The following is a 115343-nucleotide window of genomic DNA, read 5'->3' on the forward strand; positions in this document are numbered from 1 at the left end:
ATCTTTATACCATCTTAATAAATAGAGATAAGCGAGGTAGGAAAGGTTCTATTATAGCTGTAATTCAGGGCACTAAAGCCGATGATATCATTGCGGTACTTACAAAGATGCCACAGGAGCTGCGTAATCAAGTCAAAGAAATTACACTGGATATGGCCGGGAGCATGCAAAAGATTGCGAAAACGTGCTTTCCACGTGCCATGCAGGTGATTGATAGGTTTCATGTACAAAAACTTGTATACGAAGCGGTACAAGAGTTGCGTATTACATATAGATGGCAAGTGATAAAAGAGGAGAATAAAGCCATAAAGGCGGCAAAAGAGAAGGGGGAAGTACATAAAGCAGAAGAACTCGAAAACGGAGATACACTCAGGCAATTATTAGCCAGAAGCAGATATTTATTATTTAAATCACCTGATAAATGGACCAAGAGTCAGAAAATCAGGGCAGAATTACTTTTCAAGCAGTTTGAAGATATTAAGCACGTATATTACTACTCATTGGAGTTGGGAAAGATCTTTTCCACAAACTATGACAAGGATGTAGCAAGAGCAAAGCTGGCACTATGGTATAATAAGATTGAAGAATATGGATACGATACATTCACAACAGTGGCAAACTCTATTGAGAACCATTATGAAAGGATTTTGAACTTCTTTGTGAACAGGAGTACAAATGCAGCAGCGGAAGCATTTAATGCTAAAATCAAAGCATTTAGGGCATCATTTAGAGGAGTAGTGGATATGAGCTTCTTCCTTTTTAGGCTAGCAAAGGTATATGCATGAAGGGAATTGACTAAACTTAATCCCCCAAGTTTTCAGACTGAGCCCTACTCTCCATTAAATATGAACAACAGAAAAAATTATATAGTCTACCTACAACAATCAGCCATGAAGCAGGAATGTCAAGACCCGAAGTAGAGGTACAAAAAAAAATTATACAGACTTACTCGACAGACAGAAACTGATTACTGAAGATAACCATTCCTCAGCCAATAAAAAGAAAAGCAATACACGCCACAACTTATTTTGCACAACTTGTTTGGAAAATAAAATATTTTTTCCTTACCTTTGTATTAGGATTTATTTCAAATCTTAATAAAAATAGAGCGTTAAGGCATTATCCAAGTTCAGGAAATCCCCAATTTCAAGACAACAACTGGATAATACATTGGACGCTCCACGTACTATTTATATATTAAAGTGTTATATATATAGGCGTGGGGCTTTGTGTATTATATGTTGTTGAGTATGGGGATACTTCTGAACGGTAATACCAAAGTTCCCACGCTTAACTTTATATATAAACACAGCTCCAGGGAACAGAGTTGACTAGAAGATAAACATTATGAAAGCAACTTGTTCTAAAAGTAAGACGACTGTCTCGACCGGTTTCTGTTCTTCGTTTGTTACTGTCTTTAGTGAAATTCTTATTCTGTTTATTTCCATTCCTGTTTTTTTCAAAACACACAATCACTATCTTACAAATTACATGCCAACATATTTTTCTGAGACCTTCCTCCATGATAGCCAATAATAGCGGTTCCTCTCACCATACAGAAAAAGACCTTTGGTTACAAGTTCTCGCTTTGGCAAAGGAAATACAGGACTGTAAGTCTTATCTGTATCCTAAGACCTTGGAATCTATATATGATAATATTGTAAGAATAGAAAAATTGTTGGATATTTTATTGATTATCACTCGTGGAAGTGACAAATAGACATTATTATTCCGCCTTATGCGACAATTTGTCCAATGCAGTAAAAATGTCGCATCATTAAACTATCGTTAAAAGTTTCATTTTTATAGATTACCTCTATGAAATGGAATTTTTATATACCAAGAAACGTACGCAATCAGTTATGTAACCTTAATGTTCAGAATAATGATAGATAAACGAATAGAAAGTACCATGAATGAATTGATCAACGCAGAAATATGGTCAACCAACTTATACCTGTCTTTACAGGTTTATTTTGAAAGTGAACAACTCCCGATACTGAGCTCCTGGCTAAATACCCAGGCTCAGGATAATATGAACAAAGTCTATCAAATGATGAGCTGGATATATCATAATGGAGGATGCGTTGCAATTAATGAGATAAAACGGGATGTGCAAAATGGCAAGCTCCAGTAAGTGCCTTAAACGAATTGATTGAACATGAACGATATATGTCCCGCCTAGTCTCCATACTCCTCATACTATGCCGAAACGTGGATGCGTCCTCTAATTCTTTCATCAACAGGCTGTATTCAGACCGAATATATCTAAGTACGGCCCTTTTGGAATTATTACGTATTCTTGCCCAAGAAAATGTGCGGAGACTACCTTATTTCTAACAGTATGTCCCTCCATTTAACATCTCATAATATTAAAGATTATATAACCTTGTATGGTCTACTTTTTGCAACATAATAAACAATAATAAAATAGATCATGAATATTTTATTAATAGGATAACCCGGTTTTATCGACATTTTGGGACAAGTTTATGCTTGTTTCAAGATAAGAGAGAATATTAAATTATTATTAACTCTAAAAATTTAAATCATTATGAGTGAGAAATTACAAAATGCTTTGAATGAACAAATCACAGCAGAATTATGGTCTGCCAACTTGTATCTGTCTATGTCTTTCTATCTAAAAAAAGAAGGTTTTTCAGGTATGGCCAACTGGATGCGGAAACAATCTGCAAAAGAAGTGGGACATGCGTGCACCATTGCCGAGTATATGGTTAAACGTGAGGCGACACCGAAAGTAGACAAAGTGGATGTAGTTCCACAAGGATGGGGAAATTCTTTGGAAGTTTTTGAACATGCCTTGGAACATGAAAAGCATATCTCCAAGTTGATTGACGAATTGGTATACTTAGCTTCAGAAGAAAAGGATAATGCCACACAGGATTTTCTGTGGAAATTTGTCCGGGAACAAGTAGAGGAAGAAGCCGGTGTACAGAATATTGTAAACCTGTTAAAGAAAGCCGGAGATAGTGGTATCCTTTTCATAGATGCTAAATTGGATGGATGCAAATAATAAACCTGAATAGTTAAAAGATAAATGATATGAGCAAAACAGTAGATATATTAGGTGGGCAGGCTGAATACTACCTAAACCATACATGCAAGACAATAGATAAACAACTGATTCATATTCCGGGTCCGGATATAGTAGATAAGGTATGGATAAATTCGGACAGAAACATTCGGACATTGGAGAGTTTGCAAACTTTATATGGACATGGACGTTTAGCGAATACCGGCTATGTATCCATCCTACCTGTAGACCAGGGTATAGAGCATTCTGCTGGGGCATCTTTCGCTCCCAATCCACTTTATTTTGATCCGGAGAACATCGTAAAATTGGCTATTGAAGGAGGATGTAATGCCGTAGCATCTACATTCGGCGTATTAGGCGCCGTAGCACGGAAATACGCCCATAAAATTCCATTCATCGTCAAATTGAATCATAACGAACTGCTTACTTATCCGAATAGCTATGACCAAGTAATGTTCGGTACAATAAAAGAAGCATGGAATATGGGCGCCATAGCAGTTGGAGCCACTATTTATTTCGGTTCGGAGCAAAGTCGCCGCCAAATAGTGGAAGTATCGCAAGCTTTTGAATATGCTCATGAACTGGGAATGGCTACCATTTTATGGTGTTATTTGAGAAACAGCGGTTTTAAGAAAGACGGAACCGACTATCACGCTGCAGCCGACCTGACAGGCCAAGCCAACCATATCGGAGTAACGATCAAGGCTGACATCGTAAAACAAAAACTTCCGTCCAATAATGGTGGCTTCAAAGCCATCGGCTTCGGAAAAACAAATGAGCGCATGTATACAGAGCTGACAACTGACCACCCGATAGACCTTTGCCGTTATCAGGTAGCTAACGGCTATATGGGACGCGTCGGACTAATCAACTCGGGTGGTGAATCTCATGGAGAATCCGACCTGCATGATGCTGTTGTTACAGCAGTAGTGAACAAACGTGCTGGCGGTATGGGGTTGATTAGTGGTCGGAAAGCCTTCCAAAAACCAATGAAAGATGGGGTCCAGCTATTGAGCACCATACAGGATGTATATTTGGATTCTTCAATAACCATTGCATAAAGACAGGTCGTCCATGAAAAGAATAGTATTATTACGTCATGGTGAGAGCCTATGGAACCAAGAAAACCGCTTCACCGGGTGGACAGATGTTGATTTAAGTGAAAAAGGCGTTGTAGAAGCCTGCAAAGCAGGCGATACATTACGAGAAGCCGGATTTTCTTTTGAGATTGCCTACACTTCTTACTTAAAACGTGCTATAAAAACGCTGGACTACGTTCTGGACCGCCTGAATGAGAGCTGGATTCCCGTCGAAAAGACATGGAGGTTGAATGAGAAACATTACGGCATACTTCAGGGACTTAACAAAAGTGAGACGGCTGCCCAATATGGTGAAGAACAAGTACACACCTGGCGGAGAAGTTATGATATAGCTCCTGCAGCATTGGGAGAGGACGATTCGCGCAATCCGAGTAAAGACATACGTTATGCAGATGTCCCGGATATGGAACTTCCACGTACGGAATCCTTGAAAGATGCCATTGAGCGTGTAATGCCTTATTGGAAATGCATCATCTTTCCCACATTGACATGTAAGGATAACCTGCTGGTAGTTGCCCATGGCAACAGCCTGCGTGGAATCATCAAGCATCTCAAGGAAATATCCGATACAGACATTTCCAACCTGAACCTGCCTACAGCAGTTCCTTACGTTTTTGAATTCGACAACCGGCTGGCTCTTGTCAAAGACTATTTTCTCGGTGATCCGGAAGAGATACGTAAACGGACGGAAGCTGTAGCAAAACAAGGAATGACTAAACAATAAAAGTTCTGTCAAGCAGCCAGACATATTTTCTAAACTTTAATTATTAACTAAAAAAGGAGGTAAAAATGGTACCTACAAAAATGAACCAGAATTGGTTACCAAGTATTTTTAATGATTTCTTTAACAATGAGTGGATGATGAAGGCAAATGCAACAGCCCCCGCTATTAATGTAATTGAAAATGAAAAGGACTATAAAATCCAATTGGCAGCTCCGGGAATGACAAAAAATGACTTCACCGTTAATGTGGATGAAAACAACAATCTAGTAATCTGCATGGAAAAGAAGGAAGAGAAGAATGAGGAGAAAAAAGACAAAAAATACCTACGCCGTGAATTCTCTTATTCCAAATTCCAACAAAGTATCATACTGCCGGACAATGTTGAAAAAGATAAGATTACAGCCAAGGTAGAACATGGGATTCTGTCTATAGATATTCCCAAAACAGTGGACAAAGAAGTTCAGAAGATAACCAGAACTATTGATATCAAATAAGATATCTTAGCTAAACTTTACCCAAGGCGTTCCTTATATTTAGGGGGATGCCTTGATATAAACCTTTGAACCTCAAATCACTATAATGAAAACATTCAATTTTGATGAAGCATTAATAGCTCTGCAAAGTGATCTGCTAGGTTTTGCATATAAATTGACAGCTGACAAACACGATGCTGAGGATTTATTGCAGGAAACAATGTTGAAAGCTCTGGATAATAAGGATAAATTTGATCCTGGAACAAATTTTAAAGGCTGGATGTATATCATTATGCGTAACGCTTTTATAAATAACTACCGGATAAAAAAAAGCCAGGGAGACTTATATATATTATCCGAACCCGACTATCATTTCCTGCTAAGAGATGACTCTTTTGCTTTCATAGACAATAGTCAAGATGCCAAGGAGATAAGGGCAGCCCTTAAAACACTACCTAAAGAACATTACAACGCTTTTATGTTGTATATATCCGGATTCAAATATCGGGAAATAGCTCAAGAAACAGGAGTGTCGCTAGGTACAATAAAAAGCCGTATCTTTCATAGTAGGAAAAAATTAAAGCAGTTACTTTCTGATTTTGTCTAATAATTGTATAAAAATGAATTATGAATAACAAGTATATTGGAATCCTGACTTCCGGAGGGGATGCGTCAGGAATGAATGCAGCGATCCGCGCCGTAACCCGTACCGCCATCTTCAACGGCTTTAAAATAAAGGGAATTTATAGGGGATACGAAGGACTGATTGCCGGTGAAGTAAAGGAACTCACAACAGAAGACGTGAGCAGTATTATTCAAAGGGGAGGTACTATACTGAAAACAGCGCGTTCCGAAGCTTTTACCACTCCGGAAGGACGTAAGAAAGCCTATGAAGTTATACAAAAAGAAAATATCAGTGCACTGATTATTATCGGTGGAGACGGTTCTCTGACGGGAGCCCGTATCTTTGCCGAAGAGTATAACGTGACATGTATAGGACTACCCGGTACGATTGACAATGATTTATATGGTACTGATTTCACCATAGGATACGACACGGCATTAAATACAATTGTTGAATGTGTAGATAAAATAAGAGACACCGCAACCTCACACGACCGCATTTTCTTTGTCGAGGTGATGGGACGTGATGCGGGCTTCCTGGCCCAGAACAGTGCGATTGCTTCAGGGGCTGAAGCTGCCATTATTCCGGAGGACAAAACGGATGTGGACCAGCTGGAGACATTTATCGGACGTGGATTCAGAAAAACAAAAAACAGCAGTATCGTCATTGTGACCGAAAGTCCCCAAAATAAAAATGGAGGTGCCATGTACTATGCCGACCGGGTAAAAAAGGAATATCCTGAATATGATGTAAGAGTTTCCATTCTGGGACATCTGCAACGCGGTGGGGCTCCAAGTGCCAACGACCGTATACTGGCAAGCCGATTAGGAGAAGCAGCCATCCAGGCTCTGATGGAAGACCAACAGAATGTGATGATAGGCATACGGAACAATGAAATTGTCTATGTTCCTTTTGCACAAGCAATCAAAAATGACAAGCCTATTGACAAAAGCCTGATTCGGGTACTTAACGAGCTGTCCATATAAAGTTATTAATTCACCACTGCTTGGAAAGACACTCCGGGAGGCAGACATACCGGACTGTATCATCATCGGGAAACTACAAAGTTTTATCCGGTATGGATAATGCCCTATTATAAAATAAACAAGGAAATATAAACTATTTAATGTACAATGTTATGGAATATCCAAGTTATAATGTAAACACTCCTCAATGGAGGGAAATTACAGTCGGTTCACATCTTCCCATGGAATTGGGAAAACTTGCGGAAATAGCACGTAATCTATGGTGGACATGGAATGATGACGCCAAAAGTATGTATTGCGACCTAGATCCGGAGCTTTGGGAAGAAACGGAGCAAAATCCGATATTGTTCCTGGAGCGGATGAATTATGAGAAGCTGGTAACACTGGCACATGATGAGTTTTTTATCCGCAAGATGAATACCGTCTATACTGCTTTCAAGGAATACATTAATGTAGTTCCAGATCATAAACGTCCGTCAGTAGCCTATTTCAGTATGGAATACGGCTTAGACAAGGTCCTCAAAATATATTCCGGTGGTCTTGGAATACTTGCGGGCGATTACCTGAAAGAGGCATCAGACAGCAACGTTGACCTTTGTGCCGTAGGACTGTTGTACCGTTATGGCTACTTTGACCAGTCTCTTTCCATGGACGGGCAGCAGATTGCCAATTATGAAGCACAGAATTTCGGACAGCTCCCAATCGAAAAAGTGATGCAACCAGATGGAAAACAGCTGGTAATCCACATTCCCTACGCCGACAGCTTTATTGTACATGCCAATGTCTGGAGAGTCAATGTAGGAAGAATCCCCCTTTATCTACTGGACACGGACAATGAACTCAATAGCGAGTTTGACCGTCCAATTACCCACCATCTGTATGGCGGTGACTGGGAGAACCGGCTGAAACAGGAGATTTTACTCGGTATAGGCGGCATGATGACACTGAAAGCTTTGGGTATAGAAAAAGACGTATATCACTGCAATGAAGGCCATGCCGCATTAATCAACATTCAGCGGTTATGTGATTATATAGCCGGTGGTCTGGATTTCGGCCAAGCGATGGAATTAGTACGCGCTTCTTCTCTTTATACCGTACATACACCTGTACCCGCCGGCCATGATTATTTTGACGAGGGACTTTTCAACAAATACATGAAAGGGTATCCCGACAAACTGGGCATAACCTGGAATAACCTGATGGATCTCGGACGCCATAATCCGGGAGACAAAGGAGAACGTTTCTGTATGTCTGTATTCGCCTGTAAAACCAGCCAGGAAGTAAACGGAGTCAGCCTGTTGCATAAAACTGTGTCACAGGAAATGTTCGCTCCTATCTGGAAAGGCTACTTCCCGGAAGAGAATCATGTGGGCTATGTGACTAATGGCGTACATTTCCCTACTTGGTGCGCCACCGAATGGGAAAAGCTTTTCAAAGACAATTTTGATGAGAGCTTTATTCATGACCAGTCCAATCAAAAAATCTGGGAAGCTGTCTACGACATTCCGGACGAAGAAATATGGAATACCCGCCTGAAACTAAAAACCAAACTGATAGATTATATCAAAAGAAAATGCAGCAAAGACTGGCTTAGAAGCCAGATCGATCCGTCATTAACCATTTCCATTTTTGAGAAGTTTAACCCGAATGCCCTTCTGATTGGTTTCGGACGACGTTTTGCTACATATAAAAGGGCGCATCTTTTGTTTACCGATATCGACCGCCTGGCTAAAATAGTGAACAATCCGAAATATCCGGTACAATTCATCTTTACAGGGAAGGCTCATCCCAGTGACGGTGCCGGCCAGGGACTAATCAGGCAGATTGTGGAAATATCCCGGCGTCCTGAATTCCTAGGTAAAATCATATTTCTTGAAAACTATGATATGGATCTGGCAAGACATCTTATCGCAGGGGTGGATATCTGGCTGAACACTCCCACACGTCTGGCCGAAGCCTCAGGCACATCAGGGGAAAAGGCACTGATGAACGGTGTACTTAATTTCTCAGTGTTGGATGGTTGGTGGTATGAAGGCTATTGTAAGGATGCAGGATGGGCGCTGACCGACAAAAGTATCTACCAGAATGAACAATATCAGAACCAGCTGGACGCCGAAGCAATTTACTATCTATTGGAGCATGACATTCTTCCTGCATATTATGAACATGGAGATAAGGAGTATTCGGAAAACTGGATTAAGTACATCAAGAATTCAATCGCACAAATAGCTCCCCGTTTTACCATGAAAAGGCAACTGGACGATTACTATGAGAAATTCTATATCAAACTGTCGGAGCATTTCCACATTCTCTCTGCTGACAATAATGCAAAAGCCAAAATGATATCTGACTGGAAAACCGCTGTCCGAAACAGGTGGGATTCCATTGAAATCAAATCCATAAAAGCCGGAAACGGGTTGGATGCGACAATCGAAGCCGGAAAGGAATATGAAGTAACAGTTGTTGTCGATGAGAAAGGTCTGGATGATGCAATTGGAATTGAATTGGTCATTATTCAGCATGAAAGTGGTCAAGATCATATCTATGAAGTCATACCTCTTCCACTAGTTTCCAAAGACGGGAATCTATATACCTTCAAGGGGACATCTCAAATTTTTAATGCCGGAAGTTTCAAACAGGCTTTCCGCATGTATCCCAAAAATAATCTATTACCACATAGACAAGATTTTTGTTACGTCCGATGGTTTTAAAAAAAAGGGAGGTGTGTCATAATGAATAATAAAACGCAAATTATCGCAGAAATAATTTCATAAATCGTTGATTAATATATAAATATAATTGAAATAATCTGCGATAATTTGCGTTAATCTGCGTTTTGACACACTCCGCTTTTATACATGACAAGTTTCAAAGGTTATTCAATAAAAGATAAAGAACAATGAAACCGAACATTATTCTTATGAATTTCACTCATGTCTATGAGCAGGAAAGATTTATAAACGACATCCATTTCCAGTGGATAGATTGTACCGACCTAAACGGAACCAACTGCTACTGTGATGCAGAAGCAGCCAAAGTCATTAGACAAAGAATGGCCCCCTACTTACCTGAAGGAATACATTTCATTGATTCCGGTAACTATCATTATATCAGTAAATTTTGGACGGATAAAATAAAGACCCCATTCTCACTAGTTGTCTTTGATCATCATCCAGATATGCAACCTTCCTTATTTGACAATCTAATGTCATGCGGATGTTGGGTGAAAAAAGTATTGGATACAAATCCTTATCTTCAAAAAGTATGTATCGTCGGTGCTGCTGAAAAGTTGATCAAAGCACTGCATCCCAATTATGGAGAAAAATTAAAGTTTTATAGCGAAACAGAACTTTCTCACGAAGAAGGATGGAACAGATTCTCTCATGAACATCTGAATGAGCCTGTCTATATATCAGTGGACAAAGATGTATTGGACATAAAATCAGCAGTAACCAATTGGGATCAGGGTTCCCTATCACTGACCGAATTGGAGAAACTCCTCTCCATCATTCTAAAAAAAGAAGAAATTATCGGAGTAGATATCTGCGGTGAATGTTCCAGTTCTTTGGATGTTTTCCAAAAAAACAGAGAACTTTCAATTAACAGTAAGGCCAATAAGGAACTATTAAATCTATTCCTGTCCAATCAAAACGAGATTCATCCCCTATAAGTAAATCATTAACATAGTCATGAATATTATGCTTAGCACAATAATTAGTGAATTGACCGTACATGATAATTCCACATCTCTTTACACTTTTCTAATTCTCCATCTCTTAATATTGCTATTTTCAATAGAAGGTTGTACTTTTGTCATCATTTTATCAGTCAATCTTTTATACAAATGGTCTTTATACACAATTTATTACTTATTCTGGGACGTGGAATAGGACAAGTGATGTTTCAGAATAATGCGTTATCCGGATTATTCATGCTAATTGGAATATTTCTAAACTCATGGCAAATGGGAATACTAGCAGTCTGCGGTAATATAATAAGTACACTGACAGCCCATTTTTCGGGATATAAGTATGATGATATTAAAAATGGATTATACGGATTTAATGGAACTTTAGTAGGTATAGCAGTTGGCGTATTTCTACAATTATCGGTAGGAAGTTTAATCATGTTGATTATCGCTTCGGCCCTTTCCACATGGATTGCCTATTTTTTTAATCAGCAACGTTTAATTCCTGGCTTTACTGCTCCTTTCATTCTTGCTGTATGGGGAATGTTGGGAGTTTGCAGCTGGCTTATACCAGATTTACTATCAGTTTCCTATACGGTTATTGATACCACACAGAATATTAATTATTTCCAAGCCTTCTGCTTAGGTATAGGGCAAGTCATGTTTCAGGGAAATACAATTCTATCCGGATTATGTTTCCTTATAGGCATTTTGATTAATTCTCGAAAGGCAAGTCTCTATACTATCTTGGGAGCACTTCTTCCTATTCCCCTAGCCATTTTACTTGAAGTGGATGCTACAGACTTAAATGCCGGATTAATGGGCTATAATGGGGTATTATGTGCAATAGCTTTAGGAGGAACGGGCTGGAAAAGTGGCGTATGGGCAGGATGCTCTGTCTTACTGTCCACCGTATTACAGATTCTAGGAATGAGTTTGGGTATCACTACCTTAACCGCTCCCTTTGTTATATCTGTATGGATCATACTAATGATACAAAAAGTAATAAGAACGCAGAATAACTAAATTAGTCTTCAAATAAAAGTTTGTGATATTTTTTTTCAAAGAAAAAGATAAAAGATATCATCTTGTCACCCGAAATATTTGCTTTTGTATTATGAATACTACACCATAATGCAGTAAACTTAAAAATAGCATCCAAACTCCTTGAATTAAAAAGAGTTTGGATACCTCAACATTTACAGTAAAAAATATTATTTATAAAGTCTCAATCAGATCTTAGTTATGCTTACAACATAAAGGTGATAACTACCCATATAAACAACAGACAGAAGTGTATCACATAATTATGATAACATCATCTCATATCTTTTCACCCACAATCAGCAACAGTTTTTCATTTTCCCCTCTTAAAAACTTTATTTCTTCTTTCAACCAATCTATTTCCTTGTTTTTTGAGGAAATCAATTCAGCTATCATTGTATCAGGAATATAACTACTACTGATAAAATTCAATATCTTGGAGATATTTATTTCTTCTCTTTTTTTAAAGTTTCAAATTGCTCCTTTTGTTTATCCAACAGCTTTTCGAAAATCTCAATTACCTGTTCAACAGGAAAACTATTAAAGGTCTGATTATTGCCTGTATTACTGACAGCACTTTTAACACCACAATTCTCGTAGAAGTTATTCGTATTATACAGGATTGTCTCTTCATTAAAACTCTTCAGCCCATCTACAGTAACGCCTAGTGCTGAAGCAATCTCACCTAACCGTTCATCGTCAAACTTCTCTGTTTGTTCTATTTTCGAAACAGCCTGTTTCGTTATACCTAACAAATCACCGAGTTCCGCTTGAGTCATTCCCCGAAGCCGACGCACCCGTTCAATTTTTCTTCCCAGATGAATTGTATTTGTGTACTTTTCCGTTTCCATATTCCAGTCTGTTGATTATTTTCCCTGCTTTATGCACTCTCTTAGAATCTCTATTTTCTCTTGTTCACTTTTCAACAAGCGTTCATACAGTTCAACCACCTTTTCAATAGGATTAATCTGTTGGTTATGAGCATAAACAGTAGCAATTGCTCCCGGAGAAATGGTAGCATCTTTATAATTATTAATATTACAAATGGCTTTTTCAACATCAAAATCCTTGATGACATCAGTAGATATTCCCAAGACTTCAGCTATTTTTGTCAACAGTCCGTCTTCTATTTCATCTTGTTTCTCTATTTTCGAGATCTCCTGCTGACTAACACCCAGATCAGAAGCCAACGCTTCCTGTTTCATACCCAGATACACACGGATTCTTTGCAGATTGCGACCGACATGCCTTTGATTCACCTTGTCTTTTACTTTAATATCCATATCATTGTTGCTTTAGTAAATACATTGAGACAAAGATAATGAAAATAAAATTCGCAACTACATATCGCCCTTTGAAAAAGACAGCTTTCTATCTGTTTCTCTTTTAAATATAACCTAATTAGATCTATTTTATCCCAGTCTTTATCATTTTATCTACTTCTAAAACTTTACTACCGTAAAGTTTACGACGGGTAAAGGTTTAATCAACAACAATATTACTTTATAAAATCAAATATACAACAGGTAGTAAGAAACAACTCAGTTCTGATAAAAGTCAACTCTATATTTTTCAATCCCCAGTTCTATATGCATAATTTTGCCCTGTCAGTTTTTAGCTGACATGAATCGTGGCGCCACATTTAAAACAGTGCAGAAGGATGTGCAATTGACATTCTGAACAATTATCATTTAACCAATAAAATCTAATAGCCTATGGGGTAAGTAAAATCATTACAATCGAAACATAGCTTTAAATCATCCGGAAATTTAGCTATCCAAAAACAAATTAGTAAACATACAATTAAACAAAAAGCATGAAATCATTTTCTGATAAAACAAACATAGGGGAGAATAATCCCCTAAAGACTGTTTATAGAATGAATTTTTACCTATTATTCCTATTAATAGGTTCATTATCGATACTTGGATCAACACGGGCTTATTGCCAACAGAGCAGAACGATCTCGGGTGTAGTGAAAAACTCTCAAGGAGAGACGATTATCGGAGCGAATATCGTTGAAAAAGGTACCAGTAACGGGACAATTACGAATGTAGACGGACTATTCACACTGCGCGTATCGCCCAATGCAATATTAAAGGTATCTTATATGGGATACACGGAACAGGAAGTCAATACACGCAACAAGAACAAGCTGGAAATCATACTGACGGAAGATGCCAGACTGATTGATGAAGTAGTGGTGGTAGGATACGGATCGGTCAAAAAACGGGATTTGACGGGGGCGGTAACCTCCGTCAAAAGTGCGGAAGTACTGGCCGCTCCTACCAATAATGTGATGGAAGCCCTTCAAGGCAAGATACCCGGAATGGATATCACCAAAACTTCGGGACAGGTAGGAGGTGATGTCACTATCCTGTTACGTGGTTCACGATCTATCTATGGCAGCAACGAACCGTTGTTTATTATCGATGGAATCCCCGGCAGCTATAGCCAGGTCAGCCCGTCGGACATCGAGAGTGTAGATGTATTGAAAGATGCTTCTTCCACCGCCATTTATGGTTCTGCAGGAGCAAACGGTGTTGTCATCATCACCACAAAAAGAGGAAAAGAGGGAAAAGCGACCGTAAACTTCGATGCTTATTACGGATTCAGCGGTTCACCTAACTACAGGCATGGAATGACGCGGGATGAATGGGTCACCTACCAGCAAGAAGCCTATAAATATAAAAACGGTGACTATCCTACCGATATGTCCGCCCTACTGGGGAAACAGGATTTTATAGATGCATACAACGACGGCAAATGGATAGACTGGATAGATGAAGTGTCGGGCAACACGGCTACCACACAGAAATACAGTCTTTCGGTCAGCAGTGGCACTGAAAAGACAAAATTATTTGCTTCGACTTCCTACAATCGGGAAGAAGGTTTACTTAATAACGAAAATCTGAACAGATATTCGTTACGCCTCAACCTGGATCAACAGATATTTTCATGGGCAAAGGTGGGCTTTACCTCCAATTTAGTCTACCGGGACTTGAACTCCGGTGTGAAAAACACATTCACCAAATCTCTCTCCGCCATCCCGCTGGGTGATGCTTATACCGAAGAAGGGGAGATCAATCACGAATACATCACAGGACAATATTCCCCGATGAGTGATTTTATAGAGAACCAGTATGTAGACAACACACGTTCTACCTACCTGAATATGAGCGGCTATGTCGAACTAACTCCCGTCAAAGACCTGACTTTTACCAGTCGTGCCAATGGTACGTTGAATCACTCACGCCGCGGGCAATACTGGGGAGAGAAGTGCAATGCCAACCGTCCGTCTTATGCAGGTTCACCGCATGCTTCCATCACCAACAACAATGCCTGGAATTACACTTGGGAAAATATTCTCGCATACAACACAACCATCGCCAAAGACCATAATCTGGGAGGTTCACTGATTACTTCCTGGAATAAGAACCAGTCGGAAAGCAGTATGGCTGCCGCCAGCGGTCAAATGGTAGATCAATGGTCTTTCTGGCGACTGACATCGGGCACTTCCCAACATGTAGAATCCGACTTCGCACAGACGCAGAAAATGTCTTTTGCCTTCCGTCTGAACTATTCATACAAGGGTAAATACCTATTTAACTTCTCGACCCGTTGGGACGGTGTTTCACAATTCTCCACCGGACATAAATGGGATGCTTTCCCCGCAGGCGCACTGGCGTGGAGAATATCGGACGAAGCATTTATGGGAAAGACACGTAGTTGGCTGGACAACCTGAAATTGAGAGTGAGCTACGGCATCACGGGTAACTCGGGAGGAACCACCGCATACAGCACCACAACACAAGCATACGTATATACCGCTTCGGGAATTTCCATTAATGGGAAGATTGTTCCTTTCACGCAATACTCCGGTACCTACGGTAGTTCCGATCTCGGCTGGGAGAAGTCATACAACTGGAATGTGGGGTTGGATTTCGGTATCCTGAACGGTCGCATTGACGGATCGGTAGAATGGTTCAAGACAACCACCAAAGGATTATTATTCAAACGTACATTGCCCATCACCAGCGGTCTGACCGGATGGGGATCGCCTCTGGCTATCTGGCAGAACATCGCCCAGACCAGTAACCAAGGTGTGGAAGCAACGATCACTTCGCACAACATACGGCATAAAGATTTCACATGGAACACCACTTTATCCGTCACCTGGAACAAGGAACAAATAGACGATCTGCCTGACGGTGATCTGATCGCCGAAAACCTGTTTGTTGGTGAACCGATTAAAGCTATTTACGGATATAAATATACCGGAATTTGGGGAACCGATACTCCACAGGAAACATTGGATGCCTACGGCGTAAAACCCGGATTCATCAAGATAGAAACCTTAGACCAGAAAGGCGATGGAGGTGTGCATAAATACAGTACGGAAGACCGGCAAATTCTAGGACATTCCAATCCGGACTGGATCATCGGATTCAGCAATTCCTTCACCTACAAGAATTTTGATTTATCCGTCTTTGCCATGGCGCGTTACGGACAGACAATCAACAGTGACCTGCTCGGTTATTATACCGCCGAACAGAGCGTAACCAAGAATCAACTGGCAGGCGTAGACTACTGGACAGAGGATAATCAAGGAGCCTATTTCCCCCGTCCCGGAACGGGAGACGAACAAAAAACCGTATATCCTTCATTAAGAGTGCGCAACGGCTCCTTCATTAAGATTAAGAATATCACGCTGGGATATACACTACCCGTCAATATTTCCCGCAAAGTTTTAATGGAGGAATGCCGTATTTATGCCACAGCCTACAATCCGTTCATCTTTGTAAAAGATAAGCAGTTGAAAGATACTGATCCCGAAACCAACGGTTCGGATGCATTTCCTACCTACCGGCAATTTGTTTTTGGCGTTAATTTGACATTCTAACAAAAGATTATAATCATGAAAAGGATATATATAAAATTCATATTTTGCAGTGTGCTGTTCTCGGCCTTATCTCTACATTCCTGCACCTTGGAGGAATACAACCCGGGCGCATTTACCAAAGAGGCTTTGGCTACTTCCATCGATGGATATGAAACCCTGATTAACCAGTGTTATTTTGCTATGGAAAGGTTTTACTACGGTTCTGCGGACTGGATGTCACTGACTGAAGGCGACACCGATCTTTGGACGTATAAAGCCAACGAATCAACAAGTTACACACAGTGGTTCTGGTTTTTCGCAGGAACATCACCCAATACGACTTACACCAATAATTGGTGGAACGGGACGTACGACGGTGTGGGAGCCTGTAACGAAGCTATCGCATTAGGAGACAAACCTCCTTACACCACGGAAGAGGAGCGGAATGCCAAGATTGCGGAAGCCCGTTTTCTTAGAGCTGTCTATTATTTCAATGCAGTGGAACAATTCGGAGCAGTGACAATGCTCACAGAACCGATAACAGCGGAAACACTGACTTACTCCCCCACCCGTACCGATCCGATGACTATCTATCAGGAAGTAATCCTGCCCGATTTAAGATTCGCATCCGAATGGTTGCCAACAGGTACGCATGCAACTACTACCACCCCGACGAAGAAAGCCGCTCTCGGTTTTCTGGCTAAAGCCTGCTTACAGACGTACGAATATGGAAGCACCGAATATTTGCAGGAAGCTCTGGATACAGCCAAAAAATTGATTACCGATTGCGAAACTGGCGGTGGGAAATACAATACGTATATGTACCCATCTTATAGCGAAGTATTCAAAGAGAGCAATAACTGGGAAAACAAAGAAGCTCTCTGGAAACATCGCTGGTATGCAGGAGCAGACGGTCACGGATCAAGCAACGGAAATTACAAGCTAAATCGCAACGATGAGTATTTCTTATGCAATATCAATAAGTTTGGTGCTCGTGAAGATAATCAGGAGACACGCCTTACTTGGGAAGGCTCAATTACCGGTATCTTTATGCCCACACAGCATTTGTTGAGTTTGTATGTACAGAAAGACGGAACATTGGACCCCAGATTTCATGAATCGTTCACTACTGAATGGAACGCGAACAAGAATTACACGTGGGATGAGAGTGCCGTACATATGTATGACAAAGAAGAAACCGTCATTGGCAAAGCTCTGAATAAAGGTGACTTAGCCATTAAGTTTATCATGCCCCAGGACATTGATTATGCTACAGAAAAGCAAAAAGAACATATTTCTGATTACTTACTGATTGATTATCACCATGTATATAGTAATGACAATAATAACGTGAACATGAATTATGCTTATACAAACATCACAGGCAATTACAAGGATGACGGCACAAACGAGAACCAGTTCCGCTACTATTATCCGTCACTGAATAAGCATAACAGCAGTAATTATTATGTAGCCAATGCTTCCAAACAGAGAAACGGTAATCTGAATGCAACATTTATCATGCGTATGGCAGAAGTTTATTTGATTGCGGCAGAAGCTGATATTTACCTGAATGGTGGTGCAAATGCAGCCGGTTATATCAACAAGGTTCGTGAACGTGCCGGAGCAAATCCGCTTACAGGGAGTATTACGGTGCGTGATATCTTAGATGAAAGAGGCCGTGAACTTTGCGGAGAATATTGCCGCTTCTACGACTTGAAACGGACAGGAATGTTTAAGAACTCGGAGTATCTGGAGAATACTCATCCGGACTTAGCACAATTCTTTCACCCGAATTATGCATTACGTCCCATTTCAACTACATTTACTGCAACAATCACCAATGGCAGCGAGTATCAAAATCCGGGATATTAAGTAGGAATTTCAATATGTACAGGTATTATGGAATCAATCTTGGCACCTGTACATTATTATAAATTAAGGAATGCTCCCTGTCTCGTTTTGAGATGGGGAACATATTTTTCAAATATGAGAAAAACAAGGTATAGATTAATTATATCGAAAACTGTTTGCTAGTCAGAATAAAGTCTCTACCTTTACAGAGGATAACCATGCCACTTATTAACGGCTATTTTAAACCGCTTATGCCTGTTGAAAATGAAAACAGCTATCATATATTATTCAAAACATGGAACTACCGAGCGAGTAACACACCTTATCGGAGAAAAGTTGACTAATAAAGTTGACTACATCTCATTAAAGGAGTGTCCGAGACCTGATATCCGAACTTACGATCGAATAATTCTTGGAACAGCTATTTATGCGGGCTCTCCAAACCGAAAAGTTACTCAATTCTGTCACAATAACCAACCGTTATTAGAGCAAAAAGTAATAGGGTTGTTCATCTGTTGTATGAACGAAGAACAAGAAGCGGAAGAAATGAACAAGGCTTTCCCGGAGTTCTTACAGAGATTATCGATTCCCAAAGCCATTTTAGGTGGTGAGTTTCAGTTTGACAAAATGAATTTCATCGAAAGGTTTTTAACGAAGAAAATAGCGAAAGTAAACTCTTCTGTTTCGAAGCTGAGATATGATGCCATAAATGAGTTTACAAGTCAGATAAAAGATAATCATTTATGGTAACTTCTTGAGTTATCTATTGAGCAACTTTGTATTCAAATAATAAATAGAATGGCCGTATAAGAAAACTTCTTTCAAAAGAAGTTTTCTTATCTATTTAAGACAATACCTATAATCGCAATCTTTTACTTTTACGAATCCATTACTTAACAATGTTCTTATGGATAAAACATTAGCCTCATCAGGGTCAGCCAATATCTCTTTCCCTCCTATTTCGGCAATTTCCCCGATCAGCTTCTTTACAATAATCTTCCCGATGCCCTTACCCAAATATTCCTCTTCGCCTATGAGATAACCTATTTCAAAGACTGTCTCTTTCTCATCGACAGTTTTTCCGTAATGTTCCGGTATATATTCTTTTTCAAAATAACAATCCAAGTATAAACAAAAGCCAATGGCTCTATCATTATAATAAACAATGAAATGTTTCATATAATGATATTGGGTATTTCTATTATTTACCTCATCCAACCAAGCCATTTTATGTTCTTCTCCGTCAGGGCAGAACCATTTATAAATATATTCTTTAGCCAACCATTTACTGAAAATGCCTACATCTTTATCACGCAAAGGCTTTATTGTGATCTTATCATTCTTAATATCCATACTTTTTTGTGGTGAAACGCCAGCCTCTTTTATAAACTCCATAAATCCAACTATCTGAAATACAAAGATATAATTTTCAATACAATAAAGAAGAACTAAAGGATATTTATAAAGCAACTCATGTCCACAGATATCACAACAAGAAAACGAATGACCAAGTATAAAGAATCTAAAACAAACACAAATGTCGAAATCATACGTTGGGAATCGTGCATGATTACTTATATTTGCGTTATCGAGCAATTTATTAAGAACCGGATGATATGTTAAAACGGATTAAATTTCAAATTCTGTAGAAGTGTACATCCCAATAAAATACTAAAAAGGCAAGAACATGAAACTTTGGAAATATAGTGGAACACTTTTAACAGCAACAGGAGTCATTCATACCATTTATGCGTTATTTCTTGGAAAAGAAGCTTTTACGGAAATGCTTAACAATGGATTAATAGACTCTATTGGAGAAAATCATAACCTGGGCTTTGCTTTCTGGTTCCTAATCTGCGGAATAATACTTATTCTTTGGGGAGAGACACTTCAATACTATATCAGAAAAGAACAAAAACCGGCACCTTTATTTTTAGGTTACTTCATTCTACTGTTCACCATAATCGGTTGCATAGTCGAACCAATATCCGGTTTCTGGCTTTTCTTACCGCAAGCACTTATTATTATTTATTCAAACATGAAAAAGCAGTGAGAAGCATCATCCATAGCGAACTCAAAACCGAGTGCAGTGCTTAAATGCAACTTATTAAAATCCCATAGCATCTTTCACTAAAACCATTTCTTTATGAGAGGTCAACTTCTCTAATAAAAGCAATGCAACCCCGTATGATGTTTGAGGACAATAAGAAGTTATGATATTATCATCCACCACGATGGGAGAATTTACGATAGTTGCTCCAAATCCCTGAAGCACTTTCTGTTTATGAGCACCTCTAAGATGATAAGTTGTTGCTTTCCGACCGTTCAACACTCCACTTTTCCCAACAGGCAAAGCTCCCACGCAGACTGTTGCGATCCATTTCTTTTGTGAGTCAAACAGTCGTATCAATTCCAGAAGTTGTTCATTATATGCCTCCTCATAGAATCCGAATTCTTCAAATCCGCCGGGTATCGCAAGCGCGTCATATTCATCTGCAGACACTTCATCCATGACTTTATCCACCAAAACAGGAACATTGAAAGAACTAATCACTTTTTGATTCAAGCCACAGGTCACAACATCTATTTTACAATCAAAATCCGTCTTTGCCCATCCCATAACATCTATAAAAGCACTAAACTCAATCGTTTCAAACCCTTTAGCAAGGAATACCAATAATTTCATAATCAAATTAGTTATATATTAATAATATAAGAAACAGCATTGCACTAAAAAGAATGTGAACTAAAATCACCTTCATTCTTTCCTATAATCCCCTCTTTACCTCACCTTTTGCAGCCTCCCAACCAATCATTGCAGTCTTGCGAATCTCTCCCCAATGGTAATTTCCCAACTCACCGGAAGCACGAATGACCCGATGACACGGAATAAGGAAAGCTACGGGATTCTCACCAACAGCCGTTCCAACAGCCCGACAAGCTCTCGGATTATTGATTCCTGCGGCTATATCTCCGTAAGTAGTCAATCCACCGACAGGAATTTTCAGTAAGGTTTCCCATACCTTTAGTTGAAAGTCGGTACCTTTCAGATGCAATTTTATTTCTTTGAGTTTACTCCAGTCCTGCGTGAAGATAAATAAAGCATTTTGCTGCACTTCATCCACAATCGAGGTAAACTTTGCATTAGGAAACTTCTTCCGTAAAGAGTTAAAAGCCGCGTCATGTTCGTCTGCAAACTCCATACAACAAATACCTTTATCGGTAGACGCAATGAAGATTTCACCGAAAGGACTTTTGGCAAAACTGTAATTGATAGAAAGACTTTCACCTCCGTTTTTATATTCGCCCGGCGTCATCCCTTCTATATTTACAAACAAGTCATACAATCTGCCCGTACCGGAAAGCCCTGTTTCCTGTGCCGCATCGAATAAAGACGCATGAGTTTCATTCAAGATTCTCTTGGCATATTCAATACTAGTATATTGCAAGAACTTCTTAGGGCTAACTCCCGCCCACTCCGTAAACATACGTTGGAAATGCGCCGTACTCAACGCCACCTCCCCGGCAATCTCATCCAATCCCGGTTGCCTTTTAAAATTCTCCCTTATATACCCGATTGCCTGTGCAATGCGTGCATAGTCAAGCGTTTTTTGCTCATTCATAACAGAGGTTTGCCATTTAATTCCAAATCCAGCAACCGCTTTTTAGCAGGAAGCCCGCCACCATATCCCACAAGAGAGTGGTTGCTGCCGATGACACGATGGCACGGAGCAAAAATAGAAATAGCGTTCGCCCCGTTAGCGGCAGCAACAGCACGGACAGCTTTCGGCAAATCGAGTTGTTTTGCCAGCTCACCGTATGACACAGTCGAACCGTATGGAATCTCCAACAACTTATACCATACACTCTTCTGAAACTCCGTACCAACAAAAAGCAAAGGCACCTCAAACACAGTCCGCTCGCCATTGAAATATTCATCCAACTGGCTCATCGCCTCCAGTATCACATCTGATGTACTTTTCTCATAACCAGCTTTCAGCACTTTCCGCAATCTCCTGTCTACGATATCCCTATGACTTTCAGCCGCCCAGTCACAAAGACAAAGCTTATCCTCAAACGAGCCAAGCATCAAATCACCACAAGGAGAATGATAACGCTGTATCTTAATTACATTCGTTTTATCTTCCATACTTCCAAAGATACGTTTATTATATTTACAGTTGAAATAACAGCTAATAATATTTTCGTTTTTACACTCGCACTCTCATTTCCAATGCCGCAAAATTACTACACGCATCACTGATAAACGACCCGAAAATTGCTGTTTTTACGTAGAAAAGACAATCCCCCTCCCACTCCTCCATACAATCAATCGTTCTCAATATACTTTATCACCCGGCAAGGACTGCCGACCGCCACACAATTCTTTACCATCCGATTCAATATCCAATTATTTTTTATACATGATTTACTCTCACACCCTCACACTTTCCCTGCATCCCCCTATTCATCATCCTTTCAGTGATGAGGGTAAGAGTGAGGGTAGGTGAGGGTAACTTTTTACCCTCACCCTGTCTCGTCCTGATTGGGTTGACAAAGCCCCCTTTCACACCACCTTTATCAATTACTCTACTTTCATCAAATGATAAAGCGTCCCTTTACGAGACTTACGGCAAGGAATATTCAGTTTTTGAAGTGCACGCCCAAACTGTCCTACCTTATTAATAGCCAGTTTATCCCGTGTTTTCGTCTGTAAATAATTCAAAATCTGCATGGCAGTCAGCCATTCGCCTTCCATTTCCTCTTCTACGGGATTAAGATAGCAGTGGAACAGCTGTTCCAGCGGACTCACCTGTTCAAACTCACGGTTAGTCTGTTTTAATATGTTTTCATCCTCATCATTCAGCCAATAACGTTCCCCTTTATAAATCGCCTCCATTGCTTGAGCATACAGCTGTTTGTAATTGATGGTAACGTTCGTTTGAATAGGAGCCGTCACCTCGATGCAAATAAAACGGCGGCTACCGCTAGGATCGGTAAGCAAATCTTTCTGATTGCTGGTACCGATAAAAGAAGCATAACGCCTCATTTCCCGAATCGTATTACCGTATGGTTTGCGCAGATTCGCCACAGGCTTCTGCAACAAATGCTTCAAGAACCCCTGCTGACTGACATTAATCTGATCGAACTCATCAATATTTATCAGAAAAAAACGTCCCAAATAGCGTTCCGCCTCCTGTTTACTTTTAAAATCAATACTGTCCGTATAGCCGAAACGCAACTCCGGCGGCAGAATAATGCGACAGAATGTAGACTTACGATACCCCTGCGAACCAACCAGCAAAGGCGAAGTATTATTACCATGCTGCCGATCGACTCCCCTCCAATGCGCCACCATACTAAGAAACCAGCGGTAAAATAATTCCTGCCAATGCGGATTATCACAAGGCACCAGACCAGCCAATGCACGGATACGATCCTTCCCGTCCCAGCGACCTGTCTCATAAAGATATTCCTCCACAGGATTATACAAAGGAACACATTCCGAATTCAGAAAACGATCCACATCACGGTCCCACGCACTGATGCCTTCCTTCAAAGCATTGATCGCAATACTGTTGCGCACCCGTTTATCCACCGGCTTAAAGCAAAAGTGAACAGAATCGCGTTGCCGATATTCCAAATCGTCCTGCACCGTATTGTAACGGAATTCATACCGACGTTTCATAAACTCTTCCAACAGAAAAGCCGTCTCCTGCTCTTTATTGATACTGCTTTTCTTGCCGAATCCCTTACACTCCTGATAAAGATTATGCAGTATCGAACGGATCACCTGCTCTTCTTCCTCGCGATAATAATGAATCATCGTCTGTCGTATCGCTTCCTCTTCGGGAAGCCCCGCTTTGAAACAATGCTCGGCAAGGCGAACCAATAAAGGCTGCAAGTCGTCCCCACGTTTCCAATCCTCCATTTCCTGAAGTGCCCTGTTCAAGGCCGCTTCATAAATCTTCGTGAATGTTTGCGCCGACTCATATCCCGGCTGCAACCGTAATAACGGATTTTTCTCTCCCAGTTTCCGCTGACGGAAAGTCTCTTCTCCCGGCATCATAAGCGGTTGTTCCAAGCAGAACGGCACCGCATCCGGATTATAATAAGGAGATTCGTCCAGCGTCATACGGCATCTCTGTGCCAAAACCGGTTCTTTCAAGTCAATATCGAAAGGCAACATCGGCTGATAACATTTCACAGCCAGCCAATAAGCATGAACATGAAATAATTCCGCCTCCGCTTCCTTGGTCGGCAATCCTCCGTCATCCGGCAAAGCGAAGCGCACCCATATCTTCACACTACGCCCGCTCGAACCACCAAAAGTAGCAAAAGTCTGTGGCAAAAGCGCCGCTTGTCGCTTCACAAATTCCACTTCCGAGCCGCTCGCCAGCCTACTCACTTCCAACTGTACCAATCCGTTATACCGCTTCATCTTCCGTTCGCCCTCTTTGGTACGGGTATATTCCACAGCAGAATAGATGTATGGCAATTTATCAATATGTTCGTATCGGGCATACGTACCTTCCAGCAATGGTATGATTCCCCGCAAAGCCGTGATATGCCCCGCCTTTGTTTCCGTTTTCATCTTGTCGAATAATGTGCCTGCCTCACAAACGCTAAGAGTCTCTTTTCCGCTCCCGTTGTCTTGTCTGATTAAAGTAATTTTCATCCTATTTTTGTCTATTTTTTCTACAATTACATCTACCTATTTAATTCCTGTAAAGATACGCTTTTATCTTCCGGTAAACAAGCATTTTATCCGATAAATACCTGCATATTATTTGCATTTGCCTTATTATTTATGTATCTTTGCTTAGTAGTTGTCAAGGGCTCACCCGTGTGAACAAACAGGCTATCAATTGTAAATAAAAACGTCTACAGACGTAAACAGCCTTGTTCACATGGGTGAGCCCTTGCAAAGCATTAGAGCTTAACAAAAGAAACATTAAGCATTAATGTATTACTATCTAAGAGAATACATAACAAGAACAGTTCATTTAAAACAAATATAGAGCTATGGCAATATTATTCGATTGGTATGAAGACCCGAAGCCTTCAAACAAACAGCAGGGAGAAAACGGAAACACCCTGCATCCGCGCATCAAATACAACGGTTCCACAGGGACCGACGTACTGCGCCGACGTATTCAAGAACGTTGTTCACTGACAGAAACAGACGTCACAGCCGTACTTGATGCGCTTTCGCACATCATGGGACAGGAATTGGCGGAAGGACGCCAAGTTCATCTGGACGGCATCGGTTATTTCCATCCCTGCCTGACAACCACGGAACCTGTAACGGTAGACACAAAACGGAAAGTGACCAAAGTGAAGCTAAAGGCCATTCAGTTTCGTGCCGACCAGACATTGAAAAACGAGTTCGGTGTGCTTAAAGTGAAAAGCCTCAAAGGAGGACTGGATTTCACCCAACTGACAAACGAAGAAATTGACCTGCAACTGACTCAGTACTTCCGTACTCATCCATTTATGCGAAGACATGACTTCCAATATCTTTGCGGAATGGCAAGAAGTACAGCCATGCGACATATCCGACGTCTGCGCGACGAGGGTAAATTGAAAAATATGGGTGGAGCCATGCAGCCGATTTATGTGCCGGGAAGTGGATATTATGGTAAGAATAAAGAAGTTAGTGTGAAAACGGAATAAGATTGGTCAACTCAAATCAGGACGAGACAGAGTGAGAGTAAAAAGTTACCCTCACCTACTCTCACCTTTACCCTCACACCTGTAACCCCGATGAATAAATGGATTGAGCACAAAGGGTGAGGGTGTGAGGGTAAAACGTCACCAACATTTATTTGAAAACATTCTTAATGCGAGCAACTATTATACAAGAGCACCTCCATACCGTTCCGTATTTTACCGAGGAATCTTAACCATTTCAACCGGCTGCTCCTGTATCTTATCCAACGGATGTGATTGATATTTTACCTTTGAGAAATCAATAGCCTTCAAATCGATGCAACGTATCGAATTGTTATAGGCCGTTTTATAATAAACCTTCCGGTTCGTGAGGTCGATAGCCGAGGTCCATTGCGTAGCACTGGGAATATCCGGAATATCACCCTGCGAATGTTCTATACCAATAGGAATATCAAAATTATTAAGCAAGTGGAAACATTGCTGCACGGTATCAAAGCCTGTAGCTCGTTGCGGAGCTGTCCCCCTATAAAAAGCAGCACGTACAAACCGCGAAGGAGGCGTGGCATCACCCGGAATACCGAGAAAACCGGAGTTGCCACCAGTAGGTTGCAATGTAATACCACTCAATTTTTGCATGGAAGCGTCACCCGGATGAAGATTGACGTAGTTGTTCAAATTAGTGAGTTGCCATTCAAAACCGGGGGCATTCGTCAACACTCCTACTGTATTCTCATAAAAATGCGGTACGCCACCTACAATTTCCAATACAACCTGACGCCCCGACGGTTCACCGATACGCCAATGTACTACCGCTGTCTTTTCCAGTCCTACAACACGTACAGAAGAAAGGGCTGCCTTCACCTCGTCAATAGTGGAAAACTGCGACAACAGCCACTCCGTCACTTGAAGGTCTGCCAGTGTCCGCTGGTTCTGTGCAGCATCATACGTTTCATATCCCCCATAATGAGGAAAGAAAAATAGTCCAGCCGAAAGTCCTGCCTCATTGATTCCTTCGGCAATAAACTCTTTTTGTACAACAGCCAGACCGACCACTCCATATTTTGCCGTAAACGTTAGTCCATTGACACCCGTAGGAGTGAATGACGTGAGCTGTTGACCACGTGGAATAATCACATACTCGCTTTGCAACACACCGCGCGCCCATTCAATCGTACGGGCCTGCACATAACTGCCGTCACGGGATGTCAGCGAGATTCCCGTACAAGCTACAGCCTGAAAAGTGCTGCCACATACGGCAGCAATCCCTAGCAATAAGTTCTTTGTCATCTTCATCATTATTTATATATTTATTTGCTAAAAACTCAATACTGTATAAAGACAACAAAATATGGGTTATTTTAGTTTGCAGACACCTCTCTCAAGAAAACTATTGTTTTTTGTTCGTCCCGTACTTTGCGGAACAATATACGTAGTTTGCTTCAATATGCAATCTCTTTTTTTTGGTTAAGCACCGGGAACATACGGATGAGTGAACCAGAAGCACGACCCTTCCCCCTCACGGGATTCGACTCCAATCTTTCCGCCCATCCTATTGACCAGGCTTTGACAGATGGATAATCCCAATCCGGCACCTTGTACAAATGAGTCTAATTTTACAAAACGATTAAATATTTCATGTTTTTGTTCATCGGGAATCCCTTTGCCCGTATCCGTTACACAAAAACGCACCTGACTCTCATCTTCCAATGAATAGGAAAGTGTGATTGAGCCTTTAGTCGTAAACTTCAAGGCATTAGTCAGAAAATTAGAGAGTACTTGCATGATTCGGTTTTTATCAGCATCAATCACAATCTGCGGTGAATTTTCATCAAACCGCAGTTCGACCGCAGTGTCACGTTTTTTGTGTGAGAAGGTAGCAATCACTTCCCGGCAAAGTTGTGGTACATCCACCCGTCCCATAACAAGATCTATCATACCGGCTTCGATTTTGGAGATGTCCAGAATGTCGGAAATAAGGTTGAGCAACAGCTCATTGTTCTCCTGCACTAAAGACATATATACATGACGCAGCTCCGCCTCATCGGTTTCGGCAAGCAGACTGGAAAAACCGACGATGGCATTCAAAGGAGTACGTATTTCATGGCTCATATTGGCAAGGAATGCTGATTTGAGCCTGTCCGATTCTTCCGCTTTTTCTTTAGCTTGAATCAGCTCTAGTTCCACCTGTTTGCGGGTGGTGATATCGGTAGCCAGTTCCATGATTGCCCAACGTCCGTCGAGCCATTTTATTGCCATGCTCTGGATGGTATACCAACGTTTGGTGACCGGATTGTAGTCTTCCCAAAAATGAACGCCTGTAAACTTACGGTTGGCATCGAGCAACTTCGGCTTCGGGCAGTGTTTACACCCATTTTCCAGACCTGCATTCAACATTCTCCAACATTCCGCATTTTCCGGAACTTCTCCTGCTTCTTCCCTGAAAGGCTTATTGGCAAAAATCACTTTCAACGTATCGTAATCACTCACAAAAATATTGGCATTGATATTGTCCAATACCTTTTGCATGGTTCGCTGCGACTGTTGCAGCGATGTTTCAACTTGCCAGCGTTTAGTAGCAGTAGATACAATTTGCGATATCTGGCTCATCAGTTCCACATCTTTTTCATCCCATTGTTTGTTCCAGCAAAAGTTGAACGAAAGAAAGCCGAAATGTACTCCCAATTGTGACAGGGGAAAAACAGCAATGGCTTTTACGCCTTGCACTTCGAGCATTTGAGTAATAAAGGGATCAAGCGAATAAATATCGGACGTACAAATGATATGGTTTTCTTCCAGCATGTCGAACCAGGGTTTTCCCGCTTCAATGGTCATACTCCGCAAGTAATCGATAGCGGGTTCTATACCGTCGTTGCACTATTCGTTGGTGCAGCCATACGTAACTCCGTCGAGGTGGTTTTCCCATGTCGCCAAACGGTCGACACCAGTATAACGGCCAATTTCGGCCAGTGCCATATTCATAGCAGTAGGTATATCCGGTTCCAATTGCAAAATTTGCAGTACCTTGATAAATAATGCCTGCCGTCGGTTGGTTGCTTCGAGATTCTCCTGAATAGCGATCAAGTCTTTAGATTTCTCTTCAACCATCTGTTCGAGGCTGGTACGGTACTGTTCCAGTTCCATACCGCCCCCTTGAGGTTCAGAATCAGTGGATTTCATGTTTAATAGATAACAGTAAATAGAATTTTAGTTTAGTTTCGAATCCGGACGAGATGCGTCCCACATTCTGCAAATATATACATTTATTTTAGAAACCAAACTTTTTCCCATCAAAACGACTTCTTATAAATGCCTAATAATCGCAGAATTACGAAAGCATATATTACATAATCGACCTCGTCAATTCCAAACTTCCTCAATATTATACCGGATGGAATCTTTTCAACAATATATGACTTACACTGAAAAAGTCCTTATTACACTTTTCCATCTATTAAAACTAAATCCTATTCGTCTGATTATATCAGTTTCAACCCTACGATTGAAATAATCAGAGTCGTCATAAAAAACAAACGACCCAAAGTTGCCGGTTCATGAAAGAACAGGATACCGATCAATACAGTCCCCACCGCTCCTATCCCCGTCCAAACAGGATATGCAGTGCCGATAGGCAATGTTTGCGCAGCCTTTGCCAGTAGGAACATGCTTAAGGTTACAGAGATTACAAATCCCGCTCCCCACAAATAAAAATCGGTGCCTGTCGCTCCTTTAATCTTGCCTAGACAAAAGGTAAAACCAACCTCAAACAGTCCGGCAATAATCAATATAATCCAATTCATATCATTCTATTTTAATATTAGACTGCAAAATTAACAAGATGCCCGGAGCTTTCACTTTACATTTGATAAGAAACGACGGTGTAAGAGTATCATCAACTCTTCTTTTCCTAATATAACTTTTTGTATTTTTGCAGAATAATGATTCAATGCGATATGGATATACACGAGATTATAAACAGGATATATCGGATGCCGGAGGCTTCAGCGGATAAGGTGGTCAAACATCTGTCAAAAATCACATATCCCAAAGGTTATCATATATTGGAGGCTGGCAAGACTGAAACGAATATCTTTTTCATCGAGAAAGGGATTGCTAGAGCTTACATTCCCGTAGACGGAAAAGAGGTAACGTTCTGGATTGGGAAAGAAGGGTCAACCATTGTCTCATTGAAAAGCTATGTAAATAATCAACAAGGGTATGAGTCAATGGAACTGATGGAAAACTCGGTGTTGTATCTATTAAAGCGCAAAGACTTACACGAATTATTCAAGGAAGATATCCATATTGCCAACTGGGGGCGCAAGTTTGCCGAATCAGAGTTCCTGCAAACAGAGGAAAGACTTATTTCTCTCTTATTCACCACCGCGTCCGAACGGTATATGAAACTGATACAAAATAATCCGGAGCTATTACAGAGAATACCATTGGAGTGTCTTGCTTCTTATCTGGGAATAACTCCGGTAAGTTTAAGCCGGATAAGGGCGAAATTGAAACGGGTACTTTGAGATAGAAACATGTTTTTCAAAAGCAAACAGAAAGTAATATATTTGTGTTTTGAATGAATCAAAAGAGAGAAGTCATGAATATCGAAGATTATAGAGAATATTGCCTGTCAGTCAAAGGAGCAACAGAATGTATGCCGTTTGATGAACATACTTTGGTTTTCAAGGTTATGGATAAAATGTTCACTTTTGCTACATTACGTCCTAAAAACGGAAGATTCTGGGCGGATATGAAATGTAATCCTGATAAATCAGAAGAGCTCATAGAACAATACGAAGACATTTTTTGGGGACCTTTTTCGGATAAGAAACATTGGATAACCGTTTACTTGGAAGGAGATGTTCCCGATAAACTCATAAAGGAGTTGATTAGCCACTCGGTAGAAGAAGTTATAAAGAAGTTACCCAAGAAAAAACAAGAGGAATACAAGAACATGATTTAGGATTCGAAAAATAGACATATCCGGCACTACTATTATTGCTAAAAGTAGAGCCGGATAAAATCACTATACACCCCAAAACGCACACACGGATAAAATCATCGTATATTTAAAAACGTATGTCCCAGGAACACTTGCATTCTTCATTCCGGCAATCATGAATCTGGAGAAAAAATAAATGACTAATTTTATTAACTAATGCTTTTTTAGAAGCATTTTTTTAGGTTATTTTGCGGAACAAATATCACGAACTCGTCAAATTATGGATTGGATTGGCCTTGATTTAACATTCCCTATCACCGACCCTACATGGATATTTCTCCTTGTACTCTTGATTATATTGTTTGCTCCGATATTATTGAATAAACTGCGCATCCCTCATATTATCGGTATGATCCTGGCAGGACTGGCTATTGGCGAACATGGATTTAATATCCTGGCACGAGACAGCAGCTTTCAGTTATTCGGGAAAGTCGGACTCTATTACATCATGTTCTTGGCTGGTCTGGAAATGAATATGGGAGATTTCAAAGAGACGCGAAACAAAGCATTGGTACTGGGATTACTGGCTTTTATCGTTCCTATCGGGATTGGATTCATGGCAAATGTATCTTATCTGAAATATGGTGTAATCACCTCTGTATTATTAGCCAGCATGTATGCCTCCCATACGCTCGTGGCCTACCCCATCGTCACCCGCTTCGGCATATCACGCCATCGTAGCGTAAGTATTGCCGTAGGAGGAACGGCCGTAACGGATACACTCACGCTGCTGGTACTGGCTGTTATAGGCGGATTGTTCAAAGGAGAAACCGGAGGATTGTTTTGGATTTGGCTGGTGGTAAAAGTAATCTTTCTAGGGGCACTAATTATTTATTTCTTTCCGCGCATCGGTCGTTGGTTCTTTCACCGGTACAATGACAACGTGATGCAATTTATTTTCGTGCTTGCGATGGTCTTTTTAGGAGCAGGGTTGATGGAGCTTGTTGGTATGGAAGGTATCTTGGGAGCTTTCCTCGCAGGATTGGTACTTAACCGGCTCATCCCCCACGTCTCTCCATTGATGGATCATTTAGAGTTCGTTGGTAATGCACTTTTTATTCCTTATTTCCTTATCGGAGTGGGAATGTTAATCAACTTACGTGTTATTTTCGGAGAGGGGGATGCCTTAAAAGTTGCCGCCGTGATGATAACCATGGCGCTGACAGGCAAATGGATTGCTTGCTGGCTCACTCAAAAGATATATAAGATGTCTGTTCTTGAACGAAATCTAATGTATGGTTTGAGTAATGCACAGGCGGCAGCCACATTGGCGGCTGTATTAGTTGGATACAACATTATTCTGCCCACCGGCGAACGGTTATTGAATGATGATGTACTAAACGGAACAGTCTTGCTTATCTTGGTTACTTGCGTAGTGAGTTCACTGATTACCGAACGGGCAGCCAGAAAAATGGCGATGGATGATTCACAACCTGAAAATGAATCGTCGAAAGAAACAGAGAAGATTTTAATATCCATAGCCAACCCGGACACTATCGAGGACATGGTGAATCTTTCTCTAGTCATACGTGACCCCAAATTGAAAGATAATCTCCTGGCATTAAATGTCATCAACGACGATAATAACTCTGATAATCTACGAATTCGAAGCAAACATTATCTGGAAAAAGCCGAAATGATAGCAACGGAAGCAAATGTACCACTCAAAAAGGTCACCCGGTATGATTTGAATATAGCTTCCGGTATTATCCATTCAGTCAAGGAGAATGAGATTACGAGTATTATCACCGGCCTGCACCGCAAGAAAAACATCACAGATTCATACTTTGGAATACTTGCCGAACACTTATTGAACGGATTAAACTGTGAAATAATTATCTCTAAATTTCTGATACCGGTCCATACAATCAAACGGATTGTCGTTGCCGTCCCTCCTAAAGCCGAATATGAATCCGGTTTTCCTCATTGGATGGAGCACTTTTGTCGCATGGGGAGCACTCTTGGATGCCGCGTACACTTCTTTGCCAATGAAAAGACTACCATCCGCCTACAAGCGTGGATAAAGAAAAGGCATAAACAGACGCTTACCGATTTCTCTCTCTTAGAAGACTGGAATGACCTGCTGGTATTGACAGGACAGGTAAGTTACGATCATTTATTGGTTATTATCAGTGCACGACCAGGAACTCTTTCGTATGACAGTTCTTTTGAGAAGTTACCGAGACAGCTCGTGAAATATTTCTCCAACAATAGCTTTATCGTGCTGTATCCCAATCAGTCGGGAGAGCCATTGGATACGTCTTTCTTCTCTAAGCTATATACTGATACCGAAACCCGACATTACGAAAAGGTCGGTAAATGGTTTTACAGGTGGTTTAAGAAAGAGGGATAAAATTAGAATTGAAAAGTTCCGTTTAATTTATAAATATCGACACATTTATCTATATTTGTACCATTAGCAATTTTGCTATAAACACCTAAAGGAAAAGAATGGTATGTCAAACGTCGATTTTTCCAAAATAACAGAAGGAATCTATCATGTGATAGAAACTGAAGAGAAAATACTAACCGGGCTACAAAATGATACGATCACGTTGAAACGTAATAAACAAAATCGTACCATCAAACAGATTCTCGGACATTTGATTGATTCGGCATCAAACAATCACCAACGCATGGTCAGATTGCAATACAGTAAAGATTTGCTTTTCTTTCCCGATTACCGTCAGGATAATGATCTGTGGATAGCATTACAAGATTACCAAAATGAAGACTGGAATAACCTGATTCAACTATGGAAGTTTTTTAACCTGCATATCATTCAGGTTATAAAATCTGTAGATCAGACAAAACTGGATAGCTACTGGTGTGATTTTGAAGGAACAAAGGTTACGCTACAAGACATGATAGAAGGTTATCTAAGTCATTTACACCTGCATATTCATGAAATCCATGAATTAATGAATGCCTAAAAAGGATAGCGGTTGCAGTTCTTTTATGTTCTATAAATATTAAGATGTACCCACATGGCAACTTACACTCATTTCGCAAAACAACCCGATGTACTGAAACATCTGATACTCTGTGAAGTTCTTAGAAATGAAGCCCCACAAGTATATGTAGAAACCAATTCCGCATGTGCCATCTACTCCATGACGCAAACTCCGGAGCAGCAATATGGTATCTATCATTTCCTGGAGAAAGCAGATGATGACAAATCTCTAAAAGATTCCATATATTACCAACTGGAAAGTACAGAAATGGCAAAAGGAAATTATCTGGGTTCTCCTGCCCTGGCAATGAATGTATTAGGAAAGCAAGCAAAAAGGTTCGTATTCTTCGATTTAGAAAAGAGTGCGCTGGAGAATGTAGACATTTATGCCAAACAAATTGGATTAAGTACATCCGTAGAAATACATCATACCGACTCCCTGAAAGGCACAATAGAACTGTTGCCTTCACTTCCCGCATCCTCTTTCATCCATATCGATCCTTACGAAATAGACAAGAAAGGAGATTCAGGAGTAACCTATCTCGATATCCTGATACAGGCTACTCAATTAGGCATGAAGTGTTTATTATGGTATGGATTCATGACCGGAGATGATAAAGCATCTTTGGACAACTATATTGTATCCAGTCTGGAAAAGGCAGGTATCAAGGATTACATAGGTGTAGAGCTTACCATGAATTCAATAAAAAAAGATAGTATATTGTGTAATCCCGGCATTCTGGGAAGCGGTATTCTGGCTACAAATGTATCACAAACTTCCAAAGATATCATTCTCGATTACAGTAACAAACTGGTTGATATATACAAAGATGCTAAATACAAAGATTATGATGGAAGTTTATATATTCAGCATCTTTGATATCCACTTATTAATTTAACTACCTAGAACATTACTCTACAAACAGAGCGTCAGAAAGCCGGAGCTTTTAAAATCAGTTTCCGGCCTTTTGGCTATAAATTAACTTATTTCTTTGGCTGATTGTCCACAAGCCATCTATTAGCCGTACATTTTTCGTATCGTCATCTTCCACGTTCCATGCATAACCTCCTGAAGGCAGGCCACGTCTGTCCAATATTTCATTGGGCTGATTATTGGAAAAGAAAAGTTCCAGTTGCGTAGAGTCAGGACTAAACACAATAAAGGCAGAAGCATTGCTATCGTCCACCGCTTCCGTGCGGATTCCTTTCTCAAACAAGCGGATACAGTCTTTTTGCACTTCACACCATACATATCCGGCAGAACCGATACAGCCATGTTCATCCCGATCACCTCCCACAATCAGAGATTGCGGATACTGAACTAATTTAGAAGCCGGCATTCCCGGTGTATATTTTCCGGTATAGAACACTTCCAGCGTATCATTCAGAAGCAAACCGTTGACTTCATCTTTATTTGCATCCATCGTACTGAACGAAAGGGTATCATTCTTATCAGTAACAATCGTTACCGTATTCATGGTTGCATCACTAACGATTCCTTTTGAGCTTGCCACTTTTGACGAGCAACCTGCCATGAGGCAGAGCGTACCTACTGCTAATAATATTGTTTTCATTTTCTTTAATTGGGGCCTTGTTTTTAAATTAATGCAAAGATAAAGGTTATACTGCCAATATTTCGCTTTTACAAAATAAATTAATTTCCGGGCAGATTGTTCACCAGCTACACACAAAATGCCTATATTGGACAACGATCTATTAGAAAATCAGCCTACCTTTGTGATATGGATAATCAAAAGTAAATACAGAATACCATGAAAGAAACTTTGCAGATTCCCACTCCCGAAGCACTGGAAGCCTTGATAGGTAAGGAACTTTATGATATATGGACTTCACTTTGCCAGCTTATCGAGCAAAAGTACAATATGGAACAACTATGGAACCATGGAGGAAAAAAATGGACATACGAATATAAATATCGCAAAGGCGGAAAAACGCTGTGTGCCCTATACGCCAAAGAACAAACGATTGGCTTCTTGGTCATTTTAGGTAAAGATGAGTGTGCCAAATTTGAATCTCTGCGGGAGGTCTTTTCCAATGAGACTCAAAAGATATACAATGAGACGACTACTTTCCACGATGGGAAGTGGCTTATGTTCGAATTGAAAGACACTTATTTATTTAATGATATGGAGCGACTGCTATCCATCAAACGAAAACCCAACCGATGATTGAATCAGATATAAATAAAAGGTATTGTCAAAGTTGCGGGATGCCTCTCCGCTTTGATATAGAGAAATATCTGGGTACTAACTCCAACGGTTCCCGAAGTGACGAATATTGCTACTACTGTCTGAAAGACGGAAAATATATCGTCGACATTCCGATGTCGGAAATGATTAATATCTGGATAAAATACACTGATAAGTACAATGAATATGCAGATACCGCTTATTCGCCGGAGGAACTTAGGCGAATACTCAACGAACGGCTCCCCAAACTGAACCGATGGAAACAGAAGTTGGAAACCAGTAATATCCATCACCAAAAGATTCAGGATATAGTCGTTTACATCAACAATCATTTATTCGATAGTTTAGATGCAGATATACTTAGTACGATAAGCGGACTTTCCAAATATCACTTCAGAAGAGTGTTTCAAACCGTTGCCGGAGAAAATATCGGAAGCTACATACAACGTTTGCGCCTCGAACATATAGCACATCTGTTAGTATCCACCGACTTTACATTAAATCAGATTGCGGAGCAGACAAACTATCAGACTAAATTTAGTCTGGCAAAAGCTTTCAAAAAACATTTTGGAGTGTCAACCTCTCAATACAGGGAGAAATATAAGCCGATGTATGACGAACAGCATGCGGTTATCACTCCTGAAATCCGGTCGATTCTGCCGATGAAAGTATTTTGTATCGAGGTAGGTGAAAAGTATAAGGATGAACTCCGATACAAGTTGATATGGGACAGGCTCACCAACTATGCGAAGCAGCGCAATGAAGAAAAGTCGAATGATAAGTTTGTCAGCCTTAGTATGGACGACCCGGCCATCACCCCAATAGATAAATGTCGCTTCTATCTCGGGGTCATAATCGATAACAAAGAAAATGATTCCCAGCCGGGAGTAATGGAAGTTCCCGGTGGTCGTTACGCTGTATTCAGGCATATCGGCGACTACTCTTTATTGCATAAATTCTACCGGACTATTTATGAAGAGTGGTTCCCGGAAAGTAAATATCGCCCTCAAAGCACCTTTAGCTTTGAAATGTATATGAACCGCCCTGCCTCCACCCTTAGAACAGAACTAATTACCGACATCTATATTCCGGTCATCAAGAAATAATTAATTATCAACCCTCTAAAAACAATGTATTATGGGAAAAATTTCAGAAATCATGCTATTGAAGCAACCGGAACAATCCGCTTTGGCTGTTGAAGTACAAACAGATATGAACGGAATGTCGGAAGCTATCGGGAAGAACTTTGTAAAAATAGACTCTTTATTTAAGAAGCAAGGCGAAGTCACTACCGATATCCCCTACGTTGAATATCCTGACTTTGAAAGTCTGACGGAACACAATATCAAAATGATTATTGGTCTAAAGTCATCCAAAGAATTACAAGGTGAAGGGGATATACGATCTATAACGATACCGGAAAGAAAAATAGTTTCCTGTTTGCATAGAGGAACTTACAGTGAATTGGCTGTCCTGTACAACGAGATGATGGAATGGATAAAAACCAACGGTTACAAACCTTCGGGAACATCCATTGAATATTATTACAGCAATCCCAATGTACCCGAAGAAAAACAGGTGACGAGAATAGAAATGCCACTATTATAAATGTTTACTTCATCTAGTTATTTCTTTCTTCCTATCAATAACCATCGAAAACACAGCCTTACGCTCAATCTCCGGGAAAGGAAGAAGCAGACTTAAAAAAAACTGCCAATGCTTTGTACATTGGCAGTTTCTAATCTGTACGCAAAATATTCCCCTATATTTTCCCCAGAATTTTGGGGAGCTGCCAAAAGAACAGTAAAGTACAGCAAATTGCCGCTGTCGCATCGGATATAGCTTCAGCTGCATATACACCGGTTACTCCCATATAATGTGGTAATATCAATGCTAATGGAATCAGTAGAATCACTTTACGTAACAAAGCAATAAAAATAGATATTTTTGCTTGTCCCAAGGCTACAAACATATTCTGACAGGCTCGCTGTAATCCAAAGATAGTCATACCGCCCAAGAAAACAGGCATTGTCCAGCGGACTGTTTCTATCAATTTTTCATCACTAGTAAAAGCAGATGCTACAATCGTAGGAAACAAGATCATAAGTAGCATTAATAACAGGTTAAATGAAAACATGGTTATCATCACAATACGAAAACAGTCTTTCACACGTTGTTTATCACCATGACCATAATTATAACTGATAATCGGAACAAATCCCAGCGCAAAACCGGTTAACGGAACACTTGCAAACTGCATCGCACTTTGCAAGATAGTTAATGCGCTGACATAAATATCTCCAAAATTTTTCAGACTACTATTCAATACAAAACCAACCAGGCTCTCCGTACTTGCCATTATAAATGGAGATATTCCCAAAGCTAACATGGCGAATACAATCTTCCGGCTCAACCGCATATTGCGCTTTTCCAAAGGTAAGGAAGCACGACGGGAAAAGAGAAAACTCAATACCCACGCCGCACTACATGCTTGAGACAATACGGTAGCCAAAGCAGCTCCTTTCACTCCCATATCAAACCAGAAAATGAAAATAGGATCAAGAATAATATTCAATAAGGCACCGATCAAGACGGAGTACATGGCAATAGCCGGCCGTCCCTGTGCATTAATAAAGCTATTCAATCCTGTAGATATTTCAACGAAAACAGTTCCTAATAAATAGATGGAAAGATAATCAACCGCATATTCCAACGTATTTTCCGAAGCACCCGTAAAAAGCAAAATCGGTTCCATAAAGGTATATGCGATGAACGAAGTGAACAAGGTGAATAGTATTAATAAGACAAAACCATTCCCCAAAATTTTTCCGGCACGCAGACGGTCGCCTTGTCCCAGTGCCATGGCTGCCAATGGCGCGCCCCCTCCTCCTACAATCGCCGAGAAAGAAGAAATCAGTATAACAAGAGAAGTCGTCACTCCTACCCCAGCCAACGCATCAGTACCAATACCCGGAATATGTCCGATATAAATACGGTCGACCATGCTATACAGCAAATTGACGAATTGGGCTATTACTGCGGGAAGCGCCATTTTAAAAACGAGCGGCAACATACGCTCTGTACCTAGCCGTGCTTCATACTTATTTATCATTCCAAACTTCTTTTTCTAAAATCAGCTGCAAAGTTATAAGAAAAACAGGCTCCCGATTTAAAACCGTTGGATAAAATAAATAGAATAGATACCTTTTATCCACCCGGGATAACTAATCGTACCTGCCAGATAATCATTCAGTTCATCATACAGCTTTTCCAATTCATTTATATCAGCAGAAGTTCCGGGTTCTATTATAAATTTCATATATGCATTGTTTATCTTTTCATCAATTCTTCTATCTTTCCACCTATAATATAAGGTATACATTCGGAGATCTTTTCGACGCTCCAATCCCACCATTGCAATTCTTGCAATCGGGCAATCGTTTGCTCATCAAAACGTTTCCTAATCTCCCTGGCTGGCGTTCCGCCTACTATTGTATAAGGAGGAACATCTTTAGTAACCACTGCCCGCGACGCAATGACTGCTCCATTCCCGATGTGTACTCCTGCCATGATAACAGCTTCATATCCAATCCATACATCATTACCTATTACTATATCCCCTTTATTATCCCAGGCAGAAGTAACATCCCCCTTATCTAAATTCCATTCCTCAAAAAAGATAGGAAACGTATAATTGGATAAAGAATTCAATGTGTGGTTTGCACTATTGAAAAGAAACTTAGCTCCACAGGCTATGGAGCAGAATTTTCCTATTATCAAGCGGTCTTTATTAATCGGATAATGATATAAGACATTGTTTTTCTCAAAAAGAACTGGATCATTTACAAAGTCATTGTATATTGTATAATCACCTACGATAATAGCAGGATTCTTAATCACCATATTCAGATAAATAGTCTGAAAATCATTAGAACGAGGATATATGTTCGAATTCATTGTAATGGCTTCTTTTATATAGTTTATTGAATAGAATAAAAAAAATAACTTGTGACTTACGTTAAATCACAAACAGTTGTAGCAGCAGAACTCTCTATTGTTACAATCCATATGGGCGAAGCTATTTACAAAGTTGCCATTTCATTGTGTTAGGAGAACAGGATTTATATTACATAGCAAATATACAAGATAAATTTCAGACTATCACACAAAGGACTAAATATGTATCCCATATTGATGCTTCACTTCCGCCATCACAAATGTACTTTCCAGTGATCCCAAGCTGTCAATCGTTCCCAATACATTCAGAATAAACTCCTGATAGTATTTCATGTTGGGAGCATGAATCTTCAACAGATAATCATAACTTCCCGATATGTTATAACATTCGGTTACTTCAGGAATATCCTGTATGATCCGTGTAAACTCTGCCGCTATATCCCTGTTCAGGCGTCTAAGCTTCACACTGCAGAACACGACAAATCCCTGATTCAGTTTTTCCGCATCCAATACGGCAATATACTTCTTTATATAACCTCCATTCTCCAACCGTTTAAGACGTTCAAAAACAGGAGTTGAAGAAAGACTCACTCGCGCAGCCAACTCTTTCGTTGTCAATCGGGCATTCTCTTGCAAAGTACGGAGTATTTGCAAATCTACTTTATCCAGTTTATCAAAAGTATCCATAAGAAAAATATTCTTCTAAAAGGTAATTTCCAAGAATAACGCAGTTGTATTATTCCATATAACGGCACAAAAATAGCATTATTTTCTACATTTCAGCCATATCTTGTTCGATATATCTTCATCTCATAACTTTGCAAGAAAATAAAGAAAGAATATAAACTTTAAAAATATACGATTATGGCAACAAAGAAATTACACTTCGAGACTTTACAGGTTCATGTAGGACAAGAACAAGCAGACCCGGCAACAGATGCCCGCGCAGTACCTATTTACCAGACCACCTCTTATGTATTTCACAACTCCGCCCATGCAGCCGCACGTTTTGGTCTGCAGGACCCAGGAAACATCTACGGCCGTCTGACCAACTCCACTCAAGGAGTCTTTGAACAACGCGTTGCCGCCCTTGAAGGAGGAGTAGCAGGGCTGGCAGTCGCTTCGGGTGCCGCTGCCATCACTTATGCTTTTGAGAATATCACTCGTGCAGGCGATCATATTGTAGCATCCAAAACTATTTACGGAGGAAGCTACAACCTACTGGCTCATACCTTGCCCAGCTATGGCATCACAACAACATTCGTTGATCCAAGCGATTTGTCGAACTTTGAAAAAGCTATTCAGGAAAATACGAAAGCTGTATTTATCGAAACCCTCGGAAATCCGAACTCAAATATCATTGATATAGAAACAGTAGCAGAAATAGCCCACCGCCACAAAATACCTTTGATTATTGACAACACATTCGGAACTCCGTATTTAATCCGCCCCATCGAACACGGAGCAGATATCGTAGTACATTCCGCAACAAAGTTCATTGGCGGACACGGTTCCTCATTGGGAGGGGTCATTGTAGATTCAGGTAAATTCGACTGGGTAGCCTCCGGCAAATTCCCACAACTGACCGAACCCGATCCATGCTATCATGGCGTACGCTTCGTCGATGCAGCCGGTCCGGCTGCCTATGCAATCCGCATCCGTGCCATTTTGCTGCGCGACACAGGAGCTACCATCAGTCCATTCAACGCTTTTATCCTGTTACAAGGTCTGGAAACTCTTTCCTTACGTGTAGAGCGTCATGTAGAAAATGCATTGAAGGTAGTGAATTTCTTAAACAATCACCCGAAAGTGAAGAAAGTGAATCACCCGTCATTATCCAACCATCCTGACCATGCACTATATCAACGTTATTTCCCGAATGGCGCCGGTTCTATCTTCACTTTCGAGGTAAAAGGCGGACAAGACGAGGCACACCGTTTCATCGACAGCCTGGAGATTTTCTCCCTGCTTGCCAATGTGGCTGACGTGAAATCATTGGTGATCCACCCGGCGAGCACTACCCATTCACAACTCAATGCACAGGAGCTAGCCGAACAGGAAATTTATCCGGGCACCGTACGCCTATCCATCGGAACAGAACATATTGATGACCTGATTGCGGATTTGGATCAGGCACTTGCCAAAATCTAACATTCAATCATTGAACTTTCCATGACTGCGGAATGTTATATCTGTAATAACATTAAAAACATTGCAGTCATGGAAAAACATTTAATACACAGCAACGAACTGCATCTGATAGACGCAGAGAAAATCCATCAAGCCGTAGAAAAGATGGTGGAATCACTCGATTTAGCCGCGGGATCAACTACTAACTTCGATCTCTATCAGGTTGTAGAAAACTACTTTAAAGATCTCGAGAAAAGGAGAAAAATTAATCATGTACTGGGAATCAAAGAAGATAGATATGAACTAGCTGAAGATTTCGGCATAAAATAAAAGAAAGAAATTTATTCAATCACACCAGACAAGTTTTCCAAAAAATAAGGGAGTTTCACTTAATGTGAGACTCCCTCGTTTTTTGTAATAATCAGCGTAGAATAATTAATTTCCCTGATGTACTGTAAGTTGTGGGAAAGGGAAGTTGATACCTTTTTCATTGAAGGTTTCGTAAATCGCTTTATTTATATCGAAATAAACACCCCAGTAATCTCCGCTATTTACCCATACACGTGCCACTACATTCACACTGCTGGCGTCCAACGCATGAAGAGCCACAAAGGGAACCGGCTCATTCAGGATGCGTTTATCAGCAGCAAGAATCTCATAAACGATTTTCTGTACTTTCTCATAATCTTCTCCATAATCTATACCAATAATCCATTCTACACGGCGGGTTTCCTGATGACTGTAGTTGGTCACTATTCCACTGCTCAATGAACCATTGGGAATATAAATCAGTTTGTTGTCCGCGGTAGTAAGGATGGTATGGAATATCTGAATTTCTTTTACCGTGCCAGCTGAACCTTGCTGTGTTTCTATCCAATCGCCAACTTTATAAGGTCTGAACAAAAGAATAACCAATCCCCCGGCAAAGTTCTGCAGATTGCCGGATAAAGCCATACCGACAGCAACACCGGCAGAAGCCAATAAAGCTGCGAACGAAGTGGTTTCAACCCCTAGAGCGCCAACGACAGAAATGATTAACAGAATCGTCAACAGAATATTGACCAGACTTTTAACGAAAGTTTTGATACTTACATCCACTTTTCGTTTATCCATCAGGCGTCTGATAAACTTGTTGAGCAGCGAGATGAGGAAACGTCCGACGACAAAGACAAGGATCGCAATCAATATACGTTCTCCGGCACGAATACCGAAGTCTATCAGTTGTTGAGTAATCAGCGAAAGTTTATCTAAGCCGTCAGCATTGGCAATCGCCTCTTTTATTAATTCATCTGCAGCCACTTGCACAGAGTCCGCAGCTTGTGTTGCTTGCAATAATAGTAGCATAATTAAAATGTATATTAAATGAATAAATTGTTGTTTTGTTATTTCAACAATTTACAAAGTTATATTGTTTCTCGTAAATAAAAAAGTTTTTTAATAATCGAGATTATTATTCCTTTTATTTCCTACACTTTATTGCATACAACTTCATTTATATCAGTTATCATCTAAGATCTGATTTATTTTGTAAATCAAAAAACCATAATATTCCTTCATGTCCGGAGAAGCAGATGAAATACGGCTACTCAAAAGATTTCTTATTTTTAATAGCATATCCCAATAAACTGAGGCGTCTTGATGTGAGTTCACTGGTACTATATCCTGCGCCTGCCAACCCATTACGAAAGAATTAGCCTCATTAAAAATATCCATTTTAAAACTATCTCCCCGTAAAGCTTGCTGACGTCCGGCATTCTTAGCCGTACCTCCACCCATATTTTTCGATATATTCTTTACTAAATAATCAATAAAGGCATTTTGATACAGCATCTCCGTATTCGTCAGTACTCTGTTTTGCAACACTCCTTTCCAAACAATAGAATGAATATCATCCATATAGTTTTTTACAGAGTATTCTCCGTCGGATTTCTCCGAGCATAATGCCACATAACGGATTCTGTCGAATAATAACTGAAAAATGTATTTGCGTGTCTTATCTACGATCAAATCCTGTAATTCCAAACTGGATTTAACTTCAGCATTTGTCAGCCAGTCCAAATCCATCGACATTTTCACCAGATAATTCAATGCTTTCTGTTGCATTTCCTTAGATACCGGAAAGCTTATTCCTTCCTTTCCTTCATCCAGATAAAGTCCACCTATCCAGAATGATAATTCCATTGCTCTATTGGTAAATAGCTTTATCAAACTTGCATATAGTTCTGCACGCCGACTTATATCATAATCCTCTTTTGCATACCACTTCATAAAGTTTGCAATTGAAATTTTCAAATTTTGAATCTGATAATCTGCTGCTTTAAACGGATCATCACCGAGATCCCAATATAATGCAGTCGGATCATATAGGGCATAAAACTCCTGTCTTGGCCCATAATGATACTCATGAGCAGTATAAGCATCTTCTACCCATTTATTTAAAGTAACGAGTTCCTTCTCCGGCTTATCAGCAACAACAGGAGCATACAAATAACGAATTGGGAAATAGTCATACGGACCAATTCCCGGTTGCACTAACACAGCACCCTTTTCAACATCCTCCGGCTGGGCAATATAATTACACATTATGTTATCCATAACAGAAGCAGTCAATCCGTGCTGACGCGTAAATTCAGCACTTCGGAGCGAGTCTACCGGGTAATGATAAGAAGCCCCCATATTATCTGTAAGTCCCAAACAACGACCTACTTGCTGTGCAATACCGACTTTTAACAATTCTCCCATCTGCTTTTCCGAAAGTGTCAATGTTCTGGCCGTCGGATCAGAAGCCATAGTCTGCGTACAACGACCGCTATATAACAAAGAAAGAAAATTATGATGGATGTAAACTGAAGCATTCAGTATTTCGCCGGTACGAGGGTCTGTGTGCATAGAAGTCTGTGCCATATACATCCAATCCGGTGCATAACAAATAGAAGAATGACGGATGTTGGAAGAAGAAAAGTCTGTTCCTTTCGGCCATTCTTTAGCCTGAACAGCATTTAAATAGCCAATCTTCTCAAAACTTTTATTCCATTCTTCTACTCCTTCCTTGATATAAGGTTTCCAAGAATCCGGCATTAACGTATCGATATAAAATACTATCGGCTTTTTAGGTTCTACCTTTTCTCCCCTTTTAAACGCAGCTTTGTCCGAAGGCTCCAAACGCCAACGTTTTACTAAATGAGTGCTTTTCAAAGGAGACATCTCATCTACATACTGCTTACGGACTAGAAATGCCGTATTCACTTTTTGATTAGCATATCGGATATCCATCGGCGTTTCCGGAAGTAATACCAACATTCGTGCTGCAGTAACCGTCACCGGTACATTTCGTTGCATAGTAATTGTTCCGAAAGCAGTATAATCCACATCATATCCCAATACACAGGTTACCGAAATATTATCCGGATAACTATGAATATCCTTTAAAAAAGAACGTGAAGTGTCACATCTGAATTTCCGGGTTACCATTCCATACATTGAATTAGGTGCATAAGACGAAAAAGGATTCGAGTAATCCGAATGTTCCAAAAATAAAGGAGCCAGGTTAACCAGAACCGAAGAACTGTCTTTTGCAAAAGCTTCTATCTTAAAAGATTTATAGACACCTCCCGAAGCAGACTTCAACAAAGAAGATGCTACTCCTTCTTTTCCCGTTTCCTCACGCATTAAAGGTTGGTTAGTCATCATTCTTGCTTCCAACTTTTTGCCATTTCTCACAAAACGGAACATGACTTCCGGAGAAGTGAACTGCCCGACTACTCCTTCTCCATTGTCACTGATATTAATAATCGAAGAGGCTAAAAGCATTTCTTTCTCCAATAACCTGACTGGAAACTCTACCAGAACTTTATCTTTAGTCCGGTGCATGATCATTAACCCCGTCGAATCAGAAGCAACACAATCTTTTAAATGATTCTCATATCCTTTGATTTCCGTTTTTGCCGACTTCTCCTTTTTTTTACGTGCACAAGCATCCTGTACAGTAAAGAGCAACAATAGAGACAACAAAGAGAAATATATAATTTTCCTATTCATACACCTATTTTAAAGATTGAGATATTTTATAAACCAACAGACGATAATGAGTGCGATTCTCATCACTACCGGCAGACATTCGATTTTTAGCCAACCGCTCAATCTTCCGTAACATAGAATAATAATGATGTTCCATCGACTCTACAGGGATAGTAACAGAAACAGTATCTTCAAATCCCATAACTTCTTTAGGATCATTGAAATGATTCAATGGTCCATCATACAAATAAGTGGGAGCAACAATACCTTCAGGCAAAGGTATTCGTTCATCCGTCAACATTCTCCCTGATGTTCCGGCAGCACTTCCTTTCTTGACTGTTTTGATTCCATTCATTAAATAGGATACGAACTTTAGCTGCATATTTTTCTCAGAAGCCGAAAGTACATTTTTTTTATCCGGGACCATAAACATATAATAGTATAGATCATCCATATAATCCAGCTGCGTATAAGGATTCTGCTCCATCTTATCCCCACAAATTGCCACCGAAGGGAAACGTTTTAGCACATAGTCAATAATCAGGTTCTCTATCACACTGCTCAAATTCGAATGAAGAGGCAATATTTTTTGTAGAGCCGGTTCATCTATCCATGAACAATCAAGAGCCTGCTCCCAAAGAAATTTTAACGACTCCCTCTGCTTCTCCTTTGTCACAGGAACGTATGAAGGGAACGGATCGCCTTCATAATGTTCATTTACATAAATACCGCCAATATTAAATAATACATTATTAATATAACGTATATACTGACCGATAATCTCGTTATAAATTTCTTTTCGGAAGTCACCTTCTACATCGTCTTTAATCCACTCGTTCATCTGAGACAAAATATATTTCAGATTCATGACTCCGTAAGAGGAAGCTTTCACCGGATCGTCCCCCAGATCTTCTTCAAAAGAACTTGGGTCGATACGAGTACGAATCTGTTGTCTGCCATAACGATAGGCCGGGTCGGGCAACTTCTCACTAATCCATTGCCTCAAAATAGGAATTTCTTCCTCACTGGATTTGGCTGACATAATAGGAGAATATAACCACTTTACTGAAAAATAATCATATATCCCCAAATCAGGAGGGGTCAAACGAACTCCTTTTTCTTTATCTCCCGGTTGTGCCACATAATTATTGCGTGCATAGTCCATAATTGAATAAGTAGTTCCATACTTATTGGTAAAAGAGGCAGAGCGTAATGAATCCACAGGAATCGAAGAAGACGCGGCCATGTTATGCATAAAAGCAAACGTATGTCCTACTTCGTGAGCCACCACATAACTGATACAATCACCCAATATATCTGTAGGAAGTTGTTTCCGGCGAACATCCGTGTCCGCCTGTGCCGTCTGTACAAAACGCCAGTTACGTACCAGCCCTACTAAATTATGGTACAAATAAACAGATGCATTCAAAATTTCCCCCGTACGCGGATCACTCCAAGAAGGTCCCATAGCATTGGCTATAAAAGAAGGAGAATATCTCACACAACTATATTTTATATTATCCGGATCAAATTCAGGGTCATCTAATGGAAAGTCTTTCACACAAATTGCATTCTTAAAACCGATCTTCTCAAAAGCATCATTCCATCTTAAAATTCCACGACGAATATATTTTTTCCAAAAATTAGGGAAAGCATTGTCTATATAATATATAATCGGCTTCTTAGGTTCCACCAATTCCCCTTTCTCATATTTTTCTGCATCTACAGGCTCTAAACGCCATCTTAATGCATAATAAACATTCTCAACGCGTTGACTCTCATTGCTGAATTTAACTTTAGGAGTATAAAAGATATTGATACGAGAATCCGCATAACGAGGACGCATCGGTTTCTCCGGCAGTAAAATAATACTACGTGTCAACACCGCTGTAAAAGGCATCTGCTTAATATATGTCACTCCCATACTCGATACAGTAACATTGTAAGTCAAAGAAGAACGAATACTTAAATTATCATCGAATGATTTGATTGACATAATAGATGAATCCTCCTTTCTGAACTCCTTGCTGACAGTGTATGCTGCCATAATAGGAGAAAATGGGGAAAAGGGATTCATATTGTCCCGATTTGCCAATAAAAAATCTGTCATATCAAAAACCACAGCTGTACTGTCCGGTGAATATGCTTTTATATTAAAGTTCTTCAGAATTGCCGGTCGGGTACTTTCTGATATTCTCTGCTGTAGATTGCTATCATGTGACATATAATCATCAGATACTTCACATAAGCTAATCAACGAGTCTGTTTTTATAAATGTAATATGCAAAGGAGCATACGGTTTTTCACCAACACTTCCAAAACGATTATCTGTAGTCTCACTAATAGTAGAGCCTAACAACATATCCTTTTCCAACAAATTCAAAGGTAATTCAAAATAGACGCGGTCATCCATTTTATGAAGTGTTATCATACCTTTTACTGTTTCACACTTTTTGCCACGAAACAGTTTCTCATAAGGAGTAGCTTTCTTCACCTGTTCCGATTTTGCCTTTTTCTTTTTCCAAGGAAACTTAGCATGCCCTTCATTAGAAAACATAACTAACAACGAAAGACCCACTAGAGTCAATAAACGTATTTTCATTTGAATAAATTATTAACGATACATTTTTGACGGACTTCCATAACGGTAAATCACGTCTACCACTTCTCCAATATTATTTACTTCGTGAAGTTTCTTTGCTTCACCACCCATAATAGTCGATTCATCTACAGCGTATACGACAAAACCGTCCTTCATTCCAACTCCTAAAGTCATACTTTCATAATTCAATTGAAGATCTGTAATTTCACTATTACAAATAGTATAAGGTATTACACGCTGAGTACTTTTCTCATAATAATACAATTCATTATTAATGGCTCCACCTGAAAAGAACAAATAACTTCCTGAAGCATCCTTTGAACAATAAAACTTAGATTTATCTGTCAAATAGTCGCCACCGTCAGAGAAACTAAAATCTGTTTCATTCTTTATTATTACCTTACCCTGCCAATCATATTCCAAATCGAATGTCTTCACCGAATAGTTTCCATCCGCATCTTGCAACACTAATACATAACCACAAAGATAATCCGTATAAGGATCTGGAAGATAAGCATCTGCATATATTAACTTTTTACCTTCCAATCCATTGATCGGAACATCATCTATTGCACCCGTATAGTAACTATAAAGGCTACTCAAACTGAGGAAACGATGATTCTTCTCATCATACATCAATACATGTCGTGTTTTATAAAAATTGGCTTGTACCATTCGTGTTATTTTCATTCCCATGTTATAATGCACGGGAATACTACTGTAAGGTGCCGAATGGAACCCCGCATTATCAGGATTCTTCAACAAACGAATATATATTTGTCCGTTAGCTGTCAACAGAACATCTGTATAATAAAGATAAGCAGCATCTGTCACAACAAAATCTTCAGGCACTCCTTCGGTAAATTCCTGTGTAGTATATAAAACTTTCATCATCGAATTCCCCTCCAATTCCAATGGACCTTTTGCATCCTGATTGACAACCAGAATTTCCGGATTAGTTTTCTTACCGGAATAATGTTCTACTAATTTATATGGTTGACTGCCTAGTTCCTCGCCATTTACCTTCTCATAAATATTTAAATAATCCACATACTCATCATTATCGTCACGAACTTGTGTTAATATAGCCTTATGATTCAAATCTGACAAAATAGCCCATCCTGTTTTATAAGAAGATTTAGCTACCAGTTGCAGATTTTTCATTGTTCTAATCTTACTGTCTTTATGGATGACTGAGTACAAAACATAATAAGTAATAGCTTCTTTGGGTACAAATGAGAGTATCTGTTCGTTACACACAACCTCACCATTTAGCTCCCATTCAAATTCATAATTAGAGACATCATCTCCCTCGCTAAAAGACAGATTAGGTTCAATATGCGTTTCTTCTCCAATGACCCCGTCATATATAGACTCACTAAAAGTTATCTTCACCGTGGGAGTTTGTAAGTAGTCATAAGAGCCTTTATCATCTACACAAGAGTAAAAGGTCATCAACCCACTCAATAAATAAATAAGATATCTTGCTTTCATAATCATATCGTTTTTAAATTATCCTACTACCGGAACAGACATATACGATCCATCTTCATCCTGCACCGGATTTCCCTCATCTTCTTTTTTTATGAGATAGTACTTGAACTGGCGAGCCAAAGACCATCTTTCAGATTCTGACAGCTCCGTCAGATCTCCCACTCCTGTAACTTCCATGAAAAGCCTGAACTTAGTTTCTGTATATTTTCCTAATAAGCTTTCTGTTACAACATCATCCCACCAAAGAGGTTGAGATATTAAAGAGCTAAAACGAACGACTTTACGAGTATATATATTTTGTCCGGGTTTTAAAACATCATTCTCCACAATGTCAATCACAAGCCGGACTTCTTTTGTATCCAACAATGCCGTTTTCTTCAACAAAAAATACCCAGTTTCTTCCAAAACATCTTTCCGAAAAACCATCTCATTCTCCAATTCATACGAATCCGGTTCAGCTGTTGTCAGTTCCTTATTAACCCTCAGACTAACATAAGCATCATTTGCCAACGGTAATCCTATCAATCGCATATTGAGAGGTACCTTTATTTCCTCTTGTGTCCCATAGAAGAAAAAAGAATAAGTCAAGGAATCTTTATACTCTTCCACAAACTGCACATAGTTACCGGAATCCCATATCCGGATTTCGTCCTTTTCACAAGCAACCAACAAAAAGAAGGTTGCTATCAATAATGAATATATCTTTTTCATTTTGTTTATCTCCATAAATTAATAGATTATCTCACTTTCCGGTATCGGCATTACATATCTGCCATCCATTTGTATTACTTGTGTTCCCGTGGTGACAGGCATATTCCAGCGTTTAAAGAAATAAAACATCTGTCCCTCCGCCAAGAATTCTTTCTTGTATTCTGCTACCAACTCATTATAATAGTCTTTCGATGCTGTGCCTGAAATATCTCGTTTCGCTCCACGTGCTTTTCTAACTACCGACAAATAAGAGAGAGCCTCCGACAGGCTTGTCTTAGAACTAGCCTCACTCAAGATATAATACATTTCACTTAACCGAATCATCGGTATCAGCTTATACTGAATGGTGACACTCTGGTTCGTTGAATTCGTATTTATCCATTTCATTGATGTTTTACCAGTTTTACCGTCAGAGGTCGCTAAAGAAGTACGATAGTCGTCCGCATCCAGTTCAAACAAAGCATCGTAATTCTTCAGAGTCATTAATAAACTATTATTAGCAGATTTAAAATTATCAATACGCTCCAATAACTCCCGGTCGTAAAAAGCCAGGAATGTGTCTTCATACAATTTGACATATTTATATTTATCCGTAGCTTTCGCATAATCGTAAGGATCTGTAAAATAAAACCATTTTCGACGAGTTACGAAATCATCTATTACATGCTTGGCATACTTAGCAGCATTGTTCCAATCATTATCATACAAATATACACGAGCTAAAAGCGCATTAATAGCCACATAATTCATACGAATTCCTCTTTGACCAAAAAAGTCACCACCTGTAGCCTTATTCGTACCTCCCATCCGGTAATCCGGCATTGCCATTGTTGACGTATTGACAATCGTATCATGCTTTGCAACCAGCTGACGAGCCTCAAGTAAATCTTCTTCTACTTTCTTCAGTATTTCCTTTGTTGAAAGATTCGGTTCATATTTAGATGGATATACAGTAAAGTATGGAATCCGCTTGCTTTCATCACCGGACTCTACCGAAGGAGCAAATAAACGTAAAATGTCAAAATGCATCATGGCTCGCAATGCTTTAGCCTCCCCGATAATCAGATTCCTTTCAAGTGCTCCCTCACGAAAAGCAGTCGAATCTTTTGCTTCTGCTTCTGATATCAACTTATTGCAATTAGCAATTACATTATATCCTTTTGACCAAACTGATTCCAGCACCGCTTTGATCTCCGTTTCTCCGTATTCATATTCCATAGCGCTACCATATGCTTTAGATTTGGCGATATCGTTATCTGCATATGTTTGAGAAAGAACACTGGCAAGCCCCCAAGACAACTCGCGCCCATACAGTTCGGAAGACGACATAGCAATATAAATTCCGTTTAACGCATTTCTGAATCCATCTCCACTTTCAAACAATTTCTCGCTTGATACCTGATCAGAAGGATCAATATCCAGCCAATCATTACAAGCGCTTAATGACAGCAACAAGGTAACACCTATTATAGCAAAATTATATTTTTTCATATCCGTTGTTTTTAGAAACCTAAATTTAAAGAGAAAGTAAATGTACGTGCATAAGGATAAGAGAGACCTCTTTCTTGATGAATAGAAGAAATACGAGCAATATTATTCATATTAAATTGTACACGCAACATACTGAGATTGATAGGAGCAAGCAACTTATTGCTAAACTCATAGGCCAAAGTAAATGAATTAAATTCGAGTGTATTATTATCCTGCACGAAACGAGAAGTCGGTCGTGTCGTTTGGTAACGGTCTTTTATTGATTTCAGCATAGTTACATCTCCCGGCTGTTTCCATCTGTCAGTCAATACCCGTTTATCTGCATTGACTTCGTAAATATTCACATTTTCGACCTTGTTTACCAACGTGCTATTATACAGCTGCCCGCCACATTCGTATTTGAAAGTAGCATACATAGTGAATTGCTTATAACGTAGATTTACACCAAAAGCTCCTTGTGCAGTAGGTTCCGTATCGCCTATGATCACCTGATCCGATGAATTCCAATCGGAAGTAATTGTTCCATCTTTCTTCAGAAAAGTCTCTTGACCATCCGAAGGATTAATACCTAATGACTGCATTCCCCAAATGGAAGTCAACGAACCGCCCTCTGTATATTTCATAAAAGGTTTACTATACTTAGAATCCTGCATGGTACCTATATTCTTATCATAATCGGCAAAGTATGTGTCTACACGATCATTATAAGCCTTTAATGATTCTGAGATCTTTAATATTTTATTCTTATTATGTGCCAGGTTACCAAACAAAGTTACTGTCCAATCTCTATTTTTGAATACATCGGCTCTGATATCCAACTCAATACCACGATTCTGTACCTCTCCGAGATTATCACGATATACGGTGAAACCTGTTGATGAAGGAAGAGTAACATCCGTAATCAAATCGACCGTTTTCTTGTTATACCAAGAGAATCTGAATAAAACCGCATCGTTGAGCAATGATATATCCGTACCGATATCAAAAGTGTTAGTACGTTCCCATTTCAAGTTTTCATTCCCCATGTAATAAAGTAATACACCGGCTCCGGTTCCATATTTATCCGATAAGATCTGATAAGTGTTCTTTGCTGCATAAGCCGGAAAATTGACTTTACCAATCTGACCATAAGAACCGCGAATCTTGAATTGGCTAAATAATGTCTGCTGTTTCATAAACGGATAATTATGAATATTCAATCCGGCTCCAAACGACCAGAAAGGAGCGAATTTCTTTTTCGAGCCAAATTCCGAAGAACCATCCATACGGAAAGAGGCATCCATCAGATAAATGTTATCATACGTATAGTTGGTAGAAAGGAATGTACCCATTAATCGGGTATGATTATCCGAAAACGAAGGCTTGGTAGCGATTTCATCCGCATAATTCGGAGAGTCCAGCTTACCGGAAGGAAATCCACGATACAGCGCACTCTCCGATTCATCCTTGGTTTCACGTATATTCAAACCTAAAGAAAAATTCATGTGATTACGGTTTACTGTCTGTACATAATTTGCCAATAAGTTAGCATTCCAATAAATACTTTGCGAACGGCCGGACAATAATTCTCCTTTAGGATCACTATCCGCATAATTGACATATTTACCGCTTCCCGGATCTGTAAATTGCCTGGATTCATCATCACGTTTTGTTACGGAGAACTGTGCTTTCAACTGAAAGACATCCGCCAGATGATAATTTAGGCTTAGGTTGTTAGTCAAGTCCGTATAAGACGAACGATCATAACTGCTCAACATGGTAGCATCATACAAAGGATTACGGAGATTCGAAGTTCCCGTATGCCAAGTAGTCAGATATTCCACGTAATTACCTTCTTCATCTTTAAATGAGTCATAGGGTTGCCTGGAAGTATAATCAGAAAAAGTCCCATACGGAGAATTCTCCGACTTTACAGAGTTGAATGTCACATAATTCTTGATTTGCAGATTGTTAATACGATAATCGATGTAAAATCCTCCTCCCGCACGCTTTCGATATGAACCTTTCATTACTCCATTCTGAATGTCATAGTTCATCTCAGCACCGAAACGGATATCATTAACGCCTCCCTCTATATAAAGACTGTGTTTGTGATTAAAACCGTTTCGTAACGGCTGTGCAATCCAATCGGTATCAATACCCTTTAATATATTATTCTGTTTTGCCAGATACTCTTTCTGTAAGTTCAGGGCTGTACTGGGCGAGTCGCTTTCATAAAGTCCGGCCAGACGTTCAGCCTCAAGTTTCTCACTGGCATTCATCAGATTATAGTCAGATATGTCCGGAGCTGTGAGTTCTGCAGAGAAATTATAGTTCACACGCAATCTGCCGGGAACCGGTGCTTTCGTTTCAATCACAATCACCCCATTTGCCGCACGTGAACCATATATGGCAGTAGCGGCCGCATCTTTTAAAATCGTAATCCGTTCTATACGGTTAGGGTCAAAGTCATACACTTTCGACACAGATACCTCAAAACCATCCATAATAAAAATAGGAGTGTTCGGATTATTTGAAAGAGCGGATTGGGAAACTGCATCCTTATCCAATTCCATGACTCCGACACCGGAACGTCCACGGATATAAAACTCCGGCAAACTATTGGGATCTGACCCCATTTCATTATTAACCGCTATCCGTAAAGAAGGATCGTACACTTGCAATACATCAATCATATTACGTGTAGACACTTTCAATAAGTCATCTTTTGTGACGGTTACCGCATTTCCGGTAAAACTTGTACGTTTCACACTCGAATAACCATTCACGACCACTTCATTCAAACTATTCGAGTTTTCTTCCAAAAAGATCTGTAAAGGTTTATTAGCAACGACCTTTACAGATTTGTTCTTGTAGCCTATATATGATGCAACAACCTCCTTTGTATCTGCCGGAACTTCCAATGAGAAATCTCCATCCAAAGTAGCCGCTGTCCCCACCGTGCGCTTATCATTCTTCATAATAAAAACGGTAGCTCCTGCTAACGGAGATCCATCTTTACTATCCATTACTTTTCCTGTAAGTTTGATCTTCTTCTCCTTTTTTCTCAGATGGATAACAAATACTCCGTTTTGTTTTTGGGCAACCAAGTTAGTACCACTTAAACAAGCAGTTAATGCAACTTCCGGTGTCACATTATCCACGTTTACCGTAATATCAGTTACTGACTTCACATCTTCATCACTATACATGAGATTCAGATTTGATTGCCGTTTAATCTCATTAATGGCCTCAAGCAAGGATACATGATTCAAATGTAAACTAACAGAGTGTTCCTGCGCCAAAATTGGAAAGGTCGTAAACAGCAACCAGCATGCAAATGCCATTCTTAACGCTATCGCCTGTATAACTGCCAGACTATAGCCTGTTTTAGAAAGCTCTTTCATCATTAAAAATTAAAGTTAGTATTTATATTTATGAAGTTTAATCGATATAAACAGTACGCCCTTTGACAGAGAAACTCACTTTTTCTGTAAGTTCTATCATACGTACAAAGTCTACAAAATCTTTAGAACGCGGCAACTCTCCGCTGAACAGTGTATGCCTTCTTTCTTCTGAAACCCATACTATCCGGATGTCATACCAGCGTGCTGCTTCTTCCATAATCTGTTCCAAAGTAGAACTGCGGAAAACAAACATATCATCCTTCCAGGATACGACTTCCTGTACATTGGCAGTTACTACATCTATCTCTTGATTGTCTGTAACAACAGCAGTCTCACCCGGATGAAGCTCTATAATATCCTCTGTTTCATGGGATGAAACCAACACTTTTCCCTGTACCAGTGTGGTTACCAACTTCTTTTCTTCCCGGTAACTCCTCAGATTAAAAGAAGTACCTTTTACCTCCACCCGGCCATAATCAGTTTCAATAATAAACGGCCAACTATCGTGATGCGACACCTCAAAATACATTTCTCCGCTTGCTTTCACAATTCGTTGATCAGAAGCAAAAGCAGATGGATAGTATAACTCCGAATCAGAATTTACCCAAACTTTAGTTCCATCGCAAAGAGTTATGTCATACTTACCATTTCTTGGAACAAACAGTTTATTTTTCCTCTTTGTATCTGTTCCTTTTTTATTGTCAAGAATATGAATACCTGCTTCATCTCTAATAGCATAATTTTCTCCTACCAATGCCAGACGTATACGGGAGTTCAAATAATATTCGCTCCCATCAACCAAAGATAGTATAGCTTTGGAGTCTCCCGCTCTAATAGCGGTCAGATCATCTTGATACTCGAATTGATGAACATCAGATTGAATAATCCAAAGAGCACCTGCAGACAATAGCAAGGCAAAAACGGCAGCACAAGAAACGACCTTTACTAATAATGCCCGTTTCTTCTTTTTGGCAATGCCAGTCTTAATACTTTTCCAGATTCTTTCCGAGCTTTCATATTCTTTTTCTTTCACGATAGACCGTGCTCTAAAATACTCAGCATCCTGATATTTCTGATATAATCTCCGGTTTCTGTCTGAAGCATTACGCCATACATCTAATTCATTGCGTTCCTCTTCAGATTCTTTTCCTTTAATAGATTTTACGATTAGCGCAGCAATGCGATAAATGTCATTATATCCCATAATCTTGTCGTTATTTACTTAAAGACACACGAGCTGGAGAAATTAGTCGCTTCGTGGTTACTTTTTTTTCAAGAAATTATTCTTTTGTCAGTTACCCGGCCCAAAAGTTATGATTTAGATAAGAACAACCAGACTGTATGCCCGACATGAAAGTTTCTTTTTCAAGCTACTCTTAGCTCGTTTCTTGTACGCATTTACCGCATTCCGAGTAACTCCCATTATTTGCGCTATTTCATCTGCATGTTTGCCCTCCAGACTAAGTTCGATCACTTTACGATAAGATTCCGGGAGTTCTGTTATCGCTTTACTCAACTCAATAAAAACTTCTTCATCCAGCATGACTTCTTCAAAAGCCTCATCCGTGATTTTCTCAATGCAGCGCTGCTCCATTGCCTGCGAACGAATATAATTAAAGCAACCATACTTTACTGCTGAATAAAGATAATCTTTCACTGATTCAATCTTATCCAACTCCTTCCGCTTCTCCCATAATTTTAGAAACACATCTTGAATAATGTCTTCAGCAGCTGTACGAGGAACAAAATGACTAGCTACAACTAAGAGGGAAAGATGGTATCTTTCAAAAAGAAGTTCGAAGTTTTCTTCATTCTTCTTATTTTTTCCCCACTCAATTGGTTGGATAATCATAGGCTTATAATAAAACGAAGGAATAGTAATTAGTTCCAAATATATCTTATGGCTGGACAAAGTTATACTATTTTTCCAATAAAACATATATTTTTTGTTTTCTTCGGGCAAAAACCGTATTTTTGTAACCGATTCACTGGTAGGGGTGCCTTAACATGACGGGCTGAGAACATACCCATAGAATCTGATCCGGGTAATGCCGGCGTAGAGAACTAATTAGTAAGCAAGATGAAAAAAATTGTATGGATGGCCATCGCCTTATCGGGCGTAGGCATCACTGTTCATGCACAGACGAGTGTAAAGGATAGTATGAGAGTAGTAAACCTGCAAGAAGTGCAGGTAGTATCCACGCGTGCCACCGCCAAAACTCCCGTGGCATTCACCAATATAGGCAAAGCGGAATTGAAGAAGGTTAACTTCGGACAGGACATCCCTTATCTGTTAAGCATGACTCCTTCTACACTGACCACATCGGATGCAGGAGCAGGTATCGGCTACACGACTCTTCGCGTGCGCGGAACCGACGGTACACGTATCAACATCACGGTAAACGGCATACCGATGAACGATGCTGAAAGCCATAATCTGTTCTGGGTAAATATGCCCGACTTTTCTTCCTCCGTAAAAGATATGCAAGTGCAACGCGGCGCAGGTACGTCTACCAATGGGGCAGGTGCCTTCGGAGCCAGCGTTAATATGCAGACTGAAGGTGCATCCATGAAGCCGTATGCCGAATTCAACGGTTCATACGGTTCATTCAACACGCACAAGGAAACGGTGAAAGTGGGAACTGGTTTGCTCAATAATCATTGGACGTTTGACGCCCGTCTTTCCAACATCGGTACGGACGGATACATAGACCGCGCTTCGGTAGACCTGAATTCTTACTACCTGCAAGGAGGCTACTTTGCAGAAAACACATCTGTGAAGCTGATTGCATTTGCCGGAAAAGAAAAGACATATCACGCCTGGGGATACGCAACCAAAAAGGAAATGGAGGATTTCGGCAGACGCTACAACCCCTGTGGCGAGATGTACACCGATGCCAACGGCAACAAGCATTTTTATGACGACCAAACGGATAATTATCTGCAAAAGAATTATCAACTTCTCTTCAATCACACTTTCTCAACGGCTTGGAACCTAAACGTTGCCTTACATTATACCAAAGGTGACGGCTATTACGAAGAGTACAAAGACGGCAGATCCCTTATAGAATATGGCCTGAAACCATTCACAATTGATGGAACCGAAATAACCAAAAGTGATTTAGTCCGTCAGAAGAAAATGGACAACAAATTCGGCGGCGGCGTTTTTTCTCTCAATTATACAGTCAACAGGCTGAATGCGTCTCTAGGAGGTGGTTTGAATCAATACCGGGGCAATAACTTCGGAAGAGTTCCTTGGGTGAAGAATTATGTGGGCACTCTATCTCCCGACCATGAATATTACCGCAATAAATCCAAAAAGACCGATGGCAATATTTATCTGAAAGCAAACTACGATCTTACCAGAGGATTAAGCGCGTATGCCGATCTTCAGTATCGACACATCGACTATACCATTGACGGCAACAATGATAAATATGACTGGAGCAAAAATGCCCTGCGTCCACTGGCAGTAGACAAGAAGTTCGATTTCTTTAACCCGAAAGTCGGATTAAACTGGAACATCACGTCCAACCATCGCGTTTATGCCTCTTTCTCGGTTGCTCAAAAGGAACCGACCAGAAACAATTATACGGATGGCGATCCGGATTCGTATCCCAAAGCAGAAAAATTACTCGACTATGAAGCGGGATATACTTTCGCCAACCAATGGCTGACAGCAGGTGCAAACTTCTACTACATGGATTATACCGACCAACTGGTTCTGACCGGAGCTTTAAATGACATCGGTGAAGCACTGACCGAAAACGTGCCGGACAGTTATCGTATGGGAGTCGAGCTAATGCTGGGAATCAAACCGTGTAAATGGTTTCAATGGGATATAAACGCTACATGGAGCAAAAACCGCATCCAGGATTTTGTAGAAAGCCTGCCGGGCTACCATTATAATGAAAACGGCAGTTCTACTTCCCTCCCGACTGTTCAGATCAAGCATAAAGACACTCACATCGCTTTCTCACCTGACTTTCTATTTAATAACCGTTTCTCATTCAATTATAAGGGATTCGAAGCGGCTCTGCAATCGCAGTTCGTAAGCAAGCAGTATATGACAAATGCGGAAGTAGAAGAATTGACTCTTGATAAATATTTTGTCAGTAACCTCAATCTGGCGTACTCCTTCCGTCCCAAGAAGGTGTTGAAAGAAGTCACGGTAGGGTTCACTGTGTACAATCTGTTTAATGAAAAATATGAAAACAACGGTTGGGCCTCGAGCGACTACACCGATACGGTGGAGAATCGGGGAAACTATGCCGGATATGCAGCGCAGGCAGGAACAAACGTTATGGGACATGTTTCTTTCCGCTTTTAATACCACAGGGCTATGGAATTGAATTTTCTGGAAATATTCGGTACGATTGTCGGGCTAGTCTACCTTTGGTTGGAGTACCGGGCAAGTATCTACCTTTGGATAGCAGGTATCGTGATGCCTGCCATCTATATCTTCGTATATTACAAAGCAGGACTGTATGCCGATTTCGGTATCAATATCTACTATCTGATAGCTGCCATCTATGGTTGGTTCTTCTGGATGTGGGGACACAGAAAGAAAAAAAGTCAGCAGTCAGCAGATGCTTCAATCGGTGACAAACCCAAAGACCTTCCTATCGTGCATACTCCATGGAAATGTTACTTACCTCTTTTTCTGGTATTTATTGTTGCATTTATCGGCATTGCGTGGATACTGATCGAATATACGGACAGCAACGTGCCCTGGCTGGATAGTTTTACTACGGCATTGAGCATTGTCGGCATGTGGATGCTGGCGCGTAAATACGTCGAGCAATGGTTTGCCTGGATTCTTGTGGATATTGTCTGCTGCGGACTTTATATCTATAAAGACCTTTATTTTACTTCTGCTTTATACGGACTTTACTCCATTATAGCTATCTTTGGCTACTTTAAATGGAAAAAATTAATGAGCGTACAATGATAAGTGAACACTATACTCCCGAAGCCGTCATACTTGCCAACGGCGAATATCCTACGCATGTGCTTCCCCTGAAAATACTGGAAGAGGCTAAATTCGTGGTTTGTTGCGATGGAGCAGCCAACGAATATATCTTACGTGGACATACTCCCGATATTATTATTGGCGACGGAGACTCTCTTTCGCCGGAAAACAAAACACGCTTTTCGGACATTATTCACCATATTGCCGATCAGGAAACAAACGACCAAACCAAGGCTGTCCACTTCCTGCAAGAAAAAGGCTACCAGAGAATAGCCATCGTCGGTGCTACCGGAAAACGGGAAGACCACACATTAGGAAATATCAGTTTGCTGCTGGATTATATGAAAAGCGGTATGGAAGTACGAACCGTTACGGATTACGGAGTATTTATTCCGGCAAGCGGCACGCAGACTTTCGTTTCTCACACAGGCCAGCAAATTTCCATTATCAATTTCGGAGCGAAAGGATTGAAAGGGGAAGGATTGGTTTATCCGCTTAGCGACTTTACGAATTGGTGGCAAGGAACTCTTAATGAAGCTACAAGCAATCGTTTTACCATTCAATGCACGGGAGAGTATTTAGTGTTTCTAGCTTCTATGTAAACCGATATTAATTCTCAAACATTCTCATCACTATGAGAAAAAATTCTCACTGCGACGAGAAAAAATACTCATAGTAATGAGAACTTTTTCTCATTGCGGTGAGAATCTTTCTTTCATTTCAATAGACTGTCAACGCCTCATAGATCACTGTATAACAACCTATTAAGACCGACTACAATGAAAGTAAATAGCTCTTGAAATCTGCAAATTCTTTCGTCATTTGCAAACTCTTCTTCTCGCCTTTCATAAATTCCTGCAACTTGGCAGGTATCTCTACTGATTCACCGATAATGCTTTCCACTGTTTCAAGGAACTTGGCCGGATGAGCCGTTTCAAGGAATACACCCGTTTCGCCTTCTTGCAAGCCTTCTACCAATGCACGATATCCGCAAGCTCCGTGAGGATCGAGGAGATAATGATGTTCTTTCCAAGTTTCTTTCACCGTTTCACGGATCTGTTCGTCGGTATAAGTTGTTCCTGAAATTTCGGCAGAGATAGCAGCGTGCGAACCATTATACAAATCAAGTACACGGGCAAAGTTGCTAGGATCTCCCACGTCCATGGCGTTAGCAATTGTTGCAATAGACGGACGGGGATTGTATTTACCTGTTTGCAGATATTGATAGAAAATATCGTTGCGGTTGTTGGCAGCAATAAAACGCTTCACAGGCAATCCCATTTTCTTTCCGAATAATCCTGCGGTGATATTTCCGAAGTTTCCGCTAGGTACGCAGATGACGGCATTATCCGCTTTTCCGGCACGCTTCAGTTGAGCGTATGCATAGAAATAATAAAATGCTTGCGGCAGGAAACGGGCTACATTGATGGAATTGGCAGAAGTCAATGATAGATGTTCATTCAGTTCCTTATCCATGAAAGCAGCTTTTACCAATGCCTGGCAATCATCAAACGTTCCGTCCACTTCGAGCGCAGTGATGTTCTGTCCCAGTGTAGTGAATTGCTTTTCCTGTATTTCGCTGACTTTTCCTTTCGGATAGAGCACATATACATGAATACCGTCCACACCCAGAAAACCGTTAGCCACAGCACTTCCCGTATCACCGGAAGTGGCTACCAGTACATTTACATTCTTTTGTCCTTCCTTCTTAATGAAGTATCCCAGCAGACGTGCCATGAAACGACCGCCTACATCTTTGAAGGCTAGTGTCGGTCCGTGGAAAAGTTCGAGCGAGTAGATGTTATCCGCTACTTTCACCAAAGGTACATCAAAACTTAAGGTATCATATACAATCTGTTTCAGGGTGTCGGCAGGAATATCCTCACCGAAAAAAGCATCGGCTACACGATAAGCTATTTCCTGAAAAGACAACGTATCAATCGTATCGTAAAACTCTTGTGGAAGAGGCTTGATAGACATAGGCATAAACAACCCTTTATCGGCTGCAAGACCTTTTACAACTGCTTCCTGTAGAGAAGCCACCGGCGCTTGTTTATTCGTACTATAATATTTCATGGGATGATATTTTTAGTGCTCACCACAGATTACACAGATTTACACAGATATTTTCTCTATTATTACATAATACAAAAGTCTCTTATCACTTTAAATCTGTGCGAATCTGTGTAATCTGCGGTGAACATTATTTCATAAATTCTTTAATAAACTCGTCTTCTTTCAACACACCGTAACTACCATTGCAGGCAGATACTTCGTCGTAAGTTTGCACCTCGTCCGGCTCAATTCCCGGATACCAAATAAGGAACGGGATAGGATCGGAAGTGTGCGTGCGAAGTTCGCAGGGAGTAGGATGGTCAGGCAATACGGCTATTGCTACCGGTTCATCCCAATCTTTCACTGCTTCGTAGATAGGTCCTACGGCACGTTTATCCAGATTCTCGATAGTGAGAAGTTTCAAGTCGATGTCTCCTTCGTGTCCGGCCTCATCGCTGGCTTCGATATGAAGATAGACAAAGTCATCGGTTTTCAAGGCTTCCAATGCAGCAGCCACTTTATTTTCATAATTCGTATTATACAGGCCGGTTGCCCCTTCTACCACAATACGACGTAATCCGGCATAATAACCGATTCCATTTATCAGATCGACAGCCGAAATCACCGCACCTTTTTTCACTTGCGGGAAAGTTTCGGAGAAAGTAGTCATCTGCGGACGATAACCGGGGCTCCAGGGCCAAATACTATTGGCGGGGTCTTTGCCTTCAGCTATGCGTTTCAGGTTCAACGGATGATTCTTCAACAGTTCCTGTGATTTTAGAATCAGGTCGTTAATCAGGTCTGCCGTTTCTTGTGCTTCCGGGGTCAATGGTTTCACCATCAATGGGCGGAAAGGTTTCAAAGGAACATCGTGCGGAGGAGTACAGTCCAGTTCTTTATTTCCTCCCTTGATAACCAATAGATGACGGTACTGGACTCCTGTGTGGAACCGTACGCGGTCATTGCCCAGTTTCTCTTGCAGGTATTGAATCAATACGTCCGCTTCTTCTGTAGATATGTGTCCGGAGGAGTGATTCTTCAGAATTTCTCCTTCCACACAAATCAGATTACAACGCATTGCCATCTCGCCCGGTTTCAAATCCACGCCGATACTGGCAGCTTCCAGCGGTCCACGACCTTCGTACACTTTCGGAAGATTATATCCCAACACTGACATGTTGGCTACTTCACTACCCGGATGGAAACCTTCCGCCACGGTAATCAGGCGGCCGTTACGCCCCATTCGGGCTAACTGATCCATATATGGCGTCTTCGCATATTGCAGGAGCGTCTTGTCCCCTAATGACTTCACTGGCCAGTCGGCCATTCCGTCTCCCAATATAATGATATGCTTCATTTCTTTTGAAAATTAAGAATGAAGAATGATGAATGAAGAATTGGCTGCACCATTACGCTGCATAGTAATTCTTCATTCTTCATTTTTAGTTCTTCATTTAATTAAACGTTTGCGATGCTCATGATGTCGGCAAATACTCCGGCAGCGGTAACTCCGGCGCCGGCACCGTATCCCTGAATCATCATCGGATATTCTTTATAGCGTTCTGTAGTAAGCAGGATAATGTTGTTGCTGCCTTCCAAGCCGTAGAACGGGTGGTTGGCGCCTACTTCCTGTAAGCCGACAGAGGCTTTTCCGTTCTCCAGTTTGGCAACGAAACGCCAGTGTTTATTTTCTTTCTCCAATACCTGACGGCGGGCTTCAAAGTCTGCGTCGAGACTTGGAACACGTTTCCAGAAATCTTCCAGAGAACCTTCAAAGAAGTCATTGGGGACAAAGAGGTTCTTTTCAACATCTTCCTGTTCCAGACGGTATCCGGCTTCACGTGCCAGAATCACCAATTTACGGATGACGTCTTTTCCACTCAAGTCGATACGCGGGTCCGGTTCGGAGTAGCGTTCTTCCTGTGCCATTTTGATGGTACGGCTGAAAGGAATATCGGCGCTGATCTTATTAAAGATGTAGTTCAGTGTGCCTGAAAGCACTGCTTCAATCTTCAGAATCTTGTCGCCGCTATGAATCAGGTCGTTGATCGTGTTAATAATCGGAAGACCTGCACCTACGTTTGTTTCGAACAGATATTTCACACCACGTTGGCGGGCAATTGTTTTCAGTTCACGATAGTTTTCGTAAGCGGAAGAAGCGGCAATCTTGTTGGCTGCTACCACAGAGATATTGTGTTGCAGGAAATCTTTGTAAAGCGATGCGATATCGGCGCTGGCCGTACAGTCTACAAAAACGGAGTTAAAGATGTTCATTCCGATAATCTCGTCGCGGATGGTTTGCAGACTACTGTCTTTACCCTTTTCCAACAGTTCCTGACGGAAATTAGAAAGGTCGAAACCTTCACGGCTGAACATTGCTTTGGCAGCATCAATGATACCTACCACATGGAGTTTCAATCCGTTTTCCATCATGAGTTTCTGCTGTTGGCAACGAATCTGTTCTACGAGGCTGCCGCCTACTGTACCGACACCGCAGATAAAGAGGTTCAGTACCTGATATTCGGAGAGGAAGAAAGAGTCGTGAATGACATTCAGGGATTTACGCAAAGATTTGGAATCGACCACAAAAGAGATGTTTGTTTCCGAAGCTCCCTGTGCACAGGCAATTACGTTAATACCGTTGCGTCCCAGCGTACCGAAAAGTTTACCGGCGATACCCGGGGTATGTTTCATATTCTCGCCTACGATAGCAACAGTAGCTAAATCTCTTTCCGCAAGAATCGGAGAAATCTCGCCCATCTCTATTTCTTTCGCAAATTCCTCGTTCAGCACTTCACAAGCCAGGTCGGCATCGGCATTACGCACACCGATAGAAGTACTGTTTTCCGATGAAGCCTGCGACACGAGGAATACGCTGATTCCGTTCTTAGCCAATGCTTTAAAGATGCGGTAGTTTACACCGATCACCCCCACCATACCGAGTCCCTGAACAGTTATCAGGCTGGTGTCGTTGATGGAGGAAATACCTTTGATAGCCTTGCTCTGCGGGTTGGAAACTTCTTGTTTGATAACCGTTCCCACTCCGTCCGGATTGAAGGTATTCTTTATTATAATAGGAATATTCTTGTGACATACGGGATAGATAGTCGGCGGATAAACCACCTTTGCACCGAAGTTACAAAGTTCGGTCGCTTCTACATAACTCAATTCCGTAATGGTATAAGCAGTTGAAATGACACGCGGGTCAGCCGTCATAAATCCGTCTACATCGGTCCAGATTTCCAGACTTGCCGCATCCAGAGCCGCAGCAATAATGGCAGCCGTATAGTCCGAGCCACCACGTCCGAGGTTCGTCACATCTCCTGTCGTTTTATCCGAAGAGATGAATCCCGGCACCAGTGACACTTTAGGGATAGACTGGAAAGCCTCTTTCACCAACTTATTAGTCAGGTCAGTATCCAACGTGTGTTTACTATGTTTTCTTTCGGTCTTGATAAAAGTGCGCGAATCGAACCATTTTGCTCCGTCAATCAGTTCGGTAACGATGATGGATGAAAGGCGTTCACCATAGCTGACGATTGTATCCGAAGTCTTCGCGGAAAGGTCTCTAATCAGATAAATTCCCTGGAAGATGTCCTTCAACTCGTTCAGCAGTTCGCCAATCTGACGTTGCAACGACACTTGCTTTTCTCCGGCAGGAATCACCTCCTTAATCATCTCCACATGACGGTAAACGATTTCGCGGAACTCGCCCTCGTATGCTGAATCTCCTGCTGCCGCCATCTTTGATGTATTTATCAATTTGTCAGTGATGCCTCCCAATGCGGAAACAACTACAATTACCGGCTCACTTGCCGACTCTACAATTCTCTTTACGCTTAAAATGCTGTTCACGGAACCTACGGACGTCCCGCCGAATTTCATTACTTTCATGAAGATACTTATTTAAATGCAATGTCCTGCAGTTTACTTTTTACAGAACGATTGGTTGTTTACGAATAAAATTGAAATTGAATTTTGCCTGCTTATACAAGCGTGAATCACGTAGATACACAAAAACTATCCATTAACCCCTAAGGGTCATGGTACACATGGATGTGACTGTATGTGGATAGTACTTCATCATAGTCCTTGTTTCTACTCTTGTTTTTGATAAGTGTCGCAAAAGTAATAATAAAAACGTTCAATCTATCACTTTTTTCGGTTTTTTTCTGATAAAAAGAATCTTCCGTCTTCTATTCGTCCTGTCATCCGCCTTTACTTTTATGACATTTTGCTACTTATATATCAAATATATTATTATATTTGCGAAAACAATCGCACAAAATCAGCTTATGAATCCATTAAATACTTCCGTATTGCTAATATACACCGGTGGAACAATTGGCATGATCGAGAATGCCGCGACAGGTGCTCTGGAGAACTTTAACTTCGAGCAACTGCAAAAGTATATCCCCGAACTGCAAAAGTTCAACTTCCCGATTGACACCTATCAGTTTGATCCTCCAATGGATTCGTCGGACATGGAACCGGATATGTGGCGGAAGCTGGTACGCATCATTCATGAAAATTACGACCGCTACCACGGCTTCGTCATCCTGCACGGAACGGATACGATGGCTTACACTGCTTCTGCATTAAGTTTTATGCTCGAAGGGCTCGATAAACCTGTTATCCTCACAGGTTCACAACTTCCCATAGGTGTACTCCGCACGGACGGAAAGGAAAATCTGATGACCAGCATCGAGATTGCCGTCGCACAAAACAAGGAAGGGAGAGCGCTCGTACCGGAAGTGTGCATCTTCTTTGAAAATCATCTGATGCGGGGAAACCGCACAACCAAGATGAATGCGGAAAACTTCAACGCGTTCCGTTCTTTCAATTACCCGGTATTGGCGGAAGCCGGAATCCATATCAAATATAATAATGTGCAGATTCACGTAAATGGTGAAGAGCGGGAATTGAAGCCTCATTATCTCCTAGATACCAATGTTGTGGTACTGAAACTCTTCCCGGGCATCCAGGAAAATGTGATTGCCGCCATTCTGGGGATTGACGGATTGAAGGCTGTCGTGCTCGAAACATACGGTTCGGGAAATGCTCCCCGGAAGGAATGGTTCATACGTCGGCTTTGTCAGGCCAGCGAACGTGGAATTGTGATTGTCAACGTGACGCAATGCAGCGCAGGAATGGTAGAGATGGAACGTTATGAAACGGGCTACCAGTTGTTGCAGGCAGGTGTTGTCTCCGGATATGACAGTACGACGGAATCTGCTGTGACGAAATTAATGTTCTTATTGGGACATGGATATACAGCGGACGAGGTGCGCGACCGGATGAACCGTTCGATGGCAGGAGAGATAACTCTGTAAATTCCCTGTTTGTTTTACGCATTGAACAGATTTTATCTGAATTTGTTTTGCGCGTTGAACAAATTATGTCTATTTTTGTATTCCATAGAAAACAAATAAAGATATGGATACACTAATCAGAAGATACAAAAGGTTATTAACAGCTACCTCCACAACCTATATCAGAAGCCTGATGAATACAATCAATTGGGATAACCGTCTGATTGCTATCCGGGGAGCTCGCGGAGTTGGGAAAACAACTTTAATGCTTCAATACTTAAAACTTCATTATGCCAATGATAGCCAAAGTGCCTTATATACAAGTTTAGATAGTCTGTATTTCACACAGCATTCTCTTAGCGAACTCGCCGAACAGTTTTACCTGAAAGGAGGTAAATGCCTGTTTTTGGATGAAGTGCACAAATATCCGTCATGGAGCAAGGAAATTAAAAATATATATGATGAGTTTCCTGAACTGAAAATAGTATTCACCGGGTCATCCTTACTCCAACTGCTGAATGCGGAGGCCGACTTGTCTCGTCGATGTATATCATATAATATGCAAGGGCTATCCTACCGTGAATATCTGAATTTATACCATCAGATTGACATCCGCCCTTACACGCTGGAAGAGATATTGGACAATAGTGATGGAATTTGTAATGAAGTGAATTCCCAATGCCGTCCCCTCGCCTATTTTGAAGACTATTTGAAACATGGATACTATCCTTTTTATTTGGAAGGAAATGCGGAATACTACACACGTATCGAAAATATAGCCAACCTGATACTCGAAATCGAACTTCCCCAGCAATGCGGAGTGGACATCAGTAACGTGCGAAAACTAAAAAGTCTGCTGGGAATCCTCTCCTCCGAAGTGCCTTTTATGGTGGACATCACTAAACTCTCTGCTATGGCAGAACTTTCACGTACTACTATTTTGGCCTATTTACAGTATCTGGACAGAGCTAAATTAATCCACCTTCTTTATTCGGATAATGACTCTATCAAAAAGTTACAAAAACCGGATAAGATTTATATGGAAAATACCAACCTGCTTTATGCATTGACCTTTAAAGATGTAAACAAAGGAACATTGAGAGAGGTGTTCATGGTAAACCAACTCGCCTATCAACATCGTGTGGAATATTGCACGCGTAGCGCAGACTATACGATAGACAGTAAATATACAATAGAAGTTGGCGGGAAAAGCAAAGACGGGAAACAGATAGCTAACAGTAAACAAGCATTTATTGCCGCAGATGATATTGAATATTCGGCCGGAAATAAGATTCCACTCTGGGCATTCGGATTTTTATATTAAAGAAAGAGAATATGGCAAAAGAGAAAACCGTATATGTATGCAGTAATTGCGGACAGGATTCACCGAAATGGGTGGGTAAATGTCCGTCGTGTGGAGAATGGAATACGTATGTTGAGGAAATCGTACGGAAAGAACCTACCAACCGCCGTCCGGTGTCGGGCATTGAGACACAGAAACCCAAACCACTGGCACTTAGCGATATTGAAGCGGACGACGAGCCACGCATCAATATGCACGATGATGAATTGAATCGCGTATTGGGTGGCGGACTTGTGCCGGGTTCTCTTGTCCTGATAGGCGGTGAGCCGGGAATCGGTAAATCCACGCTCGTCATGCAGACCGTACTGCACATGCCGGAAAAGAAAATCCTTTATGTGTCCGGTGAAGAAAGTGCACGGCAGCTTAAACTCCGTGCCGACCGTCTCTCTGATACTTCCAGCGATTGCCTGATTGTTTGTGAGACTTCGCTCGAACAAATTTATGTGCATATCAAGAATACGAATCCCGATTTAGTGATTATTGACTCTATACAGACTATTTCCACCGAGAGTATCGAATCATCTCCTGGAAGTATTGCGCAAGTCAGAGAGTGTTCGGCATCTATTCTTCGTTTCGCGAAAGAAACGCATACTCCTGTGTTGCTGATCGGTCATATCAATAAGGAAGGAAGTATTGCAGGACCTAAAGTGCTGGAACATATCGTAGATACCGTTCTTCAATTTGAAGGCGATCAGCATTATATGTATCGTATTCTGCGCAGTATCAAGAATCGTTTCGGCAGTACGGCAGAGTTAGGTATTTATGAAATGCGTCAGGATGGGTTGCGCCAGGTGAATAATCCTTCCGAGCTTTTGCTTAGTCAGGATCATGAGGGAATGAGTGGAGTAGCTATTGCTTCCGCTATCGAAGGGATCCGCCCGTTCTTGATCGAGACACAGGCTTTAGTCAGTTCTGCTGTTTATGGAAATCCTCAACGTTCGGCAACCGGTTTTGATTTAAGAAGAATGAATATGCTGCTGGCTGTTCTCGAAAAGCGTGTCGGATTTAAGCTGGCACAGAAAGATGTGTTCCTGAATATTGCCGGAGGACTGAAGGTGAATGACCCGGCTATCGACTTGCCGGTTATCAGTGCCATCCTTTCTTCCAATATGGACGCAGCCATTGAACCGGAAGTTTGCATGGCGGGAGAAATCGGATTGTCGGGAGAGATACGTCCTGTGAATCGAATAGAACAACGTATCGGTGAAGCCGAGAAATTGGGTTTTAAACGGTTCTTGTTGCCAAAATACAATCTGCAAGGTATTGACACTACGAAACTGAAGATCGAATTAGTGCCGGTAAGAAAGGTAGAGGAAGCATTCAGAGCTCTATTCGGATAGGGCACTGATAAATAGTCACTGATAAATAAATGATCCGCTTTATCAATTTTATAGTCAAAAATAATATCAACAATAACTAAATGATACAAGAATACCAACTCCGCATCCTTCCCGAAATCGCAGCAAACGAACAGAAACTAAAGGAATATCTTTCTAAAGAAAAAGGTTTGAACCTGCGTGACATCACCGCTACCCGAATCTTGAAACGAAGCATCGATGCACGGCAGCGGACTATCTTCGTCAATCTGAAGGTACGAGCATATATCCGTGAGATGCCTAAAGATGATGAATACGAGCATACTATATATAATAAGGTAGAGGGAAAGCCGCAAGTGATTGTCGTGGGCGCAGGTCCCGGCGGACTATTTGCAGCCCTGCGTCTCATCGAACTGGGGTTACGTCCCGTTGTTATCGAACGCGGAAAAGACGTGCGTGAGCGAAAAAAAGATTTAGCACAAATCAGCAGGGAACACACGGTTGACCCGGAATCGAATTACAGTTTTGGCGAAGGGGGTGCAGGAGCTTATTCGGATGGAAAACTCTACACCCGGAGCAAAAAGAGAGGGAATATAGATAAGATATTGAATGTATTCTGCCAGCATGGGGCTTCTACGGCGATATTAGTAGATGCGCATCCGCATATCGGGACAGACAAGTTGCCACGTGTCATTGAAAATATGCGGAATACCATCATCGAGTGTGGCGGAGAAGTACATTTCCAAACACGAATGGAGGCACTGATTATCGAGAATGACGAAGTAAAAGGTATCGAAACAAATACAGGAAAGATTTTTCTCGGACCCGTGATACTGGCAACCGGACATTCGGCAAGAGATGTATATCGTTGGCTGGCTGCGAATCATGTGGCGATTGAAGCGAAAGGCATTGCAGTCGGTGTCCGTTTGGAGCATCCGGCAATGTTGATCGATCAGATACAATATCATAACAAGGAGGGACGAGGCAAGTATCTGCCTGCCGCAGAATATAGCTTCGTCACGCAGGTTGAAGGCAGAGGAGTGTATAGCTTCTGTATGTGCCCCGGCGGTTTCATTGTTCCTGCTGCCAGCGGACCGGAGCAAGTGGTAGTGAACGGAATGTCTCCTTCTAATCGTGGCTCGCGATGGAGCAATTCGGGCATGGTGGTGGAAGTGCAACCGGAAGATTTAATAAGTGGAGAGTGGAGAGTGGAGAATGGAGAGTTAGCTGCGCAACGAAATGAACAGCTACTGGCTCTTAACCCATCTCTAAACAACTCTCAACTCTCAACTCTCAATTCTCAACTTCTTCCCCTTTACTTTCAGGAAGAACAGGAACGTCAATGCTGGTTGCAAGGAGGCAGAAGGCAGACAGCACCGGCACAGCGTATGCAGGACTTTACCCGCAAGAAGTTGAGTTACGACTTACCCGAATCTTCTTACAGCCCGGGATTGATTTCTTCTCCGCTTCATTTCTGGATGCCGGAGTTTATCAGCAAAAGATTATCTCTCGGTTTCCAGCAATTCGGACGTTACAGTCATGGCTTCCTCACTAATGAAGCGGTGATGATCGGCGTAGAGACACGTACTTCTTCGCCTGTCCGCATCGTACGCGATAAAGAGACATTGCAACATACAACCGTTCGCGGATTATTTCCTTGCGGAGAAGGTGCAGGCTATGCCGGAGGGATTGTTTCTGCCGGAGTGGATGGAGAACGGTGTGCGGAAGCGGTAGCCAATTATTTCAATCGTTAACTAAAACTACATGAAAATGAATCATCAACCCGAAATAGCTATCATTGAATCCAACACCCTTACTTGCCTTGGCCTGAAAGGAATCCTGGAGGAAATGATTCCTATGGCAACCATACGCACCTTCCATCAATTCAGTGAACTGATGGACGATACGCCGGATATGTATGCCCATTATTTCATTTCCGCACAGATTTATGTGGAGCACAATGCTTTCTTTCTCCCCCGGAAACGAAAAACAATTGTATTGGCAAGCGATAGTCCGCAATTCCAACTGTCCGGCGTGCCTGTACTCAACATCCATGAATCCGAGGAAGAGTTGGTGAAAAATATATTGAAACTCCATCAACACGCCCACCACAACGGTTATCCGGTGAAAGACATGCCATCCATGCCTCCGGCGCAGCCTCATCAGGAGATTCTATCTTCCCGTGAAATAGAAGTGCTCGTACTGATAACCAAAGGATTAATCAACAAAGAGATAGCAGATAAACTGAATATCAGCCTGACCACCGTTATCACTCACCGGAAAAATATCACAGAGAAATTAGGCATCAAGTCCGTCTCCGGACTGACTATTTATGCGGTAATGAACGGGTATATAGAAGCGGACCGAATCTGATTCACCACAGAGGACACAGAGGATAAAAAGGATAAAGAAGGTAAAGAGAAAAACTTTCCACACTTTTTCCCAAAAACACTCAAACAGTCTGTATCAGAGAATGAGTGAAGATGTTACCTTCACTATACCCTCTGTGTCCTCTGTGGTGAAAACTGTGGTGAAACAAATCCTAATAAATGAGGATTGACCGTCATCTATATTTGCCGTTACTTTGCACCAGATAAATGAACAGCAGATGAAGAGAAAGAATTTTATGATTGCCCTCACGCTCCTGACGACAGGTACAGCATGGGCAGAAGATTTCCCGAAAGACTCACTAAAAATAGTAGACATCGAAGAAGTGGTAGTGATTGCCACTCCGAAAGAGAATCGTAAGTTGCGTGAATTACCGGTGGCAGCCACTGTTTTATCGCAAGATAATATGCGCGCCAATCAGGTGAACTCTGTGAAAAACCTGACAGGCATCGTCCCTAATCTGTTTATCCCCGATTATGGTTCCAAACTGACCACTTCCATTTATATCCGCGGAATCGGCTCACGTATCAACACTCCGTCCGTAGGACTTTACGTAGACAACATCCCTTATATCGACAAATCCGCTTTCGACTTCAACTATGCTGATATCGAACGTATTGATATTCTCCGCGGACCACAAGGCACTCTCTACGGACGTAACACGATGGGAGGACTTATCAAAGTGCACACAAAATCGCCTTTCACTTATCAAGGTACTGATATCCGCATGGGAGCAGCGACCTACAATAATTATAATGTGTCACTCACCCACTATCATCGGACATCCGACCGCTTCGCCTTTTCTACCGGAGGTTTCTACGAACACACAGGTGGCTTCTTTGAAAATTCGGCAAGAAACAACGAAAAGGTAGACAAGAGCAATGCCGGTGGCGGACGTTTCCGTGGTATTTACCTGCCTAGTTCGAACCTGAAAATAGATATGGCCCTTAGCTATGAATATAGCGATCAGGGCGGATATCCGTATTACTATACCGGGATTACCCCCAGTGCAATAGCTAAAGCGAAAGAAAAAGGTAAAGAAATGACAGAAGACCGGGCAGATTATATCGGTAAGATTTCATATAACGACCGCAGCAGTTACCGCCGTGGATTGCTCAACTCCGGTGTTAACATCGAATATCAAGCCAACAACTTTATATTAAGTGCCGTGACAGGTTATCAGAACCTGAACGACCGTATGTTTCTCGATCAGGATTTCACAGAAAGAGATATTTTCAATATTGAGCAAAAGCAACGTGCAAACACCATTTCCGAAGAGATTGTGTTGAAAGCCAAACCCGGAAAAAGATGGCAGTGGGCTACGGGAGCTTTCGGATTCTATCAATGGCTGCATACTACGGGACCTGTTTTGTTTAAAGAAGAAGGAGTGAAGTCGGTCATTGAAAACAACGCCAATGCAGCTTTTGAAGAAGTATCTGCCAAACCCGGAGCTCCCACCATGGGAATGACTGTGCACAACCCGACCTTAAGCGTAGGAGGAACTTTCGACACCCCGACTCTTAGCGGTGCACTTTATCATCAGTCTACTTTCAACAACTTGTTCATAGAAGGACTGTCCGTTACAGCCGGCCTCCGGCTCGATTACGAGAAAATCAGTATGAAGTATAATTCTCTTAGCACTCCTATTGATTTTGGTTTTGATTTTCACTTAGCTATGGGACCCAACCAAATAAACTTGTCTGATCAGAATATGAAAGCCCCTGCCTCTTTCGTTGGCAAGCTCTCTACTGATTATGTACAGCTCCTACCCAAATTTGCTATTCAATATGAATGGAAGAATCAAAATAACGTTTATGCCACCGTCACCCGGGGATATCGTTCGGGAGGATATAACATCCAGATGTTCTCTGACTTATCACAAACAGAATTGAAAAATTCGATGATGAATGCCATCAAAGAAAGTCCGACAATAGGGCAAGATGCCACCTGGGGAAAAACCATCATTAATATGATGAACCAAATGGTACCTACAAAAGAGATTGATGTAAAAGCATCCACCACTTACAAACCCGAATATTCGTGGAACTACGAAGCAGGTAGCCACCTTACTTTATGGGAAGGCAGACTTTGGGCCGACGTCGCAGCATTCTATATGGATACCCGCGACCAACAACTCTCCCAATTTGCAGAAAGTGGTCTGGGACGTATCACGATCAATGCAGGAAAAAGTCGCAGTTATGGTGCAGAAGCAGCCCTTCGTGCCAGTGTGACAAAAGAACTTAGCCTGAATGTCAGTTACGGATATACGTATGCCACCTTTACGGATTATGTAATCACCGAAGAGCAAAAAGACGGCACTTTTAAAGTAACTGCAGATTATAATGGCAAATATGTTCCCTTCGTCCCCAAACACACCTTAAATATCGGAGGAGAATACGCCATCACCTGCAGTCCGCGTTCTATCTTCGACCGGGTTGTATTCCAAGCTAATTATAACGCTGCCGGACGCATCTACTGGACTGAACAAAACGATGTCAGCCAATCTTTCTATGGCACACTCAACTGGAGAACGAATCTGGAAATCGGTGACGCAATGATTAGTTTCTGGGCACGCAACTTCTTGAATAAAGAATATGCCGCCTTCTATTTCGAAACAATGAACAAAGGTTTTATGCAGAAAGGACGCCCAATGCAATTTGGGGTAGATCTCCGCTGCCGGTTCTAATCATTTTCACTCATAGAGATATTATTTAGTCATTTTATTGTCAGCTAAAGATTTCATCCATATAGAACAATGATTATCAAGTCATTGACACCTGACAATAAGTGCTGACAATAACCCAAAAACAGGCTGACAATAAAAGATTCGAACTTTTATTGTCAGCCTGTCTCTTATAGATTGATGGCATGGAATACGTGATAGAAGAACGTATGCCTCTATGAAGTATGCATTATAAAGTCGTTATACTTAATTAATCCAATAGGCATTGTTCTCTTAACCCTACGCTATCTTTACCTTTCCATGGCTGTGGTAGCTTCTCTTCACGGCCGTGGAGAGATCTCGTCACGGCTGTGAGAAGAAGTCACCACGGCCGTGGGAAGGTAAAGATAGCGGTACCTTCACACAACTATACCGGCATCTTAACGGAACTTTACCGGTACTCTGGCATTACTTTACCTACAGTTTCCTATTGGTTTGCTTATATCTAAGATTATCTTGTCTACATCTAATACACTTCAACTACACTCCACCACGATTAAGCAAGTTTCTCTGTTCCATCAGACACACGCGTCATTTGATAAGCGATACGCTCTGTACCGTTCTTTACATAAATGATACCACAACGTTGAAAGCCATACTTCGTCAATATATGCTGCATGACTTTATTGTCCCGATGAGTATCTACCCGGAGATTGGGCCAACGTTCGAAACACCAGTTCAAGCAGGTTTCCGATACCCCCTTCTGTTTTCCGTTCGTTGCCAGCCGATGAATCACTCCATAAGGTTCATTATTGAGCCATGTTCCTTCATAAATCTGTTGATAAGTAGGGTCGTCGCCCAAGATAAAACAAAAAGTCCCCAAGATTTCTCCCTGTTCATCTATGCAGACAAAGCTATGTCCATCTTCAATTTCCTGACGAATCAATACTTCAGAAGGATAACCGTCAATCCATTGAGTAGTATTTCCGGTTGCACGCATAAAGGCACGGGCATAGTCATAAATCTCCATCACTAAAGGGAGATCTTTTATTTCGGTAGATCTGATTTCCATCATTTGAAAAGTTATTCAAGAATAAAACAGATAATAAAATTACTCATTGATAGCTCCACAATGGGGGCATACACCTTTTTGCTTCAACTTTTCCCCACAACGCCCACAACGATACTTATACCCAATGTTCCGATGGACTTTCTTCGCAAAAACCAGCATAAAAAAGGCAAGGAACAGATAACCGATATAAATATGTGTCATCAGGATAAAGAAGAAATAGCAGAAAATACAGCAAGACATCAACCCCAGCAGATAAAAGATAGCTGCAGCGGGAGTCAACTGTCGGAACAAATCATCCAGCACCGCCAAAGCGACTATCAAAAACAGCCAAATACTCAACAAGAAGACAGAGAGAATAAAAGGAACTTTGAACGGCGACAAAGTAGGATTGAAATAAAAATGCTCCCACGTTTCCGGCACAAAGACCTGCATCGATTCGTAAATCGTTGCACTGAAAGCCATCAACAAACAGAGAAATAACGGATAAACACTATCTATATCATTAAAATAGACCATCTGCAACTGCTTTCGACGAAAAGCGCGAAACAGATATACACCGACGAATAAAGCGAAGATGATAATGAAATAAGAAGCATGCGTATCACTGAAAAGATGAATGGCCTGCGAAATACTATCAGTCGGCACAAATGACTTCTTGAGTTCTTTTTCACGTATCCAGCCCTGTTCATCCTGTGTGTGAGCCAGCTTCACCCAAACACTGTCTACACTATCGGCAGGGTGAACCGCAAACTCTGCCACCACTACCCTATCCCCTTTATTCAACTGAATAAAAGTATCTTTTATCGGAAGACACTCCAAAGAGATGGAATCATCGACTACTTCCAAGTTTGTATTCCATGTATAATGCCGTTCGTACAAGTAAGTCAACGAGTCTTTCGTCTTCTTCGACAGTTCTTCCGAATCCAAAGCCGGTGCTTTATAATAACAAGATGAGAGCAAAAGTAAACATAGTAGGAGGTTCATCACTGTTTTCATCACTATTTTCACTACAGAGGACGCAGAGGATAAAAAGGATAAAGAGGGTAAAAAGGGTAAAGAAGGTAAAGAGAAAAACTTTCTACACTTTTTCCCAAAAACACTCAAACAGTCTGTATCAGAAGAATGAGTGAAGATGTTACCTCCACTATATCCTCTGTGTCCTCTGCGTCCTCTGTGGTGAAAACTGTGAATAATGATTCTCATTGAGCCGCTTTTACTTTCATTTGACAATTCTTACAATCAAATTCCAGACGAAAACGTTTGCCGTCATTTGACACCAGGTAATAGGGTTCTTTATAAGGTGAACGTACCCGTTGATGGATGGGACACCATCCCATACTGTAACGCAAACAATGTTTGCAGAACATCAGTACCGCATCTTCCACCGCTTCTTTTTCGTAAGCCGCTGCTACCTGTTGAACCCCATGCTCCTGATAGAAAGAGGCTGCACGAGTATTCATGACATTCCCCAAATAGGTTAGCGTCGTTTGTGGAAAAGCATGATTGGTTGACTTCCATACCGACAATTCCTGACGGTAATTGATTCGACGGGCAGTTATTAACCGGTCGATTGCCTGCCGGCGGAAATCGGCTAATACCGAAGCCGGCAGAAACCAGTTGTCGGTAAAAGAGATTTCTATTTCTTTTGCTTCGAAAGGCGTATTCCCCAATTTAGACAGTTGCGTTTTCAGGTTGTCCGTCTGCGGAGTCCGGGCCGGCTCTTTTTCACGTGGAAGGGTGATTGTGACGCTATTATCATCTTCGTCAGTCAATGTCAAAGAGAAACCGGAATGATGGTCGGCAAGCAACATTCGCACTGCGATTTTCCTTTCGGCAGACTTACGGGAAAGCACTCGTTCAAATTCCTGGTCGAAATTACGATATAATGTGGTACGAGGCTTGATGCGAGGCATTTCCTGCGGATATAGTTTGTTGCTGTCCACCCGGTTGATGCGGAATCCCTGTAAACGTCCCTGTTCGTCGATATAACAAACACCGTCTCCATTGTTAAAGGATTTAAGTCCCGCAACCGTCAGATAATTGCCGCGAATCTCCTTCACAGTCCCCATCTCCTCGCCCAACGACTTGGGAGTGTCGAAAGAGAAAATCTCTTTGTCACGTCCATGCAGGAAATAATGTGTGAATCCACGGCTGAAACTCTTATCCAGTTGCGGCTTAAACTCGAAATTGCACGTACCCGAAGAAGCCCTTACATATTCCGGACGACGGGCAAAGATGGCATCCAGCTTCTGACGATAAGCGGCCGTTACATTCTTCACGTAAGAAACGTCTTTCAGTCGCCCTTCTATCTTGAACGAGGAAGCTCCGGCATCCAGCAATTGCTCCAGTTCATCACTTTGATTCATATCTTTCAGAGAAAGCAGATGTTTGTCTTTGACAATCACTTTCCCGTCCGCGTCTACCAGACTAAAAGGTAACCGGCAGAATTGCGCACATTCCCCCCGGTTGGCACTACGGCCGAAACAGGCTTGGCTGACATAACACTGCCCGCTATAGCTGACACAAAGTGCCCCATGTACGAATACCTCTAAAGGCACTTCCGGACAATTTTCGTGTATCTTCTTTATTTCACGCAACGATAGTTCCCGCGCCAGGACTACTTGCCGGAAACCCGCCTCCCAAAGGAATTTTACTTTTTCCGGTGTACGGTTGTCCATTTGTGTACTGGCATGAAGCGGTATCGGAGGAAGATTCAACTTCGTGATCCCCATGTCCTGCACAATCAGCGCGTCTACGCCAATCCGATAAAGTGCATGAATCATCTCCTCCGTCTCTTTCAACTCTTCTTCTTTCAGAATCGTATTGACCGTGACATAAATACGTGCATGATACAAATGGGCATGTTGCACCAATGCTTCAATATCTTCCAATGAGTTCACAGCCGCCGCACGGGCACCGAACTTCGGAGCACCGATATATACAGCATCTGCCCCATGATTGATAGCTTCAATGCCACATTCCAGGTTTTTCGCCGGAGCGAGAAGTTCTATTTTACGCTGCTTTATCATTTAATATCATTGATGTTGTAAGGTGTTTCCTGATAAACGAAGTAGTTCAGCCAATTGGAGAACAACAAATTGGCATGAGCACGCCAACGTACCAACGGGCCTTTTTCAGGATCATTGTCTATATAATAATTGCGGGGCATCTCTATCGGCAAGCCTTTATCGAGATCGCGACGGTATTCCGTGTCCAGTGTCAGCGGAGAATATTCGGAGTGTCCCGTGACAAAGAATTCACGACCGCCCCGTGCCATTGCCATATAGACACCGGCATCTTCCGATTCGGAAAGCAACGTCAATTCCGGAACTTTCAGAATGTCTTCCCTGCGTACTTCTGTATGACGGCTATGCGGCACATAGAAACAATCATCAAAACCACGGAAGATGGAGTGGAAAGGTTCCAATACCCGATGTTCAAAGATACCGAACATCTTCTCTTTCAACGGATATTTAGGAACTCCATAATGATGATACAATCCGGCCTGCGCAGCCCAGCATATATATAAGGTAGAAGTGACATGCGTACGTGCCCAATCAAAGATTTCCGTAATCTCATCCCAATAGGTCACCTCCTCGAAGTCCATCTGTTCTACAGGAGCTCCGGTGATAATCATACCATCATACTTCTCGTGACGCATCTGGTCGAAATCCGTATAGAACGTTTTCATGTGTTCTATCGGCGTATTCTTTGACGTGTGGCTCTTGATCTTCATAAATGAAATCTCCACCTGAAGAGGTGTGTTGGAGAGTAAACGCACCAAGTCTGTTTCCGTTGTAATTTTCAACGGCATCAGATTCAGAATCACAATCCGTAGCGGACGAATATCCTGTTGCGTAGCGCGGGAAGTGTCGATCACAAAAATATTCTCTTCCTTCAAAAGCTCTATCGCAGGTAGTTTATCGGGTAAATTTAAAGGCATAATCGCTATATATTAGTAATTTGAGTGCAAAAATACGAAAAATATAGCAGATTATAGGGAGGTAGCTTATTTAGAAGACGTACAAATTAAGTCAATTTAAACATAGAAGCATAACAACCAATCAATAAAAGCCTTATTTTTGCCGGAGAAATTAGTACTAATAATTTAAATCTTAGAAAAATGGCATACGTAATTAGTGACGATTGTATTGCTTGCGGAACTTGCATTGACGAGTGTCCGGTAGAAGCTATCTCTGAAGGTGATATCTATTCTATCAACCCAGATGTATGTACTGACTGTGGTACTTGTGCAGACGTTTGTCCGTCTGAAGCAATTCACCCGGCTGAATAATACAAGTTACAAAAAGAGTATAGGCTGCTTTCTATGGAAGGCAGCCTTTTTTTATTGCTCTTTCTTCACCACAGATTACACAGATTAATTCACAATCAAACGGATAGAAAAATACAAAGAAGTTCCTTAAACAAAAAATCACCCTTACTGCATACTGTAGTAAGGATGATTGTATTAATCTAATATTTTTCAGACAGACAATCTCTTTTCAATCTGTGTCAATCTGTGTCAATCTGTGTAATCTGCGGTGAACTCTTATTTCAACTTAGCCAATGCTTCTTTGATACGACGGATAGCCTCTACGATATTTTCATCGCTTGTAGCATAACTCATACGGATACATTCAGGAGCACCGAAAGAGGCACCACCTACACAAGCCACGTGAGCTTCTTCAAGCAAGTACATTGCCAAATCATCCGAATCTGCAATCTTACGTTCGCCGTTACTCTTTCCAAAGAAAGCATCGCATTTCGGGAACAGATAGAAAGCACCTTGCGGAACGTTTACCTCAAATCCCGGAACTTCCTTAGCCAACTTCACAATCAGGTCACGACGGCGTTGGAATGCTTTCTGCATTTCTTTTACCGGTTCTTGTGTTCCTGTATATGCCACTTCAGCAGCTTTTTGAGAAACAGAACAAGGACCTGAAGTGTACTGACCTTGCAACTTGTTGCAAGCTTTTACAATCCATTCCGGACCGGCAATGAAACCGATTCTCCATCCTGTCATAGCGTAAGCCTTGGATACACCGTTTACAATCACTGTACGTTCCTTCATTTCTGGGAATTGAGCGATACTCTGATGTGCACCAATATAATTGATATGTTCATAAATCTCGTCAGCGATTACTATCACCTGCGGATGTTTAGCCAATACTGCTGACAATCCGGCCAATTCTTCTTTTGTATATACAGAACCTGTCGGATTAGACGGAGAACAAAGAATCAATGCTTTCGTCTTCGGAGTGATGGCTGCTTCCAGCTGTTCCGGAGTAATCTTGAAATCTTGTTCGATACCTGCCGAAACAATTACGGGAGTACCTTCTGCCATTTTCACCATTTCCGGGTAGCTTACCCAGTAAGGAGCCGGCACGATGACTTCGTCACCCGGATTTACCAATACAAGGATGGTATTACAAACAGATTGTTTGGCACCATTGGCACACGAAATTTGAGCGGCTGTATATTCCAGACCGTTTTCTTTTTTCAGTTTCTCAACAATAGCATTGCGCAAAGCCGGATAACCCGGTACCGGAGAGTAACGAGAAAAGTTATCATCTATGGCTTTTTTCGCAGCTTCTTTGATGTGGTCAGGAGTATTAAAATCCGGTTCTCCTACACTTAAGTTAATAACATCAACACCCTGTGCCTTGAGCTCGTTGCTCTTTTGCGACATGGCAAGCGTCGCCGATGGCGACAAGCTGTTCAAACGATCTGATAATTGATTCATTTTGTATCTATTTTATTGTTGTTGAGTGAAAATCGTTGCAAAATAAGCGATAATATTTGATATATGAAAACAAATTGGCAATTTACTTATTAAAATGTAAAGTATGCCCCATTCTTTCTTTCTTTGTTCTCAAGTATCGTTCATTATACGGATTAGGAACTGTTTCAACAGGTACATTTTCTACTATCTCCAATCCGTATGCTTCCAAACCAACACGTTTCACCGGATTATTTGTCAAAAGTCTCATTTTGTGTACTCCCAGTTCACGAAGGATTTGTGCGCCTACTCCGTAATCACGCTCATCGGCAAGGTGTCCCAAACAAATATTCGCGTCAACGGTATCCATACCGTCTTCCTGCAACTTATATGCTTTCATCTTTTCCATCAGACCGATGCCACGTCCTTCCTGATTGAGGTAAACCACCACGCCTTTTCCTTCTTTTTCGATCATTTCCATCGCTTTATGCAGTTGCTCGCCACAGTCACAACGTTGTGAGCCAAGGATATCTCCAGTAGCACAAGAGGAATGGACACGTACCAAGATCGGTTCGTCTTCACTCCATGTTCCTTTAAATATAGCCATGTGCTCCAATCCGTTTGATTTCTGGCGGAAAGGAATCAGACGGAACTTTCCGTGTTCGGTAGGCATATTTACTTCTACTCCTTTTTCTACAATGGATTCCTGTTTCAGGCGATAAACGATCAGGTCATGGATAGAAATCAGTTTCAGCCCGTGTTCGTCTGCCATCTGACGGAGTTCGGGCAAACGTGCCATTGTTCCGTCTTCACTCATGATTTCCATCAAGGCACCTGCGGGGTAAAGTCCTGCCAGACGAGCCATATCAATCGTAGCTTCTGTATGTCCGGCACGGCGAAGTACTCCTTTTTCTTGCGCGTACAACGGATTGATGTGTCCGGGACGCCCGAAAGTAGCCGGTGTAGAAGTCGGATCGGCCAACGCCTGAATAGTAGCGGCACGGTCGGAAGCGGAAACACCTGTTGTACAGCCTTCCAATTTGTCAATAGTAACCGTAAAAGGAGTTCCCAACACGGAAGTATTATCACTTACCTGATGCGGTAAATCCAACTCCTTGCAACGAGACACTGTGACAGGTGCACAAAGTACGCCACGTGCATGTTTCAACATGAAATTTACTTTTTCGGGAGTTATCTTTTCAGCTGCAATAATCAAGTCGCCTTCGTTTTCGCGGTCTTCATCATCCACTACTATGACAAACTTGCCTTCTTTAAAGTCGGCAATCGCATCTTCTATTCTATCCATTTTAATAGTCTCTTTCATAACACTTATTTATTGATTTTCTGTATGATGAATTGAATTTGTTCATTGTTCTTTATAATCCGTTCCATATCCTTAGCCAGACGAACGCGGAACGCCCAGATGCGGAAATAGAAAAATAAACCGATAGGGAAAATGACTCCGGCCACCAGATTCAACCAATATATATGGAACGGGCGCACATGAGCAGAAACGGAAATAACCGGATAATTGTTTAATGCACCGATCAAAGTGGCAGATTTCGTATTGGACATTTCTTCAACCAACGCTTCCAGCTTTTCATTGATTGCCATCACCTCGTTATCATCCTCACTCGCCATCCACAACTTAAAGTAATTCGGTGCTTTTTCCAATCGTTTCCTGGCGGCATACGCTTTACACTCTGCCGAAAGTTGTTCCAAATCACCCGTCAGACGTGCGTAATCAGGATCATGAATAATCACTTCTTTCTTAAATATATGGCGCACACTACGAATTCCCACAATCTTTTTAAACCAGTTGATATAAGCATCTGCATTAAGCACCACAGAGTCTTTATTCGATTTATAAGTAAGGAAGATTCCTAACGGGGCAAGGACTGCGCTACTTGTCCACATCCCCATCCAAACAATCCACTTACCGTCGCGGGCCATTTTATATCCTGTATTATCAATGATATAATAAATGATAAACACCAACACTGATACGATGACCGGCATTCCCAGACCTCCTTTACGGATAATACCGCCCAACGGAGCTCCGATAAAGAAGAACAGCAGACAAGAAAGTGAAATCGTTATCTTCTTATGCCATTCCGTCTTATGTTTTCGAATACTATAATCATTGTTCTCCATCGTGAATTTCTTGAACCCAAGATCGTTAGCCACGTTCTCCGCACGACTGACAGCAGAAGAAATCACCTTCTGTTTCTGCGTTAAAGAGGCTACTTCGTAAAGACTATCTACATTATATTCATAAATATCCGCCTTTTCTATTTTGATCGTATCTTCTTTTGTCAATCCATAAGAAGGACGGAAATTTCCTTCTGCCACTTCCCTGTAATACTGTCGTCCGATACTGTCTCCCACAACCGTCATTGAGTCAATGGAACTCTGCAACTGCGCCATGTCCTTAGCACTGGACTGCTTACCCATAATCTCACCGTCAACCATATTGAAATCGGAATTAAACTCAATAATGGTATGTTTTTCCCTGAATTCCTCGCGTCGGTAAGGTACATTCTCCGATTTCATACTTTGAGCTTTCAGATTCTCAAATAAATCTCCGCTATACAAATGCAGCCAAAGATGCTGTTTATCCGCGGTCATCTCCAAACGCCCGGAATCAGCATATATAATACGTGCTTTCTCAAAGCCATCTTTCATACTATAAATCAGCACATCATATAGCATACCGGTCTTCCGGTTCTTCTTAGCTACCTTTAAATTATAGTCCTTGATTTCAGAATAGAAAACTCCTTCCGGAATGTCCAACTCCGGAGATTTTTGTTTCATCGAAAGGATCAGGGTTCCCAGCTTAGCCTGGGCGATAGGACCTACTACATTTTGGAAATAGAATGAGACACCGACAAGTCCGCAAACGAAGAAAGCAAGCGGACGCATGATTTTAAGGAGAGAAATACCTGCGGCTTTCATCGCAAGCAATTCATAACGCTCGCCAAAGTTACCGAAAGTAATCAAAGAAGCCAGTAGCACTGCCAATGGCAACGATACCGGCACTAATGTTAATGCGGAATAAAAGAAGAATTGAGCCATTACGCTCATCTCCAATCCCTTTCCGACCAATTCGTCTACATATCTCCACAGGAACTGCATCATGAATATGAACAGACAGATGAAGAATGTACCAATAAAGAGCATCAAAAAACTCTTTACGATGAATATATCTAATTTCTTTATGCGTAGCATCTTAATAGGTTCGTGCAATTAGGATGCAAAATTAGCACAAAAAAAGGAGCATCGAAAATTTTTAGTTGAAAGTTAACTAAAAACCACAAGTTCTTCTTAATTTAGCTACTTGTGACTCCCACAATTCTTTCATATCATCCACTTCATCCGGCTCTGCGAAATCGGTAATTTCCAACACATAGTCACTAGTCAGCTCATTATAAGTCATCTTGATTTCAAAATAATCGCGCTCGTTTTCATCATCCTGCCAACGGAAGCGGATAAAAGAGAAAGAGCGAATGGCAATAATCTCTGCTTTCCTCAGCTCTGTCTTCCCCCAATGAAACTCTACTATTTTATCGTCAGAAATAACTTTGTCGGCAAACCAGTCCTCCAACCCGGTCGGTGTACTTATAGCTGACCAAAGAATATTTTTAGACGTTGCATTCAATAAATACTCCAAATGAATCTTTTCCTTTTTCATAGCAATTTCGAATTGTTTTTACGTGTGCCAAGATAAATACTTTTTTCTAAATACATCGCATAAATCAGACACTTTATTTAATTATTCTTTCATTATCGGACCTCAAACTCCCTGTTTATAGGGAAAATCAAACCCCTTCTTAAAGAAAAAACACAAAAAAGTTATGAATTGTTTTGGAGATTATAAAAAATCATCTATCTTTGCACCCGCAATCGAGAAACGATGGCGGGATAGCTCAGCTGGTTAGAGCGCATGATTCATAATCATGAGGTCCCCGGTTCAATCCCGGGTCCCGCTACTAAGAAAAGCATTGAAATTGAGACTGTTAGGAGGCTTCCACTCTTGGCGGTCTTTTTTATTAAAACAAGATGGGAACACAACGGGAACACAAAACGATATTAATGTTCACAAAAAAAGGAACACATTATATATAATGTATTCCCCTCTTCGCAAAGAATATATTCAAGATTTACACTATAATTTTTCTACTTCCTCTTTAGACAAACCGGTTGCTCCTATAATTAATTCTGTCGGAGAACCTACCTGCTTTAAATAACTAGCAACTTTTATTGCTTTTTGTTTTTCTCCTTCCGCTCTTCCCTCTTCTCGTTCCGTATAGATATTATCACGCAGAATTACTATATTATCTAAATGACGATAATAAGCCGCCAATTCATCCTTAGTCATACTATCCAACTTCAATCTCTCACGTGCTTCTTCAAGACCTGGAGCTGTAGCACTAGAAGGAATCTCCCCCGTATTCAAATAATAGATCCATTCTTCCAAAGGACTCTTGGCTACCTGATCAAAACCATTCACTTTCAAGATATAGTATTCAGGATATAACTGGCTAACTGTATCCACTTTAAACGTCTGCTTTTGGAAAGGAGTTAGTTCTAGAATGTCCCCCTGATGGATACCTCTAAACTCTGTTTTTCCATGATAAACAAAATCTGTCCCATGTCCTAGTGAGAAATAGACAATATTAACACTATATACCTTACGTACTTTATCATAGCTCTCCCCTCTGTTGATATATTCAGTCACCAATTTAGAAGTACCGAACAACATACGTTGAAAATATGCATATTCATTGTTATTCTGCACTTCTATCAAGACAAGCTCACCCTTAGAATTTTCGGCGAGCATATCGACACGGTTATACTTGTCATATTCATCCTCCTGATTGCTTTCACTTTCAAGAAGCTTCTGGATAACGATTTTCTCACCCAATAACGTAGTAAGCAAACCTTCAAGTACACTAAAGTTTGCCTTATTACGGAGAAGTCTCTTCATCGCCCAGTCAAAGCGGATTATTTGGTTATTGTTATTATTCATATTCTTCCACTTAATATATTGATTACTACAAAGGTAAACAAAATGATGTAGAGTAACAAGAAAGATGGCAGTTTTCAGTATCCCCTGTTATATATTTCAATATACAATAAATACACTGACTCTTATTCATTCGTTAATTGAAGATTTTGATTTATTTTAAAGCAATCGGTGTTATATGCAACAAATATGTTAGTTACAGTTGAAGCATCAGTTTTTGTCCAACTAAATTGTTCTAAAAAATACAGCTGTCGTTCTTCTACGTATCACCAATTTAAAGCTGAATATCAAAACTATCATATTTATATTTCTTCAATGCAAGCTATTTTAAATCAGATTATAGCGAGAAAAAAAAGGGTACACAAATATGCACCCTTTAAAACAGAATCTATTTTTATCCAAAATTCAAACACAAGATAATACTTATGAGATAAATATTACAACTAAAACAAAAAAACAACTATTTTTTAATAAAGCCAATAAACTATTAGATAGATAAATTATTAGATTATTCTTTCATGATCCCTATAAAAAAGGGAATACACAGTAATCATCCGCATATTCCCTTCACAAATAACATATTTAAGATTTACACTATAACTTTTCTATTTCTTCTTTAGACAGTCCAGTAGCCTGTGAAATAACATCAATAGTTATTCCTAACTTTTTAAAATTACGAGCATTCTCTCTTTTTTCTTCCTCTCTTCCTTCTTCCCTTCCTTTCTTTTCCGCCGTAGATATAACACTATACCAGTCACGGAAATTTTTCAGACTGTCCCAATATTCACTCAGTTCAGTCTTGGTAAACTTAGCTATCTCCGCAGTTTCAAAGAGGCGGTCAAAAACTCTGTTCTGTAATGCTCTGGGACGTTCAAGCAGAGAGGCAAGGTTACGCAGGACAAAAAGCCACTTGTCAAACATACTCTCCAACTCATCCTCAGTCTTATTGAATTTGGGCATCTCAAGATAAACAAAGGTAAGTTTATCATAGAACACCTTGTGCGTGTAAAGATCCACAAGTTTCACCTCATGATGGAAATACTCCTCATCAGAATTGTCAAAGGAAAAATTCAGGATACCCACTACATAAACAGCCTTCAACTCATAATCCCATTCCCCTCGTTTAGCCTGTTCACGAATAGGGAAAGTGGAATAAAAGACACTGCGGTCCTTAAAGAACTGCTGCTCGCCACGCTGCATTTCAACCAGGAACTTCTCTCCCTTCTCATTCTCACAATATACATCAAATACGGCCCGACGGTCATATTCCTGTGTTCCAAGATGCTCTGCATTAAGATAAGTTACATCCTTGATTACTTCCTCCTTGAATAAGAGCGCATTTAAAAAGCTAATTAACAACTCCTTATTCATAGCTGTTCCAAAAAGCAGTTTAAATCCAAAATCGGTATATGGATTTACATATTTATCCTGAATTCCTTCTGTTCCCATGTGCTTTCTATTTTTATAATTTCAAAATCAAATCGCGGAAATATCTCATTGTATAACCAACACGAGAGGCCGTTAAAAATGCCTCAATAAACCTTCCCGACACTTATGTACAAAAGTAGCAATAATCAAGTAAAAATCAAGCAGAAAGAGGCTATTTTAACAGAAAGATAAAAAGTAACCGGGATTATTCTTTAATTGTATATAACTCTGATATTTACAATTCATATGACTTCAGTGATCATACAGGTCATTCTTTTAGACCATCCGGCTTCCTCTCATTATCAAGATATAATATCAGGCCGTTTTTCTCCCCCTCCCATCACCCGAAATCCTTATAGATGAGAATAAATTGAAGCACAGAGATTGCACCGGTACTAAATGGTGCACACAGCTTCAAACAAGATTAAACAATTTCCGGGTTGAGCCCAATACTTAGAAGATCATTGGGAGATTCAATTCGAAGGATAGCAGCGGTACCGGTAATTATTACAGCTACAGTCTGGGCAATGAAAGTATGACAGCCTATCAAAGAGCCAAGTCAGGACGAAGAGTCTTGATAACGGCTCTTTATTTTTTTCTTCTCCTTTTCCTTATCATTCATTTTACTTCCCTTTCTTCTCCTTCCCTCTTCACCTTAAACCCTTATATATGACAAGAATAAAAACAAGAGAAAAGAGAACAAGAACATATTATTAACTAACAATTAAAATCAAGAGAAAAATGAAACATTTAATGAAAGGAATCAGAATCGCAGCATACATTGCTGAGATCATCGTGGCAGGTTCAACTATTGTGGAACTTGTAGAGAAGTATGGTGGCAGGAGCAAACGTAAATCCGCCGCAAGTAAAGTTGATACAGGCAATGTAACAACTGAAAACCCATAGAAACGTCTAGTGAATGGATTATGATAAGGCACAGGACGTAATTATAACCATCCTTGAGGTAACCACATCCATACTCAAGGGAATCAAGAAGCTAAGAGGAATATTTGTAAAAGCAAAGAAATAAACCTCTTGGCTTTTTCTTTTATCGGATTTTATTAACCAATTAAAAACTATAAAAATATGGAAACAACCAATTTATTATTACCATCCACAAGGATGACAAGAATGGGTATGGTCAACCCAACCTTTATCGAAGATGCAGTAATCGTATCAGAAAAGGAACAGAAGAAGGAACATCCCAATTTTATTGAATCAAACACTTCAGGCATTACACTTGAAGAACTGGAAACGAACTGTATTGTACCCAGCTTTGGAGACAACCAGCTTACAATCAGCCACCAGACTTTTATACACCGTATTGAGGAGGCGGCAAGCATGTTTTTTGCAGGAGAAACTTTCGGTAATACGGAAATCAGAGTCTCACACAAGATTTTAGGCAGACATCCTTCCGCACTGACAAAAAGGAAGGAAGAACTCAAACCTGAAGACGAAACCATCTATTATCAGAGAATGGCATTCTGTTTTCATATCCGAACCATATGTCGGGAAATAAACGGTGAGGAAGTGCATCTTTGTATCGGCGGCGTAAGAAGCCTGAACGAAGAGAACCTGTACGGAAAAAAATCCCCTGAAAAATTTAAAATCTTTATCGGATGGAGAGTCAGGGTATGCAGTAATCTTATGCTGACATGTGACGGCTTGACAGGACGTCTGGAAGTGATGGGCGATACGGATATCTATATAGCCGCACTAAAACTGTTTCAGACATTCAATCCCGAACAAAATTTGAGACTTCTTGAAACCCTGGGGAGAACAATGATTTCACAGGAACAATTCTGCCAGATAATCGGACGTTTACGGCTTTACCAGGTTTTACCGGCATCACAGATGAAAGAATTGCCGAAAGTTATCCTGGGTGATTCAAACATCAATGCAGCCACCAAAGGCTATATTGACAACCCTAACTTCGGCTTACGCGGAAGAGCAAAAATTTCATGCTGGGACCTGATGCAGCTTCTTAACGAGGCGGCCAAACAGTCCTATATTGACAAATTCCTCGAAAGGAATCAGAACGCCACAGATTTTGCAGTGGGCATTCAGAAAGCCTTGAGAGGGGAAGACACTGAAAATTACGGATGGTTTCTGAGATAAACCGGAACATCTAAAAATCCTATGAAGGGAGAAAGATCTAAAAATAACAAACAAGGTCTTTCTCCCTTCTTTTGTTGAATTAAAATCAGAAAGGAGAAAATATATGAGCGTAACATGTATACAGGACATATACCATTGTGACACCTGTAAATCAGCACTAGACGAGCACGGAAGGAATTGCAGGCACGGGATGTTATTTCCCCTGCTTCTTTTAATGGGAAACTTTAAAAAGTGCATGAATTATGAATTTGATACGGAGAAGGTGGAACTTCAGTTGCTAAGAAAAGAAAATGAACGGACAGAGCACACCGGTGAGTAAAACGGGAATGGTTCTGAATAAAATGGAAAGGAATAAAGTATGGCACATTACACCTTCGATATAATCAAATATACCTTAATTACCGAAGAGGGGGAAACGTACAAGGACTTCATAGAAATGATGCCCTCGCTGACAGTACAAGCAACAAATTATATTGCAGCTACTTTAAAAGCCGAAAAGGCATATCCGTCAGATAAATATGTACACCAGCTCATTGATACTGACGCAGAAAAATGGCCGGTCAATGCAACTATATTTTAACTAAAAACGAATCAGAAAGAAAAATGGAAAGATTTGAAATTGAAAACAGCAGAGAGTTCAAGGCGGCACAGGAATTGGCAAGGGCCTTGAATGATTACGGGTGGAATGAAAAACGATTCGCACTTGCAACGACAACATTTCACCAAACCCTACAACAGACATTATTCAGGACTATTGTAGAGATATTGACAGTGTATGCAGATCCTCAAAGAAGGACGGACCTAAGAAATGAAGCATCAAAAGAAGGTGCAAAAAAGTTAATGGAAGTGCTGGAAGAACTACATATTCCATTCATTTGAGAGACGGTTGAAACATACCGGAATTATATCTGAGGAGGATATCACAATCAACGTGGTGTCCTCCTTTTTTATTTACCAACATTTTAAAACAAGAAAGATTATGTTATACTACAAATTTAAAAATTATGAAGAATTCAAGGACATGTTTGGAATTATCAAGCATGGAAACGGGGTATGCAGCAGAAAAAACAAGATACTGCTGGCATATATCAGGAACAAGAGATTACTGCATGAAGCAATAGAGACAAACAATTATACGCTGCTTCATATTTCCTCAATGGCGGAATTGAAGAAGACCATTACCCGGACAATAATTATAAGCGGGCACTCAGATATGTCATTACGTTATGTCTTGGAGCTGGACGGAGACTTCTTTTACTCCAGGAACTTTGAAACGGACGAACTGAAAGGGCTGTGTAAAGACGGGGATACCAGATCAATCCGCTACATTAACCATGAAAACGGAGGAAAGGTGTTTAAAATGAAAGCGGGAAAACTCTACCGCTCGCTCATACTGGAAACAGAATTCGGCAGAACCCTCCCTGAACAGATAGTGACTTATCTGTGCGAGGAATTCTCGGCGGACTGGCAAGGGTATACTCACGGCAGGTTACCGAAGAATAAACTGCATGTTGACAAAGACTTTGAGAGAATCTATTCATCAGACTGCTGTAAAGGAGATTTTCATTCCTGCATGGTAGACAGGAAACTGCATTATTTCTATACGAATTCAGTCGATGCAAGCGCGGCATACCTGATCAATGAAGAAGGAAAGGTGACAGCAAGGTGTGTCATCTACAACAGGGTTACAGACCAGAATGGAAAAATATGGAGACTGGCGGAAAGACAATACGCTACCGATGAGAACAACACCCTCAAACGTGCTTTAATAGATGCTCTGATAAAGGGAGGACACATTGACGGTTACAAGAAAGTTGGTGCCGGATGTGGTGATTCAAGAGCTTTTGTTGACCTGGAGGAGAATTCATTGTCAGACAGGAAATTCAGGATAGAATGTGACCTGGACTATGACGATACCCTAAGCTATCAGGATTCATTCAAATGGTACAATCAATCCGGGAGGACAGCGGACAATTACGGAAGTGGCGACATCGCACTTGATATTACTGACGGTTCTTTGAATGGTGAGGAGGAATACGATGATTTCCATGAATACAATTGTCGTGAAATCACCACCGTATATTATCATGGGCAGGAATATTATTGTGATGTAGAGAATCTGGGAGAATTTACATGGATAGAGCAACTGGAAGAATACCACCATGACTCCGACGTACTATCATGCTCCGAATGTGAAGAGGATTTCCTAAAAGAGGATAAATACTATTCAGAAATAACGGAAGAGGACTATTGCTGTGAAGAATGCCGGAAGAAAGCAGAACAGGAATACAAAAAGGAAAACTGGCATTATTCCGACTATGATGAGGAATACTACGAGCATGCAGAAGACATAACCATATACCGGGTATGGAACAATATCCTTTGTGAATATGAAAGAAAGACAATATCCGTAGAGTCAGCACAAAGACTGCTGGAAGCGGAAGAACTTCATAAATTGAACGGCAAACTTTATGACGGGATAGATGAAGAAACAGGATTGCCTTATGCATACGAGATGAATGAAATAAATGTTTAACCCACAAAAAAAATAAAAATTATGGAATTGCTTAAGAAATTATACAAGGTTTATAGCCCGAGCGGAAAAGAACGGACGATGATTAAGTTTATATGGAATTATACCAAGAGAATTACCGGTACCAAAGTTGAAACAGACGCAGCCGGGAACTTATATATAACAAAGGGGGAAGCGGAATCATACCCTTGTATCGTAGCACATCTTGACCAAGTGCAGAGGTTACATTCAAAAGACTTCACGACTGTCGAAACGGGAGAAATCATATTCGGTTACAGTTCCCGGAATAAAAGACAGGAAGGACTCGGAGCCGATGACAAGAACGGAATCTGGATAGCACTCAAATGCCTGAGAAAGTATGACTCCTTAAAACTGGCGTTCTTTGTCAGCGAAGAAGTGGGATGTGTCGGTTCAGGAAAAGCGGTGATGGATTTTTTCAATGACTGCCGCTTTGTTATACAGCCTGACAGACGGGGGTATCAGGACATTGTTACAGAAATCGGCTGGACTTCACTATGTTCTCCCAAATTCCTTCAAGCTGCCGGATATAAAAAGTTCGGATACAGGGAAACACATGGAATGATGACGGATGTGCAGGAACTAAAGGAACGGGGGCTTCAGGTCAGTTGCATCAATCTCAGCTGTGGATATTACGAACCACATACGGACCATGAATTTACGATAAAGAAAGACCTCATGAGCTGTCTGTCACTGGTAGAGCATATCATTGAGAATTGTACTGACACTTATCCACACCAGACAGAAATATTGGACGGACGATGGAGGAGTTATGATGAATTTGACGAAGCTGTAGACGAAATATTTGCACTGCTCGATCAGGGGGAATTATGGAGCATAGAAGACCTCTATTATATGTACCACTCCGTTTTTCCGAAACTGGATATGGAGGATTACCAGAGAATTTACACTGAATATTACAACTTAAATAAAATCGAATATGGAAAACAAAAATTATGATCTGAAACTGGCAGGATATATATGGTCAATCCTAAAGACACAACCCGTTATAGTAATGTCGTGGGGAGTAGATATGGATACGATAAAACCGGTCAAAGGCGGACTGGAATTTCATGTGCAGGGATTCAAGCATACGGGAATGGTACAAATCATTCTCGATGAAGGAAAGGACCTGTTTGAAATACATCTTATCCCTGACTCTGAAGGAGAAAGAAAAATAATAGAAGACGTTTACTTTGATATGCTCGTTTCTATAATAGACGAGAATGTGGAGAAAACGGATGATTATGAAAAAAGGATTTCTGATACATACGATATTATAAGGTATTAGGGAATCTCTGAGAAATTCAGAATCTAAAAATACGGCTTTCTGTGAAAAAGTAGAGTTTATAGGAACCTGAAATCTCACGGAAAGCCTTTTTTATGTAATAATATGAATGGTTCCATAGATTAGACGAGCATCTAGTCAGCGGAACCACTGTTAAAACTATTGAAATTTAAAATCAATGAACAATCAATATGTAGCTTATCTTCGGGTAAGCACACAGAAACAAGGATATTCAGGACTGGGACTTGAAGCACAAAGGGAAATTATACAGAAATATCTTCGTGACAAAACTCCGGTTGTTGAATTTGTTGAAATTGAATCAGGTCGAAAAAAGGACAGGCCCAAACTTAAAGAGGCATTAAGCCTTTGCAGAAAAACGGAAGCGACACTGATCGTTGCCAAATTGGACCGGTTGGCTAGAAATGTTTCCTTCCTGTCAAATCTTCTGGAGAATGATGTGGAGATCGTGTTTTGTGATTTCCCACAAGCCAATAAGATGGTGTTGCATATCCTGTCGGCAATCTCACAATACGAAGCGGAACTGATAGCGGCAAGAACAAAATCCGCCCTACAGGCAAAGAAGGCAAGGGGATTCAGGCTGGGTAATCCGGAACACTTAATGGACAAACATGAACAGGCAATTCAGAACAGTATCAGAACCTGCAGGGAGAAAGCGGATAACAATCCCAATAACAGGAGAGCTGTCGCCATGTTGCGTACATTAGTAAAAGAGGAACATACTCTGCAGGAGATAGCGGATATTCTTAATAAAGAAGGATTTGTAACGTCTAAAGGATACAGGTTTTACAAATCAACGGTTTACAAATTAATCAGAAGGTATAATCTGAAATAAGAAAGTTTATAATCTGTTATATGACAATCAATGGTAACATGAGTTTTGGGTAACAGAAAATCTTTATAAGAAGAGAAGCTGAGGGATGCCCCGGCTTCTTTTTTCTTTCTTCATCGGGTAAGTCGGAGACGGAGAGTATACGATAGTAAATACATAGCCAGTAGGGACAGTGTAGATGTTATAAAATATACTACAAAAAATGTACTTCTATTATAAAATGTACACGATTTGCAAACTTTTTTATAACACTTTTATCTCCTTCCAGGAGTTATGTATGTCACTTCGTTTTTTACCTTTATGCCCAGCTAACCCCGTCATATCGGCTAATATCTGCTATCAAACACTGCATCACATATGGTGGGAACAGTGCCAAAGCCCATTAACGGCCTGTTTGCGTCGTGTTATCCAGATAATCGCCGGACATATACCAGAGTGCTCATACCCTAATAGATTAATTATTATTTATAAATTTCCCTAAATAAAACGTCTGTATTAGATATAAAAAAGGGATTTACAGCATACTTCTTCAAAGTATTACTTTATTACAATAACAAGTGCATTCAGGAGCGGATTTATTCCTAATAGATGCAATTGTATAACCGTCGTATTGGAAGCAATAAAGAAACAACCCTGTGAGAATCGGTCCACAGCGCTGTAACATATATTTAAGCAATGTATATCATCCACCACTAATGGCAAACGATAAAGAAATATGTAATTCACAGAAGGTACTGTCGAGACAATACACCAACTTTGTGGAGGATTGTAACAAAAGTATATGGATTAAAGACAAAATGTGTTGATAACTGTATTTTTCTCCATATATGGTATTTTATTAATAAGTTATCCTATCTGGAAATTTGTGTTCCTTGGCCCAGCCATCCTCCGACACCTTCAACCAGTTTCCAAGTTCCTTTTTCAGTAACTTTGTCTGAATTGACGGAATTTCCTCTATTTTCAGAGAATGTATCTGATAAGGATCCTTCAGATTATCAAAAAGTTGATAATTTCCATCCCCTGTCACCAAATACGAGTAGCGGTCAGTGCGTACACCTTTCTCTTTCTGCTGATAGAAAAACTGAGAAACAGGTTTCTTTACCTTCCTATATTTACCCGTAAGAATACCTTGTGAATAATCCTTTCCCTTCACCGTTTCAGGAAGTTGGTCTCCAAGGTTCATCATACCCAGCAAAGTAGGCATAATATCTGTAGCGCCCAACATCAGATCGTTCACTCCTGGTTTCAGTTGACCGGGATAACGTATAAAGAACGGAATAGAAAAAGACTCATCATAAATCACACTCTTTGCCATACGACCGTGGCTACCCATCATTTCCCCATGATCGGCAGTGAATATCAAGATGGTATTATCAGTCAATCCTTCTTCATCCAAAACTTTCAACACCCGACCTATCTCATCGTCCACACTCTTCACCAAAGAGAAATAAATTTTTGCCTGAAGTGTCAGTTGTTCCAAGTTTTTCACTTGTGTACCCTCACCAAATTTCACATTAGGACGTAGCAATACTTCTTCCGGTTTCAAATCTTTATAATATTGATTAAACACCTCTTCCTTACAATCCGTAAGTCTATGATAAGGGGTATGAGGTGGATTCAAACTCCAGAATAAACTGAAAGGCTTGGAAGCGTCTCGTTGTCCTTGCTTATTTCGCAGATAACCTATCACTACATCCGCTTCAACCTCCAAGGTAAGCCGACGATAACGGAACGGCTCACCATCTTTCTTTCCACCCACCAATTCAGGACGATTGGAATAGGCAGTAGCATTAAAATGATTGTCTTTCAATTGCTGAAACCAGTACTTATTACTCTTGCGCCCTCTTCCTTCAGGAATATAGGTATCGTATGGATACACACAATGTCCGCCAGGTGCTTCAGTTGTACCTACATAATTATTCTCCTTGTCAAACAGGGCTTCCGTACGATGCCAATGCGTTTTTCCCACATAAGCCGTTTCATAACCAGCTCCCGCAAGTACATCAGTGAAACAAACCAAGCTGTCGGGAATACCGTTTTGATTGTTCACATGGCAATTGCCCGGTACTCCATTCTTCTCAGGGAATGCACCTGTCATCAACATAGCACGATGAGGACTACTTAACGGACAAGTACTGCACGCCCGATTAAAAATCACACTCTGTTTTGCCAGTCTATCCAAATTAGGGGTATGAACCGGATCACCTACCGTATTCAGAACATTACGATATGCCACATCATTCCATATACTCAATGCATTCAACCTATATTGATCAGGAAAAATATAGACCAAGTTCGGGCGTTGTTCCTGTCCAAAGACCTGTGTACCTGTTCCGGCAAAAAGAGTTACAGGAAGACTACAAATAAGTTTGTATAAAATTGGTTTCATTTCTATTTTAATTTAAAACAAAGGCTACTTTACATTACTCACTTTACTTCAGGCGTACTCTGCGAAGAACATTCTATAATTTAAAAACCTTATCGGGGTATTAAGAAGCAACATTTTCTTTTTCCGTCACTTTATTCATTTCATAAAGTTGAGGAACACTTAAATTAACATGAGTTCGATGTTAATAGAAATATATCGGTCTCTATATCAATAATATATCAGCAAAATATTAGATTTATAGTGTCCAATTATAACATTTAGACAAATACCGTTAAACTCTCAGAGGCTAAAGTTACAGGAGAACTTTACCGAAGCTACGAATTATCACTTGATTCGGCAGAGGACATCTAATCTTGCTTTTATAATAATGCAATATAAACAATTATTTTACAATAAATGTATTAAAAGAGTGCGCCTGTAAAGTTACATTTAAATACTTCTCCCCTAATTGTACCGTCATTTGCTGCGCAACATCACCATAATTACCTGCTACTATCAAATATTTACCTTCTGGAGTCAAGAAAGCAATAACAGACAAATTATCCTCCCCCTTCTCTTTATATTGTAAAACCCTTGTACCTGAAACAACCTGATTACAAAAATGCTTCACCGCATAATATTCTGGTGTATACGTAATAGTCCCGGTTTTAGAATCTACACGAATCAAAGCATTTTGTTTCCATCCCCAGCTACTTTTTCCTTCGTCAGATAAAATCGCATTCCAAAAAGTATACTCCTCACAACCATTACCTATATAATGATTGATCAACCTAAATGTATGTTCTGCCGCTTTCCAATCAAACGTTCCTGAACCACATTCACTCTCTGTCTGCATATACTTATAATACGGATATTTCTTGCGGATAGCAGGCAAAATCTGTCCTCCCCACCATTGAAATCCTAATCCTTCCACTGCATCTTTCATACGAGAATCTGACAGAATCTTATCTACAACATCAAAACGATTGGTATTGAGTGTTCCAAGAAAAAGTGAAACCTCCGGGTGTTGTTTCTTTAACTCCGGCGCCAAATATTCGACATTAAATCTTATAATCCCCTCAGGCGTCCATGCACAACCCGGATAAATGGTATATGCCCATGGTTCATTCTGAAACATCACTCTTGATATGGAAATATTCTCTTCCCGATAGGCAGAAACAAACCTACAGAAATAATTGGCATAGGTTTTCAAATAACGAGAATCCTGAATAAAATAATCATTCACAGCCAATTGCTTTGGATAATATGCAGCATCCTTCCCCGTAGTATTTTCATATAGAACAACATCAGACAAAGGAGACATTTTATTCTGTCCATTCCAACTACGTACTGAATAATAATGGTTAACCTTCATCCAGGACGGCGGTGACCAAGGAGATGCCCAAAAGATTACATCAGGATTACAGTGCAGAACTCTTTTACAGAAAGGTATAATTGTCTTCTTATCACGTTCTATAGAAAAGTACTTTAACTGAAAATCACCGGACACTTCATCACAACTATACCAGTCCCGTGCATAATCATTGGCATTCATCGGTATACGCCCCATGGAAAAACGTAAAGCGCCTTCTTTCGAAAAAAGATTACTTAATACTTCCTTCTATTGTTCAAAGGGCAACAAATTCAAAGCATCCCATCCCAGTTCGTTGAGACAAGTTCCCCATCTTTTGAATACCTGAATGCTTTCTGTTGTATCCACCTTTAAAGCGGGTTCCTTATCAGGCTTTAATTGTAATCTGATTTTCGATTCTTTCCACATATTTCCTTCCGTGCTGTAGATCCATGTGCAGGACTGGGCAAATACACTTTCCACCCCCATCAACAAAACTATAAATATAAAAGTTATTCTTTTCATTTTCTCCTTTTTTAGAATATTTCAATTAACTAAAAATCAGATAAATCTATCCGAGATACCCCCTCGATACCTGGCAACATAATCCCATCAGCCTGTTGAACTTTTATGACGATAATATGTTCCTCCGCGGTCTGATATACATGTGACGGAGTGTTTTTTCCTGCAAACATCTCAGATTTATCATCTCCCCATTGAATATTACCAGACAGTTTACTGCCTGTAAATTCAAGAAAACCAAATGATTTCCCGCTATGCTCTATTGTTACAAGGCAATAGTCCTTAAAAGGGTCTTCTTCCGGTCCCTCCTGCAAAATATCCTCTCCACCGCTACATGAATATACCATGAAAAAAATTAAAGTCAGTCCAATATATTTCAATATCTCCTTCATATTCTCCTATTTCTTATTTTGATTACCTATTGCAAAACGTATTCTTTTTTCTTCATACTCGTCTTCATCCTCTATTTTCTTCCGGAGCACAATGACATACTCTCTGTCAATCAACTCACTTGTATCAATCCGAATCTCCGGGTTATCATCATTAGTAATTCCTGAAAATACCACGTTATTAGTTAGTGAGAGCACCTGATACTCTACCTGGGGACAAGTCTTCAGACTAATCTTCTTATTTTTCTTATCATAAGCAAAACTGGTCATTTTTTCCAAAGGCATATCTTCCTCCTTGAGAATAATTTCAGATTTCAATAGTGAGCCACCCCGCAAATATTCCCAATCCTCTGAATATTTACCCTTGTAATATACTCTAATCCGATCTCCGGCCTTTATTGGTAGGGTTATTTTACAGAAACAGTCTGTTTCACTATGGTAAGAGTCTGCCGGATACTTAACAGGGATTTCCTCGGATATATATTCTTTTATAGTTCCGTTCTTGCCTACTAAAGCTATTCTCAGGTTTCCGTCAAAAGCTGACCGTCCGATGTTGTTAACAGCTCCTATACTTATTTTAAATTCTTGTTCTGGCTGAATATTAACAGCATCCATTACAAGTCCTTCATAATAGACACCATTCACTTCCTTCCTAATAAGAACCAAATTATCTGTAAAAGCAGAGGTGCCATCCTTATCTGGTATCAAGTTAAAAAAAGCAGCTTGCTCTTGAGTGTATCCACCGCTAGAACTGCCGGAACCCGGATTTGACGGATCCATAACAGTCAATAAGTAATAACCATTCGAACTTCCACTCCACCCCCAATTAACATGATAATAATTTTCCTGGGTATAGCCATCTATTACAAACATATGCCCTCCACCGGATTTAGTAGAAGCTGTATATAGAATCGGCCTTTTTGCATCAAGTTCTTTCCTTAACATCTGATGCCATTCACTCATAACACGGGTAGCCCGATTCTGCATATGAGTCCCCTTATTATATTTCATATACTTTATCATACCTTCCAGTGCATTCTCGTAATATGCCCACGTAGACTTCCTGCCAAACTGTGACTTTGAAATAATGCCACAATCATATATAAGAGTTGCAACCTCATCCTTTATATCAGTATCCGAATTCTTATCAACTTTTACCGGCATCTTGCTCCAAACATAAGGACGATCAAAAGTTTTGCTTGGTATCTGGGTATTCTTATCAGCTTGTAGAGTATAAACAGGTACAGTTCCTACACCCTGATCCGGCCATTGATAATATTGCATAATAATCGCCATTGCAGTAGCTACACAGCCGGTAATTGACTTTCCGTCACTGGTTGTCGGAGATAGTCTGTTGAAAGGCGCTTGCTGGTCCCACAAGGCTGTGGTTAATTTCACTATTGGCGTACCAATAGCGTCTGATGCCCGCGTCCAAGCTTTCGAAATATAAGAAGTGCCCACAACATGTTCCTCCCGGACCGCATTAATCTGATTGCGTAATTCATCCATCCAATCAAGCAAGTTGGGAGGCATATTTTCAACTACAAAATGATTCGAGCAAGAGTATCCTAATATCGGCATGGTAACATCATCTCCCGAGATAATCACAAACCCATCACTATCCATACGGTTAAACACATAAAATGCGGGAGATGATCCACCTCTCGTAGTAGTACTTTCACCATCCCAGACGAGCTGAAGTCTGGGAATTCCACCACGGGATCGTATCGTTTCACAAAAAAAACTCATAGCCACTTTTCTAGCCTGCTCCATTGTAATTTCATTAGCAAGAAGAATATGCTTTGAGGAAAATAATATAAGAAAGAAAAGAATATATTTCATAAAAAAAGTATCAGATCACATTGCTGTAGTTAAGAACAGGATATTGGAGTATTCTCTCCTGCCGGGGAGACACTCCAATATTATTTTTATAATTACCATCCGGGATTCTGTCCCAAATTCGGATTTTTAAAGCGTTCTGTATTGGGTATAGGATAAAAATACATATTATCAGTTACCGCACGGGTTTCGAGTAAGAATTTCTCATAACTGATTACCTCATTATTCTTCGTTATTTTTACTCCATATATATTGGCCGTCTGTCCCAGTTCCTTCCAGCGACGTACATCCCAAAAACGATGACCTTCAAAAGCTAACTCAACACGACGCTCATTCTTCAGGCGTTTAACGAAATCTTTTTCTGTAATATCCGACGGAAAACCGGGCAACGAAATATTTGTACGACCACGAATCTGATTTACCGCTTCACGCGCACTCATATTGTAAACAGCATCTTTATAGTTGGGATCATGAAAAGCATTAATCATAGCTTCTGCATAATTAAGCAAAATCTCACCATAACGGAACAATACCCAATTATGCTGTTTTTTCGTAACAGTGCTGCCAGCCTCGAAACTAATCGTGTTATTTACATACTTTTTCAAATAGTATCCTGTAGTAGTGGCATTCTGCAATGGCAATCCGTTAGTTCCTCCTTCCCATATTTCCACAGGGTCTACAGGCCATTTCATTTCATTGCAAACAATCGTATATTTCATACGAGGATCACGATTATCGTATGGATTTGACTGATTATTCCATACAAAAGGAGTACCATCCTTCATATCATACGCTTCCATCAAGTTTTGTGTCGGACAGGTAGATGTCTTTCCACCCTCCACTCCAATAGGAAAATTAGCCTTCTCAAAGTCACCGCTCTCACCTGTCGGACGATACAATATCACCTCAGCTTTCTGATTATTAACGTCATTAAATATTTGAGGATAAGGAACCAAGTCCAAGCCTAAATCTGTTTTCTGTTTAATAATATCATAAGCAGCTTCTGCGGCTTGTTTCCATTTATCTTCACTATCTTCTGAAAATAAAGGGCTGGCCATATACAACGTAACACGCGATTTTAATGCCATAGCAGCTGCCCGCGTAACACGTCCTTTCTCTTTTGTACTGAAATTATCATAATTCACAGGCAAAATCTGTGCAAGATCCGAACATTCATCCACGATGAATTTAGCAATCTTCTCATAAGATTCAGGATTTACCCCGTTAGCTTCATTCTGTGCCAAGACATCTAGTACAAAAGGAATATTGCGATAACGCTTGATTAATTCAAAATAGAAATATGCTCTAAGGAAACGGACTTCATATTGATAATTAGTAAACTCTTTCATTATAGCCTCATAATCATCCGAATATTTCCATTCATCAAATGTCAGTCCGGCAGTTTCCTTCAAATAGAAGTTGGCTGCCCGAATTCCTTCGTAATAATGTCCCCATACATTATCCACCAAATTATTGGCAGACCATGTACCATCCACAAACCGCTGGATATTGGAAGACTTGTAAATATGGACGGCATCATCCGTAGCCGCATCCAGCATGGCCCCATCTATAGAACAAAAGTCCGCTTTTAAGAAACCATATACATTGGTTGCCAGTTGCTTCACACGATTATAGCTATCAAGCACCTCTTGTTTGGTAAAGTTATCAGACTCATCACAATCCATAAAACCACATCCTGTCATCATCAATAAAGATAGAAGCAGTACTATATTTTTAATCTTTATTTTTTTTATCATTGTCTCTCCAATTTAGAATTGTAAATTAAAACCAAATGTATATTGTTTCATCGCAGGATGAGTAACTCCCAACGCCTCCGGATCAGCAATATCAATGCCATCCAGACATAACAGGTCGTGTCCGCGAACATAAAGTTTCACCGATTTCACAACATTCTGCCTACGTAGCCATTTATCAGGTAATTGATAATAAACTTCTAATGTTCGTAATTTCAAAAACGAAGCATCTGTCACCCATAATGAGTTATTATTATAATTATTCGCTGATCCTAATGTAGTTAGCCTGGGTAATGTCCCATTCGGATTATTCTCGCTCCAACGATTTTCCCAATAATATCTGGAAATTGTATTATTGTTAATCAATGGTCGGTACACACTTCGTGTATCCAGCACCTGGCTATAATTGGCCACTCCCTGAAATTGCGCCAAAACTCCCAAGCCCTTGTATTCAGCACCTAAATTGAAACCATAATAAATCTCCGGACAGGTAGCGTTATATCCCATGGCAACTTGATCATATTGATCGATACGTTTATCACCATTCTGATCTTTGAGTTTTAGATCACCGGGACGTACCTCCGACAAATATTGTTTTACCTCACGTTGGTTTATTTCTTCCTGATTCTTATAGATTCCCTCTACTTCATAACCAAATATTTGACCGACACGACACCCTGTACGCTCCAAATAATCATACGGACGATATTCTTCATTCATATTGATAATTTTACTCCGATTGAAGGAGAATTGCCCGTTTATCTGATAACTGAACTCACCTATCCGGTCATTCCAACCTGCCATTAATTCCACTCCATAGTTATTGACAACACCATCATTACGCTTGGGAACGGTCATTCCGAACACAGAAGAAATCGCATTACCACCATCTACCAGAATATCAGTCCGATGATCATAATATCCATCAATAGTTAATGACAACTTCTTCCATACCATGAAATCCATACCAACATTCAACTTATGCGACTTTTCATAAGTAAGCCCGTCTACAGCAATTTGCTTTTCAGTCATACCACTTTGGCTGGCCGGAGTATCCTTGAAATAATAACTATTACCACTTCCCATATAATACTTATACAGATTTACCCCAAAATCCGCCCTTCCAACTATACCATAAGATGCTCTCAATTTTAAGAAATCAACCGATTTTCCTTTCATCCAGCTTTCTTCTGAAAGAATCCAACCAGCACCTATTGACGGAAATATTCCCCAACGATGATTCGGTTCCAAAACACTGGATGCCGAACCCGATAAAGCAAAATCAAGTAAATAACGGTTTTTATAGCTATAATGCGCTTGTCCAACCATATCCATATATGCCCGGGAAGCATTCTGTCCATCACGATCCATCCGGTCCATAGCATAAAGTAAAACTGTATTCAGCCGATGTAATCCCCAATTTCTATCATAATTTAATTGGGCATTAAAGTTAAAGCGGCGGACAATTTCTCCTGTACTGCTGCTAAAACTCAAAGCAGATTCATTACGCAAGTTTTTATATTGGTCTTCTTCTCCATCCCATCCTTTCACTGAAGACTCATAAGCAAAGTTACGAGTATTGGAATCCCAGTAACTAGCATCGCTGTCAAGCCCCACTCGGACTGAAGCAGATAGACCGGGAGTAAGAGTACTCAAATCCTGTTGAATATTCATATCGGCATACAAAGCACGATTTTGTGAACGCGCATATCCCTTACCTGAAATGAGAGCAATAGGATTATTGGAATAAATAGTAGAACCTCCCCATACCTCATTCTTTGTTTTAACAGGAAACACTCCTGAAGGAACCTGGTACAAAGCTGTGAAGATATCATCTAGCTGTGCACCCGGACGATTGTGTTCTGAGAAATTACCTAGCATACTCAATTGCACTTTCGTGGTTTTGGTAGCCTGTATATCAAGATTAGTCCGTATATTCAACTTTGAGAATTTAAGCTGGGTGGAATAATCTTCATTGTCATTGGTCGGCTTCAGAATTCCCTGATCATTCAGATAATTCAACTGTGCATAATATTGTACCTTATCACCCCCTCCCTGAATGGAAAAGTTTGCATTCTGACCAAGGCTATGATTCCGCAAAGCCTCTCCCCACCAATCTACGTCCGGATAAAAGTCTGGGTAAGTACGATCTCTAAACGCGTCTAGTTCACGTTGAGTATAACGGGGGCTAAGATGATCATTTTTCAACCCTTCATTCAAAGCTTGGGCATAAGTATATCCATCTACCATTTCCGGTAAACGGACCGGAGTCCCCATATTAAACTCATAATTGAAATTAATTACCGGCTTGCCAGTCTTTCCACGTTTCGTGGTAACATAAACGACCCCATTAGCTCCTCGTATTCCATACAGTGCCAAAGCTACGGCATCTTTCAAGACAACCACAGATTCTATTTCTTGCACTGTCAGGTCTGATATGGAACGTACAAAGCCATCAACCAATATCAGCGGGCTTTTGCTGTTTGTAGTCCCCAAACCACGTACATACATAGTAGCACCATCTGCCCAGGAACTGCCGGCATTCTGTAACACATATAGTCCTGGAACAGAACCAAATAATGAGTTAGAAGGATTAACACTCGTTTTATGGGATAATTGCCCTGCTGTCACCATTCCTCCCGCAGTAGTAGATTCTTTCCAGTCAACCGAAATACCTCGACCGTACTGCTGTATGCTGTCCGTTTCCTGTGCCAGCATATTTGCCGACACCAGCAAACCTGTCATTACTAATTTTATAGCTTTATTCATAGTATTCTTTTATTTCTTTATTCATTGAATGATTTTCATGATCACCATCCCGGGTTCTGTACTAACCCGTATCCTTTATTCACTTCCTTATCAGGAAATGCACTCAGATACCATTTTGCAGAAAATCCTCCCGGCTTTTGCCATGCTCTTTCCGGCAACTGCGGAAAATCAAATTTATATTCTTTGGTAGTTTTATGGCGATACACATTAATTCCATGCAAATGTTTTGTAAAATCAGATTCACGTTTCCAACGTATCAAATCAAAGAAACGGTTTTCTTCCCATACAAATTCACAAGCGCGTTCTCGAAGTACTGCTTCGCGAAACTCTGTTTTCTCATCCAGTTTTCCTTTCAATACCAGCCCTGGCAAACCAACGCGTGCTCTAACTGCATTGATATACTGATATGCCTCACTGGTACGCCCACATTCATTCAATGCCTCTGCATAAGCAAGATATACTTCAGCCAAACGTAAATAAGGCCAATGAATTACACGGTTATTGTACTCCCCTTTCCGGTCAAGAGCGAATTTACGTCCGGCAATCCCTGTTGACAAACTCTTACTATCCAAATTGTTCTTATTCCAATCCGCACCTTTGGGATAATTCTTTTTATCATTAGCATCTTCCTTGAATACCTCAGCCTTTCTACCTTGAAAATCGTCACCATCCAATAAGATTGTTTCACACAACCGAGGATCACGATTTATAAAAGGATTTTTCTTATGAACAGGATTATCCCAATCAAAATCATCACCATTCGCCATCGGGAACAAGTCAAAACATTCTTTTGTCGGACACCATGCGCCCCAACGTAAACTTTGCAGCAACGTACTGATACCATTTGTCCTAAAATGCCTGCGTACAGAAATTAGGCTCTCTGTAGTACCCCTGGTATAATATGCATCCTGAAATGCCTGACGAATTGTATTTTTAGTTGCCGTTTCTTTTTGTACCAATTCATAAAAACCACCTTGTTTCCAAGATTTGAAAAAATCTTCCCCCGCTTTTGCCGCATCTTTCCAGCGTTGTTCACTATACCCGCCAAACCAAGTCATCAATTTATCAGAGGCTTCCCCCGGAAAATAAGGCTCGTCAGAATTGAACAACGGACTGGCTACGAACAACAGTACTCTTAGCTTTAATCCCATGGCAGCCGCCCCTGTCATACGTCCACTCTCATTACTCAGATCATCTTCCGGCAAAGCCCAAGGTAATTCTTTGCATGCAATAGCCTCATCCAACAACCGGGTTATGAAATCCACAGTCTGTTGCAAAGTGGCACGCTCCGGTAACCCCATTTCTTCCGGCATAATAGCATGGTCAACAATAGGTAAGGCTCCATAATGACGCAACATTTCAGAATACTGCACAGCAATGGTAATTTTGGCCTCCGCCTTCAAACGCAACTTCTCTTCCGCCGTCATATCCGGTACTCGGTCCACATTATTAATAAAGACCCATGCATGGCGAATCCCTTTCCAAGGATCACGTGCGTACATATTGTATTTAGTTGCATGATCCTCTCCACCTGATTCGTCTTCACTTCCGGCATTATAAAGTCCCGGATAATACAACTTATCCGCTCCTGCATAACCAACATATGACTGTGCCAGATCAGTCAACGATTCTATTGAACCCACACGCATCGAAGTCGAATTATTATAACCGGTAGAAAAGCCATAAGGCAATTTCGAATAAGCATACCATAATACTCTCCGGGCATACTCTGCCGTCGAAAAAATAGTGTCGATAGTAACATCCCCGCTAGGAGGTTTCTGAAGAAATTTCTCCCCTAAAGCAAAATCCTCGCATGATGTAAAAGAAACATATGAGAAGATCAGTAACAGATAAATATATTTTCTTATCTTTTTCATGACTAACTTTATTTTTATAAATTAAAATCCTACTTTCAAGCCCATATTTATCACCATTACTACCGGATACATTGCATTACCGTTGGGACGAGATTCCGGATCTACAATTTTCAATTTATCTAATGTCAACAAGTTATAACCTGTTGCAAAAACTCTCAGACTTCCAATATTGATTTTGCTCAATATTTTTTTAGGAAAATTATAACCAATCTCCACATTTTTCAAACGCAAGTAGGAAGCATCACGTAACCATAAATCCGAGTCTCTGTAATTATTTACTTTATTCGTAAACGAGATGGCAGGAGCTTTAGCTGAATTTCCTTTTTCCGGCGTCCACATGTCATCTATCATATATTTCATTAACGAACGAGAATCTGTGGCTCCAAACGGTTCACGAAAAATATCATCCAATAAGCGGGAAACTTTTGTTGCGCCGGACCATGTCATACTGAAATCGAATCCTTTATAGGAAAATCCCAAATTTATTCCTCCTGTAAGAAGTGGGTAAACTGGATAACCGATAGCGGCAACATCGTACTGGTCTATCTTATGGTCATTATTTAAATCCTTATATTTCACATCACCCGGCTTAGGAATATACCCTGTTCCATGATCCGGTATTGATTTACCACGTTCGGTCTCATACTTTGCCACATCTTCTTCCGAAAAGAATCCATCGTATTTATACCCCATCTGTTGCCCAACCGGCTTACCGGTCTTTCTCATATAATCGTAAGGATAGGGAACTTCATCTTGAAAGACGATCTTATTTTTAGCATAAGCCAGATTGAAACCTATATGATATCTAAAATCATGAATTCTATCTCTCCAGTTTACACTCAGTTCATATCCTTTATTATCAACTTTGCCAATATTGGCAATAGGCAAATTTGCTGCTAAATAAGTTGGCAGAACCTTACGATTTGTGAGAATATCCTTACGACGCTCAATAAAATAATCAAAATTAACTTTTAGTTTGCTGTTAATGAAATAAGCATCCACCCCATAATTCTGCTTTGCAGCCGTTTCCCAAGTTACGTCGGGATTACCAATCTTACTTTCCACTGCACCTTGCCATGCTGTAGATATGGAATTTCCAAAATAATAACTACCTGTCGACGGATTATAAGAATCCGGCAGATAAAGAAAACGATAGTTACCACTCACACGATCATTCCCCACTACACCATAGGAAGCACGAAGTTTAAAATAACTCAACCACGGTTTTAAAGGTTGCATAAAGTTTTCCTCTGTCAGAACCCAACCTGCTGATACTGCGGGAAAAAGACCAAACCGCTTACCTGGCGCAAAATTCTCAGAACCATTATACCCCACGTTCATTTCAACCATATAACGTGTTTTCCAGTCATAAGTAGCACGCCCAACTAAACCGATATAGCTTCGGGGAATAGATTTAAATTCATCCGGATTACTATCCGGATAATATTTCATTGTTTGATTGTACATAGCCAAGGCTGAAACATGATGATCACCAAAATCACGCTTATAATTCATGGCGACCTCCATATACCAGTCTCTGCTCCGGCTTGTACTCTCCGAATATTGAAGATTGGTCTGATCTCCCACTTTACGCAAATTCACTGTACCATCTTCATTTACTATCGTCTCATAATGAGGATAAGAAGTTTTACGCAACTTTTTCAAAGTCACACCGCTATTATAAGATGCTTTTACATGTGCCTTCAAACCTTTAGTGATGAAGTTCAATTTCTGCTCCAGCATAAAATCAAAATTCAGGATATTCCCTGCTGAAGTGTTATATCCTTTTCCATAATATGGATAAAGTCCGTCTCTTACAGTACCCGGCAGACTAAATTCTTTTGTATCAGGCCATATCCATTTTCCATCCATAATACCTACCCCCGACATTGGAATAGCCCAATAAATATCACGGAACAATAATCCGATATCACTACTTCCTTCATAATTCGGCGTACGCTTATCATTAACACGCCCACCTAAATTCATACGCATCAATGTGGTTTTCGTCAGGTCCAAATCCAGATTTATACGATAATTGTAACGGTTATATTTGAAATTACCATCATACTCTTTCTCAAACGACTTGAATAGACCATCTTGCGTCAACACACCCAAGGAAGCAAAATAACGGACTCCTCTTGTTCCTCCGGAAATAGAAAAATTATGTTGCGTTTGCAAAGCCACGTCCTTTATTAACATATCCACCCAATCCGTATCTGGATAAGCTAAAGGATTGCTGTGTGTCCGGTAGGCTTCAATCGCTTCATCCGTAAAAGCAAAGTTACTCTCTATTCCATCCCGACGCTGGGCATTGACATATGTACTTGCATACTCATAACTGTTGGCAAATTCCGGCATACGCGTTGGCATTTGTAAAGAATAAGAAGTAGATACATTTATTTTAGGTTTTCCTTCTTGTCCCCTTTTCGTTGTTACCAAAATAACACCATTAGCACCACGAACACCAAACACAGCCGTTGACGAAGCATCCTTCAAAATAGAAATATCTTCAATTTCATTAGGATCAAGTTGGTTGAACGAACGTTCTACTCCATCTACCAAAACAAGTGGTGACGATAATCCTTCTGTCAACGAACCGACACCACGGACATACATTGTTGCATCATCAGCTCCCGGCTGCCCAGTCTGCTGCACAGTAGACAACCCCGGTAATTTGCCGGTCAATGCATTGGATATACTTGAGACTGGTGATTTAAGAATTTCTTCTGTACCCACAGATGAAATAGCACCCGTCACTGTCACTTTCTTCGTTACGCCATACGCTACAACTTGTACTTCCTGCAACTGCAAAACATCTTCAGATAATTCAACTTTTAAAGTAGACTCGCCCTTATAAACAATTTCTTTACTATCATATCCGACATAAGATATGACAATTGTCGCACCAACAGGAACATCCAGTTTAAAATTCCCATCCATATCTGTTATAACACCTTTACCGGCATTCTTCACCACGACACTGGCACCTATTATAGGCTCGCCATTATCAGTTACCGTACCAACAACCGTCTTACTTTTCTGCTGCATAATATCTGCCGAAACAGCTATACTTTCCGTCACATAGTTCTCTGAAGAAAATGCCTGTTGTCCAAACACAAAAGACATCGCTAGCAGACATACCCATTTTTGGGGTATCTTCATTGGAGTGAAAAAGTCTTTCATTGCATTTAAATTTAAGTTACTAGAATGATTAAAAATTCATCAAATTGACTAAAAAAAACGACCTGACAAAAATGTTTATTCACACTGCGAATATAGTTAGAAAACCAAAAAAACAAAAACCAAAAACGTACATAAGAAGTATAAAAATTATCCTCCCAAGTTCTCTATTAATCATTGTACAAAAAAACACCCTTTTAGTACAAAAAAATCACCATTACAGCACTACTTCTGCACTGATTTACTCTTAGCTTCAATGTCGCAATCCCTTTTCCGCTTCAATGCTTCCAGAAAATAATAATCTGCATAAATCAAAGGGACATCTATTTCGTTTCCATGCGGATAACTTCCAACAGAATGCATCAATAAGAAATTGTGATTTTCACCAATCTTACTCCGATAATCCGATGATGACAAAGAATGCATTACCTTATCTGCCGTCTCTTTATACTTTGCTTTATTCGAATACATGCTCAATTCATACAAGGCGGCAGCCATAATAGCAGCAGCGGAAGCATCTCTTAATTCATGGGGAATATTCACTGCATCAAAATCCCAATAAGGAATCAAATCTTCAGGAAGATTGGGATGTGTACATACGAATTCATAGGCAGCTTCTGCCTGCTCAAGATATTTTAATTGACGTGTATACCTATAACACATTGTATATCCATAAATACCCCAGGCTTGCCCACGTGCCCAAGCTGATTCGTCGGAATATCCCTGAGCTGTGCAACGACTTCGCACCTTACCTGTTCTCATATCATAATCAACTACATGATAAGAGCTCCCATCCATACGAAAATGATTCTTTAAAGTCATATCTGCATGTGAAACCGCCATATTGTAAAAAGTAGAATCACCGGAAAGAGAAGTTGCCTCAAAAAGAATTTCCAAATTCATCATATTATCAATAATAACAGGACACTCCCAGCCTCTTTGTGCCTGCCATCCTGTACGGGTATTCCATGATTGGATAACTCCGGCTCCAGAACGAAACCGAGTGGAAAGGGACTTGGCCGCTTGCACGATAATTGTATCATATGCCTCCTGCCCCATACGCATACCATTTAAATAACTACATCCTATAATAAAGCCGATATCATGATGAGAAGTTATATATTGTTGTTGTTTCAGAGCTTCCGTATACTTTTTCGCCAATGTTTTCCATTTCTCATCTCCCGTAAGATTATACAAATACCAAAGGCTTCCCGCGAAAAAGCCCGAAGTCCAGTCCCATACGTTACGGGCATATACTATATTTCCTTTAGTATCTACCGTACGAGGTGCCCAAGGTTTACCATTTTTTTCCAGTTTTTCTATCAACAAATCATATTGCGCCGCTGCATACTCAACGTTTTCTGAAAGATAATTTTCCTCTACCCTTTCACAAGCACACACAAAAGTGAAAAACAAGGCTATACAAATTGAAATAATAGTTTTCATAAATAATTCATATTATTTTGAGAAAACAAAAATACGCATGCTAATCACAAAAAAGGGATAATATATGTACAGAAAGAGGATGTCAAATATATACAATGAGACAAAAAGCAGCGATGTACAATAAACGACCTAAAATGTACAATAAACGACAAAAAAAGAAAATACACACATACTCTTTATTTAATAAAAACGATATATTTGTAATCTGTATAATAAGATCTAGAATATGAAAAGCAGGATTATAATCATTTTTTATTTACTAATATACACATTATCAGGAAAAGCACAAAGCATATCATTTCTTCATCTGACAACCGACGATGGCCTACCTAATAATTCCATTTCTTCCATTTATCAGGATGAACGTGAATTCATGTGGTTCGGTACTCGCAATGGAATCGGCGTATATAACGGAAAAAAAATTAAAATCTATCAAAAGGAGAAAGATATTTCCAACAGCATTTTATACAATGATATATATCATATTACCGGTGACCGGAACGGACACGTTTTTATTATGACCAACAGAGGTATCTCCGTTTATGATATAGAAAAAGATTTATTTAGTACGATAACCAGAAATAATATGAAAGCGCAGTTCTTCTCCGGTTATTTATACGCTGCAACATCCAAACAAATATTTAAATACAACGGCAACAAGCTGGAGCCTTTCTATAAATTTCCGGATAACGAAGGATATATCAGAAAATTATATATACATAATGATTCCATACTCATCGGAAGTGACCGGGGAGTATATATACTAACTCCCCAAAAAGAACTAACCCATCCTATTACAGCAGGGAATATTTCTGATATTTTCAGAGATAGTAACGGAGAGTATTGGATAACCGCAAGTTCCGGTCATGGGCTGTACCGCATTCAAGGCGAACAAATTGACAGGTTTCAGTGTAAAGAGGAAGATCCGACGACAATCAGTTCCAATTTTACTCACAGGTGTTGCGAAGATACAGAAGGCAACATATGGATAGGAACTTTTAACGGGTTGAACAAATATGATAAAAATACAGGAGAATTTTACAGATATTTTAAACAGGAACATAACAAAAGTTTAAGCCATTCCTCTATTTGGGGATTATACTGTGACAAACAAGGAACTATCTGGATAGGAACCTATTCCGGCGGCATCAATTATTTCAATCCACAAAAACAGATTTATCGCGAATATCAGGCCTCTTCCAAAGAGGAGGAAGGATTAAGTTCTCCCATTATCGGACGTATGCTAGAAGATTGCGAAGGAAACTTATGGATATGTACTGAACGGGGAGGAATCAATAAATATAATCCTGCTACCCGGACTTACAAACGTTATCTAAGCAAAAGTAGTTCCTGTAATCTACCACATGATAATGTGAGGGCTGTCTACTATGATTCTCTGCAACAAGTATTATGGCTTGGTATACATCTAAAAGGACTGAACAGACTAGATATGAAGACTGGGCATTTCACTCAATATAAAAATAAAAAAGGAGATAGCAGTTCTCTTCCGTCCAATCTTGTGGAGGATATTATTCCTTATCAGAAACAATTGATATTGGCCACAGCAAATGGAGTCACGCTATTTAACCCACAAACAGGCAAATGCAAATTGTTATTTCAGGATAAGAATGCGCTTTATAATACGATATCCACTATAGGGCTGACTT

At 40.5% G+C, this 115343-nt stretch carries 88 protein-coding genes, 1 tRNA gene, 4 pseudogenes and 1 riboswitch (1 of these 94 running past the window's edge); of the genes and pseudogenes, 47 read left to right on the forward strand and 46 right to left on the reverse strand.

Going from position 1 to position 115343, the window contains the following annotated elements:
- From KFO40_RS02320 to KFO40_RS02375, 12 genes and pseudogenes are all read left to right on the forward strand, one after another.
- The coding region (locus tag KFO40_RS02320) for a transposase (RefSeq protein WP_211146053.1) at positions 1–785 on the forward strand (785 nt) is incomplete at its 5' end.
- Between the two features lie 737 nt (positions 786–1522).
- Complete coding sequence (locus KFO40_RS02325; RefSeq protein WP_004306485.1) at positions 1523–1720, forward strand: hypothetical protein; 198 nt, start codon at positions 1523–1525, stop codon at positions 1718–1720.
- Positions 1721–1912: 192 nt separating this feature from the next.
- Positions 1913–2340: pseudogene (locus KFO40_RS02330) on the forward strand (ferritin-like domain-containing protein).
- A 214-nt stretch (positions 2341–2554) separates the two neighbouring features.
- On the forward strand, positions 2555–3034 hold the full coding sequence (locus KFO40_RS02335) for a ferritin (protein ID WP_004309108.1): 480 nt from the start codon (positions 2555–2557) through the stop codon (positions 3032–3034).
- Between the two features lie 29 nt (positions 3035–3063).
- Positions 3064–4116 (forward strand): class I fructose-bisphosphate aldolase, encoded by a 1053-nt coding sequence (locus KFO40_RS02340; protein ID WP_004309107.1) that lies wholly within the window; start codon positions 3064–3066, stop codon positions 4114–4116.
- Positions 4117–4129: 13 nt separating this feature from the next.
- On the forward strand, positions 4130–4879 hold the full coding sequence (gene gpmA / locus KFO40_RS02345; RefSeq protein WP_004309105.1) for a 2,3-diphosphoglycerate-dependent phosphoglycerate mutase: 750 nt from the start codon (positions 4130–4132) through the stop codon (positions 4877–4879).
- A gap of 65 nt (positions 4880–4944) precedes the next feature.
- On the forward strand, positions 4945–5373 hold the full coding sequence (locus KFO40_RS02350; RefSeq protein ID WP_004309103.1) for an Hsp20/alpha crystallin family protein: 429 nt from the start codon (positions 4945–4947) through the stop codon (positions 5371–5373).
- Positions 5374–5458: 85 nt separating this feature from the next.
- Positions 5459–5959, forward strand: coding sequence for an RNA polymerase sigma factor (locus tag KFO40_RS02355; RefSeq protein WP_008650022.1), 501 nt, complete (start codon positions 5459–5461; stop codon positions 5957–5959).
- A gap of 20 nt (positions 5960–5979) precedes the next feature.
- Positions 5980–6963, forward strand: a complete 984-nt coding sequence (gene pfkA / locus KFO40_RS02360; RefSeq protein WP_008777393.1) for a 6-phosphofructokinase — start codon at positions 5980–5982, stop codon at positions 6961–6963.
- A gap of 152 nt (positions 6964–7115) precedes the next feature.
- Positions 7116–9674 (forward strand): alpha-glucan family phosphorylase, encoded by a 2559-nt coding sequence (glgP, locus tag KFO40_RS02365; RefSeq protein WP_004326384.1) that lies wholly within the window; start codon positions 7116–7118, stop codon positions 9672–9674.
- A gap of 188 nt (positions 9675–9862) precedes the next feature.
- Positions 9863–10633, forward strand: a complete 771-nt coding sequence (locus KFO40_RS02370) for an arginase family protein (RefSeq protein ID WP_004306464.1) — start codon at positions 9863–9865, stop codon at positions 10631–10633.
- Positions 10634–10807: 174 nt separating this feature from the next.
- Positions 10808–11677: an urea transporter gene (locus tag KFO40_RS02375; RefSeq protein WP_008650018.1), complete on the forward strand. Its 870-nt coding sequence runs from the start codon at positions 10808–10810 to the stop codon at positions 11675–11677.
- Between the two features lie 464 nt (positions 11678–12141).
- Here KFO40_RS02375 and KFO40_RS02380 read toward each other — a convergent pair whose 3' ends face one another.
- Together KFO40_RS02380 and KFO40_RS02385 are read right to left on the reverse strand one after the other, a co-directional pair.
- On the reverse strand, positions 12142–12546 hold the full coding sequence (locus KFO40_RS02380; RefSeq protein ID WP_004309090.1) for a helix-turn-helix domain-containing protein: 405 nt from the start codon (positions 12544–12546) through the stop codon (positions 12142–12144).
- A 15-nt stretch (positions 12547–12561) separates the two neighbouring features.
- Entirely contained in the window at positions 12562–12978 is a 417-nt protein-coding gene (locus tag KFO40_RS02385; protein ID WP_004306458.1) for a helix-turn-helix domain-containing protein, read from the reverse strand.
- A 533-nt stretch (positions 12979–13511) separates the two neighbouring features.
- Between KFO40_RS02385 and KFO40_RS02390 the strand changes: the two genes are divergently transcribed.
- The 3 genes from KFO40_RS02390 to KFO40_RS02400 all read left to right on the forward strand — a co-directional run bounded on the left by KFO40_RS02390 (position 13512) and on the right by KFO40_RS02400 (position 19181).
- Positions 13512–16598, forward strand: a complete 3087-nt coding sequence (locus KFO40_RS02390; RefSeq protein WP_211146054.1) for a SusC/RagA family TonB-linked outer membrane protein — start codon at positions 13512–13514, stop codon at positions 16596–16598.
- 15 nt (positions 16599–16613) lie between these two features.
- Entirely contained in the window at positions 16614–18452 is a 1839-nt protein-coding gene (locus tag KFO40_RS02395; protein ID WP_118196712.1) for a RagB/SusD family nutrient uptake outer membrane protein, read from the forward strand.
- Between the two features lie 243 nt (positions 18453–18695).
- Entirely contained in the window at positions 18696–19181 is a 486-nt protein-coding gene (locus tag KFO40_RS02400; RefSeq protein ID WP_117684730.1) for a flavodoxin domain-containing protein, read from the forward strand.
- Between the two features lie 90 nt (positions 19182–19271).
- On the opposite strand, the gene KFO40_RS02405 is transcribed toward KFO40_RS02400, so the two are convergent.
- Positions 19272–19784, reverse strand: coding sequence for a GNAT family N-acetyltransferase (locus KFO40_RS02405; RefSeq protein ID WP_117684732.1), 513 nt, complete (start codon positions 19782–19784; stop codon positions 19272–19274).
- Positions 19785–20118: 334 nt separating this feature from the next.
- On the opposite strand from KFO40_RS02405, the gene KFO40_RS02410 reads away from it, so the two are divergent.
- On the forward strand, positions 20119–20484 hold the full coding sequence (locus KFO40_RS02410; RefSeq protein WP_004309084.1) for a DUF6463 family protein: 366 nt from the start codon (positions 20119–20121) through the stop codon (positions 20482–20484).
- Positions 20485–20538: 54 nt separating this feature from the next.
- Here the strand turns inward: KFO40_RS02410 and KFO40_RS02415 are convergent, their stop codons facing one another.
- The 4 genes from KFO40_RS02415 to KFO40_RS02430 all read right to left on the reverse strand — a co-directional run bounded on the left by KFO40_RS02415 (position 20539) and on the right by KFO40_RS02430 (position 25110).
- Entirely contained in the window at positions 20539–21117 is a 579-nt protein-coding gene (locus KFO40_RS02415; protein ID WP_004306443.1) for a DJ-1/PfpI family protein, read from the reverse strand.
- An 82-nt stretch (positions 21118–21199) separates the two neighbouring features.
- Entirely contained in the window at positions 21200–22054 is an 855-nt protein-coding gene (locus KFO40_RS02420; protein ID WP_008640762.1) for a bifunctional helix-turn-helix domain-containing protein/methylated-DNA--[protein]-cysteine S-methyltransferase, read from the reverse strand.
- A complete protein-coding gene (locus KFO40_RS02425; protein ID WP_004306441.1) occupies positions 22051–22581 on the reverse strand; it encodes a methylated-DNA--[protein]-cysteine S-methyltransferase in 531 nt (176 codons plus the stop codon). The genes KFO40_RS02420 and KFO40_RS02425 overlap by 4 nt, the downstream gene beginning before the upstream one ends.
- A gap of 435 nt (positions 22582–23016) precedes the next feature.
- Positions 23017–25110, reverse strand: coding sequence for a BT4734/BF3469 family protein (locus tag KFO40_RS02430; RefSeq protein WP_117684734.1), 2094 nt, complete (start codon positions 25108–25110; stop codon positions 23017–23019).
- A gap of 347 nt (positions 25111–25457) precedes the next feature.
- On the opposite strand from KFO40_RS02430, the gene KFO40_RS02435 reads away from it, so the two are divergent.
- Positions 25458–26108, forward strand: a complete 651-nt coding sequence (locus KFO40_RS02435; RefSeq protein ID WP_004309082.1) for an HU family DNA-binding protein — start codon at positions 25458–25460, stop codon at positions 26106–26108.
- A 213-nt stretch (positions 26109–26321) separates the two neighbouring features.
- Here the strand turns inward: KFO40_RS02435 and KFO40_RS02440 are convergent, their stop codons facing one another.
- The 3 genes and pseudogenes from KFO40_RS02440 to KFO40_RS02450 form a co-directional block, all read right to left on the reverse strand.
- Positions 26322–27401, reverse strand: a complete 1080-nt coding sequence (locus KFO40_RS02440) for a linear amide C-N hydrolase (protein WP_004309081.1) — start codon at positions 27399–27401, stop codon at positions 26322–26324.
- Between the two features lie 168 nt (positions 27402–27569).
- Positions 27570–29282 (reverse strand): annotated as a pseudogene (locus KFO40_RS02445) (ATP-binding protein).
- 299 nt (positions 29283–29581) lie between these two features.
- A complete protein-coding gene (locus KFO40_RS02450; RefSeq protein ID WP_004306435.1) occupies positions 29582–29902 on the reverse strand; it encodes a DMT family transporter in 321 nt (106 codons plus the stop codon).
- Positions 29903–30055: 153 nt separating this feature from the next.
- On the opposite strand from KFO40_RS02450, the gene KFO40_RS02455 reads away from it, so the two are divergent.
- The 5 genes from KFO40_RS02455 to rlmJ all read left to right on the forward strand — a co-directional run bounded on the left by KFO40_RS02455 (position 30056) and on the right by rlmJ (position 34940).
- On the forward strand, positions 30056–30628 hold the full coding sequence (locus KFO40_RS02455) for a Crp/Fnr family transcriptional regulator (RefSeq protein WP_004306434.1): 573 nt from the start codon (positions 30056–30058) through the stop codon (positions 30626–30628).
- Positions 30629–30702: 74 nt separating this feature from the next.
- A complete protein-coding gene (locus KFO40_RS02460) occupies positions 30703–31068 on the forward strand; it encodes an MmcQ/YjbR family DNA-binding protein (protein ID WP_004306433.1) in 366 nt (121 codons plus the stop codon).
- Positions 31069–31327: 259 nt separating this feature from the next.
- The gene (locus KFO40_RS02465; RefSeq protein WP_211146055.1) at positions 31328–33460 is read left to right on the forward strand and encodes a cation:proton antiporter; all 2133 of its coding nucleotides are present in this window, start codon (positions 31328–31330) and stop codon (positions 33458–33460) included.
- 103 nt (positions 33461–33563) lie between these two features.
- Positions 33564–34040, forward strand: coding sequence for a DinB family protein (locus KFO40_RS02470; RefSeq protein ID WP_004299152.1), 477 nt, complete (start codon positions 33564–33566; stop codon positions 34038–34040).
- Between the two features lie 54 nt (positions 34041–34094).
- Complete coding sequence (gene rlmJ, locus KFO40_RS02475) at positions 34095–34940, forward strand: 23S rRNA (adenine(2030)-N(6))-methyltransferase RlmJ (RefSeq protein ID WP_211146056.1); 846 nt, start codon at positions 34095–34097, stop codon at positions 34938–34940.
- Between the two features lie 73 nt (positions 34941–35013).
- Here the strand turns inward: rlmJ and KFO40_RS02480 are convergent, their stop codons facing one another.
- Positions 35014–35634: a hypothetical protein gene (locus KFO40_RS02480; protein ID WP_143722920.1), complete on the reverse strand. Its 621-nt coding sequence runs from the start codon at positions 35632–35634 to the stop codon at positions 35014–35016.
- Between the two features lie 198 nt (positions 35635–35832).
- On the opposite strand from KFO40_RS02480, the gene KFO40_RS02485 reads away from it, so the two are divergent.
- Genes KFO40_RS02485 through KFO40_RS02495 form a run of 3 tightly spaced genes read left to right on the forward strand, consistent with a single transcriptional unit; the run spans position 35833 to position 37878 of the window.
- Positions 35833–36249, forward strand: a complete 417-nt coding sequence (locus KFO40_RS02485; protein WP_004323546.1) for a DUF3788 domain-containing protein — start codon at positions 35833–35835, stop codon at positions 36247–36249.
- Entirely contained in the window at positions 36246–37376 is a 1131-nt protein-coding gene (locus tag KFO40_RS02490; protein ID WP_211146057.1) for a GyrI-like domain-containing protein, read from the forward strand. Before KFO40_RS02485 ends, KFO40_RS02490 begins: the two co-directional genes overlap by 4 nt.
- A gap of 31 nt (positions 37377–37407) precedes the next feature.
- Positions 37408–37878 (forward strand): GyrI-like domain-containing protein, encoded by a 471-nt coding sequence (locus KFO40_RS02495; RefSeq protein ID WP_211146058.1) that lies wholly within the window; start codon positions 37408–37410, stop codon positions 37876–37878.
- A 154-nt stretch (positions 37879–38032) separates the two neighbouring features.
- Here the strand turns inward: KFO40_RS02495 and KFO40_RS02500 are convergent, their stop codons facing one another.
- From KFO40_RS02500 to KFO40_RS02515, 4 genes and pseudogenes are all read right to left on the reverse strand, one after another.
- A complete protein-coding gene (locus KFO40_RS02500) occupies positions 38033–39382 on the reverse strand; it encodes an MATE family efflux transporter (RefSeq protein WP_178301136.1) in 1350 nt (449 codons plus the stop codon).
- Between the two features lie 78 nt (positions 39383–39460).
- A pseudogene (locus KFO40_RS02505) lies at positions 39461–39589 on the reverse strand (GNAT family N-acetyltransferase); the annotation flags it as partial.
- Positions 39590–39600: 11 nt separating this feature from the next.
- Positions 39601–40227 (reverse strand): CatB-related O-acetyltransferase, encoded by a 627-nt coding sequence (locus tag KFO40_RS02510; RefSeq protein ID WP_151936334.1) that lies wholly within the window; start codon positions 40225–40227, stop codon positions 39601–39603.
- Between the two features lie 216 nt (positions 40228–40443).
- Positions 40444–40914, reverse strand: coding sequence for an Lrp/AsnC family transcriptional regulator (locus tag KFO40_RS02515; RefSeq protein ID WP_004315247.1), 471 nt, complete (start codon positions 40912–40914; stop codon positions 40444–40446).
- Positions 40915–41091: 177 nt separating this feature from the next.
- Here KFO40_RS02515 and KFO40_RS02520 point away from each other — a divergent pair, with 177 nt between their 5' ends.
- Both KFO40_RS02520 and KFO40_RS02525 read left to right on the forward strand, forming a co-directional pair.
- Positions 41092–42378, forward strand: a complete 1287-nt coding sequence (locus KFO40_RS02520) for an O-acetylhomoserine aminocarboxypropyltransferase/cysteine synthase family protein (RefSeq protein WP_211146059.1) — start codon at positions 41092–41094, stop codon at positions 42376–42378.
- Positions 42379–42447: 69 nt separating this feature from the next.
- Positions 42448–42687, forward strand: coding sequence for a hypothetical protein (locus KFO40_RS02525; RefSeq protein WP_128859437.1), 240 nt, complete (start codon positions 42448–42450; stop codon positions 42685–42687).
- 105 nt (positions 42688–42792) lie between these two features.
- Here the strand turns inward: KFO40_RS02525 and KFO40_RS02530 are convergent, their stop codons facing one another.
- The 9 genes from KFO40_RS02530 to KFO40_RS02570 all read right to left on the reverse strand — a co-directional run bounded on the left by KFO40_RS02530 (position 42793) and on the right by KFO40_RS02570 (position 57997).
- Positions 42793–43701, reverse strand: coding sequence for a mechanosensitive ion channel family protein (locus KFO40_RS02530; protein ID WP_007767329.1), 909 nt, complete (start codon positions 43699–43701; stop codon positions 42793–42795).
- A 153-nt stretch (positions 43702–43854) separates the two neighbouring features.
- Positions 43855–46395 (reverse strand): zinc-dependent metalloprotease, encoded by a 2541-nt coding sequence (locus KFO40_RS02535; RefSeq protein ID WP_004315250.1) that lies wholly within the window; start codon positions 46393–46395, stop codon positions 43855–43857.
- A gap of 4 nt (positions 46396–46399) precedes the next feature.
- Positions 46400–48976, reverse strand: a complete 2577-nt coding sequence (locus KFO40_RS02540) for a zinc-dependent metalloprotease (protein WP_008025245.1) — start codon at positions 48974–48976, stop codon at positions 46400–46402.
- A gap of 12 nt (positions 48977–48988) precedes the next feature.
- Entirely contained in the window at positions 48989–50470 is a 1482-nt protein-coding gene (locus KFO40_RS02545; RefSeq protein WP_004315252.1) for a PKD-like family lipoprotein, read from the reverse strand.
- Between the two features lie 18 nt (positions 50471–50488).
- Complete coding sequence (locus KFO40_RS02550; protein WP_008770671.1) at positions 50489–51181, reverse strand: DUF4843 domain-containing protein; 693 nt, start codon at positions 51179–51181, stop codon at positions 50489–50491.
- An 18-nt stretch (positions 51182–51199) separates the two neighbouring features.
- Complete coding sequence (locus KFO40_RS02555) at positions 51200–52672, reverse strand: RagB/SusD family nutrient uptake outer membrane protein (RefSeq protein ID WP_004315254.1); 1473 nt, start codon at positions 52670–52672, stop codon at positions 51200–51202.
- An 11-nt stretch (positions 52673–52683) separates the two neighbouring features.
- Positions 52684–56061 carry a SusC/RagA family TonB-linked outer membrane protein gene (locus KFO40_RS02560; RefSeq protein ID WP_004315255.1) on the reverse strand — a complete coding sequence of 1126 codons (3378 nt, stop codon included), beginning with the start codon at positions 56059–56061 and terminating at the stop codon, positions 52684–52686.
- A 34-nt stretch (positions 56062–56095) separates the two neighbouring features.
- The gene (locus KFO40_RS02565) at positions 56096–57262 is read right to left on the reverse strand and encodes a FecR family protein (protein ID WP_004315256.1); all 1167 of its coding nucleotides are present in this window, start codon (positions 57260–57262) and stop codon (positions 56096–56098) included.
- A gap of 114 nt (positions 57263–57376) precedes the next feature.
- On the reverse strand, positions 57377–57997 hold the full coding sequence (locus KFO40_RS02570) for an RNA polymerase sigma factor (RefSeq protein WP_008020090.1): 621 nt from the start codon (positions 57995–57997) through the stop codon (positions 57377–57379).
- 44 nt (positions 57998–58041) lie between these two features.
- A riboswitch (TPP riboswitch) is annotated at positions 58042–58138 on the forward strand.
- Here KFO40_RS02570 and KFO40_RS02575 point away from each other — a divergent pair.
- From KFO40_RS02575 to KFO40_RS02585, 3 genes are read left to right on the forward strand one after another with little or no spacing between them, the layout of a single operon-like run.
- Positions 58139–60388: a TonB-dependent receptor gene (locus KFO40_RS02575; protein WP_128859434.1), complete on the forward strand. Its 2250-nt coding sequence runs from the start codon at positions 58139–58141 to the stop codon at positions 60386–60388. It begins immediately after the preceding riboswitch.
- Positions 60389–60400: 12 nt separating this feature from the next.
- Positions 60401–61009: a nicotinamide riboside transporter PnuC gene (pnuC, locus tag KFO40_RS02580; protein ID WP_004315259.1), complete on the forward strand. Its 609-nt coding sequence runs from the start codon at positions 60401–60403 to the stop codon at positions 61007–61009.
- Positions 61006–61632: a thiamine diphosphokinase gene (locus tag KFO40_RS02585; protein WP_004315260.1), complete on the forward strand. Its 627-nt coding sequence runs from the start codon at positions 61006–61008 to the stop codon at positions 61630–61632. The genes pnuC and KFO40_RS02585 overlap by 4 nt, the downstream gene beginning before the upstream one ends.
- 172 nt (positions 61633–61804) lie before the next feature.
- Here KFO40_RS02585 and thrC read toward each other — a convergent pair whose 3' ends face one another.
- The 3 genes from thrC to thrA all read right to left on the reverse strand — a co-directional run bounded on the left by thrC (position 61805) and on the right by thrA (position 66979).
- On the reverse strand, positions 61805–63106 hold the full coding sequence (gene thrC / locus KFO40_RS02590; protein ID WP_015531327.1) for a threonine synthase: 1302 nt from the start codon (positions 63104–63106) through the stop codon (positions 61805–61807).
- A gap of 127 nt (positions 63107–63233) precedes the next feature.
- Complete coding sequence (locus KFO40_RS02595; protein ID WP_004315262.1) at positions 63234–64442, reverse strand: cofactor-independent phosphoglycerate mutase; 1209 nt, start codon at positions 64440–64442, stop codon at positions 63234–63236.
- A 101-nt stretch (positions 64443–64543) separates the two neighbouring features.
- On the reverse strand, positions 64544–66979 hold the full coding sequence (gene thrA / locus KFO40_RS02600; protein WP_004315263.1) for a bifunctional aspartate kinase/homoserine dehydrogenase I: 2436 nt from the start codon (positions 66977–66979) through the stop codon (positions 64544–64546).
- A gap of 401 nt (positions 66980–67380) precedes the next feature.
- Here thrA and KFO40_RS02605 point away from each other — a divergent pair, with 401 nt between their 5' ends.
- The 6 genes from KFO40_RS02605 (at position 67381) to KFO40_RS02630 (ending at position 76150) form a co-directional block, all read left to right on the forward strand.
- Positions 67381–68418 (forward strand): asparaginase, encoded by a 1038-nt coding sequence (locus KFO40_RS02605; RefSeq protein WP_008025258.1) that lies wholly within the window; start codon positions 67381–67383, stop codon positions 68416–68418.
- Between the two features lie 103 nt (positions 68419–68521).
- Complete coding sequence (locus tag KFO40_RS02610; protein ID WP_008025260.1) at positions 68522–69721, forward strand: ATP-binding protein; 1200 nt, start codon at positions 68522–68524, stop codon at positions 69719–69721.
- Positions 69722–69732: 11 nt separating this feature from the next.
- A complete protein-coding gene (gene radA, locus KFO40_RS02615) occupies positions 69733–71100 on the forward strand; it encodes a DNA repair protein RadA (protein ID WP_015531323.1) in 1368 nt (455 codons plus the stop codon).
- Positions 71101–71180: 80 nt separating this feature from the next.
- A complete protein-coding gene (locus KFO40_RS02620; protein ID WP_009040625.1) occupies positions 71181–72830 on the forward strand; it encodes an NAD(P)/FAD-dependent oxidoreductase in 1650 nt (549 codons plus the stop codon).
- 16 nt (positions 72831–72846) lie between these two features.
- Positions 72847–73449 carry a response regulator transcription factor gene (locus tag KFO40_RS02625; RefSeq protein WP_087319009.1) on the forward strand — a complete coding sequence of 201 codons (603 nt, stop codon included), beginning with the start codon at positions 72847–72849 and terminating at the stop codon, positions 73447–73449.
- A gap of 235 nt (positions 73450–73684) precedes the next feature.
- The gene (locus KFO40_RS02630) at positions 73685–76150 is read left to right on the forward strand and encodes a TonB-dependent receptor (RefSeq protein ID WP_192923072.1); all 2466 of its coding nucleotides are present in this window, start codon (positions 73685–73687) and stop codon (positions 76148–76150) included.
- Between the two features lie 532 nt (positions 76151–76682).
- Here the strand turns inward: KFO40_RS02630 and KFO40_RS02635 are convergent.
- From KFO40_RS02635 to metA, 4 genes are all read right to left on the reverse strand, one after another.
- A complete protein-coding gene (locus tag KFO40_RS02635) occupies positions 76683–77201 on the reverse strand; it encodes a GNAT family N-acetyltransferase (RefSeq protein ID WP_004314570.1) in 519 nt (172 codons plus the stop codon).
- 36 nt (positions 77202–77237) lie between these two features.
- Positions 77238–78194, reverse strand: coding sequence for a zinc ribbon domain-containing protein (locus KFO40_RS02640; RefSeq protein ID WP_008017684.1), 957 nt, complete (start codon positions 78192–78194; stop codon positions 77238–77240).
- A gap of 203 nt (positions 78195–78397) precedes the next feature.
- The gene (locus KFO40_RS02645; protein ID WP_004314572.1) at positions 78398–80227 is read right to left on the reverse strand and encodes a peptidase U32 family protein; all 1830 of its coding nucleotides are present in this window, start codon (positions 80225–80227) and stop codon (positions 78398–78400) included.
- Complete coding sequence (gene metA, locus KFO40_RS02650; protein WP_008640718.1) at positions 80224–81141, reverse strand: homoserine O-succinyltransferase; 918 nt, start codon at positions 81139–81141, stop codon at positions 80224–80226. Before metA ends, KFO40_RS02645 begins: the two co-directional genes overlap by 4 nt.
- Before the next feature lie 180 nt (positions 81142–81321).
- Here metA and KFO40_RS02655 point away from each other — a divergent pair, with 180 nt between their 5' ends.
- The gene (locus tag KFO40_RS02655; RefSeq protein ID WP_002559159.1) at positions 81322–81492 is read left to right on the forward strand and encodes a DUF362 domain-containing protein; all 171 of its coding nucleotides are present in this window, start codon (positions 81322–81324) and stop codon (positions 81490–81492) included.
- 255 nt (positions 81493–81747) lie between these two features.
- Here the strand turns inward: KFO40_RS02655 and KFO40_RS02660 are convergent, their stop codons facing one another.
- From KFO40_RS02660 to KFO40_RS02675, 4 genes are all read right to left on the reverse strand, one after another.
- A complete protein-coding gene (locus KFO40_RS02660) occupies positions 81748–82941 on the reverse strand; it encodes a pyridoxal phosphate-dependent aminotransferase (protein WP_004306402.1) in 1194 nt (397 codons plus the stop codon).
- Positions 82942–83023: 82 nt separating this feature from the next.
- Complete coding sequence (locus KFO40_RS02665) at positions 83024–84241, reverse strand: bifunctional 3,4-dihydroxy-2-butanone-4-phosphate synthase/GTP cyclohydrolase II (RefSeq protein WP_004309056.1); 1218 nt, start codon at positions 84239–84241, stop codon at positions 83024–83026.
- A 5-nt stretch (positions 84242–84246) separates the two neighbouring features.
- Positions 84247–86145: an LptF/LptG family permease gene (locus KFO40_RS02670; protein ID WP_032841814.1), complete on the reverse strand. Its 1899-nt coding sequence runs from the start codon at positions 86143–86145 to the stop codon at positions 84247–84249.
- 76 nt (positions 86146–86221) lie between these two features.
- Positions 86222–86608, reverse strand: coding sequence for an START-like domain-containing protein (locus tag KFO40_RS02675; RefSeq protein ID WP_008640713.1), 387 nt, complete (start codon positions 86606–86608; stop codon positions 86222–86224).
- A 224-nt stretch (positions 86609–86832) separates the two neighbouring features.
- Between KFO40_RS02675 and KFO40_RS02680 the strand changes: the two genes are divergently transcribed.
- Positions 86833–86906 (forward strand) — tRNA-Met (locus KFO40_RS02680).
- A 176-nt stretch (positions 86907–87082) separates the two neighbouring features.
- On the opposite strand, the gene KFO40_RS02685 is transcribed toward KFO40_RS02680, so the two are convergent.
- On the reverse strand, positions 87083–87946 hold the full coding sequence (locus KFO40_RS02685; protein WP_048694654.1) for a PD-(D/E)XK nuclease family transposase: 864 nt from the start codon (positions 87944–87946) through the stop codon (positions 87083–87085).
- Between the two features lie 591 nt (positions 87947–88537).
- Entirely contained in the window at positions 88538–89392 is an 855-nt protein-coding gene (locus KFO40_RS02690; protein ID WP_048694656.1) for an Rpn family recombination-promoting nuclease/putative transposase, read from the reverse strand.
- 720 nt (positions 89393–90112) lie between these two features.
- On the opposite strand from KFO40_RS02690, the gene KFO40_RS02695 reads away from it, so the two are divergent.
- From KFO40_RS02695 to KFO40_RS02730, 8 genes are all read left to right on the forward strand, one after another.
- The gene (locus KFO40_RS02695; protein ID WP_162838064.1) at positions 90113–90277 is read left to right on the forward strand and encodes a hypothetical protein; all 165 of its coding nucleotides are present in this window, start codon (positions 90113–90115) and stop codon (positions 90275–90277) included.
- Positions 90278–90457: 180 nt separating this feature from the next.
- Positions 90458–91489, forward strand: a complete 1032-nt coding sequence (locus KFO40_RS02700) for a DUF3871 family protein (RefSeq protein WP_055229372.1) — start codon at positions 90458–90460, stop codon at positions 91487–91489.
- A 358-nt stretch (positions 91490–91847) separates the two neighbouring features.
- Positions 91848–92069 (forward strand): hypothetical protein, encoded by a 222-nt coding sequence (locus KFO40_RS02705; RefSeq protein ID WP_048694667.1) that lies wholly within the window; start codon positions 91848–91850, stop codon positions 92067–92069.
- A 23-nt stretch (positions 92070–92092) separates the two neighbouring features.
- Positions 92093–92368, forward strand: coding sequence for a hypothetical protein (locus KFO40_RS02710; RefSeq protein WP_048694670.1), 276 nt, complete (start codon positions 92093–92095; stop codon positions 92366–92368).
- Between the two features lie 100 nt (positions 92369–92468).
- Complete coding sequence (locus KFO40_RS02715) at positions 92469–94025, forward strand: hypothetical protein (protein ID WP_055229373.1); 1557 nt, start codon at positions 92469–92471, stop codon at positions 94023–94025.
- A 21-nt stretch (positions 94026–94046) separates the two neighbouring features.
- Positions 94047–95000 (forward strand): hypothetical protein, encoded by a 954-nt coding sequence (locus tag KFO40_RS02720; RefSeq protein WP_048694676.1) that lies wholly within the window; start codon positions 94047–94049, stop codon positions 94998–95000.
- Positions 94981–95331 carry a hypothetical protein gene (locus KFO40_RS02725; protein ID WP_048694679.1) on the forward strand — a complete coding sequence of 117 codons (351 nt, stop codon included), beginning with the start codon at positions 94981–94983 and terminating at the stop codon, positions 95329–95331. Before KFO40_RS02720 ends, KFO40_RS02725 begins: the two co-directional genes overlap by 20 nt.
- 175 nt (positions 95332–95506) lie before the next feature.
- Complete coding sequence (locus KFO40_RS02730) at positions 95507–96181, forward strand: recombinase family protein (RefSeq protein ID WP_048694681.1); 675 nt, start codon at positions 95507–95509, stop codon at positions 96179–96181.
- An 835-nt stretch (positions 96182–97016) separates the two neighbouring features.
- Here KFO40_RS02730 and KFO40_RS02735 read toward each other — a convergent pair.
- The 9 genes and pseudogenes from KFO40_RS02735 to KFO40_RS02775 form a co-directional block, all read right to left on the reverse strand.
- The gene (locus KFO40_RS02735) at positions 97017–98567 is read right to left on the reverse strand and encodes a sulfatase (protein ID WP_048693123.1); all 1551 of its coding nucleotides are present in this window, start codon (positions 98565–98567) and stop codon (positions 97017–97019) included.
- A gap of 382 nt (positions 98568–98949) precedes the next feature.
- Positions 98950–100422: pseudogene (locus KFO40_RS02740) on the reverse strand (glycoside hydrolase family 30 protein).
- Between the two features lie 29 nt (positions 100423–100451).
- Positions 100452–100811: a hypothetical protein gene (locus KFO40_RS02745; protein ID WP_048693131.1), complete on the reverse strand. Its 360-nt coding sequence runs from the start codon at positions 100809–100811 to the stop codon at positions 100452–100454.
- A 6-nt stretch (positions 100812–100817) separates the two neighbouring features.
- Positions 100818–102650, reverse strand: coding sequence for a C10 family peptidase (locus KFO40_RS02750; RefSeq protein WP_048693136.1), 1833 nt, complete (start codon positions 102648–102650; stop codon positions 100818–100820).
- Positions 102651–102742: 92 nt separating this feature from the next.
- Complete coding sequence (locus tag KFO40_RS02755; protein WP_080979781.1) at positions 102743–104404, reverse strand: RagB/SusD family nutrient uptake outer membrane protein; 1662 nt, start codon at positions 104402–104404, stop codon at positions 102743–102745.
- 12 nt (positions 104405–104416) lie between these two features.
- The gene (locus tag KFO40_RS02760) at positions 104417–107170 is read right to left on the reverse strand and encodes a SusC/RagA family TonB-linked outer membrane protein (RefSeq protein WP_048693139.1); all 2754 of its coding nucleotides are present in this window, start codon (positions 107168–107170) and stop codon (positions 104417–104419) included.
- A gap of 41 nt (positions 107171–107211) precedes the next feature.
- A complete protein-coding gene (locus KFO40_RS02765) occupies positions 107212–109047 on the reverse strand; it encodes a RagB/SusD family nutrient uptake outer membrane protein (protein WP_048693142.1) in 1836 nt (611 codons plus the stop codon).
- Positions 109048–109068: 21 nt separating this feature from the next.
- Positions 109069–112233 (reverse strand): SusC/RagA family TonB-linked outer membrane protein, encoded by a 3165-nt coding sequence (locus KFO40_RS02770; protein ID WP_370867671.1) that lies wholly within the window; start codon positions 112231–112233, stop codon positions 109069–109071.
- Positions 112234–112455: 222 nt separating this feature from the next.
- Positions 112456–113676, reverse strand: coding sequence for a glycoside hydrolase family 88 protein (locus KFO40_RS02775; protein WP_048693152.1), 1221 nt, complete (start codon positions 113674–113676; stop codon positions 112456–112458).
- A gap of 226 nt (positions 113677–113902) precedes the next feature.
- Here KFO40_RS02775 and KFO40_RS02780 point away from each other — a divergent pair, with 226 nt between their 5' ends.
- A protein-coding gene (locus tag KFO40_RS02780) for a two-component regulator propeller domain-containing protein (RefSeq protein WP_048697637.1) crosses the window boundary here: on the forward strand, positions 113903–115343 show its 5' end (the start). Its footprint extends 2567 nt past the window's final position; only the first 1441 of its 4008 coding nucleotides appear in the window; its start codon is at positions 113903–113905; its stop codon lies off the right edge, out of view.

Source organism: Bacteroides sp. 1001302B_160321_D4 (genome assembly GCF_015667765.1).
Classification (GTDB): Bacteria; Bacteroidota; Bacteroidia; order Bacteroidales; family Bacteroidaceae; genus Bacteroides; species Bacteroides xylanisolvens.

Excerpts from the sequence above, each read along its gene's own strand:
- KFO40_RS02325 (WP_004306485.1), top strand. The coding sequence starts at position 1,523 with ATGATAGCCAATAATAGCGGTTCCTCTCACCATACAGAAAAAGACCTT.
- KFO40_RS02335 (WP_004309108.1), top strand. The coding sequence starts at position 2,555 with ATGAGTGAGAAATTACAAAATGCTTTGAATGAACAAATCACAGCAGAA.
- KFO40_RS02340 (WP_004309107.1), top strand. The coding sequence starts at position 3,064 with ATGAGCAAAACAGTAGATATATTAGGTGGGCAGGCTGAATACTACCTA.
- gpmA (WP_004309105.1), top strand. The coding sequence starts at position 4,130 with ATGAAAAGAATAGTATTATTACGTCATGGTGAGAGCCTATGGAACCAA.
- KFO40_RS02350 (WP_004309103.1), top strand. The coding sequence starts at position 4,945 with ATGGTACCTACAAAAATGAACCAGAATTGGTTACCAAGTATTTTTAAT.
- KFO40_RS02355 (WP_008650022.1), top strand. The coding sequence starts at position 5,459 with ATGAAAACATTCAATTTTGATGAAGCATTAATAGCTCTGCAAAGTGAT.
- pfkA (WP_008777393.1), top strand. The coding sequence starts at position 5,980 with ATGAATAACAAGTATATTGGAATCCTGACTTCCGGAGGGGATGCGTCA.
- glgP (WP_004326384.1), top strand. The coding sequence starts at position 7,116 with ATGGAATATCCAAGTTATAATGTAAACACTCCTCAATGGAGGGAAATT.
- KFO40_RS02370 (WP_004306464.1), top strand. The coding sequence starts at position 9,863 with ATGAAACCGAACATTATTCTTATGAATTTCACTCATGTCTATGAGCAG.
- KFO40_RS02375 (WP_008650018.1), top strand. The coding sequence starts at position 10,808 with ATGGTCTTTATACACAATTTATTACTTATTCTGGGACGTGGAATAGGA.
- KFO40_RS02380 (WP_004309090.1), bottom strand. The coding sequence starts at position 12,546 with ATGGAAACGGAAAAGTACACAAATACAATTCATCTGGGAAGAAAAATT.
- KFO40_RS02385 (WP_004306458.1), bottom strand. The coding sequence starts at position 12,978 with ATGGATATTAAAGTAAAAGACAAGGTGAATCAAAGGCATGTCGGTCGC.
- KFO40_RS02390 (WP_211146054.1), top strand. The coding sequence starts at position 13,512 with ATGAAATCATTTTCTGATAAAACAAACATAGGGGAGAATAATCCCCTA.
- KFO40_RS02395 (WP_118196712.1), top strand. The coding sequence starts at position 16,614 with ATGAAAAGGATATATATAAAATTCATATTTTGCAGTGTGCTGTTCTCG.
- KFO40_RS02400 (WP_117684730.1), top strand. The coding sequence starts at position 18,696 with ATGAAAACAGCTATCATATATTATTCAAAACATGGAACTACCGAGCGA.
- KFO40_RS02405 (WP_117684732.1), bottom strand. The coding sequence starts at position 19,784 with ATGGATATTAAGAATGATAAGATCACAATAAAGCCTTTGCGTGATAAA.
- KFO40_RS02410 (WP_004309084.1), top strand. The coding sequence starts at position 20,119 with ATGAAACTTTGGAAATATAGTGGAACACTTTTAACAGCAACAGGAGTC.
- KFO40_RS02415 (WP_004306443.1), bottom strand. The coding sequence starts at position 21,117 with ATGAAATTATTGGTATTCCTTGCTAAAGGGTTTGAAACGATTGAGTTT.
- KFO40_RS02420 (WP_008640762.1), bottom strand. The coding sequence starts at position 22,054 with ATGAATGAGCAAAAAACGCTTGACTATGCACGCATTGCACAGGCAATC.
- KFO40_RS02425 (WP_004306441.1), bottom strand. The coding sequence starts at position 22,581 with ATGGAAGATAAAACGAATGTAATTAAGATACAGCGTTATCATTCTCCT.
- KFO40_RS02430 (WP_117684734.1), bottom strand. The coding sequence starts at position 25,110 with ATGAAAATTACTTTAATCAGACAAGACAACGGGAGCGGAAAAGAGACT.
- KFO40_RS02435 (WP_004309082.1), top strand. The coding sequence starts at position 25,458 with ATGGCAATATTATTCGATTGGTATGAAGACCCGAAGCCTTCAAACAAA.
- KFO40_RS02440 (WP_004309081.1), bottom strand. The coding sequence starts at position 27,401 with ATGATGAAGATGACAAAGAACTTATTGCTAGGGATTGCTGCCGTATGT.
- KFO40_RS02450 (WP_004306435.1), bottom strand. The coding sequence starts at position 29,902 with ATGAATTGGATTATATTGATTATTGCCGGACTGTTTGAGGTTGGTTTT.
- KFO40_RS02455 (WP_004306434.1), top strand. The coding sequence starts at position 30,056 with ATGGATATACACGAGATTATAAACAGGATATATCGGATGCCGGAGGCT.
- KFO40_RS02460 (WP_004306433.1), top strand. The coding sequence starts at position 30,703 with ATGAATATCGAAGATTATAGAGAATATTGCCTGTCAGTCAAAGGAGCA.
- KFO40_RS02465 (WP_211146055.1), top strand. The coding sequence starts at position 31,328 with ATGGATTGGATTGGCCTTGATTTAACATTCCCTATCACCGACCCTACA.
- KFO40_RS02470 (WP_004299152.1), top strand. The coding sequence starts at position 33,564 with ATGTCAAACGTCGATTTTTCCAAAATAACAGAAGGAATCTATCATGTG.
- rlmJ (WP_211146056.1), top strand. The coding sequence starts at position 34,095 with ATGGCAACTTACACTCATTTCGCAAAACAACCCGATGTACTGAAACAT.
- KFO40_RS02480 (WP_143722920.1), bottom strand. The coding sequence starts at position 35,634 with ATGAAAACAATATTATTAGCAGTAGGTACGCTCTGCCTCATGGCAGGT.
- KFO40_RS02485 (WP_004323546.1), top strand. The coding sequence starts at position 35,833 with ATGAAAGAAACTTTGCAGATTCCCACTCCCGAAGCACTGGAAGCCTTG.
- KFO40_RS02490 (WP_211146057.1), top strand. The coding sequence starts at position 36,246 with ATGATTGAATCAGATATAAATAAAAGGTATTGTCAAAGTTGCGGGATG.
- KFO40_RS02495 (WP_211146058.1), top strand. The coding sequence starts at position 37,408 with ATGGGAAAAATTTCAGAAATCATGCTATTGAAGCAACCGGAACAATCC.
- KFO40_RS02500 (WP_178301136.1), bottom strand. The coding sequence starts at position 39,382 with ATGATAAATAAGTATGAAGCACGGCTAGGTACAGAGCGTATGTTGCCG.
- KFO40_RS02510 (WP_151936334.1), bottom strand. The coding sequence starts at position 40,227 with ATGAATTCGAACATATATCCTCGTTCTAATGATTTTCAGACTATTTAT.
- KFO40_RS02515 (WP_004315247.1), bottom strand. The coding sequence starts at position 40,914 with ATGGATACTTTTGATAAACTGGATAAAGTAGATTTGCAAATACTCCGT.
- KFO40_RS02520 (WP_211146059.1), top strand. The coding sequence starts at position 41,092 with ATGGCAACAAAGAAATTACACTTCGAGACTTTACAGGTTCATGTAGGA.
- KFO40_RS02525 (WP_128859437.1), top strand. The coding sequence starts at position 42,448 with ATGGAAAAACATTTAATACACAGCAACGAACTGCATCTGATAGACGCA.
- KFO40_RS02530 (WP_007767329.1), bottom strand. The coding sequence starts at position 43,701 with ATGCTACTATTATTGCAAGCAACACAAGCTGCGGACTCTGTGCAAGTG.
- KFO40_RS02535 (WP_004315250.1), bottom strand. The coding sequence starts at position 46,395 with ATGAATAGGAAAATTATATATTTCTCTTTGTTGTCTCTATTGTTGCTC.
- KFO40_RS02540 (WP_008025245.1), bottom strand. The coding sequence starts at position 48,976 with ATGAAAATACGTTTATTGACTCTAGTGGGTCTTTCGTTGTTAGTTATG.
- KFO40_RS02545 (WP_004315252.1), bottom strand. The coding sequence starts at position 50,470 with ATGAAAGCAAGATATCTTATTTATTTATTGAGTGGGTTGATGACCTTT.
- KFO40_RS02550 (WP_008770671.1), bottom strand. The coding sequence starts at position 51,181 with ATGAAAAAGATATATTCATTATTGATAGCAACCTTCTTTTTGTTGGTT.
- KFO40_RS02555 (WP_004315254.1), bottom strand. The coding sequence starts at position 52,672 with ATGAAAAAATATAATTTTGCTATAATAGGTGTTACCTTGTTGCTGTCA.
- KFO40_RS02560 (WP_004315255.1), bottom strand. The coding sequence starts at position 56,061 with ATGATGAAAGAGCTTTCTAAAACAGGCTATAGTCTGGCAGTTATACAG.
- KFO40_RS02565 (WP_004315256.1), bottom strand. The coding sequence starts at position 57,262 with ATGGGATATAATGACATTTATCGCATTGCTGCGCTAATCGTAAAATCT.
- KFO40_RS02570 (WP_008020090.1), bottom strand. The coding sequence starts at position 57,997 with ATGTTTTATTGGAAAAATAGTATAACTTTGTCCAGCCATAAGATATAT.
- KFO40_RS02575 (WP_128859434.1), top strand. The coding sequence starts at position 58,139 with ATGAAAAAAATTGTATGGATGGCCATCGCCTTATCGGGCGTAGGCATC.
- pnuC (WP_004315259.1), top strand. The coding sequence starts at position 60,401 with ATGGAATTGAATTTTCTGGAAATATTCGGTACGATTGTCGGGCTAGTC.
- KFO40_RS02585 (WP_004315260.1), top strand. The coding sequence starts at position 61,006 with ATGATAAGTGAACACTATACTCCCGAAGCCGTCATACTTGCCAACGGC.
- thrC (WP_015531327.1), bottom strand. The coding sequence starts at position 63,106 with ATGAAATATTATAGTACGAATAAACAAGCGCCGGTGGCTTCTCTACAG.
- KFO40_RS02595 (WP_004315262.1), bottom strand. The coding sequence starts at position 64,442 with ATGAAGCATATCATTATATTGGGAGACGGAATGGCCGACTGGCCAGTG.
- thrA (WP_004315263.1), bottom strand. The coding sequence starts at position 66,979 with ATGAAAGTAATGAAATTCGGCGGGACGTCCGTAGGTTCCGTGAACAGC.
- KFO40_RS02605 (WP_008025258.1), top strand. The coding sequence starts at position 67,381 with ATGAATCCATTAAATACTTCCGTATTGCTAATATACACCGGTGGAACA.
- KFO40_RS02610 (WP_008025260.1), top strand. The coding sequence starts at position 68,522 with ATGGATACACTAATCAGAAGATACAAAAGGTTATTAACAGCTACCTCC.
- radA (WP_015531323.1), top strand. The coding sequence starts at position 69,733 with ATGGCAAAAGAGAAAACCGTATATGTATGCAGTAATTGCGGACAGGAT.
- KFO40_RS02620 (WP_009040625.1), top strand. The coding sequence starts at position 71,181 with ATGATACAAGAATACCAACTCCGCATCCTTCCCGAAATCGCAGCAAAC.
- KFO40_RS02625 (WP_087319009.1), top strand. The coding sequence starts at position 72,847 with ATGAATCATCAACCCGAAATAGCTATCATTGAATCCAACACCCTTACT.
- KFO40_RS02630 (WP_192923072.1), top strand. The coding sequence starts at position 73,685 with ATGAAGAGAAAGAATTTTATGATTGCCCTCACGCTCCTGACGACAGGT.
- KFO40_RS02635 (WP_004314570.1), bottom strand. The coding sequence starts at position 77,201 with ATGATGGAAATCAGATCTACCGAAATAAAAGATCTCCCTTTAGTGATG.
- KFO40_RS02640 (WP_008017684.1), bottom strand. The coding sequence starts at position 78,194 with ATGAAAACAGTGATGAACCTCCTACTATGTTTACTTTTGCTCTCATCT.
- KFO40_RS02645 (WP_004314572.1), bottom strand. The coding sequence starts at position 80,227 with ATGATAAAGCAGCGTAAAATAGAACTTCTCGCTCCGGCGAAAAACCTG.
- metA (WP_008640718.1), bottom strand. The coding sequence starts at position 81,141 with ATGCCTTTAAATTTACCCGATAAACTACCTGCGATAGAGCTTTTGAAG.
- KFO40_RS02655 (WP_002559159.1), top strand. The coding sequence starts at position 81,322 with ATGGCATACGTAATTAGTGACGATTGTATTGCTTGCGGAACTTGCATT.
- KFO40_RS02660 (WP_004306402.1), bottom strand. The coding sequence starts at position 82,941 with ATGAATCAATTATCAGATCGTTTGAACAGCTTGTCGCCATCGGCGACG.
- KFO40_RS02665 (WP_004309056.1), bottom strand. The coding sequence starts at position 84,241 with ATGAAAGAGACTATTAAAATGGATAGAATAGAAGATGCGATTGCCGAC.
- KFO40_RS02670 (WP_032841814.1), bottom strand. The coding sequence starts at position 86,145 with ATGCTACGCATAAAGAAATTAGATATATTCATCGTAAAGAGTTTTTTG.
- KFO40_RS02675 (WP_008640713.1), bottom strand. The coding sequence starts at position 86,608 with ATGAAAAAGGAAAAGATTCATTTGGAGTATTTATTGAATGCAACGTCT.
- KFO40_RS02685 (WP_048694654.1), bottom strand. The coding sequence starts at position 87,946 with ATGAATAATAACAATAACCAAATAATCCGCTTTGACTGGGCGATGAAG.
- KFO40_RS02690 (WP_048694656.1), bottom strand. The coding sequence starts at position 89,392 with ATGGGAACAGAAGGAATTCAGGATAAATATGTAAATCCATATACCGAT.
- KFO40_RS02695 (WP_162838064.1), top strand. The coding sequence starts at position 90,113 with ATGAAACATTTAATGAAAGGAATCAGAATCGCAGCATACATTGCTGAG.
- KFO40_RS02700 (WP_055229372.1), top strand. The coding sequence starts at position 90,458 with ATGGAAACAACCAATTTATTATTACCATCCACAAGGATGACAAGAATG.
- KFO40_RS02705 (WP_048694667.1), top strand. The coding sequence starts at position 91,848 with ATGGCACATTACACCTTCGATATAATCAAATATACCTTAATTACCGAA.
- KFO40_RS02710 (WP_048694670.1), top strand. The coding sequence starts at position 92,093 with ATGGAAAGATTTGAAATTGAAAACAGCAGAGAGTTCAAGGCGGCACAG.
- KFO40_RS02715 (WP_055229373.1), top strand. The coding sequence starts at position 92,469 with ATGTTATACTACAAATTTAAAAATTATGAAGAATTCAAGGACATGTTT.
- KFO40_RS02720 (WP_048694676.1), top strand. The coding sequence starts at position 94,047 with ATGGAATTGCTTAAGAAATTATACAAGGTTTATAGCCCGAGCGGAAAA.
- KFO40_RS02725 (WP_048694679.1), top strand. The coding sequence starts at position 94,981 with ATGGAAAACAAAAATTATGATCTGAAACTGGCAGGATATATATGGTCA.
- KFO40_RS02730 (WP_048694681.1), top strand. The coding sequence starts at position 95,507 with ATGAACAATCAATATGTAGCTTATCTTCGGGTAAGCACACAGAAACAA.
- KFO40_RS02735 (WP_048693123.1), bottom strand. The coding sequence starts at position 98,567 with ATGAAACCAATTTTATACAAACTTATTTGTAGTCTTCCTGTAACTCTT.
- KFO40_RS02745 (WP_048693131.1), bottom strand. The coding sequence starts at position 100,811 with ATGAAGGAGATATTGAAATATATTGGACTGACTTTAATTTTTTTCATG.
- KFO40_RS02750 (WP_048693136.1), bottom strand. The coding sequence starts at position 102,650 with ATGAAATATATTCTTTTCTTTCTTATATTATTTTCCTCAAAGCATATT.
- KFO40_RS02755 (WP_080979781.1), bottom strand. The coding sequence starts at position 104,404 with ATGATAAAAAAAATAAAGATTAAAAATATAGTACTGCTTCTATCTTTA.
- KFO40_RS02760 (WP_048693139.1), bottom strand. The coding sequence starts at position 107,170 with ATGAATAAAGCTATAAAATTAGTAATGACAGGTTTGCTGGTGTCGGCA.
- KFO40_RS02765 (WP_048693142.1), bottom strand. The coding sequence starts at position 109,047 with ATGAAAAAGATAAGAAAATATATTTATCTGTTACTGATCTTCTCATAT.
- KFO40_RS02770 (WP_370867671.1), bottom strand. The coding sequence starts at position 112,233 with ATGAAAGACTTTTTCACTCCAATGAAGATACCCCAAAAATGGGTATGT.
- KFO40_RS02775 (WP_048693152.1), bottom strand. The coding sequence starts at position 113,676 with ATGAAAACTATTATTTCAATTTGTATAGCCTTGTTTTTCACTTTTGTG.